The organism is Sporolactobacillus mangiferae (assembly GCF_023336505.1).
Lineage (GTDB): Bacteria > Bacillota > Bacilli > Bacillales > Sporolactobacillaceae > Sporolactobacillus > Sporolactobacillus mangiferae.
This window is the reverse complement of record NZ_JAMAST010000003.1, coordinates 57672-173014: the sequence shown is the minus strand read 5'-3', so window position 1 is coordinate 173014 and position 115343 is coordinate 57672. Positions and strand designations below refer to the sequence as shown.

Here is a 115343-nt window from a genome sequence, read left to right as displayed (position 1 = left end):
CCTTCTTTTATCAGGATTAAATGGTAGATCCTTTGCCAAAGAAAGGGATTGGAAAAAATAGTGCCGTATCCCTTTACTCAGCAGTGAAGGGAGGGTTGATCATTTTCAAAAAGATCAAGATAATAGCGCATGACGGAATCCTCCTTGACTGACTTTTATGACTATTATAAACGAATGAGGTGTAAATCTATAGATGAAATAAGGACAAAAAGCCCTTCGTACCTGAACAAAGATTGTCAAGGGGTTAAATGATATGTTTACTTTCTGTTCCATATACCATAATTATGTTGAAAGCATAAGCGCTTTGCTGCTTATGCTCTCTTATTTGTTATGCCTTTACCTTTATGGTTATCTATATCGTTTCCGATAATTATTTTCCCTTTAAATGAACGATTTCTCATAATCGAGGTTGAACCACATAGCGGCATTCATAAGCTTTGCTGTTATCATATCCTCAATTTCTTTTTTTCGCATATTGGATACACTATTCATTGCTCAGCCTGCACTTCACTATCTCTATTCACATCAATAATTTTTCGGGGAAAATTATTGAAATCGTATTCTATCTCTATTTGTTGGCATACCATTCCTTACTTTTACCCATGTGCCGCTTTTGAATCGTTCATATTCTTCAAAAGCACAAGGCAGCCCTTTTGCCGTTGATATATCACTACTGTCCATAAGCTGAAAATGTAAATGTGGACCAAAAGAATTTCCCGAATTTCCTATTTTACCAATAGCTTCGCCTTTTTTCACGCTCTGACCAACTGAAACTTGAATAGATCCTGTTTGAAGATGACATAAAGCAGCACATACATTGTTGCGATTTTTTATAATAACGTAGTTGCCTGCGACAGATCGTGCGTCATCTTTCTTAGGGTTAAAATAATGAGCATTTTTATAAGCATTAGATATATCTGATAGCAATTTCGTCCGTGTTCGTTCTTTATAACCGTCCTCTGCCTTTACAATGATTCCATCGCAAGGTGCATATATTTCTTTCCCCCAACAATAATATTCGTTTACCGGAATCCCAAAAAGAAGATAGTGCAACAAACTTGCTCGATAAGCAGGTAAGCCAGTTCTTTCCCAATCTACTTGTATAAAATCATAAGCATATCTTGTCCCTAATTTGTTCGTGCCGTGACTCGGAATTTTTGTTCCCGGTGTATTAGGGGAAAGCCATTCCCCCCTCAAAGGAAATGCTACAATTATTGGTTCACGCATTTCACTCATTGCGTTCCTCCTGTCAATCCATTCTTTACCTGCATTAAAAATAATGAGTGCTGCAAGTGCAAATACAAGTATGCGTACATTCCGTTTAGAATGAACATGTTTCATGCGCTTATTCATGGTGTGATGTGTAGAACAATTTTCTAAGTTCATCAAAATACTCATCTATTTTTTTTATAAGAACTTCGCTATTCAAGGTGTTTATATCACTATTACGAATGTCCTCTAATAGTTGATTGGTAAATCCAATATTAGACCAAAATATAATCTGCTTGCACTTTTCAATGGCTAATCCTTTTCTAAATTTAGTTTTATCTACTTTATCAAATAGTTTAGGGTAACAGTTTGAATGTTCATTGTGCGCTCTGTTTTCAAGTTCCTTATTGATTTCGGCGGAATTAGTAACTCGTGTGAGTTTACTAAGCTCTGAAATCCAAGGATATTTTTCAAACAGCTTTATTTGCAAAAGATATGATTGTCGTAATTTGTTAAAAATATCTTTTTCATCATAATTCATCAATTCAAAGTATTCCTTTTTCATAAGGCCTGCGAAGTAATCATACGCAATAAGGAAAAGTTCCTGTTTGCTACTTACATAATGAAACATGAGGGATTTAGAAATTCCGGCTTCTTTTGCGATTACATTGGTTGAAGCATTGTCATACCCTTGTAATGAAAATTCTTTTAATGCGGCATTTAGAACAGCGTCTCTTCTTTGAGGGTCTAAATCGAATAATTTTGCTGGCATGGCAGCTCCTCTATACTAAGTAATGTTTTATCTAATAGGTCAATAATAGTATATATTCATTTACCTGATAGGTCAACAAAAAGCATTATAACCATGCTGTATTTTCAAATTTGAATAGTTACATCCTCGTATTTTGTGCCTTGTCCATTTACTGTTTCCTCTGTTCCTGCTGCGAAATATGATAAACACCTTATCGATTTACTCGGTGCCTTTAACCTTGTCTTTGAGTGCAACATATCTTTGATTCATTTACTTTCACTTATCGGTCAGTTTGCGATATTCCGTTTTCATGCCTTTGTCGGCAGGGTGATCCTGCCATTCGTCACGATTGTTTACAATCGCTAAAAGCCCTCACGCAAAAAATCTGCGCGAGGGCTTTTGTGAAAAAATCATTCAAATAAATGCTGGGCAAAATATTCATTTTTTCTGATTCCGGACGGGACAGCAAAAAGCCCAGTCGCAATGTGATCCGTATATTCATTAAGCGCATCGCTCCGTCCGAGGACGCGCAGCAAAGGGATAAAGCTGTCTTGCGGCTTATTTTGAAACGAAATGAACAGTAGCCCGGCATCCAGATTTCCGGTCGTTGTCTGAATGCCGTTGGTATATGAATACGCGCGCCGATAGATTTGTTTTCCCGTTCCGTGGGCGAGACGAACGTGTGAATTTGCCGGCTGTTTGCTCATGATCACCGGTTCATGTTCATGACTTTGTCCAAATGCCGCGCCGGAATCTTTCTTTCTGCCGAAGACTTGTTCCTGATCGCTGTATGAGTCACGATCCCAGGTTTCGATGTTCATTTTAATCTTGCGATAGCCGAGGTAGGTACCATCGCGCATCCATTTTGGCTCGTCCGCACCTGTCCAGATGATCTTGTCCTGATCTGCTGCACGGGTCACATTGGCTGTGCCATCCTTGAACCCGAACAGATTACGTGCGGTCTTGCCTTTCGGAGCATTCAGAAAGCCGGATTCCATCCAACGGATATTAGCGGTGCCGAGTGCCTCTTTGATCAGGTTCCGAAGGGCATGAAAAGCCACTTGCTGTATATCGGCACATACCTGAACGCAAAGGTCACCATTGGAAATCGCCGGATCAAGTGATTCATGGGCAATTTTCGGCATTGGCGTCAGCTGTCTGGGCATTTTATCCGACAGCCCGAATCGATCTTTGCCGTTCTTTATAAAGAAGGAATGGCCGAGACCAAATGTGATTGTCAGGCTGGCTGCGCCAAGGTCACGCGCTTCATTGGTGTCGTTTGGCGGCAACTGTGTATTGCTGCTGTTGGCTTCGCGTTTTCCCTGAGTCAGGGTCGATGCAAGACGCGTCCAGGAAATAAACAGAGCCATGATTTTCGCGACATCGTGGACTGAGGGATCAATATCGAATGCAGCAAGATAACCGTAGCTTTGATGCGCGGTTGTGACGCCTGCCTGATGTTTTCCAAAGAAAGGTATCGTTGCTGTTGTCTTTGCTGATTGTTCGGAGGTTTTGTGACCGAACAGTTCAAGCGCTGTGCCCAGCCCGCTTGCGCCAAGCGCAATACCTCCCCCGGCAAGCGCGGTCATTTTTAACATTTCCCGCCTGGAGTAACCCTTTTTCTGCTCTGGAGTGTCGAGATCATGATCCAATTGGGCTCCCTCTCTTTCTGCTTAGAAAATTTTTGCCGTCTGTGCCATCAGCTTCGAGAGCTTGCTCAGTTCATTGCTGATTTCACGAATCTGGTCCTTGTTCAGCTTTGTATAATCTTCATATTCCGTATCCGATTTCTTGTACTTCAGCATCAGCTTGTCAAAACTCTGGAATTGTTTATCGATTTGATTGGCCAGATCTTTATGGCCCTGGTTCAGTGCCGGTATGGCCGCCTGGTAAACCGCCTGTGACCCGTCAACGTTCGCCTGAAGATCAACAAGATCCGTATGTGAATAGCGCTCTTCCTCACCGGTAATCTTGCTCGTCGCCGCTTCTTCCAGAAGTTCCATAGATCCGGCAACCATCGCTTTCGGTGTCAGTTCGAACGATTTTGCTTTTTGCTGAAGACTCAATACATCCTCAAGCAGTTTGTCCGCGTATTTCTCCTGGCCTTTCAGGCTGTTCTTTTCCCAAAGTGCGCGCTCAATTTCATGGAATCCGGTCCATTTGGACTCATCGTCAACGTCGTTGATACGCGCGTCGATGGAAGGATCCAGGTCGCCGAAGCTCTCAGCGATCGGTTCGGCACGTTCGTAGTAAATACGCGGTTTCGTATAAAGCTGTTTTGCTTTATCCACATCGCCTGCTTTGACCGCAGCCACAAATGGCTTGGTTGTTTTGACAAGCAGGTCAATCTGCTCGTTGGCGTATTTAAGATAATCGTTGACGGCCTGCTTCATCAGCTTCGAAGGCTTTGCCTTTGTTTCTTTTGCAGCAAGCAAATCATCCAGCTGATCCTCGAGCGCGCTGCTGTTTTCTTTCATTTGAGCGATATCCGGTGCAGACAGATTGGACTGTGCATAAATAGGCTGCTGGTAGCGCTCGATTTTGGCATATTGGAGCGGGAAACGGTCACGCACACCATTTTCATAGGAGAGCCATTGTGTATTGATCTGCTTCCCGTATTTTTTAATTGCCTCAGAATCATTCTTTTTTAACGCTGCCTGAAGCTTATGATTAATCTGCTTCATTTTTTGTGTGCCTTGCTTGACAGGATCACTGGTTGTCTGTGCTTTTTTTTCACTGCCGTTTTTCTGTGCATTGCTGCACGCAGTGATTGCGGGAATAAGCAGTAGAGAAATGAGAAGTAGAAGAATGACCGACTTTCTGTGTTTCATTGGAATTTAGGCCTCCCTGGCATGTTTTTTTAATGATTGCCTGTGTTCTTTAAGAACGACAACGATAAAGATAAGCAGACAAACAGCCTGCGGAATGATACTGTACCATGACGGGAAAATGCTCAGGCTGGTCACTGACGGCAGCAGATCACTGACTGTAGACGGCAGCACGCCGGCCATTTGCAGACTGTGAATGCCGGAACCCATAAACTTGAAACATAGATAAAAGACGACAAAACTTGATATCATAAAAAAAGGACGCAGCGGCAAGAGAACCCCCAGCTTCAGCATCAGAAAGCCGATGACAGTCAGGATGCCAAAACCGATGGCGATGCCGGAGATGAGATGGGCGGCCGGCATTTGCCCGGCCATGCCAATGAGAAAAATAACGGTCTCCATTCCTTCACGCAGCACCGCAATAAAGGCGAGTGCGGCGAAAGAGATCATCCTGCGGCGACTGATTGCCTGACTTGTTTTTTGCTGAATAAACGTGTTCCAGCGTTTGATGTCAGCATGACGGTGAAGCCAGTAGCCGACGTACAGCAGCATCAGACTCGCGATGACACCGGAGCACCCATTAATCAGTGAATTGTTGCTGCCGAAAGCGGCGACGGAAAGCAGAAAAGTAACACATGCGCCAACAGCCAGACAGACAAACAGCGCGAGGCACGTTCCGCTCCAGATCCACAGCTTGGCGGCCCTGGAATTCGCTTTGCGCGCGAAAGTAAGCAAAGCGCCAATAACAAGCAATGCCTCAAGACCTTCGCGGATCGGAATCAGCGCGGCATCCCACATGCCGTAATTGGCGAAGGCAAGCGGCTTCAGACTGGTGATCATTTCTGCCACGAGCGGCTTTGCTTTTGCACGTGTATCTGGATCGGCAAGATAAGCGTCCATCATAACTAAATTTTTTTCTGATTCAGTGTAAATGGTTTGCGACTGGCTGACCACATCCCCTTCGACGGAAAGCCAGTCCTGCTGCAGCTGTCTGACTTGTGATGTGGCAGTTGCCCAGTCTTTCCGGTCCATCGACTGTTTGGCGTTATCGAGCTCGGTAATGTAGGAAGACAAAGAGTGGTTTTTTTGTCTGCCCCCGTATAAACCGCTTTGATAATCCTGCAGCGTCTGTCGCAGCGCGCGCATGTTTTGCAGGGCTTCTTCAGGATCATCGTTCAGCATACTCAGCGATGCACTGCTGATATCCTGACTGAGCTGAATCGACACATCCAGCGAACTGTTTGAGACCGCCTGTTTATTCCGCTGCCACCACACTTTAAAAGACGCAAAGTCCGCATCGGCGGACCGCCCTTTTTCAAGTGCGGCAATTGCATGATCCAAATGTCCGAGCGCCGGTGAGACGTCAACATTTTGCTTGGCATCCGCGGGCAGTGCATGCATCATAAAAAGGAAGAGAAAGGCAATCACCGCTGTTCGGATGAATCGAGCACGTCGCATATGTAAACACCTCCCGCAAATGGAAATGATAATCATTATCATCTAAACAGTTTAATTTTAGTAGGATAGCAGGGCGGTGTCAATATAAATTCCTAAAAAAACAACAGTATTGTGATTTATATCATTGACTTTATGGGCAAACAAAAATGCCCCTGTTGAGGGGCACGTAAAGCAAAACAGTTAAACGTGGGATTGGAATAGGACGGAAAATACCTGGCCCCTGGGCCAGGCGGTACTAAGCGATAAATATTCTGTCATAAGCAGGCACAAACAAACTACTTTCTGATAAAGCCTTCTTCATTCAAGTATTCAACGGCCTCTTTATAGGTACGAAAAGTACCGTCCAGCAGATCGCCGGCATAGACGTTCCACAATTCATTTTCATAGATGACTTCCAGCTGCTGTCTGCCGCTTGGGGTTACCCATAATTCGTGATCGTTTCCGCCTTCAGTTTCTTTTTCGTAAATGCCCTGAGGCGAGAGTGCATGAATGGCTTTTTTCAGTAGTGTGCGCAGATCTTCCTCGGAAAAATCACGAATATTAACCATGCCTTTAGGATCAGCACGGTACCCGTCAATACCTTTCGCATAAACATATCCGTTACCGTTCGGATGGAGATGATATACGATATTCTTTCGTTCCGCGGCACTTCCGGGGTATTGAAAATTGATGCGCCCGAGAGAAACACTTTTTTGTTCGAGTTCAGGGAACGATTGGATAATCGCCAATTTCTGTTTAAAGTCAAGCAGCACGTTAAATTCAACTCCACCATTTATCTTTGATGGCAATCATTATAACATAACGAACATGTGAACGGCTACAGGACCGTCAATTGGCAACGATCATGTCTAATTCAGGTATGAATGCTCTTTCCACATAAAAATTCTGTATGCTGCGCGCTGCAATTCATATATAATAGATGCGAGATGAAAATAAATGAGGCGGATTAATGAGCTATTTTATTTACGCGGTTTTCAGCATGGTTATTCTTTTTCAAATTCTTGGACTGATCGATTTTTATCAAGGGAAATTCACATCGGAAACGGTTAAATTTATCACGGATGCTGCGCTCGGCGAACTGGAGACGAGTGCTATGCCGCCGGAAATTTTAAAGAAACTGAGACTTTATGTCACCGTTCAGTGTGCGGTAACAGTGTTGCTTTCTCTGTGCTTCATCATTGGCAGTACCGATTTCAGGATTGCTCTGGTTGTGCTGTTTATCCTGTCTCGATTCGGGTTTCGGATCGGCATCAACCGTTTTTTGAAAACGGTTGGCGAATGAGAAAACTTGGCTTCCTCAAGCTTCTGGCGAAGACGAAGACTCACTTATATTAACTTCCACTAATCTTTTGAGGTTTATATTTTCTTAATTTAAAACAGACTTTTTTAAAGGGTGTCTCAATTGACTTTTGAGATACTCTCTTAATTTTTAGGAGCGTGTTTTTGCGCGGATATCGAAGTGCGCCTGACGCAGTGGATCGATCATTCCGGCACTGCGGATCATCCTCTGTGCGCTCCTGTCTCATGCTTCTGCAATTGTTCAGGCATGTTGCTCTTTTGCGGCTGTCGATCACCATTTGCCGGATTCAAGGCTGCTAACACTATTCGTTTACATCAATTTAAAACTTTTTATGTTGTAAAAAATACATAACTAGTGTACTATGTAACTAATACATTGATATATATAAAACGGGGGATAAAAAATGGCAGCATGGTTTGCTTTATTTAAAAAAGAACTGCGTCTCGGCTGGATGCCTTTTCTGATTTTTCTCATACTGCAGATTCTGATCATGGGCTTCGGCATCTTTCTGAAGATGCGCTTTGATCAGGAGGCAGAAGCTGCGCCGGTACTGATCGGAGTTGTTCTTACAGTTTGTCTGCTTCTCTATATTCCGGTGTATCTTCTTTTTAATGTCATTCAGGAGCGGAAAACCTTTCATCTGTGGATGCAGAATCCACTGCCGGCATGGGCCATGCTTCTGGCAAAATTATCAGGAGCATTGGCTTATCTGGTGCTTTCGGCGCTCGTGATCGGCAGTTACACATGGATCAGTCTGTCGCAAATTCACCATTTGTCGGAAGAGGTTTCGCTGCTTGGCGTGTCTGTTGTGACTGCAGTTGTCTTGCTTTGGCTGGGCATTGGCGGCGGTGTCGGCTTCCTGTTTCTCTGGACAGTTCATCGGACGATGCGTTCGCGGATCGGCAGATGGTCGTGGCTTGTGCTGATCGTCGGAATTGCCGTTTACGGCTACGTGGACAACAAACTGACGCAATCCGGGATTTTCGATTTTCTGACTCATTGGGGGTGGATTCCGAGCCGCTTTCTGTATGATTTACTTATTCCGTCCGGTTCAACGATTTCGTTCCATTCTTTTGATGAATCATGGTCGTTGTACACCGGAAGCATCGTGCTTGATCTGATCATTACCGCTATTTTCTTCCTGATTACCGCGTGGCTGTCCGATCATGAGCTGGAGGCATCTTAAAGTGAGTGGGATTATGGAGATCGACATCAAGGAGGCTGGCGAGCATGGCACAACCCTTCAATCCGTCCGTACCAATCTATCAGCAGCTATGCGAACGCATTAAAAATAAAATTATTCGAGGCGAACTTAAAATTGGCGAACGTCTGCCTTCTGTCCGCGATCTGGCCATTGAATCAGAGGTGAATCCCAATACCGTGCAGCGTGCTTATCGGGAACTGGAAGAATCGGGGATTGTGGAAAAGAAACGGGGACAGGGAACCTTTGTCACTCAGGAGCCGGATATTCTTCAGCACATGCGTGAGCAGCAGAAAATCAATCATATCCGTTTTTTTGTGACTGAAATGTGCGAAATGGGCTTTTCGGAAGCTGAAATGCTTGACGGCTTGCGTGACTACCTGGAGAAAAAGGAGGACAATGTATGATTCAGCTTGAAGAAGTTACCAAACGCTATCTGACAAAAAAGGCGCTTCAGACGGTCAGTCTGCAGTTTGAACCCGGCCATATCGTTGGCCTGATTGGATCGAACGGAAGCGGGAAGTCAACCACACTGAAACTGATTGCCGGCTTGCTCCGCCCGACCAGCGGGACGGTACTGGTCGACGGTGAGGTGGCCTGTCGCAGAATCTGCCGCAAGGTGGCGTATCTGTCCGAACTGGACGCGTACTACTCATTTTTTACAGTGAAACAGACGGTCGATTTCTATGAACAGACCTTTGCCGATTTTAATCGTGAAAAAGCAGAGGAAATGCTTGATTTTATGAAGCTTGACCGCACCCAGAAGGTGAGGCATCTGTCAAAAGGGAATCGCGGCCGTCTGAAGATTGTCGTAACACTCGCACGTGAAGTGCCCTATATTCTTATGGATGAACCGCTGTCCGGGCTTGATCCGATGGTGCGCAGTTCAATTATTAAAGGACTCATTTCATTTATTGACCTGGAAAAGCAGACGGTACTCATTACGACACACGAACTGCAGGAAATCGAACCGCTGCTGGATACGGTCGTCCTGATCAGAAATGGGGTTATTCTTGATCAGAAAAGTGTCGAAGAAATTCGCGTTAGCGAAAATCTCAGTTTAGTTGATTGGATGGTGGAGAAGTATGAGCAATAATGCCGCGGCAGAGAAACCGGCAGTAAGGTTGGAGCATGTGACCAAGCGGATCGGCCGCAAAACGATTATTGATGATTTAAGCTTCGATATTTACGGCGGTGAGGTGTTCGGTTTTCTCGGGCCGAACGGTGCCGGGAAAACGACAACCATACGTATGATTGTTGGTTTGATGCGCATGTCTAAAGGTAATATCTACATACAGGGACACAGCATCAAAGGTGAATTTAAAAAAGCCATTTCCCAGGTCGGCGCGATCGTCGAAAATCCGGAAATGTATAAATTTCTGACCGGGTATCAGAATCTGGTCCATTATGCGCGGATGATTCCGGGTATCACCAAAGCACGCATCATGGAGGTTGTAGAGCTGGTCGAACTGCAGGATCGGATTCATGAGAAGGTAAAGCGTTACTCGCTCGGCATGCGCCAGCGGCTCGGTGTCGCGCAAGCGCTGCTTCATCACCCGTCGGTACTGATTCTGGATGAACCGACGAACGGCCTTGATCCGCAGGGCATTCATGATCTGCGTAACTATTTGCATGAACTGTCACGAAAAGAAAATGTAGCCATCATTGTCTCCAGCCACCTGCTCTCGGAAATGCAGCTGATGTGTGATCGAATCGGCATCTTGCAGAAAGGCCGGCTGATCGGTGTGGAAGCCGTTGACGCGTTCATCGAAAAAGGCGCAGCGAAAGTGCGCATTCAGGTAGACGACGGGCGGCTCGCCGCACAGGCCGTCGGAGAGAAACTGTCCATTGATTCGAAATTAATTGATGAGACGACAATTGAATTGCCGATTGAGCATGAGAAGATTCCGGTCGTTGTCGATACACTGGTCATGTCAAAAATCAGGATTTATGGCGTGGCCGCGGTTACCAAATCACTGGAAGACAGATTCCTGGAAGTCACAGGGGGGAAGAGCGTTGAGTAATTTTTTCGGCTTGCTTCAGAATGAAAATATGAAAATTTATCGCAGAAGTTCGGCAAAGGTCATGATCATTATTCTATTAGGCTTAATTCTGGCGGCAGGGTTGATTATTAAATATAGCGTTGATCAGCCGAAAAACGATCCGAACTGGAAACAGACGCTGACCCAGGAGAATAAGAACCTGGAAAAACAGATGGCTTCTGTAAAAGGAAATAAGCAGGCGGTAGATTACTATAAGAAAAGTATTGCCATCAATGAGTATCGCATCGATCATAATCTGAAACCGCATCGGGGAGAATCTATATGGGATTTTGTTCAGGATGCGGCAGCGAATATGGTAATGGTCATCAGCATTTTCACGATTATCGTTGTATCCACATCTATTGCCAGCGAGTTTGACACCGGCACCATCAAGCTGCTACTGATTCGGCCGATCTATCGTACGGAAATACTGTTGTCGAAATATATTTCAGCGCTTTTATTTACGGTTGTCTGTCTGATCGCACTGTTTCTGGCTTCGTGGCTGATTGGCGGCATTTTGTTCGGGTTCAGCGGTGCGGGCGACGCTTATCTCGGCTATGCTGATGGTGCGGTTTACCAGTCCAGCTGGATGCTTGAAGTATGGAAGGGCTATCTGCTGAATTGTGTGTCGCTGTTTATGATGGTCACCTTCGCCGGATTAATTGCCGCCGCATTCCGCAACGGAGGGCTTGCGATCGGACTGTCCATCTTTACAATGATGGCTTCATCCATTGTCATTCAATTACTGCAAAAATTTGACTGGGTGAAATATGTCCTGTTTGCCAATACAGATTTGACACAATACACAACCGGAACACCGCTGCGTGAAGAGATGACGCTCGGTTTTTCGCTGACCGTACTTGCCGTTTATTACGCGATCTTTGTTCTTGTCGGCTGGGCATTCTATACGCGGCGTGACATTAAAGCTTAACGGCATGCCTTTTCTGAGTAACGGATCCTGATTTATGGTCCTTTTTCCAAAGTTGATGAAATGCTTTCAATTTCCTCCCGTGCGTTAAGAAAAAGTTCATAATGAACAGGTAAGATGAATGTATTCAATAAAGATGGTGCATTGTTTCAGGAGGAGAATTCACTTATGAAGAACATTTTTTCTTTTAAAGTTTATGCGACGGCGTTCCACGTCAAGGAAATGATCCGCTTCTATAAATACTGCGAGCGATTGGGTCAGAATGTCTATATATACGGAAAGAATCAAGTGAAACATATAAAAAAGCGTTCAGAATGGCTCAATGCACTCATTGAACAGCTGTCGCGTGAGAAAGAATGTCTGGTGGTTGTCGAAGGGAACCATGTCCGACAACTGCGAAAATCTTTTGTACCGGCGTGATGATCAAATGAAACAGAAAGGAAGCATCCATCTTACCTGCACGCAGGATAAGACGGATGCTTCTTTTACTTGTACTATAAGAAAGTATATAAAATTTAAGGAAAATAGTATAAGTGCGACGGCGGTTTCGTCCGTGTCAAAGTCTTGGTGAAGTCAGGTTTTCTAATCTGGCTGGTGCTTGTTTTCAGTAGATTCGCGTACCAAAATGAACCGGGAAATCGACGGTAAAATCACAGCACCATTTGGTCAGCTATGAATCACTACTTTTGTATCATAGGGTATATGCTCGTAAATCCATTTGGCATCAGGTACGGTCAGGTGAATGCAGCCGTGAGAATCCTTCTGTCCAAGTTTTGCCGCATCAGCAGCCAGAATGTGCCTGTTTTCATCCATTGGTACGCTGTGGAAAAGAAACTCGCCGTGATTCTTCCAGGATACCCAGTATTCGGCACCTTCTTTATATTTTGGTGAATAAAACCACTTGCCGCGTTCAGCCTGAACATAATATGTACCTGTCGGCGTCGTGGTATCCGGATTCGTATCCAGCCCGGTGGATGCAATCATTGTATACAGAGTCTCCTGCCCTTTTTTTATATACACTCTCTGATTTTTGACGGAGACATCAATCCAGATCTGCTCGTTTTTTTTCAGTACGGGATAGCTGCCCCCCGAAGGCCTGTCCCAGCTGACCGGAACGGCCTGATGCCCAACTGGTTTCTTCTGAATCGCATGAGCTGTTTTTTGAGTACCAGCCCTGGAGATCCGCACTGAGTGAAAGGATGGCAGGGTTGCGGTCAGTGTGAACGCCAAGAACAGGGCAGCAGCAATGCCGCCTCCTTTAATTAACCATCGCATGATTTCTCGCCTTTCCTTGTTCATTGCTTTATTAAAGTTTTCGTGCATGATTATTTTTTGTGCTATAAGAAAGTATAAAATTCAGCGGATTATAGTTATAAGCGCGGGCGGCGGCTTCGCTCGTGTCAAAGGCTTGGCGAAGCCAAGTTTTCTAATCGGACGTCAAGGCGCGCCTGTTTCGAGTAATTTTTGATTTCGTCGGATCATGCGCTCATAGTATTGCCCGAAGTAGCGTGTTTCCTCAGGAGACAGCGATGATGCCATATGAACCTGCCCGAAAGACTGCAGGGTGGTAAGAACTGCATGCCCCATCTCCGCCATTGTATAGCTCTTTTTTCCGATTTCTTCAAGCGATGCCATGACATTCGGATCGATGTCGGGATAAACAAAAGCTGTGTGCTCGCCTTGCAGCCCGTGTCTGTAGAATTCGCGAATCATGCGTGCGCGGCCTGACCCGCTGCCGGACACGCATAAATAGATCTGTACGGCAACCCCCTGCCGGAGACGGCGTTGAGAAATGCCGGCAAATTTACGGCCGCCGCAGCTGAGATCATAACGCCCCGGGCAATAAGAACGGGTGATTTCCCCATATTCGAACATAATGCCAAGTGGTGTGAGCATCGTCTGAATAAAGTCGACCATTGCCTGAAATCCATCATCTATAGTCAGTAAGTGATCTTTTTCGGAAAAAATCAAAGAGAGATTCAGGACGCCTTCATCGAGGACAACGGCAAGTCCGCCTGAATTGCGCACGATAAAATGGAAATCGTGCTGACGCAGAACATCGAGCCCTTCCCGGAGATGCGGAAGTTTCGTGTCCTGAATACCAAGCATGACGGTTTTGTGGTGTACCCACAGTCTTGCAGTACATGGAGACTCGCCAGCGCCGGCCGATTGGCAGATGGCGTCATCAGTCGCGAATGACTGCCTGCCATCGAATCCGGCACCAAGTGTTGACTGATCGATTACGCGCCAGATCGGCTGTTCAAGCAAAGACACAGACAGGACCTCCGTTATTTGTTTTATCCGCTTTTCATTATAACAGCATCTTTGCGGAGACACGACCAAACCGGTAAACGGACGATCTGAATGAAAAAGCATACTGCGTCAGCAAAGCAGGATTGTATAATAATGAAAAGGCACCGCTTTATGATTGAATTTCTGAACCACTTTTTTGAAGAATCGTATGAAGCACATTCTTGGCACATGCAAACATTGAAAATGCTTTACGAAAATGATGATAGAGAAAACTGACCGGCGAATGAGGCAGCTTTCTCATTCGTCGGTTTGTCCGTATTTCAACGCACGATTAGCCTCCGGCAATGCCTGAGACCATCGGTACTTTGTTCGGCTTACAGATTATGAATCATGCGCGTGACGGCTTCGTTTTTCTGTTGTTCATAAGCGAATGCCCGCGTAAGTTCTTCGGTTGGAAGTTCATTTTTCCGCGCGAATTTTTCGCTGACCACTTCATAGAGGCCATATGGGAAAAGCATGTCGATGAACATCACCTTTTTCTGCTGCGCATTTAAAGGAGCAACTTCCTCATAGGATGCAAGCATATGATCAAAAAGCTCCTGATTCCAGCTCCCCTGGTCATCAATTAAGGGGATGATCGTTTTACGGAGGTCGCGAACAGGCAGGTCATATGTGGTCGTGTCCAAGTCGATTATCCAGATCTGCTCATTTGAAAGCAGCGTATTTCCGGTACCATAATCCTGGTGGCATAAATTTGGTTTCTGTTTGCATGTGGCAACCCATTCCGGGTAGTAGGAATCCTGGAGTTCTTTTAAAACGGACCGGCCGTGTCTGATATACTGATCAATTTCAGATAAATACAGCTGTGAAAACGGATCCTCTGGAGTTTCGGCAGCGATCAGTTTCCACGATTCCATCTGCTGGCAGCGTTTGATATAATGCTTTGGCCACTCGCCAAGCTTAGAAAAAACAGGGATTCCTTCTTCCGGGGCGTAGCCGGCGGAATCCAAATGATACTGCGCCAGTCCTTTCATGATCCATTTTTGATCTTCCGGAACTGTCAGATCAAAAGGTCTGCCCGTGATCCAGTCATAGACGACAAACAGGAATGGCCCCTGTTTTGTATAGAGACCACCTTGTTTGTTGGGCACGATGCCTGGTACACGAGCCCCTTTTTTAGCCAGATAATCCTGAGCGTGAATCGAAAAGAGCGCTTTTTTCTCTGGACGATGAATACGTTTTAAGCATAATGGCCCTTTATCGGTGTCAATTTTCCAGACAAGTGCCATTTGCCCGCCCTGAATTAACTCAATACTTTGAACGTTAATTTCCCAGCAGCCGAGAATGGCGGAAGCAATTTTGACCAGGCTTTCCCTCATTTCAGGTGTCAGATTGGTTTCTTTTTCCTTTTTTTCATTTTCTCGTCTGTTTGCCCTGCTTGATCGCGCGATTTGCATACTTTTTTTATTTGAACGTTCGCTGCGGGGCTCTTCCCCGGTTATTTGCATGCTTTTCAGCTCGGGAAATTTAATTAATAAAGGGGGAGCGGGTGTCCGGTTTTGCATACTCTTACCTCCAATTGAAAAAGTTCAGGGGATGCGGAAATAAAACCCTCTGACGACAAGTGGCATAATCGGCAAGGGAAAACATTTCCCTGCAAATCCTCCTGATGAATGAAACACATAGATACCTTAATAATGTATGGCCGGATACTTCGCATTGCGATTTATTTGTCCGTCTTTTGCAAAATATGGATGAGTGCCCTTTTTTCCCCCAGGCAATGGGAAATGTGCACGCCGGTGTCCGGTGTTCCGTATGATGAAGATTAAGAGACGGTAAACTTCTCGTTAAGGAGGGGCACTTTATGAACATTGCAATGATTGCAACCGAAAAGCTGCCTGTGCCGGCTATACGGGGCGGAGCGATACAAATATACATTCAATCAACTGCTGAACTGATCGCCAGGCAGCATCAGGTGACTGTTTTCTCGATCAGGGATCCTCGTCTTGAGAACGATGAAACGGCTCGCGGTGTTCACTATATCCGATTAAATAAAGAGCATTATCTGGATGATTTAGCCGATACACTCAGGAAAAATCACTATGATTTGATCCATGTCTGCAACAGGCCTGCGTGGATCAGCCGGTTAAAAGAAGCAGCGCAGGACAGTAAATTCATTCTCAGCGTACACAATGAGATGTTCGCTGAAGGGAAGATCAGTGAAGAAGACGGCACGGCATGCGTTCGCAATATCGCCGGTATGGTTACGGTCAGCGATTTTATTGGAAAGACGATTACGCAAAGATTTCCCGAAGCCAAAGATAAAACACGAACGGTCTATTCGGGCGTGGATTTGGCCGCGTATCATCCTGCCTGGACTGATCAGGGCCGCGCGATCAGAAAAGAAATGAGAGCACGTGCCCAGCTCGAGGGGAAAAGGATTGTCCTTTTCGTGGGGCGGTTAAGTAAAGTAAAAGGGCCGCATATTCTTCTTCAGGCGATTCCCGAAATCGCCGACAAACATCCGGATGCGATGCTTGTCTTTGTCGGGTCAAAATGGTTTGACGATGACAAAGTGAATAATTACGTGCGTCATCTCTATACACTTGGCGCCATGCATCCTGAACAGGTAACTTTTATAAAATTTATCAAACCTCGGGATATCCCTAACCTTTACTCGATGGCAGATCTCTTTGTATGCTGCTCCCAATGGCAGGAACCGCTGGCACGTGTTCACTATGAGGCCATGGCCGCCGGACTGCCGATCATCACGACCAATCGGGGCGGCAACGCTGAAGTCATTGAAGAAGGAAGAAACGGGCTCATTATCGACCGATTCGATGATCCGCAGGAGTACGCGCATGCCATCAACGATCTGTTTGACCATGAAGATGTAAGAGCACAGATGGGGCGCAACGGTCGCCGGATTGCTGAGCAGAAATATGGGTGGCAGAGAGTCGCGGATCAGCTGCTGGAAGTATACCAGAAAGCATGAGTAGCTGCCCGAAGGAATGGAGCAGAAAAAATATGACTGCGTCAGTGCCTGAGCCGAGCAGGTGTACGAACAAGATCACGCAGTGAAATGGGGAGTCTGTGTGGAAAATACAAATTACGAGAAAGCGCTGGCAAAAAGCTATGATGACTTAAAAGCTGTTTTTGCCTATTACCCGATCCATCCGAAGTCAGTCAAGCTGCTCGATACGCGCGGCGGGCGATCAAAATGGCTGATTGAATCGCAAGAGGGTCCTATGATTTTAAGACAGGAATATATTAATCCAAAGCGCATGCTTTTTATCGCCGGTGCGCACTGGCATCTGCAAAATAACGGATTGCCGATTGCCAGACTGATTCCGACCGCGCAAGGGAGTCTTTGTCTGTCGGGCGGTGATCATGTCTACCTTCTATATGAAGCGCTGGAAGGTGAGCCGCTGCTCTATTACAATAAACAGCATATGATTAAAGCCATGAAGTTTACGGGGGCTTTCCATCATGCTTCCGAGGGGTACCTCCCCCCGTCCGGAAGCAAGCGCCGGACACGAATCGGCAAATGGAAGAAACTGTATCGCTGGAAGATTCAGGAGCTTGAGGACAATAAAAAAATAGCTCAGAAAGATCCCGAAGATGAATGGTCGCGTCTATTCATTGAACAGGTCGATCGCATGCTGAAGCGCGGCTATGAAGCCCTGGAAGAACTGGATCAATCCGGATTTGCCCATTGGACGGAAGCTTCTATCCGTTCAGGAGTGTTCTGCCAGCAGGACGATACAATGGCGCGTATGATGATAAAAAATGGGCAGGCCGTCATGAAAGATCTGCACTCGATTACCATTGATCTTCCAGCACGCGATCTGAGAATCATCTTGAACAAGCTCATGAAGAAGCTGGATGTCTGGGATACGGACACCGCTGTTGACCTGCTTCGTGCCTACGACAGCATCCACCCGCTCAGCAAAGAGCAATATCGTGTCCTATGGACAGATTTGAAATTCCCGCATCTTTTCTGCGCGATAGCGCATAAATATTATCTCGGCCAAAAGAAATCATGGGGTGATGAAAAATTCCTCATGAATTTCCGGAAGATTGTCTCGGTTGAAAACTCAAAAACAGAGTTTCTGAGCCAACTTGACCCAATTTATCAGAAAATAAAGGAGGGGAGCGCTGATGGCTGACCATGTAGACGATGAAACATTTGAAATTCGCAAAGTGGATCTTGAAGCCTATCGCTTTTCCCCACCAGGGTCAATGGGCTGGAGCGCATCAGAATATGAGCGTATTCTAAGCCATCCCGAAGCAGATATTCAATCCGAAAATTTTGCGCCGCCCGGCGTGCCGTCAAAGACGCTGAGTGAACTTTCTCGATTGCCAGATCGTCAATTGGCTCTTCAAACGCCTGGTACAGAACCGGATCAGAATCATGAAAAGAAGAAAAAACAGACTGTTGAAGCAGAGCAGAGTACCGCACCAAGCAAGAAACAGGAAAGAGAGCCTGAGAACGAAGGCTACATTATGGACACGAATCCACCAGAGAAACCATGGCTTGCACAGCATTTAATCTCATTATATATAAAGTAAAAGCGATCTGACCTGCAGCAAGTGAATACAGAGCAACGATTAAAAACAGCAGCGGATTTTAGCAAAACCAAATGAAAAGAGCGGACAATCGCCATGCCTGCTCTTTTCTATTTCTGGTACTATAAATTTAGGCCTTGTTAAGGTCACGATTGCATCTTCTGTTCATTTTCATAAGTATGAAAACGTGTTTTCGCCTTCACCAGAAGCCGAACGCAGCCATCTCCGCACATCCGATGATTCTTTTGTTACGCTCCGGCACCTGTATTCATGACTGAATCTGGGTCTGTGTCGTTCTGAGCGGAAGCGGCCGATTCCGTATCCGAATGGCTGCTTCTCACCCGGTGGTACACACGGTCCAACCGTTCGGCCACCTGATCGAACCGATGATGCGCCGCGACATACTCTCGACCGCGCCTGGCAAGTGTATCCGCGGTCCGGCGGTCATTGAGCAAAAAATCAATGGACTGGACAAATGCATTGACGTTCTGATAGTCGTCGATCAATAAACCGTTTTCCATATTCTGAATGACCTCGGCATTTCCTCCGCGATTCGTCGTAATGATCGGTACTCCGGCAGCCATGGCTTCATAATGGACGCGTGCCAAAGGTTCCTGCCATTGTGAACTGCATACAAAAACATCGGCAGCTGAGAACAATTCAGGAATCTGTTCTGCAGGCACATACTTGGTGAAAAGCACATGATCGCCCAGTGGCTCTGCGCGTTCATATAAAGCGCGGACATACGGATTTATCCGATCGTCACTGAACCATTTGCCACCGACGATGACGAGCGTGGTATCAGGATGGAGGCGCACGAGCTGTTTCATTGCATCAATCAGTATATGCGGACCTTTGGAGCGGCTGAGTCTGCCGACGAAAAGAATGGCTTTTCCATGCCTGATCCCGTACTTTTGGCGTGTGTACTGCCTGATCTCCGCACCTCGGCGTGTCCACGCAGGCATAAAACGATTGAGAGCGACACCCGAGTAAACCACCTGAATTTTTGATGCTGCTTCCGGGAAGCGATCAAGCACTGTTTTTTTAATATAGCCGCTGATCGTAACAATCTGATCTGCAGCACGTACCGCTTCAAGGCCATGCACGTCGGATATTTTCTTTTTACTGAGCATTTCATTGTGCAGGCCAAGGACAAATCCGCTTTCTGGAGCAGATTTTCTATAATTGGCAATCTGATTCGGACGATTAAAAACATGAATCACATCAAATGTGTGCCGTTTTAACTCGCTGGCAACATCCTCGCCATAATGTTCGCTGGGGAAGCGGATATAGTGAACGGTATTCCTGGTTTCCCGATTCGGAAGCAATGGATCTGTGATTGAGAAAATGGTCAGATCATGCTGTTTTGCCAGAAAAGGTGTCACGCCGTCAATCATTGTCTGAACGGCCCCACCGCGTATTGCAGGTGAAGGAAGCTTTTCCGTGCAGATTAAAGCCAGTTTCATTCTTCTCGCTCCTTATAAACGGTTTTTAGATCATTGATTTCCCGTGCCAGGCCTGAACGCAGATCCGTCAACGGGTGATAGTTCAAGAGTTTCCCTGCCTGGGTGATATCAGCCCATGTCTGTCTGGGTTCGCCTTTGGGATCTCCGACAAAACGAATTTCAACCTCTTTATGGAACAAGTGTCGCAAAAGTTCAATGATGTCCAGGACGGATGCGCGTTCTTTTCCGCCGATATTTATCGTTTCTCCAATCACATCCGTAGCTTCAAGTACGGATGCAGTGCCCGCGACACAGTCATCAATGAACGTGAAGTCGCGGCTTTGCCTGCCATCACCATATACGGGAACAGGCCTTCCTTCCAGAATGCAGCGAATAAAGCGGTGAAAAGCCATGTCAGGACGCTGTCTCGGTCCGTAAACGGTGAAATAACGCAGAATGACAATCGGTATGCCCTCATTTTTTTGATAGACATGACATAAATATTCACATGAGAGCTTGCTGACACCGTATGGAGAAAGCGGGTGGGGCGAAGCATCTTCAGAGACTTTCCCAGACTTTTCTCCATATACGGAAGATGTGGAGACGTAGATGAATTTTTTCAAAGGCTGGTTTTTGCAGGCTTCCAGCAGTCTTTGAGTCGCCAGTATATTGTTGGACACGTATTGCCGAAAGTCTTCCCCCCAGCTGGAGCGTACGCCGGGCATGCCGGCAAGATGATAGATAACGTCCACATGGCGCAGCAGTCGATGAAGATCTGCATCGAGCAGATTAGCACGCAAAAAGCGGAAACGAGGATTTCTCGCATTCAGTAAAGCAGCAAGATTACGCTGTTTGATCGCCTTGTCGTGGATCAATCCATCGATACCAATTACTAAATGTTTTTTATCTCGAAGCAGCCGCTCACATAAATGAGAGCCGATGAATCCGGCAGCCCCGGTGACTAAAATATTCATGATCGCCCAACCCCCACATAGTGAAAGCCGTGTTTCTTTGCACGAGCCGGATCCAGAACGTTCCGGCAGTCAAGCAGAAGATTTCCACGCATATTTTTCTTCACTTTTTCCAAGTCCGCTTCAAGAAACTGATGCCATTCCGTGGCAATAATCAGTACATCGGATTGTCTGACAGACGCATACAGTTCGCGGTGGCCAGTCACTTCCGCACTGTTCAGATCAGCCATCGGATCGTATGTGTGAACGCTGCATCCGATCTGTAACAATTGCCGAATCAGTTTTATGGATTGTGAATCCCGCAAATCATCGGTGTCCGGTTTGAATGTCAGTCCCCACACCGTAATCTGCTTATTCCTCGGTTCGGGAATGTGCTGAATCAGTTTATGAAGATAGATGTCGATCTGAGTCTCATTGACCTGAGTCACTGCTTTAAGAAGTACAGGATCAAGCGATTTGCTTTCTGCCGAATAGATGAGCGCGCTCAGATCTTTCGGAAAGCATGATCCGCCGTACCCAAGCCCGGCATTCAGAAAATAAGGGTTGATGCGCGGATCAGCGGCAAGCCCTTTCTGCACGTCTTTGATATCCGCTCCATACACATCGCAGATTCGGGAAATTTCATTGATGAATGAAATTTTGGCAGCCAGAAAAGCGTTGGATGCATATTTAATCAATTCGGCGCCGGTCAGACTGGTATGGATTACCGGAGCGTCTATGTTTTTAAACAGTGATCTGACTCGATCAGCAGCCTGCTTATTCTCTGCACCGATCACAATGCGGTGCGGATGCAGTGAATCGGCGACGGCCGTTCCTTCTTTCAGAAATTCAGGATTTGAAACGACATCGAACAGTTGCCGGTCAACGCCCTGGTTGATAAGCGTTCGAATGATCCACTCATTGGTACCGGGCGGGACGGTGCTCTTGATGACAATTGTCTTATGCCCGTGCATTGATTTTGCGATCAGTTGCACCACATTTTTAACAAAAGTCAGATTCGTGCTACCGTTCTCATTCGGAGGTGTGCCGACAGCAATCAGGATGATCGGATGGCGTGACAGATGGATCATGACCTGATCGGAAAAAAAGAGCCTCTTTTTTTGTGTGTTTTCTTTGACTAAGCTGCTCAGACCCTCTTCATAGATTGGTATGCCGCCTTGATTAAGCAGATCTGTTTTTTCTTTATTTTGGTCGACGCAGGTGACGCGATGCCCCAATTCAGCGAGAACCGCAGAGGTTGTCAGACCGACATAACCTGCGCCGACAACGCAAATATCCATAAAGTTTTACCTCCATCCTTTAAGCGACTGTTCATGAAAAAGAAGGTGATTTCTCAGGATGAGTACCTGTAACTATGCCATCGAAAGGATCTGCCGCCAATCAGCGGAACGGCTATTGATTGCGGAATATCCAATCGAGCAGAATGCGGGACATGTCGCCTGTACTTCCACCCTGCCTTCTTCTTTTCAGGCAGTTGTCTCTACGCGGCAGTGCCTTTAAAACGATCCCTGCCCCATGGAAGCAGGAGGTGACATATCATGATCAGCAGGAACTGTCCTTTTCATTCTATGTTTAGGCAAAGATCCAGTAACTTGTCTCTTGAAATCGATTTTCGGCGTCGCTTGCCGGGACATTTGTTGCTTGTTCCGATAAGGATTTCCGCCGGCGCTTACTTGTTATTTGCGTGATCAGTCATTATAATCAAGAGGTTACCTGTCTGGCAGAGTTCGAGACCCTCCTCTGCTTTATCAAAAAAACTACGGGAGTGATCTTATTGGATCAGCATCAATGGAATGCGGGCATTCCTTTCAAACTTATTTTTTTATCCATGGTCTTTATGACCTGCCTCATTGCCGCGAATCTAGTGGCATCAAAACTCTTCATTATTGGCGGCTTCGCCATGACTTCGGGCATTGTCATCTATCCTGTTACTTTTCTTGTTTTAGACAGCATTACCGAGTGCTGGGGGAAACCCGTTGCGCAGAAAATTGTCTGGATTGGGCTCTTTGCCAATCTGTTTTTCACGCTGCTTCTTCAGGCAGCCATTCATTTGCCTCCAGCGCCTTTCTGGAAGGGGCAGGCAGCATTTTCAGAGACACTCGGTGCAATGCCACGCATAGTACTTGCATCGCTGTGCGGATATGTCATCGCTCAGACACTTGATATTACGCTGTTTACGCGACTGAAGCGCCGTACGAACGGAAGAAAGCTCTGGCTGCGGAGCCTGGTCAGCACGGCGGTCAGCCAGCTGGCCGATTCTGCCGTATTTATGTTTGTCGGTTTTGCCGGGACGCTGCCGATATCAGCCATTCTGACGACCATACGTACTGAATATGTGCTGAAATTTTCCTATGCCGTTATTGGTGTCCCGTTGATCTATCTGGCGGTACACTGGATTCGCGGGCAAAAGGCTGTCACCTCCAAAAGCATGCTGAATTAAGAATAAGGGGGAATTTGGATGAATGAACGAAAAAGTGAGAAGCTTACCCTTCTGGGGAATAAAAACACGCAGTATGTCTTTGATTATGATCCGAACTTGCTTGAGACTTTCCAGAATCAGCATCCGGAACGCGATTATTTTGTCAAATTTAATTTTCCGGAATTTACAAGCCTTTGTCCGATTACACATCAGCCGGACTTTGCGACACTGCACATCAGCTATGTGCCGTCGGAACGTATGGTTGAAAGCAAGTCGCTTAAGCTCTATTTATTCAGTTATCGCAATCACGGCGATTTTCATGAGGATTGCGTCAATAAAATTGCGGACGACCTGATTCAACTGATGGATCCGAAATACTTGGAGATATGGGGCAAATTTCTGCCCCGCGGCGGGATCAGCATTGATCCCTATGTCAACTACGGGAAAAAGGGAACATCATGGGCGCAGGTTGCGTTTGACCGGCTGACCAGACATGACCTGTATCCTGAACCGATTGATAATCGTTAAAAAGAGCGAGGGGATCAGAATGAAAAAAGCAGTTGTGGTGCTTAGCGGGGGACTGGACAGTACTACATGCATGAGTGTCGCGAAGCATGAAGGATATGCACTTTATCCGATCACCTTTCGTTATGGGCAGCGGCATCAGCGCGAGGTTGAACAGGCGGGGGAAATTGCTGCTTACTATGAATCGGCCGATCACCGTATTGTCGATTTAGCTTTTTTTAAACAGCTCGGGAGCAGTGCGCTGACGGATTCATCTATCGATGTTCCGGACACTGGAGCGGATCAGGGGATTCCGGTTACCTACGTGCCAGGTCGCAACATGATCTTTCTTTCGCTTGCTGCCGCCTACGCGGAAGTCATCGGCGCCGATGCAATTTATACGGGCGTATCTTCGGTAGATTACAGTGGGTACCCGGACTGCCGACCTGAATTTATTCAAAGTATGAACCAGACGATCAACAGGGCAACAAAAGCAGGCGTCCGCGGGCATACGCTGAGCATTAAGACACCGCTCATGCACCTGACAAAAGGTGAAACCATTCGACTGGGCAGCGCGCTCGATGCTCCTTACCAACTGACTACATCGTGCTATAACGGCGGTGAACAGGCCTGCGGTGTCTGTGACAGCTGCCGGCTGCGAATTAAAGGATTTAAAGAAGCGGGGCAGATTGACCCGATCCCCTATCGAATTCCAATTCAATGGAATGATTGATAATGAAAGAGAAAAATGGGCGCAGCCAAAAGCTTCCGCCCATTTTGGATAAAAAAGTATTCTTGGCTATGATTCAGATCAACAAAACAATGGCCTAACCGAGCATTAAAGCGGAAAGCGCGCGTGTGCCTTTGGAACTGGCGCCATTGATGCGTGCCTCTCCTGCGCGTAACGCTAAAGCCATCATATCCTGTGAAAGTAGAATCGGGCAGATGCCCGGTTTTTCCATTTCAGGTAAAGAAAACATAAGCTTTTAGCTAAACATCAGAGTGTAAGCCAGATACAAAGCGCGCCGGCGCCAGCGGAGCGTTCCTGTTGATCAGGGCCAGCGAGCAGATGGAGTGTCTGTCAGGTACAAGATCAACAGCAAAGAACCAGGCTTTGCCTTCTATTGGCACATTTTTGCTTATCTGCTGGATTGAGATGAAGAATTTGCGTGAACGATTTCGATCAGCAGTGGAAAACATCATCATTCTTTAACATGATCTTTACGAAAAAAGAAAACTGTGCCTCTAGTCACTTCAAGAAAATGCCGAATGTTATAAAATATGAAGCAATATTCATTGTAGGTCAGCTTTTTTGCGCAGGCAGTTCCAGATGGCACCGAAACTTATTTTGTGACATAATAACTCGAACGTGGGAAAATAGACAAAGTATAGAGCTAAAAAGAGAGGGGATGGGTGTCATGATTCGACAGTTGACAGAGGCGGATCGAGAGAAGGTGCTGGCTTTTGCCGGCCAGCGTCCCGCGGAAAATCTGTTTATTATCGGAGATATCGATGCATTCGGAATGTCTGGCGATTTCGTTACTTTGTGGGGCGACTTTGATGAAACCGCTGCATTGCGGAGCATTCTGCTTCGTTATCGGGGCAATTTTATTCCCTATGCGCAAAGCCCGGCTGACTTGGATGGCGAGGCATGGGCTGATGTCATTGAGCAAAGCGGCCAGCTGAAGCAGCTTTCCGGCCTGCAGAATCTGGTGTCCGTCATTGCCCCGCATATTCAGACCAAAACAGGCAAGAAGCAGCTCTGTTTCTATGCAAAACGTGATTTGCATCTTCCCGTTGATAAAAAGCACATACATAAAGATGTTAAGATGCTCTTTCCCGAAGAAGCTGAGCAAATTGTCAATCTGCGTTCCTGCTGTTTCCCCGATTATGCCGAGCCGACGGAAGCCTTGCAGAAGAATATGGATAAAGGCATCTCGCGCACCTATTATATAGAACGAAATAATGAGCCGGTGAGCGGGGTATCGACAACAGCGGAGACAGGTGGCGCGGCGATGATCATCGGGGTGTGTACGAAAAAGGAGTATGAGCACCAGGGCTTTGCGACCAGCTGCCTTCTTAAAACAATCAGTGCGCTTCAGGCGGAACGTAAACAGCCATGCCTGTTTTATGATAATCCTGACGCCGGGCGCATATATGAAAAAGCAGGTTTTGTACCGATTGACCGCTGGATGATGATCCATTATGCGTAAAACAGAAAATACATTTAATCGGCTGTCCTGTCAGCAAGTTCTCCGCTGAGGCAGCCGATTTTTGTTTCAGGATAAAAAAGTATACAATTCTGCAAAAAACAATGTCCCGGATGCGTGTCTAGGCAAACGAAACGAGCAGCTAAGTATCGTAAATGTCCAGGATTTTTCAGTAAGTCCCTTTTTAATACGTAGCCAAAGGGCTTGGCTTCTTACCTACATCTTTAACTAAATTCAATGATCGTTTGGGAATGGAGATTTTTTATGCACATAAAACCGCCTCATCAAAGCACGATAATAATCACACTTATATTCATGGTCATTCTCGGTATAGGTTATTACTTTATTGAGCTTGGGAATTCAGAAGACTGGGAAAACAACGTGGTAGATAAAGAGATTAATCAATTACTTACTTCTAAAAATAAAAAAATGATAAGTAAAGTATCCGCAGATAAAAAGACTGAACAGTTTCTTTTGAATTTAAAAAAAGAAGAAAAAGCTGAACACACATCCGGATTTCAAGGATTAACACCAGATCATTTACACTCTTATGGTACAGAAATAAAAAAACGGGATTTTGAGCTAAGTATTCAGCCCGAAAAGAAGAAAAATATAATTGATTATATTTTTCCGAAATATAAGATAAAAAAAGTTATTCTCCGTTAGGCCACTTTCTCAAAAAGGATTTAAAGCATGAATAGCTCTTTCTTCAATAACTCTTGTAATTGATAACGATTATCGTTATCATAAAATGTATAAATCATAATTATCGATACTGTCATTCACTCATGGATCGCGCGCACCAAATGTCACAATAAGAAAAAGGTGACGCGCGATCAATCGAAGCATTTTCAGCAAAGGAGTTTATCCATGTCCGACTTATATGATGTGACCATTATTGGCGGGGGGCCGGCTGGCCTTTATACTGCCTTCTATTGTGGCATGCGTGCCCTGAAGACCAAAATTATTGAAGCAAAAAATGATCTGGGTGGCGTCATCACACATTTTTACCCGGAAAAAACGATTTATGATGTTGGCGGAATCCCCCAGATTACAGGCGAAGAACTGGTTGATCGGCTCACGCGCCAGGCGAAAACCTTCCAGCCTGAATTGATCACCAATCAAGTGATTGCAGGTATGGAAAGGCAGGAGGATGGCAGCTTTAAGCTGATCAGTACGACCGGTGAAGTGCATCGAACGCGCAAGATTATTCTGGCGGTCGGATGCGGAACTTTTGAAGTGAATAAGCTCCAGCTTAAAGAAGCCGCGCGTTTTGAAGGAAAGAGCCTTTTTTATGCGGTGCGCCATATCCAGCAGTTTGCCGGTAAACATGTCGTTATATCCGGAGGCGGTGACGGAGCACTGGACTGGGCGGCAGAGCTCGCTCCTCTCTGTCATAAAGTGACCGTCGTATACAGAGGTACGGAATTTACGCATGCTCTGGAACATCAAATGCAGCGTCTGAAAAGCCATTCAGTCGATATTCGAACAGATTCAGAGATTGTTGCGCTGACAGGAGATGACATACTTCAGTCGGTAACAGTTCGCAATGTCGCATCCGGCCATGAAATCCTTCAGGCCGATGCACTGATTGTCAATCATGGATTTAATTATGGTCTCGGTACGCTTGAAAGCTGGGGTATGTCAATCGATGACGGGGGCATTGTTGTTGATCAGCGAATGGAGTCGTCGGTCAAAGGTATTTTCGCAATCGGCAATGCCGCGAAGTACCCGCAAAAAGTATATCTGATCGCAGCGGGTTTTGTTGAAGGTCCCATTGCAGTGAACAGTATCAAACAGGATCTGGACCCAAAGGCTCCGGCACAGGCCATGGTCAGCACCCATCATGAATTTTTCACCAACAAGAAAGTATAGGATTCTGCCTCGTATCCAATCAACAAAACAATGACTCATCTGACATTAAAGTGGAGGTGGCGCCCGCGCTAAGCGAACAGCCGCAGCAACGATGCAATCTAAAAGGTATGAATCAAAGACTCATGATCGAAAATTAAGAGCCGGGCAATTGCCCGGCTCTCTGACGAAAGCTTTGGTTTACTGGATTCAGAGACATGCTAACGAGTGGTTAACGAGCGGTAAGTACAGAATATGGCTAAACAGAAAACTGTCTGTAAAGTCATGGCTGGCGCTACAGACAGTTTTCTAAAGTGATACATGAAAGCATAATACAGTGTCATGTTATTGAACATGCGAACAAGCGATGCAATTTGGCATGTTCCATGCAACGAACCAGATCAGAACGCATGCCGGATGGAAACTTAGACAACGGTTCTGGCTTCGCCAAGTTTACCTGTGTCTTTCTGTGATTTGCTTGACCAGAATGAAGCAAGCAGTGAACCGGACATGTTATGCCAGATGCTGAACAGTGTTGCCGGAATGGCGGCGGCAGGCGAGAAAAAGGCCATTGCAAGCGCGACACCGAGTGCCGAGTTTTGCATGCCGACTTCGAACGTAATCGCACGGCTTTTCGGATGATCCATGCCGAGCAGACGACTAAACAGGAATCCGAGCGCATAGCCGAGCAGATTGTGAAACATAACTACTGGAACGATAATGAGCGTGCCTGCAGTCAGCAGATCGCCGTTTTTATTGGATGCCGCAACGACTCCGCCGGCAATCAGAATGATGGCAATAGTGGAGACAAGCGGCAGAGCCTCCGTGATCCTGTCTACTTTCCTGCCGAAGAAAGAATTCACGAGTACACCAAGCACGATCGGCACAATGACAATTTCAATGACGCTGACAAAGAGCGAACCGGTCGGAATGTGGACCCAGCGACCGGCAAGAAGCCAGAGAATCAACGGCAGCATCACCGGAGCAATCAGCGTTGAAACGGCACCGATTGAAACGCCAAGTGCGACATCTCCTTTTGCAAGGAAGCACATAACATTGGATGCGGTTCCGCTTGGACAGCAGCCGACAAGAATCACGCCAACGGCAATGGCGGGAGGCAGTCTGAAAGCAAAACAGAGCACGTATGCAATAAGCGGCATGATTAAGTAATGCGCGCATACTCCAATCAAAACGTCTTTTGGTCGCTTGAAGACTTCGGCGAAATCCGATTGCTTTAATGTCATGCCCATACCAAACATGATGATGCCAAGCAGATAGTTGACATAAGGAAGAACCCAGGTGACGACAGCGGGCTGATAATAGGCGGCAACCGCTGCGCCTAAAACGAACAATGAAAAATACTTTCCTAAAAACTGTCCCGTTGCGATGATCGCTTTCATTTATTAAAACATCCTTTCCGTTTTCAATCATTCTGTTTCTTTTTCTCTTTATCTCTCTGATTTTTTCTATTATCTATCTGTCTGTGTATGCCTCTATTTGTGATTAACCCCCGACTTATTGATGGATCGGACTCTTCTCTTTTGTATCATTTTGGTTTTCTGTTTCGGCAGCCATGTCCGGGAGGCGCATGACGCCGCCTGTATGTGCTGAAGTGACGAGTGCGGCATAACGTGCAAGGTAGCCGTTGCGCACTTTGGGAACAAATGGTTTCAATGCTTTTCTGCGCTCGGCCAGTTCTGCATCGCTGACGTTAAGATGGATTGTGCGGTTGAGCAGATCAATGGTTATCGCATCGCCGTCTTTGACAAGCGCAATCGGACCGCCGGCGGCCGCTTCCGGAGAGACATGGCCAACAGAGATACCGCGTGTTGCGCCGGAGAATCGACCGTCGGTAACAAGAGCGACATCCTTACCCAGGCCGCGTCCGACAATGGATGAGGTCGGTGCCAGCATTTCCGGCATACCTGGTCCGCCTTTTGGTCCTTCATAACGGATCACAACAACATGCCCTTTGTGCACGGTATGGTTGTCAATCGCCGCAACAGCTTCATCATGAGAATTAAAGCAGATGGCTTTCCCTGTGAATGTTTTTACGGAAGCGTCCACACCGCCCACCTTGATGACCGCCCCTTTTGGCGCGATGTTGCCAAACAGAACGGACAGGCCACCGGTTTGACTGTAAGCGTGCTTCAGCGGATGGATAACCTTTGGATTCTTAATTGACGCGTGGGCAACGTTTTCTTTAATGGTGCGTCCTGAAACGGTGATCCGTTCCGGATGGATGAGTCCACCCATATCAGCAAGTGACTTGATAATTGCGGAGATGCCGCCCGCTTGATGCACATCCTCCATTGAGAAAGCGGAACTTGGTGCGATTTTGGCCAGATAGGGAACTTTTTTTGCGACTGCGTTGATACGGTTGAGGTCATAGTCGATACCGGCTTCCGATGCAAGAGCCAGCATATGGAGCACAGTGTTAGTCGATCCGCCCATGGCCATATCCAGTGCAAATGCATCATCAATGGCTTCAGGGGTGATGATGTCGCGCGGGCGGATGTTCTGTTGAATAAGATCCATCAGCTTGAAAGCCGACTGACGGACAAGGCTTCGTCTTTCCTCGGAAACAGCAAGCGCGGTTCCGTTGCCGGGGAGTGCGAGCCCAAGCATTTCCATGAGGCAGTTCATCGAGTTTGCCGTAAACATACCGGCGCATGAGCCGCAGGTCGGACAGGCAGAGGCTTCAATGTCAAGAAACTGCTCTTTAGTGATCCTCCCCTCTTTAAAAGCACCGACACTTTCAAATACGGAAGACAGTGTGAGTGCTTTTCCCTGTGCAGACAGCCCGGCTTTCATTGGACCGCCGGAACAGAAGATAGCGGGAACATTGGTACGGACTGCAGCCAACATCATGCCCGGCGTAATTTTATCACAGTTCGGAATATAGAATACACCGTCAAACCAGTGGGCATTGATCATCGTTTCGGCTGCGTCAGCAATCAATTCGCGGCTCGGCAGCGAGTAACGCATGCCGATATGCCCCATGGCTATCCCGTCATCAACACCGATCGTATTGAATTCGAACGGAATGCCGCCAGCTTCACGGATCGCTTTTTTCGCAACATCCGCGAGCTCGCGCAAATGAACATGACCGGGGACAATATCAACGTATGAATTGCATACAGCAATGAAAGGCTTATGCATGTCTTCTTCGCTTTTTACGATACCGGTTGCCCGAAGCAGGCTGCGGGCAGGCGCACGGTCCGTGCCTTTTTTGATTTCATCACTCCTCAATTCTGCTCATCCTTTCTGTTTTTGTTTTTAGTGGCTGGAATTGGCTCGTCTTCCGCCGTATTGATGAAATAAAGAGAGTACGCATTCTCTTTGATTCACCAATACCGCGCACCTTTCAGATGGCTGAAAGGCATGAAAAGTCTGATTTTTCATGCCGGGCTGAATTGCAGGTAGCTACATGCAATCGGAATTAGAAAATGATTGGCAAATCCTTAGCGCGGACGAAGGCGTCATCGCATGTATAAAAAAACTCCCATTCATAAAAGAATGGGAGTTTTTGTCCGGCTCCCACTCACGCTAAGGAGGACCCGGACAATCGTTAAATTTTTCAGCGATTGCCAGGGTCCTAGATAATAATCAAGACTCGTGAGTGGGAGTAAAAAGACATATTGATCAGCCTCGTCACTAAAATAAAGAAATTTGGTAAGTCAAAATATAACACGCGCTGCACGCTTCGTCAACCGCCATTTTGAAATTAATCGTTTATTGCCCAGTGTCCGCTTGCCGTGTGCGTATCTTCAGGCAATCTGAAATCAGCGTGGTTCCGCTGGCCCGCACACTGCCTCAGAAGAGCAATTAAATTTTACTTAGAAACGCGATCTTACTATTCGATCATTGTTTCAATGAGCAATTGATTTTATACTGGAAGCACGGGCATGAAGCTATACGCCGGCATTACCCAATGAATATGCTTAAATAGCATTGCGTGCAGGACGTATGCGTACTTAGCGAAAGTTCTTTGATTAAAAATTCTTTTTCTATCATGATTTATTGATTTATGCCTTTAGGTTGCCTTGGCACTGCGGCTGCTCGCTTGCCGCGTGTGTCTCACACCTTCGCTTCGATGCTTAGACATGATGCTGTTTCTTGGTTTGTTATCGAGGAAAATCATATACTTTCTTATCTTGTAAAAAAGGCCGTTTAGATTGAATGGCTTTTGGGAGGGACGGATCAGCATGGTCTTTGACACACATAATCATACACAATTTTCTTTTGATGCCGATATGAGCTTACAGGATGCTTTGAAGGCAGCTGCCGGCTATTCCATGAATCTCATCATTACGGAACATTGCGACCTTAATGAACGCCAGGAGGATGGATCGCCGGTCACGTTTGATATAGATCACTATTTTGAAACGTACGCCGCATTTAGAAATGATCATCTGCTCCTCGGTATTGAACTTGGTCTGGATGATCGTCCCGAATATGTTGCGCGCAACCGCGCGATTATCGAGAATCATCCCTTTGATATGGTGATCGGCTCCGTACATAATCTGCAGGACTTTGACATGTATACAGATCGGGGCAAGAATTTCCTCAGCAAAAAAGATTTTTTTACACAATATCTGATCTATGCCGAACACACGGTTCACCAGAATCCATATATCGACACATTCGCTCACATCGATTATCCATGCCGCTATCTGACCTATTTGGATAATGTGCTTCGTTACGAAGATTTTCCGTTTCTTATTGACAACTTTCTCTGCACATTAATTGAGAACGACATTTGTCTTGAGATTAATCTCCGCCTGCTTGATCAGCCGCCCTTCCGTGAAGGATTTGAAAGCATTGTCCGCCGATACCACGAACTGGGCGGCCGGTATGTGACGATTGGCGGCGACAACCATGTTCCAGATACAATCGGTGTAAAATATGTACTTGGTGCAGCGATGGCAAGAGAGTACGATCTGGTGCCGGTATATTTTAAAAATCGTAAGCGGATGGCGGATGAAGGTGGACCGATCAGCCGTTGATCCAGCAACAAAATTCATTTTCATTTTTCAGTCAATAAAGTTATAATAAAACGCAGGCCACGAAAAAATACGGAAAAGAAAACGGGCTTTACAGACCGAGGGGATGATGCGTATTGACCCGGTCATTTCAGAAGTTGAATGAGGAGAAAGTCTTTAAGGATCCGGTGCATCGCTATATTCATGTCCGTGATCGCCTGATCTGGGATTTAATCGGCGCACCGGAGTTTCAGCGACTGAGAAGGATCCGCCAGCTGGGTACGACTTATCTGACTTTTCATGGCGCCGAACACAGCCGCTTCGGTCATTCGCTCGGCGTATATGAAATCGCGCGGCGTGTGATCGATATTTTTAAGTACAGAAATCACTGGGATGATTCGGAGACCATGATTACGCTCTGTGCCGCATTGCTGCACGATGTCGGACACGGACCCTTTTCGCATTCATTTGAAAAAGTATTCGGTACGAATCACGAAGAGTATACGCAAAAAATCATTCTCGGTGATACTGAAATTCATCGTATTCTGGAAAAGCAGGGCAGCGGTTTCGCGCAAAGGGTTGCAGATGTGATCGGAAAAACGTATCCGAATCGCCTTGTCGTCAGCCTGATTTCCAGCCAGATTGACGCGGATCGTATGGATTATCTGCTGCGGGATGCTTATTTCACTGGTGTCAGCTACGGTCATTTTGATATGGAACGTATTTGGCGTGTGATGAGGACGCGGGATGATCAGATCGTGTTTAAACTGTCGGGCATGCATGCCGTCGAAGATTATATTATGAGCCGCTATCAGATGTACTGGCAGGTGTATTTTCATCCGGTGACGCGCAGTGCCGAAGTGATCCTTACTCAGATTCTTCACCGAGCGAAGGATCTCTATCAGCAGGGATTCCGTTTCAAATATCTGCCGCATCCGTTGCTTAAAATTTTTAACGGCAAGATTACGCTCCATGATTATCTGAAACTGGATGAGTCTGTCATTCTTTACTTTTTTCAAGTGTGGCAGGAGGAAGCTGATCCGATTCTCAGCGATTTGTGTTACCGGTTCATGAATCGCCGGCTTTTTAAATATGTCGAGTTCACTCCGGCGCTGCTTGATGCAAAGGACCGGCTCTCTGAATCTTTTCAAGCCGCCGGCATTGATCCAAAGTACTATCTGGAGATCGATTCGTCATCGAATTCGCCCTATGACCTGTACCGGCCGGGCGAAGAGGGCGAGCGCCAGCCCATTCAATTGCTGATGCCTGACGGAACGCTTCATGAACTGTCACAGGAATCGGATGTTGTCGGCTCGATTACCGGTATGCGCCGGACGGATTGTAAGCTGTATTATCCGAAGGACCGGATTCTTGACCTGCCGAAACATTCACCGCATCAGAAAGATATTCAAAGACTGCTTGGTATCTGAGCCATGCACAGGAACTTTGTTCAGGCATCCTTCTGTTATCATACGGGTTCATTTGTGAAAAACACGGATTTTTCGCCTGACATTTCAGCCAATCAGGGCAATATAAAACGAGAAAAAAGTCAGTTCATTTTTGGGGGATAGAGATACATGCTGGAAGACCATGCAAAAGTTGCTGCACTTATTCATCAGAATGGTGAAACCATTGGAAGAAAGAAACTCCAGAAAGCCATTTACATCTTTCAGAAGCTTGGGTACCCTTTTCATCAGATTTTTCATTTTCACTTTCGCGGTCCTTATTCGGAAGAACTGTCCGTCCAGCTTGAAGAACTATGTGATTTCGGCTTTTTAATTGAAGACCGTGAAAATGAGGAACAGACAGATGATCCGTGCGTATACCGTATTTCAGAAGCGGGGCGGGACTTCCTGTCTCATTACAAGGACGTGCTTCCGAATGTGAGCAGGCTGATGCAGTGTGTGGTCGGCCAGAGTATCCACTTTCTTGAGTGTGTGACCATACTTTTATACTTTGATCACCTTTCTCACGACGCAGCAATCGAGAAAGTGCTGGTACTGGAGAAAGAAATCACCAGCAGCGAGCTGACGCGAGCGCTTGCTTTTATCGAAGAGATATGCAGGCTTCAATCAATTGAGTCACCGGCCTCCCGCTGATTCATGCTTGTTCTGGCTTGAAAAAACAGGCAGACGGTTGTGGGCCGCCCCGCCTGCCATATCTTTTTCAATTCAGCTCATCAAGCTGATTCAGCAACTGCTTCAGTTTTTTCAGATCGTCTAAACTGAGCGTTACCCCTTTACCCATTTTCTCTCCGCCCGGAGACCAGTCTCTCAGATCGTATTTTGGCGCGCGGCCGCTCCAGCTGATAAGATTTAATTGTTTCGTCCAGCCGGATGATGATTCGCCCAGTGTGCCCAGCTTCTTAACTATTTCATAACTGATACTGCTCATTGGACCGTATCCTCCTTTCCGGGATGCTTGCGCGTATCGTGCTGCGCACTATAAAAGCATAAAATGCTCATGGAACCATGAATCACCTTGAAGAATTTCATTGCTGTCCGCGATAATGTGCGGCTCTCCTTCTTCATCCTGCGTGACTAAATGCCCTTCATTGTCCTGGTCCGCAATGTAAAAATGATTCACCTTAAAAAGCAGATGCACATCCATAAGCTCGGATGGTATGCCGACTGCTTCTCCGTATACGTTCTTAATGCATCTGACCAAGATCATCCGCGCTCAAATCCTCCAAAACCAGACAGGATCATTGTCCATCGTCATGTTCGTATCATATGGCAGAACGGCACATGAAAAAACGGTTCTGCTGTATCCTTCCTATCATAACATAAGAGCCCGGCAATTTTACATGATTGGGAATATGCGGGTCACGCCCCCTTATTTCACTTGTGGATGGGGAGCGGGATGAAGATAAGCATTTTTCATCTGGTTCGCCCATTTGAGCGCGATCAGAGGATCTGCGGCTGTTTGAGCGCTGATTTGCGCTGGATAGCTGAGCCGTACATCGCGCCAGCGTGTCTCCGCCGCATTCAGTGCTTCACCATATGCATCAGGCAATTTATTTTTTTGCAGAAACAGACGCAGCACGTGGAATCGTTCATTCATTTTGTGTGTGAACGAATCGGAAGCGTGAAGAAGGGACGCCTCATCTGCCAGTGCGTCTGCCTGTCTTTGGTCTGCTTCGGTAAATGGACTTGGCTCCTGCCTGGCACACCACAGTAAGTAGAGGTGCATCAGGTAGAGATCCTGTGGATTGATACCAGGCAGAAACAGCGGATTCAGGTCAGGAACACGCAACTCAATACGGCTGGCGTTCGGCGCGCTCGAAAGATCTTCGAATCCCGCACCTTTAATTCGAACAAGCTGATAAAGCTCACGAGGACCTTCGATTTTACCATCACTGACAGCACGCTGAAGAGAATGTATATAGGATTCAGGACTTGAAAAATCCGGATAAACGGGTTCTGTGTTCCTGTAGCCATGTCTGCTTAACCGCGCAGAACGGTAACTGACGGAATCAATTGTTTCGGGGCTTGCGGCAAGCAGATGGACAAGAAAATAGCGGTAACGCATGGCATGCGCAGCAAGATTCAGATAAAATCGGCTGCGTCTCTCTGCGCCGGCAAGCAGATTTTCAGAAAAAGAGAAATTAAAATGCACACCACAGTAAAGCTGCTTCCTGCGCCCGTATTTTTTGGAAAGATAGATTCGATAATCATTTTTATCCTTGCCTTCGGGGCCGAAATCGGCGATCGGGATCTGCTCATCCGGCGGGAGAGGTACGGGGGGCGAACTGAGCGGCCAAAGCAGTTCATCATCACTAATGCCATTAAAGATCACCGTGAGTAAACGATTTGCGTGTGCGCGCATTTCGGATATTGAAGAGGTGACCGGTGTGATCAGTTCCGGCTGGCTTTCGGAAAAGTCAGTCGTGATTTCCGGATTCGCCTGCTTATTCCCCAGTGCGCGCGGATGAGGCGTCAGTGCCAGTCTTCCCTTGTTGTCAACACGTAAATGCTCACATTCAAGGCCGAAATGCCCGTGGTCGATTAAGTGGCTGATGCTGAATGATTCAGTCTTGCGCATGATGCTCCCCCGCATTTCCTTAAGAATCAGAACATTGCTCATGTGATTACTTTTGAGTCTATAGGATCCGCTTGCAGGATTCAATGAAAATGGCAGGGCGGCAGATTATTTTTTATCTGAATGCTATGTTAAAATAACTGCAGTGATTTTGATCACGATCGAAAGGGTGACGGGCTTTGGATATTTTTCATCAGGACGGTAAAAAATCAGGGTTTAATATCATTAAAGGTGACGCAACCAAGGGACATGGCGGATTTGGTGCGGGGCTCATCAATCTGGATAATATGTCTCCGATCATCGTCGATGTGGAGGCAGGTACGGCCGAAGTCGATATGGGCGCGATGCACGCTCGCAGCGATGTGGAACGCAGAATTCGGTTCTCCGCCAATAAAGAAGACCTTCAGGGCGGCGGGAAGCCGTACTGGCTGGTCTGGGTGAACACGGAAATCACCAGAGACGGACCGCGATATGCCGGAGCCGCGGCCGCGCAGATGATTATTAATCGGGCCATCAAACGCGGCTACAAAATCCTTGCCGATCACGTCAATAAAATGGACAAAGCGCTTAAGGGCAAAGTCCTTCTTGATGAGATGGATGCCGGATCGAAAAAAGTGCTGCGTGATTTTTTAATCAGCGTAGCGCCAGATCAATGGGCGCGCGCCAATCCGGAATTAAAGAAGCAGCTTGCCGAAGAGTGACAAGTGACACATCTGTTTTTAGACTATAAGGCGGATAATCATCATAACGAGCCTCTGTCGTTTTTGGCTGAATGATCTTAAAAGGCCGCCGAAATTGAAAGCAAAAAATTCGACAGCAAGTCACGAAGTCCGGTGGTCTCCTGTCCGTGAAGGCGGCATGCGGGATTATTGACAATCTATCGTTTTGATGGTTAAATATGCATAACTTATTTGCAAGGACTTTTCATCATGTGCAGATGGCAAGGGGCACAGGTCTATGTTTGATGCCGGACTGTGTCTCTTCAGATGCACATGTAAAAGCACGTGTGTATTCTAAGGGGCAGATGTCATTGGTCGATCCATTGGACGCAAAACATTGATCTAATGGGTTACCTTGCAATGATGAACGTTTCGTTTTTTGGAAATGATCACTCTAGCCAGTTGGGTCCGACGATCCGGCTGGTTTATTTTACTGTAAGAAAGTTTAAAATTCAGCGGATTATAGTATAAGTGCGGCGGCAGCTTTGCCTTTGGCAGATTCTTGGCAAAGCCAGGTTTTCTAATTTCAAGACAGGGAAATTTTTGAAAATGGTCAATTTTTTGCTGCACAGGCGGATGGCAATCAATCGGCTTCAGTAATGAATCAGACGTCGAATCGGAGCAATAGAAAAGAGAGAGGTTGAAGCAAGATGACACAAAAACAAAAAATCAGACTGAGTCTGGTTCTGTACCTGAATTATTTTGTACATGGAATCGGCCTGATCATTCTGACGCAGAATATGAGCGCGCTGAGTACCGAATGGGGAACACCGGTGGCAACGGTTTCCTACGTCGTCTCAGGCATCGGAATCGGCCGGCTGATTGCCTACTACCTGCTTGGAAGCCTGTCGGATCGATATGGACGCAAGGGTCTGATTATTTCGGGTATGCTCGCTTATGCTGTTTTCTTTTTTGGCATTATCAGCACACACGATTTTCATACAGCCTATTTTCTGACCATCCTGGCCGGAATTGCCAACTCGGCCCTTGATTCAGGCACGTACCCAACCTTTCTGGAGATGAACCAGAGCAATGGAGCCGCCAATATTTTAATCAAAGCAGCTATGTCGGTCGGCGAATTTATTCTGCCCATCTATATCGGGCTGAATGAAAATATAGGCGGCTGGTACGGCACGAGTTTTGTTGTGACTGGTGCGGTTCTGCTCATTAATCTGATTCTGGTCAGCCGCACACCGTTTCCTCGTCAGTCCGCGCCGAAGAATCATCTGGTGCGGTATCCATTGTTCAAGAAAAAGCCGTCTGTACGACAGCTTGGCCTTTTAATTATTCTGTCCATTTACGGCTATACTTCGATGGCAGTCATGCTTTTGTATATTCAGTGGATTACGCGCTATGGTACAGACATTTTGAAAATGAGCAGCCTTGAAGCCCATTTTCTGCTTTCACTGTACAGTGCAGGTTCAATTATTGGCGTGATTATCATTTTCAGTCTGGTCAGACGTGCTCTGGTTCGCGATATACGGCTTATTGTCGGGCTGAATGGTCTTTCCGTTTTAATTCTTTTCATCATCTGTTCTGCGTCCAACCATCTGCTTGTCAGCGTTGCATCCTTTTTGTTCGGTTTCGCAGCTGCCGGTGGCGTGATGCAGGTAGGACTGAATATTTTCAGTGCTCTGTTCCCACAGGCTAAAGGAAGGGTTACAGGTATCTATTTTTCATTCGGCAGCCTGGCTACCTTCACCATTCCAATTATGACCGGATTATTATCAAACATCAGCATAGCGGCTGTACTTCGGGCTGACATCGTTATTGCGCTCATTTCATTTGCAATCTGGCTGATCGGGTACCGCCTGCTGAGTGCTGATCAGGCTTCACCTGCCACAAAAAATGGGACAGGATCAATAGATTAACGATTTATTCAGGTCCGCGGCTGATGCGGGTCCAACCGTTTTCTAAGCCGGCACCATGGGTGTGGTTCGCAAGGTGCAGAGACGGGTGTTCTGCTTCACTTATGCAGGCCAGAAAGACGTGAAAAGATCGAATAAACCAATAAACACTTTGCTTTAAGCAAAAGCGCTTTGCCGGGCTGGAAAAAACGGCGCTTTGATTCTGAGAGGTGAAAAAAGATGACAAGACTGATATTGATCGGATTTATGGGCAGCGGGAAAACAACGATTGGTCGCTTGCTTGCGAATGCACTGCGGCTGCCACATCTGGATCTGGACGATCTAGTTGCGGCCGATGCAAACTGCTCGATTGCTCAGATTTTTACGGATCAGGGCGAAGCGTATTTTCGCGATCTGGAGTCTCAGGCGCTCATATCGGTGATCCGGAAGCCGGGGATCTTGTCGACTGGTGGTGGTACTCCGGTACGGGAAGAAAATCGGCAGCTGCTGATTGATTCCGACACGCCGGTTGTTTTTTTAAAGGCATCGCCGGAAGTGATTGTGAACCGCTTAAAAGGCGATCACAACCGTCCGCTTTTGCGCCAGCTGGATACAAACCAATTTATGGAACTGTACCGGAAAAGAGAGTGGTTCTATAATCAGGCAGCGGATATGACGATTGATACAGATAAGAAAACGCCAGAGAAAATCATGCGGGAAATTCTGGCGCAAATCAGGGAAGTACCCGTATAAGTGGTGAAAACAGGCACGCAAAGCAGTTTGTTTCGATGGGCAGCTGAGCGTTTTAACGCCACCAGTGGAACAGACGGTCAAGCAGGCTTTTCTGCTTCTTTTTGCCAACCGGCTGTTTCTTTTTCGGCTCTCCGCAATAGGCGGATGGTTCCGTCCCTTTAATAAAATAGGTGGGGCGCCCCTCACAGCCCTTGCCGGCGCGCAGTCCGCTTTTCGGATCGATACTGACTTGAACGACCCCTTTCGGCGGCTTAAAATGATTTTTCGGTGTGCCGGAAAGTGCCGACTCCATAACATGGCTCCAGATCGTTTTTGCATAGCCGCTATCTGGCGAGGCATTAATCGTTACGTTACGGTCATAACCGACCCAGACAGCAGTGACAAGATCTGGCGTGAAACCGGCCATCCAGCTGTCGGTTGCTGTGGATCCGGTCTTTGCCGCTATTTTATGAGTCAATACATCCGCGACCGGTCCGCCGGTCACATGTGTGTATCCATTCAGACGCCGATCGAAAATGCCGGTCATCATTTGCGAAAGAACGAATGAGGCCTGACGGTTCAGCACCTGCTTCTTTTCCGGTTTCCATTCATAGAGCAGATGACCCCGGCGATCTGTTACTTTAGTGATCAATGCCGGCTGAATGCGCCCACCCTGGTTGGCAAAGGTTGCGTAGCCACGGGCAAGTTCAAGAACGCTTACCGGCTTTGAACCAAGTGCCAGCGAGGGGATAGGCGCGAGCGGACTGGAAATGCCAGCGCGGCGTGCGGCGCTCACCAATTGATTCATACCGATGGCCAGATGTGTTTTGACCGCAAAAACATTGTCGGAAAGCGCGAGTGCCTGCGCCATGGTAATCGGTTTGTCCGCATAATAACCACCGAAGTTATTTGGGCGGTAGCTGCTGCGCCCATCGTCAAATGCGAAAGCGGTCGGTTCGCTTTTCAGGCGGGTGGATGGAGTAAAACCGTTGCGCAGTGCGGCGTAATAAAGAAAAGGTTTGAATGCGGAACCAGGCGAACGTCTGGCGCTGATCGCGCGATTATACGGGCTCTCCTGATAATCCCGTCCGCCAATCATGGCAACAACGCCGCCATTTTTCGGATCCAGTGCGACAAGTGCTGTCTGAATTTTTGACTGATCGGGAATCGTGTGTTTCAGCCAGTACTCGGCGGATGTCTGTGTGTCCATATCCAGCGTTGTATAGACTTTAAGCCCACCGGAAGCAAGCATTTTTCGGCTGATATGCAGACGTTCAGTGAGTTCGCGCCGCACCGCATCCTGAAAATACGGTGCCTTTTCCGCACTGGATCCCGCGCCCTGTTTTTGGTGCACGAGGTTCAGAGGGGCATGATAAGCGATATCCGCGCGCTTCCTGGTTAAGAAACCACTTTTAACCATCGTATCGAGCACAATTCGCTGCCTTTTTTTCGCCATATCGTAGTGAATAAGCGGTGAATACAGGCTTGGACCATTGGGAATGCCGGCCAGCATGCTTGACTGAGCAAGTGAGAGGTCATTTGCATGCCTGTTGAAATAAATTTGCGCCGCCGCTTCAGCACCGTACGCGCCGTGCCCGTAATAAATGGTGTTCAGGTAGCCTTCCAAAATATCTTTCTTGGATTCATTCATCTCAAGACGCATCGTATAGAAAACCTCTGAAACTTTGCGCATCCAGGTTTTATCGTTCGTTAAAAACAGATTTTTCGCATACTGCATCGTAATGGTGCTCGCACCTTGCGCCTTGCTCAGACTGCGCATATCGACCAGTGCCGATTGCACAACGCGACGGAAATCAAATCCATGATGGCGAAAAAAACGGCGGTCCTCAATGGCCAGAGTCGCCAGTTTAATGGAGGGCGCCATTTTTTCAATATCGATCCAGTGTCTGTTGTCCGTATCCCATTTTCCGATGACCTGGCCGCTGTTGTCATAAAAAATGGCAGGTCTTGTTACCGGAATGTCCATTGGTCCGGCGATCTTCGCACTTACAATTAAGATGGCAAAACCGATAAGCAGAAGCAGCGGGCAGCATGCTGCGATCAAAATCATTTTTCGAATAACCGCTTTTTTTCTTTTTCGGATCTTCATGTCGAAACGCATTGAACATAATCCTCCTCAAATCCGAAGGGCAGCCAGCCACAAAGTACGCCATACTCATTTCGTGTTGCTTTTTATTATGGTGTAAAGCGGTGCAATCTAAACGTCGAAGAAAAGAAAAACACGAATTAAGGTATAGAAGTAAGAAAAAAATAGAATCCTTGGGAAAATAACCGAGTTGTTCTTGCCCACAGGCGACCGATCTTTTATAGTAATATAGTATGGACACATGTGCGATGAAGGAAGACGTTCAATGATCACGCGTAGTGCCGAAATTATCTTTACCAGTAAAATAAATGACGATAACGATTCAACCCTTGTACAGGAAATGACCAGGCACATCAGGGGACGGATGGGGAAAAGCGGGTCCAGTCTTTATCTGATTTTCAGTACGGCGATGGGCGACCTCGGCTGCTGCGATTATATCATCCGCGTCGGCGGCAGCGAAGCGCTGATTCTTCGTAAAGGTCCGGTCCCGATGCGTCAGCCGCTTCTGGTCGGGCATGCGCGGACCGGTACATATGACGCTGGCTACGCAAAGATGGAGACGCGGGCGGTCGCTGAGAAAATTGAGACCCGCTTTTCCGAAGAGCAGGGCGCGGGATCGGTCCTGTTGATTTATCAGCTGACGATGCAGGAACAACGGGTTGGAACGATAACGCATAACTACTGCTACAGAGTCAGCGAATAGCAGCTGATCGAACGATGGTGCAGAACACAGACCAAAGGTAATTTTGGAGGTTGTATTAAGATGACGATTGTGGAACAAGTCAAAAATCAGTTAAAGGAAGAGATCATCGCGGCCGTCGTTAAAGCAGAACTGGCTGAACGGCAGCAGGTGCCGGAGGTTGTACTCGAGACGCCAAAGGACAAGCTGCACGGCGATTTTGCTACCAACATGGCGATGCAGCTCGCACGCATTGCAAAAAAGGCACCGCGCAAAATAGCGGAAGAGCTGACGGAGCATTTTGATAAAAAGAAGGGTCATATCCGAAAAATTGAAATTGCCGGTCCGGGATTTATCAATTTCTTTCTGGATAATCAGTATCTGACCGATTTAATCCCAACCATTATTGACGAAGGGGATAAATACGGTGAATCAAACAGTGGAGCTGGTGAAAAAGTACTGGTTGAATTCGTTTCCGCCAATCCGACCGGCAGTCTTCACCTTGGCCATGGACGCGGTGCGGCGGTCGGCGATGCCTTATGCAAGCTGCTCAATAAAGCTGGCTACCATGCTGTTCCGGAATATTATATTAATGATGGCGGAAATCAGATTACCAATCTGGCGATCTCTCTTGAAGCCCGATACCTTCAGCAGCTCGGCCATGACGCGGAAATTCCCGAGAATGGCTACCATGGCAAAGATATTATTGAACTTGCCAGGCAGCTGGTTGCTGAATACGGTGACTCGCTGTCAGCAAAACCGGAAGAAGAACGGATCCGTTTTTTCCGCAAATTCGGTGTGGAGCATCTGATGAGTGGTATCAAAAGGGATCTAGCGGATTTTCGTGTTCATTTTGACTGCTGGTTCTCCGAGCGCTCACTTTATGAGCAGCATAAAGTGGAAGATGTGCTTGAAGTTCTGAAAAGTAAGGGTGAGACATATGAAAAAGACGGCGCACTGTGGCTGAAGACGACAAAATACGGCGATGACAAAGACCGCGTCCTTGTCAAATCGGATGGAAGCTATACCTATTTCACACCGGATATCGCTTATCATAAAGACAAACTGGATCGAGGCTATACTCGGTTGATTGATGTTCTTGGCGCGGATCATCATGGCTATGTACCGAGACTGAAAGCGGCCATTCAGTCGCTCGGCTATGATCCCGATCAGTTAACAGTGCAGATTATTCAGCTTGTCAATCTGTTCAAAAACGGCGAAAAGGTAAAAATGAGCAAGCGAACCGGAAAAGCAGTGACGATGCGTGAATTGATGGATGATGTCGGTGTTGATGCCGCCCGTTACTTCTTTGCGATGAGAAGCTCAGACACCCATCTCGACTTCGATCTCGATCTGGCAATTTCGCATTCGAATGAAAATCCGGTTTATTACGTTCAATACGCATTTGCGCGTATCACAAGCATGCTGAAACGAGCGGAAGACTTCGAACAGGATCATGTCGCTGATTTGGACCTTACCCTTCTGCAGAGTGAAAAAGAAATCGATCTACTGAAGAAGCTTGGAGATTTCCCGGCGGTTGTTGCTGACAGTGCGAAAAAACTGGCGATCCAGCACATTCCGAATTACCTGTTCGATCTCGCCTCCTGCCTGCACAGCTTCTATAATGCGGAAAAAGTACTTGACGAAGGCAATGTACCGCTCAGCAAGGCACGTGTTGCACTGATGAAGGCAGTCCGCATCACGTTGAAGAATGGAATGGAACTGATCGGCGTCCACGCTCCGGAAAAAATGTAATCGAATAAACAAAACCGCGCCTTTTCAGAGACGCGGTTTTTTGATTTTGCTCTGTAACAACTAGCAAAACAATCACGAAAAATTGTATCAAATTCATCAGAAGCAGTCGCAAAATCGTGGAAAAGTATAACATCTCCGGAATCGCAATAAAGATCCTCAAGTCTGTAACGAATTTCCGAACACGAAACGAAATTGCTTCGCAGTCTGATCCAACTTTTCCGTAGTTCGGTTGAGGTTTCGGCATCGGCTGAACTTTTTTGTCGTTCGGTCGAACATTTGCGACATTCGGTTCAACTTTTTTGAATCGATCCAAGCGGCTTCATATCTGCCTGTTTACAAAAAGTAACTGAGCCAAGTGCTGCATAAAGTTTTGCCCTTTTCATAGAGCGATCGTTTTCTGATCTGCGCGTATGGCACAGCGACTGATTGATTTCTGATTTCTTTGTGAAGCAGCTCAAGCACGCGATGTGCAAGGGCCGTATCATCACAGAATCCGGAAAGCTCATCATTCCAGAAAAGACTGCGCTGATCAAAATTAGCTGTGCCAAGATAGCAGCGGCTGTGATCGATCACGAATAATTTTGCGTGATAGAAGCCTTGATAAAAATGGAAGAGTTTTGCTCCTTTTTTTAGCAGTGGCTCAAGATAGTGATACGAAGCCGGCTTTACGAGCGGGTGATCCTTTTTCATCGGCAGGACGATTGTCAATGTGACACCATGATCAAGGCGGTCAATAAGTGCAGCCATCAGTTTTTTACTTGGTACAAAATAAGGCGAGGCAATGACAATGGATGTCCGGGCGCTGCCCAGATAGTCGGCAAACAGGTCCTCAAGTTGTTTGCCATCTGTTCCGATGAGTGACAGAGCAGCCGTTCCCTTGGCTGTTTTCGGGAAATAAGTGGCATCATGAAGAAGGTCAACAGCTGTAGCCTTCTTCCAGTCTTCAAGAAAAAGGTGCTGGAGCGTATGCGTGCTTTCACCTTCCACACGCAAATGATTGTCGTGCCATGGTCCCATTCCGGGATTGCGTCCGATATAATCAAGACTGACATTGAAACCGCCAAAGTAGCCGACGCTTCCGTCAATGACCATTATCTTACGGTGGTTGCGGCGATTTAACGAATAGAAGATAAAGGGGAAAGTCGGTTTTCCCGAGAAAGCAAGCTGCAGACCGGACTGCGCCAGTTCGGGCCCTTTTTTTCGCAGCGCCCAGCTGCTCAGCGTGTCAACAAGAAGGCGCACTTCAATGCCTTCTTCTGCCTTCTTTTTTAACAGACTCAGCCACTCGTTGCCGACTTCATCAGCGACAAAGATGAAAAAAGAAATGTGGATATGGTGCCGCGCACCTTGAATACTTTCTTTCATCGCTTCAAATAGTTCGTGACCGTTTGTATAGTAGTGCAGATCATTAAATCCGGTTGACAGCGTACGTTCCCGTGCCGACGCTTTTTTAAATCGAATACCGCAATAAATGTCGAGCAGGACAGCTGCGATGAAGAGAATGATGGCTGCTGTGATCACCAGCAGTGTAATCAAAAGGTACATGACGGTTCCTCCGATCCGGTTGGCGGCAGTCCTTTCTTTGTACTATAAGAAAGTTTAAAACTCAGCGGATTATTATAGTATGGCATGGCGTCTTTGCCTTCACCAAAGAACTGGCAAAGCCAGGTTTTCTGAGATGGCAATTGGCACTGTCAAATGTGATGTTGTCTTTTGCTTACTTTTTCACTGGTTTCTGAAATGCCGAATGAAGAGATCGGTAAATTATCTCCGGCATACTGAAAGACATGAAAAGCTCGCGTTCTTCAACAAACGAATCCATTTGTAATGAAAAACAGTATGATTCCTGACAGAGCCTATTCATTAATATATCCCATTTTCAGGTTTGTATCGGACTGATTTTCTTTTTTTGTACTATAAGTAAGAAAGTTTAAAGTTCAGCGGATTATAGTATAAGTGCAACTAGGTCTTTGCCTTCGTCAGAGACTGGGCGAAGCCAAGTTTTCTAATTAAGACACCTCTAAATTTATTTCTGATTTCCCGTTCATTTTCGCCGGTTAAAGGTTATGGACGGATTTTTTACAAATTGATTAATCCGCGGCACAGAGCAATATAAATAAGTCTCTAATGGCGGTTGATTTACGAAACTTTTGTCCAGACTTGATTTTAACAGCATAACGGATTATTGTAATGAGTGTATATCCTTACAATGAGTATTTTGTGTGTATTTTGGTTAAAGTGGCATGTATTCATTTTTGGGATAAAGACGTACGGATGACAAGTTCAGCATTTCAGCCTTCGGTTGCTGAGGTGATGATAAGAAGTATTGACATAGGGAAAGGATGTTTCCAGTGACAGAACACATTGTTGAAAAATCAAAGGTTGATCAATTCTACGATATATTGGCACAAGCGAAAGAACCAAAGACTTTTTATGAACTGACGGATATGGTTTTTAAGGAAGGAGAAATTGAGGCAGACGGCGGCGAATCTTTGGCGCGTCTCTATACAACGCTGTCGCTTGACGGTCGCTTCCTGAGCGTCGGCCACAACCTTTGGGCATTGCGCAACTGGTATCCGTTGGACCAGCGTGAAGATGATATAGCCAAAACGCTTGGTGACAGTGAGCATGAGAAGCGCAAAGTTGCTGAAGATGGTTTTGATGATTATGATGATTCAGATGATGATGAATTAGGCCAGGAAGATGATGATACGAACGACAGCCTGATTGACGATGATGACGATGAACATTATGGTGACGACGATGTCGAGCGGATTAAACGAAACGCAGTCATTGATGATGAGAACGAATGAGGTCCCTGCTTCTTTAATATGGAAAATGATTTTTCCTGCAATGCATCTTGATTCAACTGATTAAGTTTGTTAGAATTGCAAAGGGCGATAAATAGAATCGGATTTTAAAGCAAAAGCGAGCCCTCCGGATGGGGGGCAGTATCGCTTTTGCTTTTTTGCAAAAAAGGCAGGCAGAAAGGGCAGCATCAGAACAAAGTGACGACCCCTTGCCGTTATGATGCATCGATGTACAAGCCAAGAGACTTTGCAAAGTATTTTTTAATGATAGGGGGAAATCATCAAGGATGACCAAGTATATTTTTGTGACCGGAGGGGTGGTTTCATCTCTCGGTAAGGGCATTACTGCAGCATCTCTTGGAAGACTATTGAAAAATCGCGGACTGAAAGTGACGATTCAGAAATTTGATCCATATATCAATGTGGATCCGGGAACGATGAGTCCCTATCAGCACGGTGAAGTGTTTGTTACGGACGACGGAGCTGAGACCGATCTCGATCTCGGGCATTATGAACGGTTTATCGATATTAATCTGAACAAGAACAGCAACGTAACAACCGGAAAAATCTATTCAACTGTTCTGAAAAGAGAGCGCCGCGGTGATTATTTAGGCGGAACCGTTCAGGTCATTCCTCATATTACGAATGAGATTAAGGACCGAGTGTTCCGTGCCGGAAAAACAACGGATGCTGATGTCGTGATTACGGAAATCGGAGGTACGGTCGGGGATATTGAAAGCCTCCCGTTTCTTGAAGCGATTCGTCAGATTAAAAGCAACGTTGGCGTCGGCAATGTACTTTATATCCACTGCACCCTGATTCCTTATCTGAAAGCTGCCGGTGAAATGAAAACGAAACCGACCCAGCACAGCGTGAAGGAACTGCGCAGTCTTGGTATTCAGCCCAATGTCATCGTCGTACGTACAGAACTCCCGATATCCGAGGAAATGAAAGCGAAACTTGCGCTGTTTTGTGATATTGACCAGAATGCAGTGATTGAGGCACGCGATGCCGAGACGTTGTATCAGGTGCCGCTTCAGTTGCAGGCACAGCATCTGGATGATATTGTCTGTGAAAAACTGGATCTGCCAAAAGGCGAAGCAGATATGAGCCAGTGGCATGGCCTGGTGGACAAGGTGCTTCATCCGAAAAAGCATGTAAAAATCGGACTGGTCGGAAAATACGTAGAGCTTCAGGATGCCTATATCTCCGTTGTGGAAGCACTGAAACACGGCGGATACAGCTTTGATGCCGAAGTAAAAGTTAAATACATTCATTCTGAAGAACTGCTTCCTAATAATGTAGAAGAACAATTAAAGGGCTGTCAAGGCATTATTGTACCCGGCGGTTTTGGCGATCGAGGCATTGAAGGAAAAATTCTTGCGATTCAATATGCACGTGAGCACAAAGTGCCGTTTTTCGGTATTTGTCTCGGCATGCAACTGGCATCGATTGAATTTGCCCGTCACGTGCTGAATTTAAATGGCGCGGACTCTGCGGAATTTAATCAGGATGCGGAAGAAGCAATCATCGATCTTTTACCTGAACAGATGGATGTCGAAGATTTGGGCGGAACACTGCGTCTTGGCCTTTATCCATGTAAAATCGTCAAGGATTCAAAAGCGTTTGCTGCTTATAATAAAGAAATTATTTATCAGCGCCACCGTCATCGCTATGAATTTAATAATCAGTACCGTAAACCGATGGCCGAAAAAGGGATGGTGTTCTCTGGAATCAGCCCGGATAACCGGCTTGTGGAAATGATTGAACTTCAGGATCATCCGTGGTTCGTCGCGTGCCAGTTTCACCCGGAATTTAAGTCACGCCCAACGCGACCGGAACCTTTATTTCATGATTTTATCAAGGCTTCTTTAGACAATGAATAATTATAGAGAAGGATGTTCAGCGGCTGCCTGATTGCGGGCAGCCGTTTTTGTTTTCAAAAGAAGAAACGCATGATCTGATCAAGAATGAATGATTAAGCAGGAAGAGTATTTATAAATTTTGCTATTCGCACGGATTGGCTTATTTGTGGAAAGCAAGTACTTTCCACATTTTTTCGCTTACTGAAAGATTTGCCGTTGCTGATTTTGAACACGAAAATGCATTTTCTCTATGCCTTTCAGCAGATTGGCAAAAAATGAACGCTAAAGTCAACGGGTAAAGTTTAAAAAACCATAAATTTTTTGATAAAAATTTGTGAAAGAAGACAATGTAACCATGAATGGCTTCGAAGCAGACACGCGCATCTTATTCAGATTGGCTTTGTAAAGCCTGTTGATACAAACTTCACAATTTCAAATCATGTATTTATAACTCTTTATACGGAGAAACAGCAAGGCAGGGTGCGGACAGACACACAAGATCGGTTATGTTATAATGCTAAAAGAGTTGTGATTATATGCAGAATGGGTCTCCAAAAATGAAATAATCTGCGTTTCGCATGCGCGTGATATGAGCATTTTGCTGATCTTGTACATATAATGATTTTGTCCGTTGTTTTTACGCATGGTTGATGAGCGTTGCTTATTATATGATTGAAAAGGAAGTATTCTGACCATGGATAAACTATTGATTGAAGGCGGCACAATTTTAGAGGGCACTGTTCAAATCAGCGGTGCAAAAAACAGTGCTGTTGCATTGATTCCGGCTGCAATTCTTGCTGATTCACCAATCACCATTGACCAGCTTCCCGATATTTCTGATGTGCATACGCTCTGTGAGCTCTTGCGTGAGATCGGCGGAGACGTTTCTTTTAAAAATCATACATTTTTCGTTGATCCAAGTCACATGGTTGATATGCCATTGCCCAACGGACCGGTGAAACGGCTGCGTGCTTCCTACTATTTAATGGGCGCGATGCTTGGACGTTTTCACAAAGCTGTTATCGGCCTTCCCGGCGGCTGCAATCTTGGACCGCGGCCAATTGATCAGCACATCAAGGGGTTTGAGGCGCTGGGTGCGAAAGTGACTAATGAGCGCGGAGCTATCTACCTGCGCGCAGATTCATTGCATGGCGCACGCATCTATCTTGATGTAGTCAGTGTGGGAGCGACCATTAATATTATGCTTGCTGCGGTGAAAGCCGAAGGGCAGACGGTTATTGAGAATGCGGCGAAGGAACCGGAAATCATTGACGTTGCGACCCTGCTGACCAGCATGGGTGCTAAAATAAAGGGTGCGGGAACCGATGTCATTCGCATTGAAGGCGTCCAAAAACTCCATGGATGCCGGCACATGATTATTCCAGATCGGATTGAGGCAGGCACTTTCATGATTGTCGGGGCGGCGGCCGCGGATCATCTGCTCATTGACAACGTGATTCCTCAGCATGTAGAATCTCTGACAGCAAAACTCAGAGAAATGGGTGTCGAGGTCCAGGTTGGCGAGGATCAGATTTTGGTGGCAGGACGCAGCAATGTTTTGAAAAGTGCCGATGTGAAGACGCTGGTGTATCCCGGATTTCCCACGGATCTTCAGCAGCCGCTGACAAGTTTGCTGACGCAGGCGGAAGGTACCAGCATTATCACCGATACAATCTATGGCGCACGCTTTAAGCACATCGATGAATTGCGGCGTATGGGAGCGAACGTTAAAGTAGAGGGCAGATCGGCCATTTTGAGCGGACCTGCACAGCTTGAAGGCGCAAAGGTAAAGGCGACCGACCTGCGGGCTGGTGCATCGCTTGTGATTGCCGGATTAATGGCCCGGGGCATTACAGAAATTATCGGCGTTGAACATATTGATCGTGGCTACGATCATATCATGGAGAAACTGCGAGGTATCGGTGCCAATATCTGGCGCGAACCCATGCATGAGGATGAAGCCAGAGAAACCCTTAAAGAACAGGAATAAGATGAAGGAGGGACCGCAGAGGAGTTAAACTGCCGGCCCTTTTTCTAATAAGATAAGAAAATCCATGATATTGCCCTGAATCAAATCAACACACAAAGTCTTGGCTGGGCGTCAAATCGGAGGTCGCCCGCGGTAAGCGGGCAGTCACAGCAGCATCGCATTTTTCCCGGCTGTTCCGAGTTTCGTACTGATCAAATGTTAGCCAAAAAAGAAAATCAGATGACTAATGGTTGATAAAAAAGGTATAATATGATAATAATTAAATAGGATCATTTATAATTATTTATAATGATAATAAAAAAATATTGTTTTCAGTAATTTTTGAACTGCGCGTCTGTCTGCTCATTGAAACTGTGCCTTTAACATGTGAAGGATTGAAATCGTTTCTGAAAGCGACTATTCAATCGACTTTCCCCTCCTCGATGCACAGTTCTGTGCAAATTCCGATTCGTCTAATCTTTAAAAAAATCAGGTAATGACTAATAGAAGATTATTCCTGTATTTGACGGTACTGAAGATAATCTGAAAAAGGTGGTGTGAGAATGCCGATTACATTAGCAGAGTTAGAAAATATGAAACTCAAAGAATTGTACGAACATGCAAAAGAGTTTAAGGTGTCGTACTACAGCAAGTTAAATAAGCGCGAATTAATTTTTTCTATTTTAAAAAAGCAGGCGGAAAAAGATGGGCTCTCTCTGATGGAGGGTGTGCTGGAAATTATTCCGAACGAGGGTTTCGGGTTTCTGCGGCCGATCAATTATTCGCCAAGCTCTGAAGATATTTACATTTCAGCATCGCAAATTCGCCGTTTTGATTTGCGCAATGGCGATAAGGTAACCGGCAAAGTACGTCCGCCAAAAGAAAATGAACGTTACTTTGGTCTGCTGCGAGTGGAAGCAGTTAATGGTGAGAATCCGGATGTTGCGAAGGAACGTGTCCATTTTCCGGCACTTACTCCCCTATACCCGAATCGCCATATGGTTCTTGAGACCACGAGGGAGAATTTTTCGGCACGTATTATTGACATGATCTCACCGGTCGGTTTTGGACAAAGAGGGATGATCGTTGCACCGCCAAAGGCCGGGAAGACAACACTGCTTAAACAGATTGCCAACAGCATTACGGTCAACTACCCAGATGTCGAATTGATTGTACTTCTGGTTGACGAACGGCCGGAAGAAGTTACGGATATTGAACGCTCAGTCAAGGGTGATGTCGTCAGCTCGACGTTTGATGAGGTTCCTGAAAATCATGTCAAGGTCTCAGAACTCGTTCTCGAGAGGGCCATGCGTCTGGTTGAACATAAACGCGATGTTGTGATTCTGATGGATAGTCTGACCCGTCTCGCACGGGCTTACAATCTGGTTATTCCTCCAAGTGGACGAACTTTGTCCGGTGGCATTGATCCTGCGGCTTTCCATAAACCGAAGAAATTTTTCGGAGCAGCGCGAAACATTGAGGAGGGCGGCAGCCTGACGATCCTTGCGACGGCATTGGTGGATACCGGTTCACGTATGGATGACGTGATTTATGAAGAGTTCAAAGGCACAGGTAACATGGAACTCCATCTGGACCGAAAACTGGCCGAGCGGCGCATATTCCCTGCAATCGACATTCGTCGGTCGAGTACGCGAAAGGAAGAATTGCTTGTCAATCGAGATCACCTGGAAAAATTGTGGACGATGCGTAAAACAATGGATGAATCCCCCGAATTTGTGGAACATTTTTACAAAAGAATCCGCGAAACGAAATCCAATCAAGAATTTTTCGATCTGTTTGACAAAGAAAAAAACGGAAGTCTTCAGGGGAAGTAACTGAGCATCTTTTCTCTGGAAGCTTTACTCTGAATAATTAGCTTGCAAAAAGCTGACGCCCTTGGTATAATACTCGTTGTGCGCTATGCTTTTGCACGATCTGACTCTGGTTTGAAAGAATAATCAGGGCGCAAAGGAGATGAATGAAATGAAAGCAGGTATCCATCCTGACTATCATAAGGTTGTATTTATGGACGCAAGCACTGGTTTTAAATTTTTGAGCGGTTCAACGAAAAAATCGAATCAAACGATTAAATGGGAAGACGGCAACGAATACCCATTGATTACAGTCGAAATCAGTTCTGATTCGCATCCCTTCTACACCGGCCGCCAGAAATTTGCAGACAAAGGCGGACGTGTCGATCGGTTTAAACAGAAATATAATCTTAAATAAGATTCATTTGAAGTCCAGAAAGAAGCGGCGTGTTCCGGTGCGAGATGCAGTGATACGGAATCAGCCGTTTTTATTTTACTATAAGAAAGTTTAAAATTCAGCGGATTATAGTATAAGTGCGATGGCATCTTTGCCTTTGCCAGAGGCTCGCAGTGCGCCCGCGGCAAGCGGGCAGCTGGAGTGGCCCATTCATGAAAATGAGTCAGAAAGTGTCAGTAAAAAAATTGGGCTTTTATAGAGAATAAGCCTGTCAGGAAATATGCGTATTCCGGGGGCCCGGGACAGACACCATTAATTTTTAAGTACAGAATCAATCACAGGCAGGGTGACTGCCTGTTTTTTTAACAGCCTGAAACGTTCACAGACAGGAAGGGGTAACAGAAAAAATGGCTCAGCTTTTCTTTAAATACGGAGCGATGAACAGTGGAAAATCAATTGAAATCATCAAGGTCGCACACAATTATGAAGAGCAGGGAAAATCAGTCCTGCTGTTTACGTCAGGAGTGGACAATCGGGATGAAGTGGGCTCAATCTCCAGTCGCATCGGTTTTAAGCGTCGAGCCATTCCGATTTTTGCGGGCACTGACATTTTTGCGGCGGTTAAGGACCATCTGCCCGCTCCACATTGTGTACTGATTGATGAGGTACAATTCTTATCCAAAAAACATGTGCTTCAACTGGCGGACATTGTCGATCAGCTTCACATACCGGTAATGGGATTCGGCCTTAAGAATGACTTTCGCAATGAGCTGTTTGAAGGCAGCAAATATATGCTGCTATATGCGGATAAAATTGAGGAAATGAAAACAATCTGCTGGTTCTGTGAACGGAAAGCGACGATGAATCTGCGGATTGATGAGAACGGGAAACCAATTTACACCGGTGATCAGATCCAGATCGGCGGCAACGAAAGTTACTATCCGGTCTGCCGCCACTGTTATCATCATCCGCCGATCCGCTGACTGCCCTGTCCAATTCCGAAAGAAACGAGGCAATCGCAGAACGGATAAATATTATGATAATATAATGGATGGAAATGAATTACGGACGGGTTGACGGATGTATAAATAATGAGGTGGATGAAATGTTTGACAGGCTGCGAACCATAGTCGAACGATATGAAAAATTGAATCAATTGCTGGCTGATCCTCAGGTGATCAGTGATCCGGATAAATTACGTAAATACTCAAAGGAACAATCGGATTTGCAGGAAATCGTATCAGCCTATCATAAATATGAAAAAAACGCTTCGGAGCTGGCCGATGCAAGAACAATGCTTGATGAACAGATGGATACAAGTATGAAAGAGATGGTTCAGGATGAGATCCACCGGCTGGAGAATCAACAGTCCCGCTTTGAGGACGACTTGAAGCAACTGCTCATTCCTAAAGATCCGAATGATGATCGAAATGTCGTACTTGAAATCAGAGGAGCGGCTGGCGGAGATGAAGCAGCGCTTTTTGCGGGCGATCTTTTTCGCATGTATTCGCGATATGCCGAGCAGCAGGGGTGGAGAACAGAAGTTATTGACGTAAGCCCGAATGGAATTGGCGGATACAAGGAAGTGGTCTGCATGATCTCAGGCAAGGGTGCATTTTCTAAATTAAAATATGAAAATGGTGCCCATCGAGTACAGCGCGTGCCGGCAACCGAATCCGGCGGTCGCATTCATACATCGACGGCGACTGTGGCGGTACTTCCGGAGGCTGAGGAAGTCGAAGTTGAGCTGAATGAAAAGGATATTCGTGTGGATCGGTTTGCTTCAAGCGGTCCGGGCGGGCAAAGTGTCAACACGACAATGTCGGCAATCCGTTTAACACATATTCCGACCGGCATTGTGGTTTCCTGTCAGGAAGAACGCTCCCAGATTAAGAACAAGGAAAAGGCGATGAAAGTTCTGCGTGCACGTGTGTACGATAAATATCAGAAAGAAGCTCGGGCGCAATATGATTCAACACGTAAATCCGCAGTCGGGACCGGCGATCGTTCTGAGCGCATCCGCACCTATAATTTTTCACAAAATCGAGTGACAGATCACCGCATTGGCCTGACAGTTCATCAGCTGGATCAAGTTCTAAGCGGTAAGCTTGATGAAATTATTGAAGCGTTGATTGTGAATGATCAGCAGAAGAAACTCGAACAGGCGGATGCGCGGTGACGGAAAAAAGGTATGAATTACTTCATTGGGCTTCTGATTTTCTAAAGGCACACCGACGGGACGAAAATATCGGTGAACTGCTGCTGCAGGCACGCTTAGGCGTTTCACGGACAAAACTGATTGCTGATCTGAGAGAATCAGTAACGAAAGAAGACGCCAGGTGGATCAGGGAAAAGGTAATTGATCATGCACAGAACGGGACGCCTGTTCAGTACATCCTCGGCATGGCCCCATTTTATGGGCGTACATTTAAAGTGACACCGGATGTGCTGATCCCCCGTCCGGAAACAGAAGAACTGGTTTGGCGTGTTGGACGGTGGGTAAAGCAATATTTTCCAGAACGCAGGCAGCTGTCGGTATGCGACATTGGTACCGGAAGCGGAGCGATAGCGGTTACCCTCGCTCTTGAACACCCGGACTGGCATGTGACGGCTGTCGATCTTTCCGAAAAGGCGCTGATGGTAGCACGGAATAATGCAGCCGCGCTGCACGCGCATGTCACGTTCAGGCAAGGAGACCTGCTCCAGCCACTTCAAGGCGAAGCCTTTGATATACTGGTGTCCAATCCGCCTTATATCAGTAAAAAAGAAATGAGCGAACTGGATGACATAGTCGGGAATTATGAACCGCATATGGCTCTGTTCGGTGGTGCCGACGGTCTGGATTTCTATCGGAAAATAATTCAGCATATTCCGGAGATTAGTCGACCCCATGATTTATTTATGATTGCTTTTGAAATCGGTGCACTTCAGGGAGCTGCTGTTTCAGACCTGATCCGGCGTGCATACGCAAATCGTATTGAAGCGTTGGCTGTTGAAAAGGATATTTCCGGTCTCGACCGAAATGTAATCGCTGTGCTTCGGACATCCGGCAAATAGAAAAGTGCCGTTGCGTTGTTACTGCCTGAGGCGGCCGATACACGCAACTGACTACATAACATCTGTATTTTAATGTTTAGATTACCGCTTCCTTGACCACAATGGGGGTAAGGAGGCGGACATTGTGAAAAAACCATTGGCACTTATACTCTTATTGACTATTAATCTAGTTGTTGTCTTTTTCTTCTGGCAATACAATACAACAAAGGCGGAACAGAAGGGACCTATTCCGCAAAATGCGATTCGGCTCCGCATTCTGGCCAACAGTGATTCACCTGCCGATCAGACGATTAAGCGACAGGTGCGCGATGCGGTTAACGCGGATATCACGGAATGGGTCAAGGATCTTAAGACATCAGATCAGGCCAGACAAGTGATCCGTGCACATCTGCCAGAACTGAAGCGGACGGTTGCCGGCAGTTTAAAGCGCGCGCGTGCGAGTGGCACTTATAAAGTTAAATTAGGAAAAGCCAATTTTCCAACTAAAATGTACGGCAATTTTGTTTATCCGGCCGGTCGATATGATGCGCTTGTGATCACACTTGGTGACGGACGCGGGGCTAACTGGTGGTGTGTACTGTTCCCGCCTCTTTGTTTCCTTGATTTTTCCAACAGCGATGCTGTAGCGAATCCAAAAGCTAAGGTGCATACTCAGACACAAACAGGGGCATCTGATTTAAAAAGAACACACACTAAAAAAGAGACTGTTCAGCAGCCGGAAAAAAAGGACTCGCAGACGGATAAACCTGCCGTCAGGCAGAAGGACCGAGTAAAAGTACACTCAATCGTCATTGACTTTTTTGCAAGGATCTGGCACGCAATTGTCGGATAAAAACGTTGCGCATCGTTTTTTCGAATGGTATGGTGTATACGGAATGATGTACGGGCTGGATATAGTTTCCGGCCTTCTTTTAACGGAACAAGGTTGAATAAAAAGGGGAAAAGAAAATGGTAGAAACACAGGTATGGCGAGTGGATCCCGGCGCTCCTGATCTTGAGCATACACCTCAGATTATCGCAGCAGCAGAGAAGCTGATTCAGGGTGAAATTGTCGCTTTTCCTACGGAAACCGTCTATGGGCTTGGAGGCAATGCAAAAGTACGAGAATCTGTGCATAAAATATATGAAGCAAAAGGGCGTCCAAGCGACAATCCGTTGATCGTGCATGTTGCCACCGATGAACAGGTTCGGGCAATCTGCACCGAGATTCATCCCATTGCCCGTAAACTGATGGACACATTCTGGCCAGGTCCGCTGACGCTGGTGCTGCCTTCCCGAAGCGAAGTCTCAGATTCCGTTACGGCTGGTTTGTCGACGGTTGCTGTACGTATGCCAAGTCATCCGGTTGCGCGGGCGTTGATTCTTGCTTCGAACCTGCCGATTGCTGCACCTTCGGCTAATCGTTCCGGGCATCCAAGCCCGACAAAGGCGGAGCACGTCTTTCATGATCTGGACGGTCGCATTGCCGGTATTCTTGATGGTGGAGAGACTGGTGTCGGACTGGAATCCACCGTTGTGGACTGCACAACCACGCCGATTACGATTCTTCGTCCCGGAGGAATCTCAAAGGAGCAGCTTATTGAAGCGGTCGGCGCTGTTTCTGACGATCCCGGTTTAACACGCTCCGACCAGATTCCTAAGGCGCCCGGCATGAAATACAAACATTATGCTCCGGAAGCAGCTATGTATCTCGTTCCTTCCGGCATGGAACGCATAAATGAACTGATTTCCGCGGATAAAAACAATGAGCGTACGATCGGGGTACTGACAACCGAAGAAAATCGGGACAGCTATCCTGGAGCCGATGCAGTGCTTGTGTGCGGTAAACGAAGTGACCCGGAAAGTATCGCCCATCATCTTTTTGATGTGCTGCGCCGTTTTGATCAGAAAAAGGTGGATGTCATCTACAGTGAAACGTTCCCGGAATATGGAATCGGCAAGGCAATTATGAACCGCCTGTCCAAAGCCGCCGGAGGACGCATGATTGACTGACATTCCATTTACATGATGCTGCACGACTCTGCCATCACTTTTTGGTGGAGTTTTTTGCAATGGGCCGGTCCGCGATGGAGTTAACAGGTACCTTTAACAAAGTCATTTTTATAAGAAAGTTTAAAATTCAGCGGATTATAGTACAAGTGCGACGGCGCCTTTCCCTTCACCAGAGGTTCGCGGTGCGCCCGCGGCAAGCGAACCTTTGAAGTGTCCGTCAGGCACAAAATCTACGGCAAAGGACTAGGCTTAACTAAGTTTTCTAATGGAAATATAGAGAAACGGATCAGTTAGATGCGCAAACAGCGCATAGCAGCGGTTTACCTGTCACCCGCCTCCCACCTTCTAAACATTTGAGGACATGCATAGATTGTTCGTATGGACAAGAAGGGGAGGAACAGGCATGACTGTGGAACTGATCAATCAGGGACTGGCGATGTGCGTGATGGCAGTTGCACTTGGTATGGATGCTTTTTCGGTCTGCGTAGGAATGGGTATGACGGTTTTCCGGCTGAAAAAAGCAGCATGGGCCGGTATGTGGATCGGGCTTTTTCATATGCTTATGCCGCTTATCGGTATAACATTGGGTCATTTACTGTCCACGCGTTTCGGAGAAATCACAGAAATGGCAGGCGGATTGCTGCTGCTCCTGATCGGTTTTCAGATGATCTTGTCTCTGGGGAAAGCAAATGCCGCGCACACAGAGTTTGCTTATTCGTCTGATGCAAGTCTGTTGCTTTTTGCGCTTAGCGTCAGCATTGACAGCTTTTCCGTCGGCCTTAGTATGGGTTTATTTGGGGTCAGGGCGCTGGCTGCTGTATTTTTATTCGGCTTTACGAGCATGATCATGGCCTGGACCGGCTTTTATATCGGACGTAAAACAGGAAGATATTTCGGTCGGTATGGGGAAGCGCTTGGCGGCTTCATCTTGTTTGTACTCGGCCTCAGACTGCTCCTGCATTTTCATATTTAAAAAATGTATGATCATCGTCATTCCCTGATGTTTCGCCAAAATATTTCCCGGGCAATGGTTTTTCTGACGAAAAGTGTCGGAAGGTTTGTATGGTTCACCTGTCAGATGCACAGCCTGCTATAATAGCAGGTGTAAGTGAAAAAGTACGGACAGGGAAGGTAATGAAAAATGGACGTATTGAATTCGGAAATTATGGAAGCAATGAGCAGGGCGCTGTATGATCTTGAACAGGCGATGCCGCTAGGTAAGCGGACGCTGCTTGTTATTGGCTGCAGCACGAGTGAAGTGGAAGGAAAACAGATTGGTACTGCGGGCTCTTTAAATGTGGCCGCATCCATCTTTGCCGCAGTAAAAAAATGCCATGAGCGAACCGGAGCGGCCTTTGCCTTTCAATGCTGTGAACATTTGAACCGGGCATTGGTTATCGAACGGACGGTTGCAGAAGGACGAGGTTATGATGAAGTCACGGTTCGGCCGATTCGCCATGCCGGTGGTGCGATGGCCACCTATGCTTATGAACAGATGAAGGACCCGGTCATGGTCGAATTCATTTGTGCAGACGGAGGTCTGGACATTGGTGATACACTGATCGGAATGCATCTCAGGCATGTGGCGGTTCCGGTTCGCAGTCGGATTAAAGCGATTGGCCATGCTCATCTTGTGATGGCGCGTACCCGTCCAAAACTGATTGGTGGCGAACGGGCGATTTATCCGGAAAGAGAAAAGATGGGGCAAAAAACATGCTAATGATAGAAAGGTCGCTTCACTTCAGATCAATCGGTGAGGCGACGATTTTTTGTACTATAAAAGAAAGTATAAGATTTCAGCTAAGCATAAAAATGTAAACTAGACACGAAAGCGCGCTGGCACCTGCGGCGCGTTCCTGTTGATGCATGCCAGCGAGCAGTCATAGTAATGGTGTAATTTTTGCTCGGTTTTTCTAAATATATGATTTTGCACAGTATTCAATCTGATGGAAAAAGGTGGTTCCATTTCAGGAGTTTATGAATGATATGAGTGGACAACTGTTAGAATTCGTTCACTTATATTTGATAAAATGTGATAAACTTTATTTGAATCCGACTTGAGAGGAGTTGCACGTAATTCATGAAGGGCATTAAAGCAAATGATCCTGAACTTTTTCAAGCCATTGAAAAGGAACTTGGAAGACAGAGGAACAAAATTGAGCTCATCGCATCAGAAAATTTTGTCAGCACGACAGTGCTTGAAGCAGCAGGATCGATTCTCACCAATAAATATGCGGAAGGCTATCCGGGCCACCGTTATTATGGCGGCTGTGAATATGTCGATATCGTCGAAGATCTGGCAAGAAATCGGGCACTTAAATTATTTGGCGGTGACCATGTAAACGTTCAGCCCCATTCAGGTGCTCAGGCAAACATGGCTGTATACGAGACGATCTTAAAGCCCGGCGATACAGTGCTTGGCATGAGACTTGCGCATGGAGGACACCTGACGCACGGAAGCCCGGTTAACTTCAGCGGCCAGCTCTACAACTTTGTGGATTACGGAGTGACGAAGGAAGCACAGACGATTGACTATGATGAAGTAGCAGATCAGGCGAAGAAATACAAGCCGAAGCTGATCGTTGCCGGCGCAAGTGCATATCCGCGGGTGATCGATTTCAGGAAGTTCCGGGAAATCGCTGACAGCATTGACGCGTACTTAATGGTGGACATGGCCCACATTGCCGGACTTGTAGCTGCAGGGCTTCATCCGAGTCCGGTGCCTTTTGCTGATTTTGTAACTACGACTACACACAAGACTTTACGTGGTCCGCGCGGTGGCATGATCATCTGCAAAGAGGAATTTGCAAAAAAGCTTGACAAAGCGATCTTTCCGGGTATCCAGGGTGGTCCGCTGATGCATATTATTGCAGCGAAAGCAGTTGCTCTCGGTGAAGCGCTCAAACCTGAATTCAAGTCCTATGCAGCGCAGATCATTGCCAATGCCCGTGCTTTTGCTGAGGCACTCCTTGAAGAAGGAATAAACCTGGTTTCCGGCGGTACGGACAACCATCTTGTGCTCGCTGACGTCCGTAACCTTGGCATTACCGGAAAGAAGGCGGAAGCTGTTCTTGACTCGGTGGGCATCACAACAAATAAAAATGCCATTCCTTTTGACCCGGAAAAACCGTTTATTACAAGCGGCGTACGCATGGGGACTCCAGCCGTGACAACACGAGGATTCAAAGAAGAAGACATGAAGGAAGTTGCATCAATTATTGCACTGGCGCTGAAAGATCCGGATAATACGGAGTCATTAAAGAAGCTGTTGGTCCGTGTTGATGCGCTGACTGAGAAACATCCACTGTACGCACATGGCACGGGGGCATTTGCCTGACACTGAATGAAAATAACGAATGCCGGGAGAACTTGCTTCTCCCTTTTCGTGTGAGAAAGATGAGCTTGCCTGAAGCGGCAAAAGAACGATGGAGGCACAGAATGGGTAAACTGATTGTATTAAATCATCCACTGATTCAGCATAAATTAACGATGATTCGCGATTTCAGAACTGGAACAAAGGCATTTCGTGAATTGGTTGATGAAGTTGCAACGCTGATGGCGTTTGAAATTACACGTGATCTTGCTTTAAAAGAAGTGGAGGTAGAGACACCGGTAGCAAAAGCGAAGGCTTATGAGATAGCGGGTAAGAAATTAGGCATTATCCCAATTCTCAGAGCGGGCCTGGGCATGGTAAATGGCGTTCTGAAGCTGATTCCGGCCGCGAAGGTAGGGCATGTCGGACTTTATCGCGATCCGGAAACACTTAAACCGGTTGAGTATTATGTTAAGCTGCCCGCGGATATTTCGGAGCGCGACCTGATTATTGTGGATCCGATGCTGGCAACCGGGGGATCTGCTTCGGCTGCGATTACGTCTTTAAAACAGCGCGGCGGTGTCAATATCAAACTGATGTGTCTGATTGGCGCTCCGGAAGGAGTTAAAGAAGTGCAGAAGGAACATCCGGATGTAGATATTTATCTGGCAGCACTTGATGAAAAGTTAAACGAGCATGGCTATATAGTGCCTGGACTTGGCGATGCTGGTGACCGCCTGTTCGGAACAAAGTAATAAATCAGGTTGTCTGGTTGTGGTGAAAATCCATTTCTCAACTTTCCTGTTCATGTAAGAAAACTTTTCATTGTTGGCGATTTGTCACAATTATATTGCGTTGTTATGGATAAATATGATTAGAATTCTAATTATAAGCTACGTTAAAGGGTAATGATGCTGAGTTTGATTCATTCGAAAAAAGTAATGAAGGATGTACACTCATTTTCACACTTGAATTCAGTGAACAGGTGAAAATTGAATTAAAAGAATCAGCGCCCTGGTTTTAACGGCAAAAGTTACAGAGAAAGCACGTGATGTTCCGTTTTCTCAATCCATAAGAGACAATTCCTTGCGAAATTTATTTTTCATTTTTTAACGCAAGGATTGCATTAAGATAGCGCTTTCGATAAAATGAAAAAGAAGTGTCTGTTTTGTGAACATGCTCTTGACGCTGAATAGGACCACACTTTTTCTGCAGCGAGAAAATGCGGCTTTATGAACGATTTGTGTCGAAGTCCATTTCTTAATGCAACGTTTCGAATGGTTAAACAGTGGACTCTTCAGTGCACAAATATGCCCAAGTGCAAAAGTTGTGGTATGGCGACTGTCTTTTTCGAGGGGGCTTTCGATGAAACAGAAAAAAACGCCCAGCACAATGCAAATTGCCGCAACAGTCAGTGCGATGGGCTTTGAAATATTTTCTTTCATTATCATTGGCGCACTTGGCGGCAGCTACTTGGATGGTCGATTTCAGACCAAGCATTTGTGGCTGCCGATCTGTGCGGTTGCCGGTTTTTTGTTTGGGATAATTAGCTGTTTCTACACATTGAAGTCCTTGATAAAAGAAGACGATCAATAGTAGGCTTCATGCGCTTGTGCCATGATCGCCTGCATGACGACTCTTGGATTAATCTGATTTTTGAAACCGGTGAGATCGCTGGCCAGCGGCTTTCCTCCTGGTGGATGAATCAGTTTAATATATATTTCATTTGCTTTGCCTGAAGATGGCAGAATGCCGGGTTCAGAAGGGCAACGGTCAGTAATCGAATTTTACATAGAACCGTCTTTGTTCAGAAGGTCCTGTTCGATGCATTGAGTGTATGCAACTTAATGATCCATACTGGTTTTTGTGCTTCTGGTGCCTCGTTGCCCACAGGCGGTAATGATAAGTTTTTTATGTAAAAACGCAGTAATGCGACTTTCTCGGCTAAAGGGGGGAAAATCATGGATCTGACTCCGAAAGTGAAATTTATGGGGCTGACATTTGATCTTACAGTCATTATCGGAAGCCTTGTTACAGCTGTGATTGTGTATATACTTGTGACACTTCTGGCGCGGCGTCTGAGCATCAGGCCTACCGGCAGACAGAATATGCTGGAGTATATTATCGATTTTATCAGCGGCATTACCGGAATTATGATGGAAAAGAAAGAATCATTGAAATACATTAGTTTTGCAATGACTACCTTTCTTTTTATTATGATTGCCAACCTGCTCGGAGTCATTGTCATTGTTACGACAGAAGTGACTGGGCCGATTCCGTCACTGGGGCTGACTGCTTCTGCACTGGAAGCGGCAAACCACTCGGTCAGTTGGTTCAAGTCGCCGACTTCGGATCTTAATGTGACCTTTGCAATGGCCGGCGCTGTCATGCTTTATTCGCATTTTGCCGGCGCAGTGAAACATCCGCTTGCTTATGCAAAAGATTATTTTAAACCATACTGGTGGATGCTTCCATTCAACATCATTGATGAATTGGCCAAGCCGGTCACGCATGCGGCTCGTCTTTGGGCAAATATTTTTGCTGGCGAGGTGCTGATCTTGATTCTGCGTGAAGGTACATTATACCTGACTGCAGCGCCGCTTTTAGTTTGGATGGGTTTCTCAATATTCGTAGGTTGTATTCAGGCCTACATCTTTACCGTGCTGGCTATGGTTTACATCGGACAGAAGGTGTCCGCAGACTGATTTATTGATTCAATCTATGCTTTTCGCATGAAACAAACCATAAACATTCTTAGGAGGAATATTTTTATGACTACTATTCTTGCTGGTGCAATCATGATTGGGCTTGGAGCTCTCGCAGCAGGTATTGGCGACAGTATTTTGTTTGCACGTTATATGGAAGGTATCGCACGTCAACCGGAAGCAAGAGGTACTTTATTTGGCCAGACAATGATTCTTTTCGGTCTGATTGAAGCTTTGCCGATCATCTCTATTGCCTTCGGGATTCTTGTTCTCTTTGGCATTGTCTGATGAGGAAGCAGCTGGGGGATTATTGCCCCCATTTTCTTGTACAAATCGGGAATAATAGAAGGATATACCATACTATCTACGGGTAATGCCAAGAGGCATGGTCTCACCGTGTTTTCTTATACTATGAGTAAGTATATAAATTTTAAGGAAAATAGTATAAGTGCAACTAGGTCTTTGCCTTCGCCAGGGGCTTGGCAAAGTCAAGTTTTCTAATTGCTGCACTTTCGAATGACATGAGCGAATCGTGGCAATAAAAAATGAGCGAAGGGAGTGCAGATGCGATGTCATTTGATCTGGGAACGATCATTGCACAATTAGTGATCTTTCTGATATTGATGGCGCTTGTAGCCTGGAAAGCGGTCGGTCCGGTCGTTGCAATTATGGACAAGCGCAAAAAGTATATTAATAACCAGATATCTGAAGCGGAGAAAAGCCGCGAAGATTCGCAAAAATTTCTTGAAGAGCAGAAAACAGAGCTCGACAAGGTTCGCCGCGAATCGCATGATCTGATTGAGCAGGCGAAGAGCCGCGCAAATGCAGAGGCAAAAGCAATTGTCGAAGCAGCGAAAAATCGGTCGGATCTGATGATTAAAGATGCAAATGAAGAGATTACCCTTGAAAAAGAAAAGGCAATTGCTGCGATCCGCGATGAAGTCGCTGATCTGTCGGTTTTGCTTGCGTCTAAGGTGCTTGAGAAGGAAATCAATCCTAAAGATTACGCTCAGGAAATTAATCAGTTAATAGAGCAAGTGGGGAATCAGCGATGAGCGAAATTGTAGCGAACCGTTATGCTCAGGCACTTTTCGAGGTTGCAGAAGAACGTGATGCGGTTGATGTGATTGAGTCTCAGCTTCGTATCGTAGCTGAAAGCCTTTATGAACACAAGGATCTCCGCCGCGTTCTGATGCATCCTCAAGTGAGCAGTAACAATAAAAAAGAACTTGTGAACAAGCTGTTTGAAAATCAGGCAGGTGTTGAAGTCCTTAATCTGCTGAGATTGCTCATCGACCGCAAACGTGAAGCCATCATTGAAGATGTGCTTGAAGCCTATACACGTATGGCGAACGAAAAACGCGGCATACTCGATGCCACAATAACAACGGCTGTTGCACTGGACGATCAGGAGCAGCAAGAGCTCGCGGATCGTTTGGGCACGGCACTGGGCAAGAAGTTGAGCATCCATGCTTATGTTGACAAAGCAATCATTGGAGGCATTCAGCTTCGTATCGGCGACCGTCTGTATGATGGATCGATTGCCGGGAAGCTGGCAGGCTTCAAACAGGAGATTAAAGTAGGGAGACAGGGGTGAAAAATCGTGAGCATTAAAGCGGAAGAAATCAGCTCATTGATCAAACAGCAGATTGAAAATTATCAATCCACCGTTGAAGTGAGCGAAGTCGGCACTGTCATCACTGTCGGCGATGGAATCGCCCGCGTCCACGGCCTTGATAGTGTTATGTCGGGCGAGCTTGTCGAATTTTCAGGCGGCATCCTCGGTATGGCTCAGAACCTTGAAGAGGACAACGTCGGTATCGTCATTCTCGGCCCTTTCACAGATATTCACGAAGGCGATTCAGTAAAACGAACAGGGCGCATTATGCAAGTGCCAGTCGGAGAAGCATTGCTTGGCCGTGTTGTTAATCCGCTCGGTCAGCCAATTGATGGAAAAGGACCGATCAAAACCGATAAGTCGCGTCCGGTTGAAAAGAAAGCGCCAGGTGTTATGGAGCGTAAATCGGTATTCGAACCGATGCAGACCGGTATTAAAGCGATTGATGCGATGATTCCGATTGGTCGCGGTCAGCGTGAGCTGATCATTGGCGACCGTCAAACCGGTAAAACGGCGATCGCAATCGATACCATTATCAACCAGAAGGATCAGGATGTTATCAGTATCTACGTTGCCATCGGTCAGAAAGAATCTACGGTTGCCGGTGTTGTTAACACGTTGAAAGAATACGGTTGCATGGATAAGACCATTGTTGTTTCAGCCGGGGCCTCAGAGCCGGCACCGTTGCTCTATCTTGCACCGTATGCCGGTGTCGCCATGGGCGAAGAGTTTATGTATAACGGCAAGCATGTGCTGATCATCTATGACGATCTGTCCAAGCAGGCAGCTGCATATCGTGAACTTTCCTTGCTGCTTCGCCGTCCACCGGGCCGTGAAGCATTCCCGGGCGACGTTTTCTACCTGCATTCGAGATTGCTCGAGCGCGCAGCAAAGCTGAGTGACGAATTAGGCGGCGGTTCGATTACCGCACTGCCGATCATTGAAACGCAGGCCGGGGATATTTCAGCCTACATTCCAACAAACGTTATTTCCATTACTGACGGCCAGATTTTCCTTGAATCGAATCTGTTCTACTCAGGTATCCGTCCGGCTGTCGATGCCGGTACATCGGTATCCCGTGTCGGGGGTTCAGCTCAGATTAAGGCAATGAAAAAAGTTGCCGGGACGCTGAAACTTGATTTGGCTTCCTATCGCGAACTTGAAGCCTTTGCACAATTCGGCTCCGATTTGGATAAAGCAACGAAGGCGAAGCTTGATCGCGGTCAGCGTACCGTTGAGATTCTGAAACAGGATCTCCACAAGCCGTATCCGGTTGAGAAGCAGGTCGCCATTTTGTACGCTCTGACGAAGGGCTATGTTGACGATGTAGCTTTGAATGACGTCAAACGTTTTGAAAAAGAATTGCTTGCTTATCTGGAACAGGATGAAAACGGCATTCTGGATAAAATCCGCAAGACGAAGCAGCTTCCGGATGACAAAGAACTTGGCGATGCTATTACTGCATTTAAAAAGACATTTGCTCCTTCTCAGGCAGAGTAAGCCTGAAAAATGAAAAAAGAACATGAAAGACGCATTTGATTCAACTGTTTATCCAAATATAATTTTTAAATTAGAGTATAAGTGCGCTTTCGCTTTTTTCGAAGAGCTTGATGAAGCCAGGTTCAGATAACAAAAACATTAGAGGCGTTTTAGTGTAAGTGCAGTTAAGTCTCTGTCTGCACCAAGTCTTGTCAGTCGGCAAAATTTCTAGTGAAGATTGGCCTGATTCTGACTGGTTGTGCCTGGGCATAATTAAGATTAGACGGGTTTTCAAGGGTGGTGAACGAACATGCCTTCAATGCGTGATATAAAGGAAAAAATCGCCTCAACCAAACAGATGCGTAAAATTACCAAGGCAATGCAGATGGTTGCGGCAGCAAAACTGAATCGTGCTCAGGCGACCGCACATGATTATTCCGCATATGCCGATCAGCTGCGTGAGGTTGTCGCAAGTATTGCAAGTACCATAACTAAGGACGTGAGCAGCAAGCATCCGATGCTTGCCAGCCGGCCGGTTAAGAAAACTGCATATTTGGTGATCACGGAAAACCGCGGTCTTGCAGGTGCTTATGACAGCACGGTACTGAAATACACGCAGAATCTGATCAAGGAAAAACATGCGTCTGAAGACGAATATGTGGTGATCGTGACCGGTAAAGTGGGGCTGAGTTTCTTTGAAAAGCGCGGCTATCCGGTGGAATTGAGCAAAACCGATATTCCGGATGCACTCACTTTTGATGATGTGCTTGATTTTTCTAAAAAGGTGATCAGCTTGTTTGATAATAAGAAGATTGATGAACTGCATCTGATCTATAACCACTTCGTCAATGCAATTTCGCAGACACTGGTGGACAAACAGCTGCTGCCATTGACCGATTTGGAAAACAAGCCTGCGGCGAAAGTCGAATATGTATATGAGCCAGATGAAGATGAGGTGCTTGAAACTCTTCTGCCGCTCTATGCGGAAGGACAGATTTATGGTGCTCTGCTGGATGCGAAGGCAGCGGAACAGGCCGCGCGCATGACAGCGATGAGAAGCGCTTCGGATAATGCGAGCGAAATTATCGATCATTTGTCTCTGTCCTATAACCGTGCGCGTCAGGCCGCAATTACTCAGGAAATTACTGAAATTGTCGGCGGCGCAGCCGCTCTCGAATAATCGATTGTTAGAAACAGCTTAAGAAGGAGGTAGTTCCATGAACAAAGGGTATGTTACTCAGGTCATGGGGGCTGTCGTCGATGTGAAATTTGAACGCGGCCATTTGCCTGAAATATACAACGCTCTGACAATTAACTATAAAGCGCAGTCCTCCAATGAAACGGACATTCATCTGACGCTTGAGGTCGCACTGCACCTCGGCGATGATTCCGTGCGCACGATTGCCATGGACTCAACCGACGGACTTGTCCGTGGCATGGAAGTAGAAGATACCGGGGCACCGATTTCGGTGCCTGTCGGCGATGCAACGCTCGGCCGTGTGTTTAATGTACTCGGTCAGGCCATTGACGGCAAGCCGGTTGCTCCGGATGTTGAAAGAAATGCAATACACAGAGATCCGCCGAAATTTGCGGAACTGTCAACGAAGACGGAAGTTCTGGAAACAGGGATCAAGGTCATTGACCTGCTGACTCCCTACATTAAAGGCGGCAAGATCGGTCTGTTTGGTGGCGCCGGTGTCGGCAAAACCGTTCTGATTCAGGAACTGATTCACAATATTGCTGAAGAACACGGTGGTGTGTCCGTTTTTGCAGGTGTCGGTGAACGTACACGTGAAGGAAACGACTTGTATTTTGAAATGACGGATTCCGGAGTTATAAAAAAGACGGCGATGGTATTCGGCCAGATGAATGAGCCACCGGGTGCGCGTATGCGTGTGGCACTGTCCGGTCTGACCATGGCGGAATATTTCCGTGATGTTGAGGGTCAGGACGTACTGCTCTTCATTGATAACATCTTCCGTTTCACACAGGCCGGTTCCGAAGTATCCGCGCTGCTTGGCCGTTTGCCTTCAGCCGTTGGTTACCAGCCGACACTGGCAACCGAAATGGGTCGCCTGCAGGAGAGAATTACATCGACAAAAAAAGGCTCGGTAACTTCAATCCAGGCTGTTTATGTGCCTGCCGATGACTATACCGATCCAGCGCCGGCAACAACTTTCTCACACTTGGATGCAACGACGAACCTTGAGCGGTCACTCACCCAGATTGGTATTTATCCGGCCGTTGATCCGCTGGCATCCACTTCGCGCGCTTTGTCGCCGGATATTGTCGGTGAAGAACATTATGAAGTAGCTGAACGTGTGCAAATGACGCTTCAGAAATATCGCGAACTGCAGGATATCATTGCGATTCTCGGTATGGATGAACTGTCCGATGAAGATAAACTGACCGTTAGCCGTGCACGTCGTATTCAGTTCTTCCTGGGTCAGAACTTCCACGTTGCAGAACAATTTACAGGTGTTCCCGGCTCTTATGTAACTGTCGAGGAGACGATCAAAGGATTCAAGGGCATTCTTGACGGAAAATATGACGATGTTCCGGAAGAAGCATTCCGCAACACCGGTACTATTGAAGATGTTCTGGAAAGAGCGAAGCAGCTGGTTTAATAAGCGTCGCAAGTGCGACCACCCAGACCTAATGAAGGAGGCTGTCTGATGAGTACGGTGCATACGGATATTGTCACACCTGCCGGCAAAGTGTACGAGGGAGACGTCCATATGGTATGTGTGCGGTCTAAAAACGGTGAATTAGGTATTTTGCCGCACCATCTGCCGATTGTTGCCCCTCTCGAAATCGCGCTGGTCCGGTTGAAGCATGAAGACGAGAAACAGGTCGATTATGTTGCCGTTCATGGCGGTTTTATTCAGGTAAGCCGTGAAAAAATTACAATCCTTTCGGAAGCAGCCGAACGTAAGGCCGATATTGATGTGGAACGCGCAAAAAAAGCAAAAGCCGAAGCCGAGAAACAGCTTGACACGCTGCATGAAACTTCTGAGGGTTATGCAGAAGCATTGAAAAAGCTGAAGCGCTCCGAACTTAGACTGTCCACTGCTGCACTGAATGACACAGTCCCGGAAGCATAAACGACATTTCATAAAGCCTCCCCATGATTTTCAGGGGGGGCTTTAATTTATATTAAGCGTTTTTTTTAGTATACGCACATGTTTCCATTGGCTTTGCTTTTCGTTTCCTGCTGCCACGTTGTGCTTTTTTATTGCGCACACTTGAACCTGCTCAACCGTTTATAAATGGTACAGAATTACCGAGTATACTAAAACCGCGTCCATTGTAAAATAAGTGTGGTTATTTTTGCTCAAACGCGTTAAAATGTTCACAGGCAAAAACATTATCAATTCATTAAAAATACATTACGTTTAAATGACAAATAAGGAGATGAATACATAATTTCTCTTGGTGCCGCGAAATACTTTGTATTGTCTGAATGATAAGGACTAGGCATTACATAATCGGCACAAGTCTGTTTCATTTAATAAATGATACAAATAACGATAAATACAGGCGGTGGCATTCGTTGATGGTTAATTCTGGTATTCAGGCATTGGTCAGCATTTTTGTTCACCTGACTTTTCTGGCTCTAACCTGGTGGGCGATGCAGAGTGTAAATCTTAAAGTCATGTTTCGACACCCGAAAAGCCTGCAGGCAAGAGTTTTCTGTGTTCTGCTGGCCATTGCTGTCAGTTATCCGGTTGCAAAGTTTTTTCTTGATTATGCAATCTGGTCTCTGATGCTGCCGCAAATGTACGAATAAGCCGATAATTGAAGTCTGATTTTGACGAAAAATTCTGCGTATGACCTGCTCATGCTTCAGGCAATACTGATGGCATGAGAGGGGCGGACGCAATGAAACGGAAATTATTGTTTATTTTCCTTATCTTTCTGGGGATGCAAATGTTTCCAGTAACGAATCAGAATTGGGTATCGGCAGAGCGAAATCGCCAAAATGAGACTGGCGATCTTGAACGCGTTGCGCAATTCGCTCATGTGCTGGAAGCAAGTCATGCAAAGGTTACAGAGTGGTCGGTCTACATTCGCGAGACTGGAAGATCAGCAGGCATTACGCATGCTGCGTTTAATCGTGAAGTGAAGAATAAACTGCGGGAGTTGCCTGATTATGCATGGCACAGACTGCAGGCACACGATGGAACGATTGGCTGGGAAGGTACAAGAAAACTGCCCGGAAGCCATGCTGAAATGGTTGTACGCGTAATGGGCTATCCAATCGGAACTCGTTATCGGACCGTCACACTGTACCATGTAAATGGTGAACGATTTAAGCAGGCCGAATGGACGAATAACAAACGGCAGATTCGTGAAGAAATTCCAAAAATTTTTCACGGACAAGAGCATATCTACACTTGTGTAAAAGCGGATCGCAGTGCTAAAATGAATCTTGCCCTGATTGAAGAAGGAAAGCGATATCTTGACCTTTTTTCAGCCGCTCCTGTTGAACGACTGCAAGAAAAAACCTTTGTATCAATTTCCGCATATACTAAGGCATGGAACAACGCTATTTATACAAAAAATAAAAAAATGAACATTCAGGCAGCCTTGAGAAATGATGGAGACCGGACCATTATTGTCCTTGGCTCACCGATCATTACGGTGGAATACTAAGCGGGAGCGAATTCCTGTGACGCCGTTTTGATTTGATCCAGAAAAATACGCGGCACGGAAGAATGTTCCGGATCGAGCGAAGAGATAATTGGACGCGGAGGGGAAAAGTTTGGAAAAAATTATCGTTCATGGAGGGAAACGGCTTTCGGGCTCTGTGAAAATTGAAGGTGCAAAGAACGCTGTTCTTCCTGTTATTGCCGCATCAATGCTTGCTTCTGAGGGCACGAGCAAAATATATAATGTACCGGAACTCGCAGATGTATACACGATAAATGAAGTTTTGCGTTATTTAAATACATCGGTGAATTACAGCAAAAAAACCATCATGGTGAATGCAATGGCGGAACTGTTTACAGAGGCGCCGTTTGAATATGTCCGGAAAATGCGGGCTTCTTTTCTTGTCATGGGTCCGCTTCTCGCAAGAGTTGGTCATGCCAAGATTGCACTGCCCGGCGGATGTGCGATTGGATCCCGGCCTATCGATCAGCATCTGAAGGGTTTTGAAGCGATGGGAGCCAAAGTGACCATTGGCAACGGATCGATCGAAGCAAAAGTTGACGGCAGGTTGAAAGGAACCGTTATTTATCTGGATTTTCCAAGTGTCGGTGCAACGGAAAACATTATAATGGCAGCTTCGCTTGCCGAAGGAGAGACTGTTCTTGAAAATGCGGCACGCGAACCGGAAATTGTGAATCTGGCGCAATACCTCAATGCGATGGGTGCAAAGATCAGCGGCGCCGGTTCGGGAAGAATAATTATCGAAGGTGTAGAAAAAATGCACGGCGCGGAGCACACGATCCTTCCCGATCGGATTGAGGCGGGCACTTACATGATTGCGGCTGCAATTACCGGTGGTAACGTGCTCATTGAAGATGCAGATATTGAAGATCTGCGCCCACTGATCGCCAAGATGCGTGAAATGGGCATCACGGTTGAAGAGGAATCCGTTGGTGTGCGTGTCATCAGCAATGACCATTTTCAGGCGGTTGACGTCAAAACCATGCCGCACCCCGGCTTTCCAACTGATCTTCAGGCGCAAATGATGGCACTTCTGCTGAAGGCGCAAGGCACATCAGTGATTACGGAAACTGTTTTCGAAAATCGATTCATGCATGTTGAAGAATTCAGAAGAATGAATGCAACGATTAAAATTGACGGACGTTCGGCAATTATCGACGGTTCCTGCGATCTTCAGGGGGCGGAAGTGACTGCTACCGATCTCCGTGCAGGAGCAGCGCTTGTGATCGCGGGACTTGTGGCAAAAGGGTATACACGAATCAGCCGCCTGCATCACATTGACCGTGGATATGTTGATCTGGCCGGGAAATTACGTGCACTCGGTGCTGATATCGAGCGTGTGAACATTAGTGAAGCCGAACAGCCGGTTGCTGTATCTGAGGAACTGGGCAGTTCTCTTGGCATTAATCCAAAATTTGCATGATGGAATATCATTAAAATCAGTATATTGATGATCTGCACCCGAATATTTATTATCCAGGGTGCATTTTATTTTTTAATATAATAAGCGGAATTTTCAGTCTATATAAAGAGAGAATATGCCAGCCATCTAAAAAAATACATAGAAGCATGTTCTAATTACTAAGGAGTGCACATAATTTTATATTATCACAATCTCCTGGAGGCAATAACTTTATGAAGAAAGCCGCCATACTCCTGGTCCTCTTCGCACTTGTCATCATTGTTGTTCCTGCAGTTGTTGTGCTGCCCTATACACATCGTGCAGCAGGAGAACTGCAGCAGCAAAACAGCAGAACTCAAAACGCGGCACAGAAAAATCAAATCAGCATTTCAGTATATCGATCCGCACAGAAACAGACCGATCAAGTGAATCTTGATGAGTATTTAATCGGTGTCGTTGGCTCAGAAATGCCGGCAAAATTTCGGATTGAGGCACTTAAAGCACAGGCAATTGCGGCACGTACATATATCATGGCACGAATCATTGACGATTCTAATGTACGTGTGACTGATACGGTACAGAATCAAGTGTACCACAGCCCCGAGGAATTAAAGAAGATCTGGGGGAAAGACTATTCTTGGAAAATGAAAAAGATCAGGCAGGCGATCAGGGAAACCCGTAACCAGGTCGTGACTTACAATGGAAAACTGATTTCACCGGTATTTTTCTCCACCAGCAATGGACAAACTGAAAATGCTGGCGACTATTGGGAGAATGAAGTGCCCTATCTGCGCTCGGTCGATAGTCCTTGGGATAAACTGTCTCCGAAATATAAAAATAAGAAAATCATGGCCCGCAGCAACGTCGAACAGTCACTCGGTGTTACGCTCAGCAGACGAAGCGGCAAGCTGGGAAGCAAGGTACAAAGGACGCCGACCGGACATATCGCTCATATTGAAATTGGCGGCAAGTTATTTACCGGGCGGCAGGTTCGGGAAAAACTGAAGTTGAGTTCAACAGACTTTCAGCTGACACAAAAAGGAGATCTGATTACAGCAGACAGCATTGGCAGCGGACATGATGTCGGCATGAGCCAGTACGGTGCTCAGGGAATGGCGCGGGAAGGAAAAAGCGCCGAACAGATTCTTACCTATTTTTATCAGGGGACCCGGATCAGTAAAATGACGGTCAAACCGCAAAAATCAAATACGGTTGCAAAAAAATAAGCGAAAAACATAAGGTGCCGGAAAAGGCGCCTTTTATGTTTAATTTAGAAGCTTGTGAATGTCCATGCCAGCCAGTAGGCTGAGACAAGCTGTTAGTTCTATTATAAAATATTTAAGAACCAGGCTCCAGGCTGATTCATGATAGGCAATCTGAAGTGAAAGGGAATACAACCCTGTGACAGAGCCAATCTTTTAATCCATTCACTAATTTAATAAATTTTCTAACAAAAAAGACATAATTTCGTATTTTACATGTATAGATCCTGGCGATTCTGATCAGAATGTTGCTGAGGTGATACAAAGTGTCAGAGAACAAAGATCAGAACAAATCGCAGGAAAAAGAACTTTCCGGTCTTCGCAAACTAGCAAAACGGCGCTGGTTCTATCCCGCAGTCTATCTATGTGCCGCATCGCTCGTACTTACCGGCGTGCTGCTCTTTCAGATGAACGGTGCGGATAAAGCCGGTCAGGAGGCACAGGATCGGACAGTTTTTAATCAAAACAAACCGACGCCCCACGCACAGAATGCCGGTGATGAAGTCTTTGAATGGCCAGCTGAGGCAAAGGATACTTCCGTAGTTCAGCCATTCTATGATGTGAAAGGGACTGAAGAAGATCAGCAAGCCGCTCTCGTAAACTACAACAATTCATACGTCCAAAATACAGGTATTAACATTGGCGCGAATGATGAAAAATCGTTTGCAGTTACAGCAGCGATGAGCGGTACAGTAACCGAAGCGTCCAAAGACGATACGCTCGGATACAAAGTTACACTGAAACATAAAGACGGTGTCGAAACAATGTATCAAAGTCTCGGATCCATTGATGTTGCAAAAGGCCAGGAAGTAGCGCAAGGCGAAAAAATTGGAACAGCAGGTACGGAAGCACTGAATAAGGCAATGGGTGTGCACCTGCACTTTGAAATTCGTAAAAACAATCTTCCGGTCAATCCTGAAAACTACATGAATAAAAGCGCTTCAGACGTAAAGGCCGTTACAGTCGGTGCAAAGGCTGCCCCGACCAATGCGTCGGCATCTGAAAAAACCAAAGATCAGAGCAGCACAAAAAGCCCAAGTCAATCGGAAAAAGGATCCAAAAGCGATCCAAATAAAGGTTCCCAGATCGACAGCAGCTCACTAGATTCCGGAAACTAAATCATGGGCACATACCTAATGCGCAAAACGGTTCCTGCACAGGGCCGTTTTTTTTCTATCTGGGAAATTATAAAATCGGGATTTATAGATAAAGGTTCAGAACGGGTCATGATCATGGGTCTCCAATCACGGGGCACAGGAAGCAGCGAAGTCGGTAAAAGATGCATCCCTCCTCATAAAAATAGAGAATTAACATGTGCTTCATATACAGAGGGAACAAAGGTGGGTAAAATGAAAGTATAGACCTTTGATCATGGAGGCGGCAGCGATGCATGCACTATCATTTGGACCAAAGGCAGACTGCACGGACTGAATGCTCCGGCTGCTTGGGCGGAATACAATCGAAAGTTTGGTAACTTGCCGCTGACCGATGTGCTGCAACCGGCGGTTGATTACGCAGAGAAAGGTTTTCCGATCTCGCCAATCGTGGCAAAAAATTGGCGCCGTGCATTCGAAAGCTATAAAAAAGAATGCCACGATCCGATGTTTGTGCCTTGGTTGAGACCCTTGCTCCTCCGGGTGGGAAAGCACCGGAAGCAGGTGAGATCTGGCATTCACCAGCATTTCGTATTAAGGAGCTTAATGGCATGACTCAGCAAGAAAAACAACGTGCACTACAAAGATCATCTTTAGCCATTCATTGGGACTTATTCATCGCCTTTTTCCGGTCGGGCATGGTCAGTTTCGGCGGAGGTCCGTCAGGTATTCCGCTGATTGAAGCGGAGGTCGTCAAAAGGTATCACTGGATGACGATTGAAGAATTCGGCAATCTGGTTGCCTTGGCGAATGCATTGCCTGGTCCGATTAACACAAAGCTTGCAGGCTATGTTGGATGGAAGGTCAAAGGATTTACCGGCATGCTTGCGGCATTGCTTGCGGTTGTTCTCCCAACGGTGATCCTTATGATTGCGCTGCTCGGCGTCCTCGTACGTTTCGGCGATCAGCGCTGGGTACGCGGGATGACGCAGGCGGTTCTGCCTGTCGTTGGCGTTTTAATGGCACAATTGACATGGCAATTTATGAAAAATGCCGGGAAAGGGCTGGGGTGGACAATCAGTTTGATTCTGACTGGCCTGAGTTTTGTGTTGATGGAAGTTCTGCACGTTCATCCGGCCATTCTGATTGCGCTGACCCTGCTGCTTGTGCTGCTCAAGCCATCGAAGAAAAAGGCGAGTGAGCGCGGATGATCTTCTGGCAATTGTTCCTTGCCTTTTTTATCCCGGGTATTCTCGGCTACGGCGGAGGTCCGGCGTCCATTCCATTGATCGAAAACGAAGTGGTCGGTCATTATCACTGGATGACGGTGACCCAATTTAGTAATGTTCTCGCTTTTGGTAATGCGCTGCCGGGACCGATTGCAACCAAGATGGCCGGGTACATTGGTTACGAAGTGGCGGGTGTTGCCGGTTCGTTCATGGCACAGCTCGCGACAGTTGCACCGTCACTCATACTTTTAATCACGCTTTTACGGCTTCTTGAACGTTTTAAGGCTTCGCCTAAGGTGAAATGGCTGACCCTGCTCATTCGTCCGATTATTGTCGTCATGCTCGGGATGATGGCCTGCAATTTTTTCGCGGCTTCCGCTCAATCGTCAGGATGGCTGCCGATGATTCTGATTGCAGCAGCCAGTTTTGTGCTGATGGAGCGTTTCCGTATTCACCCGGCCTTTGTCATTGCTGGCGCACTGGTGTTTGGCGCTTTTTTTATGGGATAAATCAGGCGATACCGGACCTGGCAGACTGATTGTACGAATAGGTAAAAATTGGCGAAAAGATCTGCCAAGATACTGAATCTTTGCAAGCTTTTTCTCTTTAACGAATTTGGCTATTTTTTTTCAATCGTGTCATTTTATCTGAGACACTTCATCGAATGATGTTTTTGTCCTTAAGATACTGAATGACTTGATTTGTACAGGTTTCCAAATCCTGTTGTTCTGTGTCGACGATGAGTTCCGGTGATTCCGGAGGCTCATACGGGGAGTCAATACCGGTGAAAGAGGGTATGATTCCAGAGCGTGCCTTTTTGTACAATCCTTTTGGATCACGGGATTCACAGACGGCTAAGCTGCATTTAACATAAACTTCGATAAATTCATCCGACTCGAACTTTTTTCTGGCTGCGGATCGATCGGCACGGTAAGGAGAAATAAAAGCAGTCAGCACAATCGAATTGCTGTCAGCAAATAATTTTGCAACTTCGCTGATACGCCTGATGTTCTCGCGACGGTCTTCTTCTGAAAAACTGAGATCACGATTCAGTCCGTTGCGGATGTTGTCACCGTCAAGCAAATAAGTCTGGTATCCCGCAGCAAAAAGAGCAGCTTCAACACAGTTGGCCAATGTTGACTTTCCGGAACCGGAAAGTCCGGTGAGCCAAATGACCGCGCCTTTTTGACTGCTTTGTTTTTCCCTGTCTGGCTTAGTAACGGTTGTTTGATGCCAGAAGATATGCGTTTGATTTTTCATATGCAGTGCCCCTTTAATGCCGTATCATTTTGGATTCATTATTCTTTTTGCTCAGTCCCTTAATGAGGGTATCGGCGACTTCAGGTCTGCTGAACGTAGCCGGTGGGCGGATACCGGAACGGAGCATCTCCCGAACTTTTGTGCCTGATAAGGCAACATGGAATGATGCTGGATGCGAACATGTCTTGTTAGATGCCATACCTCCGCATTTTTTACAATAATAGCTGTTTTCGAAAAAAAGTGTCTGAATATCCAGCTCCTCACGTGTGAAATTTGAGAAGATTTTTTGGGCATCATAGGTACCATAATAATCTTTAACCCCGGCATGATCGCGCCCAACGATAAAATGTGTGCAGCCAAAATTCTTTCGGCAGATGGCATGGAAGACAGCCTCTCTTGGCCCGGCGTAGCGCATAGCCACCGGAAAGACAGCAAAAGCTGTCCGTTCCTTTACATAATAGTTATTGATCAGGACATGGTAACTGCGCATACGTATGTCGGCAGGAACGTCATCCTTCTTTGTTTCCCCAACGAGCGGATTGATAAACAGGCCGTCAATTGTTTCAAGGGCTGTTTTCTGAATATACTCATGTGCACGGTGGATAGGATTTCGTGTCTGAAACCCGACGATGGTTCTCCATCCTTTGCGATCAAATAGGTCTCTGGTCACTGCAGGATCGAGAAAATCGCCCGCATACTCGTTCGGGCGTTCTGACCGCCTGATCAGTTCTATCGGACCTGACAGATAGACACTTTCGCGATCAAAAAGGCGTTTGACGCCTGGATGCGCCAGATCTGTGGTCAGATATACATGCTTAGCCTCCCATTTCTTATCGGGACGAAATTTGCCTGTAACATTCAATGTGCCGTAGGTTGTATTATTGTAGGTTAGCCTTACAAGATCGCCTACAGATACGCTGGCAGCGACAGATTCAGATGCGGGAAGTGTGATCGGCAGTGTCCATGCCAGTCCGTTTTTCAAGCGCATGTTCTTAATAATGGAATAATAGTTGTCCTCGTCTATGAACCCGGTCAGAGGACTATAGATTCCATTTGCAATTGATTCTAGGTCACTCAGGGAAATTCGATCAATCGGGACCTCGAGATGAATCGCGTCAACATTTTTTCCAAACGATTGTCGATTAATTAATTTACCGCCATGAGGCAAACCTGACATAATAAAATCATCCTTTGATCATTCTTTGCATATGTCTCGAGCCGTTTTTTCATCGGTCAACCTTAATTCCGAATAGATTGTTTCAATGAGCGTTTACGGGGTATGATCCATTTATCTGTTTAAGATTCATCGAGTCGTTTTTTTAAATGCAAACCGCATTCTGTTTTATCAAACGGACGCCATCTGCCTGCACGCTGATCTTCTCCAGGTTTAATCGGTAAAGTACAGTAAGCACAGCCAATACTTGGATAGTTCTGATCATGAAGCGGGTTGTAAGGCAAGTCATGAATCCTGACGTAATTCCATATCTCTTGCCATGTCCAATGAATTAAAGGACATATTTTGATCGACTTGAATTTCTCATCTCGATTCACGTACTGAACATGACGCCGGGTTAAGGACTGTTCACGACGAAGTCCGGAGATCCAAGCTTTATAGTTTTTCAAAAATGAATTCAGCGGCTCAACCTTTCGAAGCTGGCAGCAAAGGTCTGGTCTGCGTTTCCATAAACGGTCTCCATATTTGGCTGCCTGTTCATTCGGCGTCAAATCGGGTCTTTGACGAATAATCGTCAGCTCTGGATAACGTGCCTGCACGCGATCCACAAGTTCATACGTTTCTTTAAAATGAAAGTCCGTATCCAGGAAAATGATGGTTGCATCGTGCTTAATCTTACTGATCAAATCAATCAGTACAATTCCCTCAACACCGAAGCTACACGAATACGCCACCTGATTTCCATAGGTTTGATACGCCCAGTGCAGAACCTGCGAAGCCCCATGATCAGATGAATCAGCCTCACTTGGAGAAAAATCAGGCAACAACTGATCAGACCAGTGATTGTAGTTTAATTGATAATCGGTCAATGTATATTCACCTCCTCCTGATTGGTAGTTGCAGACATTAGCTGTAAAAAAATGACTAAAAATCCTTTCTCAGAACATTAAAGGCCATCAGCAGCAAATACTTTAATTTGTTTGGGTTCCAGAAATACACGCTGACTCTTGATCAGTGAAAGTTGGCTGAATTCACGTTTTGTCAGTTCAACTTCAATACTCTGCGCATCATCCTGTCGTTCAAGTTCCAAACGGATCACCGAACCGGCAGGGTGAATATGAGTGATGGTGGCCGGCCATGCACGGTTGGCAGCGTGGCCATTTGCTGCTTTAATACTGAATTGATCAGGGCGAATAAATGCGATGCCATCCGTGCTGCCGGTGTTTTCAACAGGAATCTTGAAATTCCCGTTGATGAACTGACCGTCTCTGATCGTTCCGCGTACCCGATTGACATGGCCGATAAAATCGTACACAAACGAATTAACCGGCTTTTCGTAGACCTGGGATGGGGTACCGATCTGCTCGATTTGCCCTTTATTAATAATGACAATCCGGTCAGCCACTTCAAATGCTTCTTCCTGATCATGCGTAACAAGCAGGCTGGTCATCTTTACTTGGCGATGAAGTTGCCGCAGCCACTGCCTGAGTTCCTTTCTGACCTTTGCATCAAGTGCTCCAAAAGGCTCATCCAATAAAAGAATGTGCGGTTCAATGGCAAGCGCCCTGGCTAGAGCAACGCGCTGTCTCTGTCCACCTGAAAGCTGAGAGGGATAGCGTTCTCCGTATGGTTCCAGCCTGACCAAATGCAGAAGCTGATCAACTTTTTCGTGGATGGCACGTTTTGACGGGCGAAACTTTCTCGATTTAACCTTCAGACCGTAAGCGATATTTTCCCGGATGGTCATGGTATTGAACAAAGCATAATGCTGGAAAACAAAGCCTGCTTTGCGCTTTTTAATCGGTGCATCCGTCAAATTTATGCCATGAAATAAAATGCTACCCTCGTCAGCATATTCCAAACCGGCAAGAACTCTCAGCAATGATGTTTTTCCGGAGCCGGAAGGACCCAGCAGGGCGACCAGCTCGCCCGTCTGAATAGTTAGATTAATGTGATTCAGAATCTGGCAGGAACCATATGATTTGGAAATGTTTTTCAATTCAATGCTCATGGCAATCCTCCTCGTTCATTTAATGTCAATGGAACGTGTACGCGAACTTTTCCAGTCAAAGTAGCCTTTCAATGCAAGCGAAGCAAGCGCAACAACGGACATCAGCGAAGAGAGTGCAAAAGCAGCCTCCATTTGGTAACCGTTATAAAATGCTTCTACTTGAAGAGGCATGGTGTTGGTTTGCCCGACTATATGCCCGGATATGACGGAAACAGCACCAAAATCGCCGATTGTACGGGCGCTGCAGAGAATAATGCCGTATAGCAAACCCCATTTGATGTTTGGCACGGTCACTTTAAAAAAGGTACGCAATGTACTGGCACCTAATATCAGTGATGCTTCTTCTTCCTGTGTTCCCCGACTTTCCATGACTGGGATCAGCTCACGAGCAACAAAGGGATAGGTGACAAAAAGTGAAGCAATCACAATGCCGGCTGTATTAAAGACAAGCTGAATATTGTGTGCCATCAGCCATTTTCCCAAAGTTCCATGATCGCCAAAGAGCAAAACAAAGATCAAACCGCCGATCACCGGTGAAATGGAAAATGGAAGATCGGCAAGCGTAATCATCAGACTTTTTCCCTTAAAATGATATTTGGTTACTGTCCAAGCAAGCAGCACCCCAAAAAATGTGTTAAGCGGAACGACAGTGGCAACCACGGTAAGCGTAAGATAAATGGATGACAGCGTTTCTGGACTCGTAATCGAATTCAAATAGATATGGATACCACTGCTTAAAGCCGCTGCAAAGATATATATGAGCGGTAAAATAAGGAAAAGTGATATAAATGCGACAACAATCAATGAAAGCAGAATCTGTACCCATTTCGGTTCGGTCAGAACAAGCTTCATGGGTGTTTTCACTCGTGCAAAATTGTGCGTTTTTTGAGATAAAGAAAGTTCTGTCACCCCGTGCCTCCCCTTTCATTGATCAGCAAATTTTCGTTTTGACAACCACTGTGAAAAATTTATGAGAAACAATATGAGAAAAGAAGCGATCAATAGAACCAGTGCAACAGATGTTGCGCCGTCGTAATCAAACGCTTCGAGCTTCTGCATGATCACGAGTGGTGCACTTTCAGTTTTAAAAGGCATATTGCCAGCAATAAATACAACAGAACCGTATTCACCGAGTGCCCACGAAAAAGCAAGCGCAAAACCTGAGAAAGCCGCTGCTCGAATTTTTGGAAAAACGATGTGAATCAGGGTTTGCCATCGATTCGCTCCAAGAACCGCTGAAGCTTCTTCACCTTCTTTTTCCATATTTTGCAGCACAGGTTCAACAATGCGCACGACAAACGGCATTCCGATAAGAATCAGGGCGATGACAATGCCGGTTTGTGTATAGGACACTTTAAATGGGAGCAGCCTGCCAATCCAGCCGTTTGTTGCGTACAGCGTAGCAAGCGTGATGCCTGCGACAGATGTCGGCAGTGCAAACGGCAGATCAAGCAAACCATCAATCAATTTTCTGCCGGGAAATGAATAGCGAACGAGTACCCAGGCAGTCAGAGTGCCAAATACAAGGTTAATCAGTGACGCAGCCAAGGCCGTTGTAAAACTCAGCCGATAAGCAGCAAGGACAAGCGGCTGGCTGATCTGTTTCAAAAATCCATCCCACCCCAATTGCGATGTATAGATGAAAATCATGGACAAAGGAATGAGTACCAGCAAAGAAAGATAGGACAGGGACAGACCAAACGTGAGTCCGAAACCAGGAATAATCTGTCTCCTTTTCATTTTTGCTCTGCTTTTCAACTGAGACTGAAACATAATCCGCCTCCTTTCAAATTCAATTTAGACCGGCAGATTTATTTTTTCCCACTGTAGATCTGATCGAATACGCCACTGTCGTCAAAGAACTTTTTCTGGGCTTTATTCCATCCACCGAATAATGGATCATCAATCTTTACCAGTGGAATATTTGGATAAATTTTTCGATAGTTGTTCAAGACGTCTTGATTACGAGGGCGATAGTAATTTTGCGCGATGATTTTCTGAGCGGGTTTCGTATACAAATAGTTTAGGTATGCGGTAGCCACTTTAGTTGTCCCATTTTTTTTGGCGTTTTTATCTACGACAGAAACAGTGGGCTCAGTTAATATACTGATCGACGGGTTAACAATCTCATATTTACTTTTACCGCCTGAAGCGTTTAAACTAAGCAGTGCCTCATTTTCCCAGGCGATCAGAACATCTCCGACACCGCGTGTAGTGAACGTGGTGGTTGCGCCGCGGGCACCGGAATCAAGGACTTTAACATTACGGTACAGAGCTTTCAGAAATTGCCTGTCCTTAGTCTGGTCGCCATTATATTTTTTATCTGCGTATGCCCACGCAGCGAGAAAATTCCACCGCGCACCACCGGATGTTTTCGGATTTGGGGTAATCACACCGACGCCTTTTTTCGTCAGATCATCCCAGTCTTTGATATGTTTCGGATTGCCTTTTCTTACTAAAAAGACAATCGTTGACGTATAAGGTGCGGAATGATCCGGAAGTCTGTCCTGCCAGTCGGGCGAAATCTTATGTGTGCCCGCAACGATCGAATTTACATCGCCGGCAAGCGCCAAAGTGACAACATCGGCATTTAAGCCATCGATGACTGCTCTGGCCTGCGCACCGGACCCGCCATGCGATTGTTGGATCGATACATTTTGTCCTGTTTTCTTTTTCCAGTAATCCGCAAAAAGCTGGTTATAACTCCTGTAGAGTTCTCTTGTCGGATCGTAAGAAACATTCAACAGCTTCACGTTCTTTCCTGAAGCAGAACCGGAATTCGAGGCTTTGCCTGATCCGCAGGCGGTTAGGACAAGCGAGAATATAATCAGCAGTGCGACGAGATACCAACCTTGTTTTTTTCGTTTCATTAAATGATAACTCCTCTCCATCAAATAATTTAATTAAACACATATGTTAACTATGAATTATAAACAAAAAAATAACATGAGTCAGCCATTTAATTCATAGGGAATAAAGAACTTATCTGAATGGAGCGTGAACGCACCGATAGTTTCAAAAAATACTGTATGATGCGGATGCGAGAGAAAGATTTGCACTGCCTGCATACCTTCAGTTGTGTTTGTGTGCCTTTTCTGATAGATTGCAATCATTTTAACGCCGCAAATTATATGAGTCAACAAAAAAATTAAATGTTTTTAAAACATTCCAACGTTCAAAAAATATCATCACAAAAAATAGTGAGAAAGGCACAGCGAAATTTGTCATTATTTGTCGCATTGCCGGAATCGGGAAGATTTTCATGAAAAATTCAGGAAATAAGGCGGTGTTCAAGGAACCGCCACATTTTGTATAATACAAGCAATGAAATAAATAACTTCATTTTATCCAATCAGGTACACCTCAGAATGTTCTTCGATTGCCGTTGTCATACATCACTTATCAAACGTTGTTAACCAAGCGGAACACCGTCACTGACGGAGCACATAAATAATGGTCATAGGTACGTGGAATGCCTTTTTGTCATGCGGTATCCCGCAGGGCCATTCGCCATATCCGGTGGCATGTTCAAAACACGTGCATGCGTGTAATAACAAGGAGGTCTTTTTATTATGGCAGGACAAATTCGTTTAACTCCGGAAGAACTGCGCAGCTATGCTGCAAAATACGGTCAGGAATCATCGAATACCGGAGAGCTGATTGGACGATTGGACGGCATGATTAATCAATTGGCACAAGTATGGGAAGGTGCTTCAAGCCGTGCATTCAAAGATCAGTACGAACGGCTGCGTCCCTCTTTTCAGCAGATGCAGCAGCTTTTGGAAGATGTCAATCATCAGCTTGCGAAGACAGCCACCATTCTGGAAGATACCGACCGTCAAATTGCCGGACAGATCAACGCTTAATAAGAGAAATGAAGGCCGGGCTCTTGGGGGAGTCCGGTTTTTTTACTCTTGAAGTATATAAAATTTAAGAAAAATAGTATAAGTGGTCCGAAAAAACGCCGCGTCCTGCGGCTTATCGGACACTAGGCCGTCCATGGCCGTCGCGACGACGGCTTCGCCCGTGTCAAAGGCTTGGCAAAGCCAAGTTTTCTAGTCTTACTGAAAAGGAGCTGGGGTTCTATGAGTGCTTCAGAAACTTTAGATGCCATTTTTCACGCGCTGGCGCATCAATCCGCCTCGATTGATGAAAAGATTGAACGATTAAAATCCGCAAACCGCAGACTGGGACACAAGCAGGCGGCGGCTGTTCATGACCTTCGGCAAATAACGGAACCGAAGCTTGGCGCGCACTGGCAAGGCACAAAAGCACGCAGCTTTCAAAAAAAGCGGGATTCAGCCCATGACAAAATGCATGCGAAACTCACCACGACAATCGATGATTATCAACAGCGTATTGAAGGCAAGATCCGTGAATTGCGCCTGAAAAATGAATTTCTGCAGACAACGCGTGCCATGGCGCACGAGGCAAGCGGCTTGCTTTATAAAGGGGAAAAGGCAGCTGATGCCTTGGAACACAAGTTATCAAAAATCAAAGGGCGGTTGTTCTAATGGTCCAAATTGAACTCAATTCCAGTGTTACGGACAGCCGGATTAATGAAGCAGAACGCGCACTCCGCGCTGTGCCCATGCTAAAATCGATTTCCTGCGGGCATAATCACCTCGCTGCGACATCCGCCTGGCAGGAGGGCGAACAGATGATGCGCCAGCTTCTCTCTGCTTATGTTGCAGGTGTGCAGAAAAATATTGCCGATACCCGGGCGAATGTTGCGCTCCTGAGACGTCAGGACGAGGTGATTCGATGAGAACAATGGCAAGTGGCGGGTCTGGATCAGCGGGTGACACGCAAACGTATGAAGCCGATTCGCTGATCGCGGCTGCCAAAGCGCACGCCGAACACTATCAGGTGCTGCGCGGCCAATTCCACACGCTCCGTGGGGCATTCCGGCAAATCGAGGGGCTTGGTTCCGACTTTCAGGGGAAGGGCGCAGAGGCCATCAAAAAGTTCTATGCCGCGCAAGTGAATGTGGTCGATGCCTGGCTGCGCCTGATTGATAAAAAAATTGCCTACTACCAGGGCGTCGCGGGCACGATTGGGGAGAAAAATCTGGGTGGAAATACGCAGATTCAAGTACCTTTTCTGAATGAAGATCTATCCATCGGTTACGCTCGATCTAAGGAAATGGTACGCGAGCAGCGGGCGGACATCGCAAAAATCCTGAGCAGTATTTCCGATCTTGTGCCGATCAATGTCTTCTCCAACCATGAGGTGGACCAGGCACTGGATGCTGCCGATAAAAAACGGGCGCAAACCGTACTTGATGTTCAGGATCTTGATCAGAATCTGACCAATGAATACCGTCAGGTGAACGAAGACCTGCCCTACATTGCGTCGCTGTATGGCGAGCTGATCAATGCCACGCGGCAAGGCGCGGATGTTCAGCCGTTGAATTTCAACGCGCAAGCCTACCACGACAGCAAAATCTATCATATTCAAGATGAAATGAAAAAGGAGACACAAAATTATCTCCGCTATAAGCAGCAGCAGGAAAATGTTCGTGAGATGGAGAAGCAGACAGAGGCGGAAGTGAACCGTCCATGGTATCAAAAAGCCGGCTCTGCGATTGCTACATTTGCCGGCGAGCTGTCCGGCTATTATGATTATCTTAGAGCAGTCGAAGGCGTCGATCCGGAGACCGGGCGAAAGCTGAGCGCTGGTGAACGCGTCGCCGCCGGGGCCATGGCTGCGTCAACATTTATCCCGATTATCGGCTGGGGCGGACGGATTGTCAAAGGCGGCGCGGCCATCTACAAAACGGCGCGCGGCATGGAAGCGGCCGGCCACGCCCTGAACGCCTATGACCAGACAAGCCGAACGCTCAAGGTGCTCAGCCAAAGTGAAAAAGGAATCAACGCCCTGCTGGCGGCAAACGGCATCACCCAGGCGGCCACCGGCAAAGATCTGTTCGGCAGGCAGCTGACCCGTGACGAACAAAGAAACAGCCTCCTGCAAGGCGTGTTCATGATGAACCTCTTCACCCGCAAGCTCGCCATTTCACCTGAGCAAAAGGCAATTGCGCATGCGCAGGGTCAAACGTTTAAAGACCATGTAGCCAAAGTTGTCCGCGATACAAAAGCATCAGTCAGCTCAAGTCAATGGAAACCGGCAATGGACGGAGTGCCCAATGATTTTGCGAAAGTGAGCGATGATGCAGAGGATATAGCGGAGTCACAGCGTACGGTGAAAAGTGATGGAACAGGGGATATTGGTGAGAAGAGCTGCACTGAGCTTCTAACTAGTAAAATCGGCACGGTTTTTCTTGTCGAATCGTGACGACTGTGCTGGTTTGTGACTTTAGTTCAGGAAGATAGACGGTGTTCCCCTTGAATTTCCTTTTGTATAATAACAGCAAGTACTAATTAAGATTATTTTGTGACAATACCGCGACAATAAACTCCGGATCACGGCTTCAAAAAGAGTCAATCATTCATTTTCCAAAAGCACAGTTGATGATTTTATCAAAACGAACATTTTACACAAACAAATAAGAAAAGAAAAAGATTCAAAGGTATTGAGAGTAAGCATAGCGGCAGTTTCGTCTTCGCTAAAGGCCTGGTAGCGAAAAGGTTTCTCACAAGTAAAGAAGTATACGATTTTAGAGGTATGAAACCAATAATCACGTGTCTTAGCTGAGAATCGAAGCGAAGGTGTGAGACGCCTGCGGGACTTGCGTGCCAGCGAGACCCCGCAGATTACAGCCTGTCTGAGGAGGCTCGCCCGCGGCAAGCGAGCAACCGAAGCGACGATTCAGTGATCGTAAAGACACGGATCCATGAAACATGGTTAGAGATAGAGGACCAGGCAAAGCCAAGTTTTCTAATTAGGTCCTGTAACGAGAGGTGCTGCGTCTGCACCATATCTTATCATGACGCAATGAATGGGCATGATCAGCCTGCTAAGACGGCAGTCATTCTGGCGGATATCGCCAAATGCGGGTTCGATCAATGGATATTTTAATTATGCCGGGACTTTCTCAGGGTTTTGGCTACTTAAACGTGGTGAAGTGATATGTATATCAATATAACTGTAGACCTCTCACGCTATAAGCGGGACAGTCTTGATCTGCGCATCTCCAATCAGCAGCCGGTGAAGCAGCTGATTCACACTGTATGGACGATTGCCGGACTTGAGCAACCGCCAAGAGAAGGCTGTTGGGTGCGGGTCGTCAATAAAGAACTGATCATTCGCGGCTATGACATTCTGGGTGAAAAGAAGATTTCAAACGGCGATAAACTGCTTGTACTTTAGAAGGGGATCATAATGACACTTGCTAACAGCTTTTTTCAATCAAAGTTTGATGCCGCAGCAGAGACAAAGGATGGTCAGTATATCCTTACTTTTCAGCGTGCAAAACTGCCTATGCGTCATGAGGAAGAACTCGGCGTCCTGCAGAGTATTGACGATGAAATGACGCGAACCATTAAAACAACCGAAGATGAAATTGTGATTTGTTCAGAAAGCCGGAGTGCACTGAAGCCCTTTGCCGAACTGCAGTCGGAAGTGCTGACCGAGAAATTGATTTTTGCCAGCAATTTGATTCGGTATTTTGAACGCTATGAACCTTCACGATTGATTCCCGTCTGCTTTCCTGAAAATCTCTTTTTTACTTCGGGATTTCAACCTGTTTTTCTGCACTATGGGGTTAAAGACAGCCTTCCTCCGCTCAGTTTTGAACGTGAAGACGTCCTGCAGCAAGTAAAGGCCGTGCTTGCGGTGCTGCTGGACCCGTCAAACAGCTTCGATACCTATATAAAATTCGATTTTGCGGCAAAAACGAACCGCTTTGTCAAGGATCTGCTGCACTGCTCAAGCTTCGAATCTTTAGCTGCACTTGTGGAAAAAGAACGAAGGAAGGAGATCATCAGCGAAAAGCAGAGTATCCGGGTGCCCAAAACACGTCATCGACTGCGCAGCGGTCTGTTGATCGGCAGCGTCGCTCTTTTGATTCCTTTACTTGTGCTCACCATTTATGCATTTGTCATCCAGCTTCCGCGTGAGGATCTGTTTCAGCAAAGCCATGAATTTTTCCTGGAAAACCAGTACAGCGATGTGGTCAGCAGTCTGAATGCGGTTGATTATGACAAGATGCCTAAAGTCGTCCGCTACGAACTGGCTGTGTCCTATGTGAAAAATGAGCCGCTGACCGATGAACAACAGCAGACAATCTTGAACGATCTCACGCTGCAAAGCAATGCCCACTACTATCAATACTGGATTCAGGTTGGACGTGGCGATGCAACGGGCGCGCTGAATACAGCACGTGCGCTTAATGATCGATCACTGATTGCCTATGCGCTGATTAAAGAAAAATCAGCGATTCAGGATGATCTGTCGATGAACGGAAAACAGAAGCAGGAACGTCTGCAGAGCATTGATGCCGAACTGAAGAAGTACAGCGATGAGCTGCAAAAGGTGCAGAGCAGTTCAGGCGATGACCAGAGCAGTCAGGGTGCAGTTCAATCAACCACCGGCGATCAGCAGACCAAAGAGCAAAACAGCACGCCGGACCAGGGAAAGTCAGCAAAAGACACCAATAAAAAATAACAGATCGGGCAAGGCAATTCGCCGTGCAAGGGGGAAAATATTTTGGAGAAGCTATGGATCATCACAGCGGATCATGAACAGGTCGTTGATTTGCAGCCATTCCATAAGAAAGAACTGATCATCGGCGGCGACTGGTCAGACACGATTACCACACAGGCAATAAAGGAAAAAGTGCGCCTGATTTGGGATCAGGATGCGGGCAGCTGGCAGTTGTCTGATTCGAGCCGCTGTTGCCGGTTATTCACGAACCATCCGCAAGCGCAGCCTGAACCAGGTGCTCTGTTTCTCGTGATTCAGAAAGCGGATCATGAGCCTGAGAAGAACGGCTATTACATAGGCAAAGCAGTGCAGCTGACCATTTCTGCCGCAGAAACAGCTGACTTTTCATTTCCTCAATATAAAGAAGATACCGGATTCCAAATCATCAGAGAAGGTGGCCGTTGGGGCGTAATGGTGTCCGAACAGGGCCTTCCTGTCTATCTCAATGGTGAACGTGTACATACACGTGCCCGTTTAACCGTTGGCGATGTGCTTTTCTGGGGATTGAACGAATGGATGCTGCAATCGGATGATTTGCTTGTTTTGACGGCAGGTGAACCGTTTACTGCACGTTTTGTTCCGACACGGAATCCAAAAACGGTACTCGCTGACCATTATCCGGATTATCAAAGAATCCCAAGACTGATCTACGAACGTCCCAGGGAAAAGGTGAAATTTTCATGGCCTTCGGATCTGGATACGGATAATCGGCGTAACCTTTGGATGATGATTCTTCCGCCGCTCATCATGCTGCTGGTGATGGCGGTTGTTCTGTTTGTCCAGCCAAGCGGTATCTACATGCTGATTTCTATTGTCATGTTTCTCTCAACACTGGTCACCTCCGTTTATCAGTACTTCAGAGAAACGAAGCAGGCGAAATTACGCCGGAAGGAGCGCCAGAAAAATTACACCCATTATCTGAAAGAAAAGCGCGAGGAGCTCAATCGGCTGTACGAACAACAGCGCTTTGTGCTTCATTATCAGTTCCCGGACAGTGAAAAATTGAAGCAGCTCGCCAATCAGCTGAGCCCGCGTATCTGGGAGCGAAGCCGGGAAGATGCCGACTTTCTGGATCTTCGTCTCGGTGTGACGGACTTGCCACCGGATTATGAAGTTCAGGGCAGCGAGCAGGAGCTGTCCAATCGTTCATTTGACGCGCTTTATCGTGAAGCGAGGACCATGCTGGATCATTATCGAACGATTAACGATGTTCCGTTGACGATTCGTCTGCTGGACGGACCGCTTGGGCTGATCGGTAAGCACTCGGTCATTCGTAAGGCCGTTCAGCAGATGATTTTGCAGCTTGCTTTCTTTCACAGTTATCACGATTTACGTCTGGTTGTGTTGTTTGATGAGGCAGAATATGCAGAATGGCGGTGGCTGAAATGGCTGCCGCATCTCAGAAGCCTCAGTACACAGGGGCGAAATCTGATCAATAACGAACAGACACGCGATCAACTGCTTCCCGGTATTTATGAGTTAATGAAGGCACGCATGCATACGGATAAAAAAGAAAAAAGGTTTTCCTGCCACATCTTGTGTTTGTGATTGCCTCGGATCAATTGATTCATGAACATGAGATCACCGAGTTTCTCGGTAAAGATTTTACCGATATCGGCGTCAGTTCCATTTTTCTGGCGAATACCAAGGATAATCTGAATGAACATGTATCGACGATCATCCGTTATGTGAATGAAGAGGAGGGTGATGTTCTGATCCTGAATCAAGTGGCAAATGGGCAGACCTTCCGAATCGATTCATTCAGGCAGGCAGGGAATGAGACCTTTGCAAGAGGACTGGCTGCATTGAATCACCGAAGCGGTTTTACAAATTCCATACCGGACAGTGTCACCTTTCTTGAGATGATGCAGGCAGAGGATGTGCACGACTTGCAGATTCGCCGTCGCTGGAGTGTGCATGATCCTGCTAAATCGCTTGCTGTTCCGGTTGGACTGCGCAGCAGGAATGATGTGCTTGAATTGAATCTGCACGAAAAGGCACACGGACCACATGGCCTTTTGGCGGGAACAACAGGATCAGGCAAAAGTGAATGGCTTCAAACCTACATTCTGTCGCTTGCGGTCAATTTCCATCCGCATGACGTGGCCTTCCTGCTGATCGATTTTAAAGGCGGCGGGATGGCGCAGCTATTTGAAAGGCTGCCTCATCTGCTTGGCACGATGACCAATATCAATGACGAAAAGAATTTCAGCGATCGGGCACTGGCCGCCGTGAAAAGCGAATCGCGCCGACGTCAGCTGCTGTTTGCCGCATGCAATATCAACCATATTGACGATTATCAGCTGCTCTATAAACAAGGTAAAGTCAAACAACCGCTCCCCCATTTATTTATCATTTCCGATGAATTCGCAGAACTCAAGAAAGAGGAACCGGACTTTATCCGTGAACTTGTAACGACCGCACGGATCGGACGGAGTCTTGGTATTCACTTGATTCTGGCGACGCAGAAACCGGCCGGTGTTGTTGACGATCAGATACGAAGCAACTCGCGTTTCAAGATCGCTCTGCGCGTCCAGGATAAATCGGACAGCAACGATATTCTCGGCAATGGTGACGCTGCAGAGCTGAAGCAGGTCGGCCGTGCCTATTTGCAGGTCGGCAACAATGAAATGTATGAACTTTTCCAGTCAGCCTGGAGCGGAGCGGTTTATGAGAAAAATATTTACACATCCGAAGATGATGTGTTCTACGTCCGGGATACCGGGCTTTATCCGATTTCTGAAATCCATGCTAATAGCAAGGTTCAGGAAAAAAAGGAAACCGAACTTGAAGTGATTGTTCAGGCAATCGCAGATCTCTGTCAGGAATTGGGCCTGAAACGGCTGCACAGTCCGTGGCTGGAACCGCTGCAGGCCCGGCTCGTGCGACCATCTGGTGCACGCGATGCCGATCGAATCATGATCGGGCTCGCCGATCATCCGGAAAAGCAGGAGCAGACACCGGTTTATCTGCGCATGCAGCGAGGCCGAAATATGGCCGTATTCGGGGCTTCGGGCTTTGGCAAAACCACATTTATTGCTTCATATCTCCTTGAGATGGTACGCAGCTATAATCCGGATCAGGTGCAGCTTTATCTCTTTGATTTTGGCAGCGGCGGACTGCTTCCTTTTCGCAGGCTGCACCACACCGGCGACTATTTTCGGCTTGATGAGAAAGAAAAAATGGACAAGTTCGCAGGCTGGATGAATTAGGAAATTAAGCGGCGTAAGGATCAGCTTCGGCAGAGTGGCGTGCCGACCATTGATCTGTACAATGAGCAGGAAGCGCAGCCGATGGCTTACCTCAAGGTCGTCGTCGACAATTTCGAAGCACTGCGTGAGGAGGGAGCGGATACGCTGGAAGAATCTTTTATCCGCTGGGCCCGTGAAGCCGGCAGTCTGGGTATCCAATTCATCCTGACTGTTTCCCGTGCAAACGGCATTCGCCCGAATCTTCTGTCCAGCCTGCCTATCCGTTTGTCCTATTACATGACTGATCAGTCGGAGTTTTACACCATTTTCAGCGGCTCCGTGAAGAAAACGGTTGAAGCGGTTCCGGGACGGGCGTTGATCAAAGTGGAAGAACTGGAAATGGTGCAGACTTACCTTCCCTTTGAGGCGAAGGCAGCGGCTGATTATCTAAACCAGCTGCGCGCAGCAATTCGCGACTGCAATGAACGGTATCCGGAAAGTCGGACAATCTATCATGTTCCGATGCTGCCTGAGCGATTGGGCAGCACGGAATTCCTGAAAAACCGGCAGATGAATCAGGACATCCTTTACTTCGGACTTGATGAAGACACGGTGAAGCCGCTTGGTGTCAGTCTTCGGCAAATGAATGCGTTTATCATTGTCGGCGATCCGCAGAAGGGGAAAACGAACACGATCCGGCTTATTCTCGAACAACTGATCCGCCGGGAAGCACACATCGCCTTGAGTGATTCGGAAGAGTTGATCTTTACCCAGGCAGCAGCCAGTAATGAATGGACGTATCTGGACGACAGCGACACCGTGGAATTATATGTCGATCAGCTCGAGTGCGATCTTGCTGAAAGAGAGCAGGAAGTTAAAGAGCAGATGCTTACGACCGGACAGACCCGGGCAGATGTTGCCTCATCCTATCCCGTTTACTATCTGCTGATTGATGGTTTGGACACATTCCTGCACAAACTGGACAATCGGCTGCAGAATCGACTCATCAACCTGATGAAACGCTATGCGCCGATTGGATTCAGCGTCATTGCTGCGGGAAATCAATTGGAGTGGAAAGGCTACGATCTGCTGATCACAGAACTGAAGCATGCAAAAGATGCCCTGCTTCTTGTACGTAAAACCGACCAAACGGTGTTTACCCTGCCTTACGTCAGCAAAGAACCGGCACTGGATAACGGACTTGGCTACCTGATTCATCAGGGACAGGACCGCCGTCTGATGCTGCCGCTTGCTGATGCTTTGAATTTTGATCTCGTTAAACGCAAATAACGAATTGAAAAGGAGCTCATTGATATGAATAAACAATGGATCAGCCATTTGAAAAAATGGGGATCACTGGCGATTGTATTTATCGTGATCGCCAGCATTTCCGGAGCCCTGCCCCGCTATCTGACCCCTCCATCTGAACAGCTGCAGCAAACGGATCATCCCGATCGTTCCAAAACAGTCGCCCCTGCTGCAACAAAAATCGCACACCTGGCACTGGTTAATGAAGATCAAGGTGCTGACGTCAATGGTCAGCGACTGAATCTCGGCAATCAGATTGCGCCGTTATTCTCTGAACAGGATGATTATGAGTGGCAGACCGTCAGCCGCAGCTCAGCCGATGACGGTCTGAAGAACGGCGGCTATCAAGCCGCATTTTATATTCCTTCCGATTTTACACGCAATATTTTTTCGTATGACCGCCAGAAACCCAAATCAGCTGTGATTACCTATCAAGCCGACCCTAAGCTGACGGCAGAAGAATCCGCCAAAGTGCAAACCGAATTTCAAAAGGTAAAAGGAACGCTCAACCAGCAATTTTCACGGATTTACTGGCGGGTTATTTCTGATCAGCTCAGTTACATCAGAGGTAATTTTTCAGATGTGCTGAACAAGGATAAACAGTATCTTCAGGCAATGTCTGATTTCTACAAACCATCATCAAGAAATATGGCACAGGTCTTTGATGCTCAGCTTAGCCAGATCAACGAACTGCTTCATGAAACCAAACAGACCTCAGGAAACGTTAGCGATCAGCAGATTACATTGACCGAGACGAAAAATCAGGTCAGCAAGCAGCTGGACGCCTTGAACAAACTGAGCAAACAGATGAATCAACAGATTCAAGCGCTGGAGAAAACAAGAGATACCAACAAGCAACTCGTGGATGACGCAATCGCTCAAAGCCAAAACAATTTAAAAGATTTAATTAATGCGTTTAATGATGGTATGGAAAATCCGATGAACACCGAGGTGACGATTGATCATCCATTAGATTCAGGTTATGAACTGACAGGACTAAATAATTTGATTGATGGGGCAAATACAAGCCTCACGGCGATCAATACAACAGCAAATGATCAATTTAAGGACATTGCAAGAGACTACCCGGATGAACCAATCACGTCTGTTGAGGATTTGGTTAACAGTTTAAATGCATCGATGAACAGCATTAGTGCAATTACCAATCCAGATAATACGAACCATTCGGAAAATGTATTTGGCCAGGTGACTGCGCTTAGTGAATCAGCCCAAGAGCTTTATGGGACGGGTCAAGATCTTTTGCAACAAGTGAATGATCTTTATGAAGAAGCGTATGGGGACTCGAAGCAAAAAACGAGTTTATTTGATTCGGTTAATAATTACTACACTCAGGCTAGTGATAATTACAATGTAGCCTATGACCTTTACCAGAATGCCTATGTGACTACTGATCAGAAAAAAAGTCTATTCGATATGGTGAACGATTATTACGGTCAGGCAGAATCTCTGTATAAAAAAAGTACTGATTTTTACAACACAGTTAAAAGCAATGCAATGAAACAAGTAATCAGTGATATTGACAGTCTCGAACAGGCGAATAAACCTGTTGAAAATCAGGATACTCAATGGGATGGCGAGCCCGACATTCTGAAGAAGATAGGAGAAATTCAAGAACTAATTGGCGGATCCAACGGGGTAGCAAATAAGAAAGAATTAGCAAACCTCAATGATGAGTTAGATTCCGATCTAAATAAAATTAATAATGATGCTGTTTATGATGGAAAATCTTTGTTCGTGGATCCAAATTCAGCAAAAAATTATGACGAAACCACATTAAAGCTCTATCAGCAATTACTAAACAATACGTATAGCAGTCTAAATGAACTAGACACTATTGTTACTGCACTGTCCGATGAATCAACAGAACCAGTTGATCCAAAATTAATAAAACCTGATTTTGATCTGAAAAAACCGGATGAACCTGATCTTACAAAACCGGAACTGAAGACACCTGAATTAACTCCACCGACAGATGCTACAGAAAAAGTTAAGAGTGCATTAGGTAATGTCACAAACTGGATCGATCTTTCCAACGGGCAGCTCACTTCATCCGTTACATCATTAGGCAGCATACGGACAACAGCGCAACCGATTGATCAGAGTCAGACTTTATCAAGCACCAAGAAAACCATACAGGATAAATATAGTTCAGCGATTAATCAATACAGTGATGCCTTGGACAAGCAAAAGTCTGAGCTTGAAAAAGTGGAAAATACACTGACAGGTAACATGAATAATGCACAACAGCAGGTTGCGTCCATTGCTAAGCCGCTTGTCGTAAAGGATCCAGATCCGACTTTCGAAGATGTGGATAATGGTTTTGCTCTTTCATTTAAGAGCAATACATTTGATCAGCTAAATACAATCGACGAAGCACTCCAATCCATCTCCGCCAGTCAATCAGCCATTCTGAATTCTTCGAAGGATGTCCAATCGATGGTGAACGGTGTGCAGAGCGATGCCAATCAGCTCTCCGGTTCGTGGGGACAGAACATAAATGCGACCGCACAGCTTGGACGCACGATCGCGCAGACCTTAGGCAATACGGGTGAACCTGGCAACCGCAACCCAAATGTTTATCAGCAGCTGACCAGTCCGGTTAATCTTGCCGGACAGAAAATCGGGGCGGCCAATACGCATACACCAAATACTGATCAGAAGGCTGCATCCGATGAAACGGTACCGGTGCAACAGCCGTTCCTGACTTTGCTCGCAGTTCTGATTGCGAGCGTCCTGACCGGATTCTTCAGCTACCACTATCGCAACCTGAGAAGCGCAGTCAATGCACTGATATCGGTATCGCTCGTGCTTGTGTCCTCATCGGCAATCATTTACTACGGAATTGCTCAGTACGGGCTTGAAGGACCTGCGGCCATTATGTGGAGCATTTTTACCCTTGGACTGATCGCCGTAATGTCGGCATGGATCCGCGTGGGCTACCAGCTTTCGGAACTTATTGGCATGCTGATCGTGACGGCAATGATCGTTCTGTTCACCTTGCCTTTGCTCCGAAACAGCATGGATCGTTTCGCGTTCCAAAATCCGGCGACCGATGTTTATATGGCAATTGCCTATGGCCCGGATTATCTGTCTTTTTATAAGGGATTGCTCAGCATTGTCGGGCTCTTCATTCCGCCTTTTGCGGTGATCGGAATTCAGGCCATCATACAGCACGTGAGAGAGGAGAAGGCAGATGAGACGGAAAACATGTAACCGACTGATACTGTCAAGTTTGGTGCTGACTGCTTTTCTCTTTATCTCAGGTTATGGAGAAAGCAGATCCGGAGTGGGCGTCAGGCCCAATCATTTTAAAAAGCAGAACACAACCATTAATACGGATGAAATTAATACGGACGTGAACGGCGCTTACCATAAAATACCCCAAGAAGTTCGCCGCATAACGTTCGTCAGGTCTCATCAGGATGAAAAAGTGATGAAAAGTCTGTTCTTAGCATCTGCGACACCAGATAAAGTGAATGTGAAAAAAGAAACAGAGCGGCTTGGCCTGTTCCGGTAAATCTGAATGTATTCGCCAGGAGGAGCTGGTCTTTGTGTGAATCCTATCTTGATCAGCTTGGCAATTTCCTTGGAATTGGCGTGACAATGAAGGAACGAAAACGTGCTAAATACCTGCATCTGTACCATAAGTTCAGCATGTCTGTTCCACAGGCAGAGCGTGATCTTTCTGAAATCAATCGCATGATCATGTCAGCAGGTACTCCGAGGTGCATGTGACAAAGACCAGGTTCCCGAAGATTGGATTCAGTGCATCCCGCGAACATGCAGATGGAGCGGCTTCATGCAAAACGCACTGTTTGACAAAATCGTGGTTTAAGCTCGTGTTACAATAGAAATAGTTTAACGTCCATACCTGTAGATTTTCTGTAGACCTCATAGAGAACCATGTAAGCCTTGATAGAACAAGTTTTCTCAATCAAACAGGGCTCATTATCAGCCTGGGATTTCTGCAATTTCCAATCGGGCAGTTCTTTTCCTGCAAATATAAAATTGATTGCCTGTTTATCATTCAAGATCAATAAATCATAGGGGGATAAGAAAACATGAAAAGAAGGATGATTCTCGCAGTATTACTCTCTGTTTTTTTAATCATTGCGGGCTGCGGTGCGTCGACCGGCGATAGCGGGAAGAAAAGTCACAAACCTGAACTAACGGCGGCTGAAGCGCTTGCCAATGTTGTTAAGCAAACGAACAAAATAAGCAATATGTAAATGAAGACGAATATGATGATTGTACTGGCAGAAGGTGACCAGAAAAGTACGCAGCAGATGGAGACGGATTCGAAGCTTTATCTGAAGCAGCCGCTCCTCTATCAGACAACCAAGCTTGACAATGAAACCGGGAGCGGCAAAAATGCGACGGAAATGGAGCAATATGCGGATAACGATGCCATGTATCTCAAGAGTGGGGATAACGCGCAATGGATGGCGGTTCCCTTTGACAGCGGTGCGGGGAAAACGCTTAAGGATTCGATCTGGAACCAGACCGATCCGTCAACACAATTGGATCTTCTCAAAAATTCCGAAAAAAATTTGAAAATCAGCAAGAAGGGAAGTAACTACCTGATTCAATTTAATGGAGATAAGAAGGAAATGGAAACGCTCATTCAGAAAGCGATGCTCAGCAGCCTCAGCAATGCAAAGAAACAGGCACTGAAACGTTCGCTGGATCTCTTATCTTTTACGACAATGTCCTACGCCTATGAGATCGATCAGAAGACCTATCAGCCGAAAAAGCTTGATATAGCCTTTAAAGCTAAGCCCAAGAAGGACGCCTCAGGATCAATGAAAATGACAATACATTCTCAGTTCTCAAGAATTAATCAGCTGGAAAAAATGAACATTCCGGCTGAAATTAAAAATAAAGCAATGAAAATTGATGCGGAGCGTCTGCAAGGACAATTCTGACTGGGAGGGACTTTATTATGGGTTTAAGTAGCTCAGACAGCTTTCTACGATCAACGGCTCAATCATGAATCATCTGTTGATGCTGCTCCAGACGCACAGTTGTCATTACAGATGGAAATGAATACGTCCTGAGGCTTAGTACCGCTCTATACTTAAGTCTCTATGCCATTGCCGATTTTTCGAGTATGCTTTTTGGAAAAGGAGGCGGATCGTTATGTCCGTTCTTGTTATCTATGCTCATCCGAATCCGCAAAGCTTTAATCATGCGATTTTTGAGCAGGTTGTTCGTGGACTGAAGGACAAGGGGCAACCCTTTAATGCTATTGATTTGTACAAGGAAGGCTTTGATCCTGTGCTCGTACATAATCGGGAGAAGAAACGATCGGAAATGAAGACTGATCCGGAATTAGCAACATATCGCCGTTTGATCGAAGAAGCTGATCATCTGATCTTTATCTATCCGATTTGGTGGTACGGCATGCCGGCAATTCTAAAGGGCTTTATTGACCGAGTATTTGCGTCAGGCTTTGCTTATCAATATAAAAAGAACATTCCGTTCGGGTTACTCAAAGACAAATCCGCGACCGTCATTTACACTTTGGATTCGCCGGGTTTTTATGAAAGATTGATTCGCCATAATCTGGAGTGGCAATCGGTAAAAGGGCCAATCTTTCATTTTTGCGGCATTCGTCCGGTACGTCGGCTTGTTTTTTCCAGTGTCCGTACGAGCAGCGAGCGGAGAAGGGAAAAATGGCTGGAAAAAATTTATCAATACTGCCTATCCAAAATAAATTGAAAAACAGGCCCCTCATTCGAGGAGCCTGTTTGATCGACATGTAAAATCAGGATAAGACTTTGTTCTTTGTCTCGCGCCCAAGGAAAAGGACGGCCAGAATCGCGACGATAATCGAAATACAGAAAATCGTAAAGATGCTGCCAATGGATACCTTTTGCGCGAGCAGATAACCGACGAGCAGCGGTCCGAAAATACCGCCGATACGGCCAAACGCAGCAGCCATGCCGGTACCGGTGCCGCGGACGACTGCCGGATATTGTTCCGGTGAGTAGGCATACAGTGCGCCCCACGCACCGAGGTTAAAGAATGAGAGCAGGATGCCGGAGGTGAGCAGTACGGCAAGTGAGGTCGCATAGCCAAAAAAGTAGGCGAACACGGCAGTACCGAGCAGATAAACGACCAGCACCCATTTGCGGCCCCATTTTTCAATCAGCCATGCCGCGGTGAAGTAACCGGGAAGCTGCGCAATCGTCATAATCAATACATAACCAAAGCTTTTCACCATGCTGAAGCCTTTCAGAGCAACAACACCTGGCAACCAGAGAAACATGCCATAGTAAGAGAACACAACGCAGAACCAGAGGACCCATAGCATTACGGTCTGCCGGACATATTTTTTTGACCAGATCGTTATGATGTTCTGCAGCACGGATGGCTTTTCTTTCAGAGATTTCGCCACATAATTGGCAGAGTCGTGAATATTCCATCTGAGATAAATCGCATAGAATGCCGGCAGTGCACCGATGAGCAGTGCGACGCGCCAGCCGAACGGCGGAATGATAAAATAAGAAATCAGTGCGGCAATGATCCAGCCGCCGGCCCAAAAGCTTTCCAGCAGGACGACGATGCGGCCACGTCGCTCAGTCGCGACACTCTCTGAAACAAGTGTGGACGCAACCGGGAGTTCACCGCCAAGCCCCATGCCGATGATAAAGCGCAGGATGAGGAAAAGGGTTAAACCGGTTGCCAGTGCGGAAAGTCCGGCGCTGATCGAAAAAATGAGCAATGTCAGAATCAGCACGTTCTTTCGCCCGATTCGGTCGGCCGTCAAACCGAAAATGAAAGCACCGACCGCCATACCAATTGAACTGATACTGCCGATCCAGCCCATTTGGACTTCATTGAGCTTCCAGTCCGCCGCCAATGCAGCAATAATGAATGACAGCATGCCAACGTCCATTGCATCAAACAGCCAGGCAAGTCCGGCGACGCCAAGCAGTTTTCTTTCTGAGGGTTGATGCTGAGTTAATTGTGTCATGATAGCCTCCTGATAAATAAATGAGTGCGTGTGCAGCCTTCAGATTTGCTGCTCAATATTTGCAATGAGTTGTGATGTGAAAAAATGCATTATATGAATACATGAAAGTCTGCTCTTAATTATAGTTATTGAATTTACAGGTGTAAAGACATTTGAAAGTTTTGCTGATTTGTCTTTTTCACGGGTTGTCACTGCAGGGTTGTTTTTCTCATTTCCTTCCATTTAAGTATGCATGATACACTAGAAGAAAATGCATGAACAGGAAATGAGGGAAGTCCGTGAACTTGAATGACGTTCAGGAATGGGAGAAGCAATTTTATGAGGAACGTGGCTGGAAACAGCTGCCTCCGTACATACGAGTCGGATTTCTGGCTGAGGAAGTCGGTGAAGTTTCCCGAGCAGTTCGCGCCTGCGAAATTGGGCGGGATCATCCGGGAGAAGTTGCGGGTACGAGCGATGAAGTCAAGCTGAATCTTTTAGAAGAGGTTGGCGATGTTATTTCGAATCTGGCCATCCTTTCAGATTTGTATGGGTTTCGTCTGGAGGATGCCGTTCTCGCGCATCGGAGCAAGCTTGAAAAACGGTACAGCAGGCAGCGGAAACAACAATAAGAGGCAGACAGAAAAGAAAAAAGTTGCGGGTATGCAAGGAATGCGGCTACCGAATGAAGAAATAGTAGTGAGACAAGAAATCGGTTTGAGGAGTGATTTCAGTGGAAGAAACAGGAACTGTAAACATGGACGGCGGGAATTCGGATGCTGGGATAAATCGTTTATGGAAAAAGTATTCAATCTCTTTTCAACAACCCACCAAGTCGCAGCGGTTTTCGGCGAACCGATCGATCAGGGCGGCAAACAGGTTATCCCCGTAGCAAAAGTACGAATTACTGGTGGAGGCGGCGGAGGACTGCACGGGAAGGATAACGCCGGCCAGGACGGCGGGGGGGCGGGGGATACGCTTCGGTGAAACCGTTAGGTGTTTTTGAGATTGATGATCAGCAAACCTTTTTTAAACCTGCTGTCGATCTGAACTTTCTGACCCTCATGGTCACACTCGTCACCTTCGGATTATTCTTACTGCTGAAAACAAAAAAACGGAAATAAGCAAGAGACCGGATGAACATGTGCTGTTCCTGGTCTTTTTTGCAGGTGATTCAACTGTTGTATAAATGGTTAAACAGAAGAAGCCAGAAACGATCTTATACTTGGGGAAAGTTCAATGAATTTCTAAAACGATGCCCCTTGCCTCAACCACGAGTCAAGGTCAATATCTATCAACTTCGCTCAGAACTTGGCTATATTCTGTGAATCATGAACAAGAAGAGCCGTGTGCGTAAATAGCGCACGCATGGTTCTGTGAGGGGGCAGATGATGTGAATCACTGTCCCACTCGACTGATTTTGACCCATATGAAAACCAATAAACCAGTGTCTTACCGAGAATCAAAGCGGAGGTGCGCCCGCGGCAAGCGAGCAACTGAAGCGCCGATTCAGTACCGAAAAGACACGAACCGATGACCTGCGGCCGGAGATAAAGGGCCTGGTTTTTCTCAATGCTACCGAACAATGTCTGGCAATCAGTAGCCGACTTCGACCGAAGCATTGACAACGTACATTAAATCATTCTTGTCGTTTTTATCTTTGAGCACAATGCCGCTCGGGGCGGCCATACCGCCGTCCATCACTTCGATGTGAACTGTTCCATACGGAATTTCCGCTTTTACCTTGTCATAGTCAATCCGGTCTTTATCTGCAGGTACAGCCAGGCGAATCGTCACGCGCATGTTATTCAGGTCATTGTTCGGCAGGAGCCGTGTTATGCCAGGCATTGAATTCCGATGAATGGCGTCGCGTACCGCGCGGACAGCCGCAGTTGTAACATCTTGTCCGTGGACATCAATGCCATAACCGGTCTCGATAAATAGTAAATGACTCATGAGCGTCCTCCAGTTTATAGTTTTCCTTATTATACTAAATAATATCGGTCAGTGCATTGACAGGCACCGTGGTAAACTGAATTTTGTGTAAGAATATCTGACACAAAGAGCCAATTTTTTCCGTCTGAGATCTAAAATAATTGTGACATCGTGTTGTCAGATGCATGTTCAGTGTCATTGGAATAAATCGATTTGTGTGGAAAGATGAAGATAATTGAGTAATAATCGGTTTATATCGGCAAAAGACGAACGTTTTATTTTATTATCCGCAAAATTTTCGCCTTTTCTGCAATTTACGGTTTCCTTTTTGGCCCGTATAGGCTATAGTAAAGTTTGTGAGTTTTAAACCAAAGATTAAACGGGGGGTTTTTCAGTGTTCAAGAAGAGAATAGCAGTGCTCGTAGCCTTTGTTGTTGTTTTGGCTTCTGTGCTTGCAGGATGCGGAAACGGTAAAACCAGCGGCGGAAGTACGAACCAAAAAAGTACATTTAAGGCCGGTATGGTTACGGACACAGGCGGCGTTGATGACAAATCCTTTAACCAGTCTGCGTGGGAAGGCCTGACGAATTTTGCGAAGGACAACGGATTGAAAAAGGGGACAGGCGTTAAATATCTGCAGTCCACACAGGCTTCTGATTACTCACCGAACTTGAATACAATGGTACATCAGAATTTTAATATTGTTTATGGTATCGGCTTTCTGATGCAGAGCGATATTCAGAAAATTGCACAGCAAAATCCGAAAGCACATCTTGGTCTCATTGATGCGGTGGCCGTTGATAAAAATAATAAACCTCTGAAAAATGTGGCAAGCATTACCTTTAAGGAACAGCAGGGATCATTCCTGGTCGGTGTGGTAGCCGGGCTGACCACAAAGACAAATAAGATTGGCTTTATCGGCGGTGTTAACTCCGCATTGCTTAAGAAGTTCGAAAATGGCTTCAAAGCGGGCGTGAAAACCGTTAACCCGAAAGCGGAGATCTATGCTCAGTATGCCGGTGCTTTTGATGCGCCAGACAAAGGGCGTGCGATTGCACAGACGATGTACACCAAAGGTGCGGACATTATCTATGCATCAGCCGGAAACACAGGCAATGGTGTATTTACCGAAGCGAAGAACCGGACAAAGAACGGCAAAAAAGTGTGGGTGATCGGCGTTGACAAAGATCAGCATGATCAGGGAATGCCGGAAAATGTGACATTGACTTCTATGGTTAAACGTGTTGATAAAGCGATTTATGATGTAACGAAACAGACAAAGGCAGGAAAATTCCCTGGTGGCAAAGTACTTGAATTCGGACTTGAAGAAAACGGCGTAGGCATTGCACCGACAACAGATAATGTTTCGGAAAAAGCGCTCTCATCTGTCAATGATTATAAGAAGAAAATCATTGATGGCTCGATCAAGGTTCCAACGACGGACAAAGAATACACAAAATACTTGACAACCCTGAAATAATGCACTGAATTTTTCTGATGGATGAGGCGCTGTGTGCGTACTCATCCATCAATTGTAATAAAGGCGGGCAGAAGCCGGATACAAATTTAAGTGGTGTACTTTCAGCTCGCAGGTATGGCCGGGAAAACGGGAGCCTTCTGAAAAAATTGGCTTCGTCAGTTTTCCTTTTTACTATTGAGAAAATGAATGATATAGCGGAAAATAATATCAGTACAGTTAAAACGATCCTGCCTGTCATTGTATTGCTGCCTGCTTGTGTCAGGACGAAGATTATTGTGAAAGCTCAGTCAGCGCCTGAAGGCCTGGCTTCACTAAGTTTTCTTTACATACTCAGAGATGGGAGACTGAAGGCATGTCCTATGCAATTGAAATGAGACATATCAGGAAAGAATTTCCGGGTATTGTGGCCAATGATAACATTACCCTTCAGGTCGAGGAGGGGGAAATTCATGCGCTGTTCGGTGAAAATGGAGCCGGAAAGTCAACATTGATGAATGTGCTGTTCGGTTTGTATCAGCCAGATCAGGGAGAAATTTATGTTCACGGAAAAAAGGCAGTTATCAATGATCCCAATGAGGCGACTCGGCTCGGCATAGGCATGGTTCATCAGCATTTTATGCTGATTGACAAGTTTACTGTTGCAGAGAATATCATTCTGGGCAGGGAGCCAAGAAAACACGGGATTCTTGACTTGGCAAAGGCGGTTAAACTCGTCAAAGAACTGTCAGAGAAATATGGACTGGATGTTGATCCTAACAAGAAAGTGGAAGACATCACAGTCGGCATGCAGCAGCGTGTCGAAATTCTAAAAACACTCTATCGCGGCTCGGATATCATTATTTTTGACGAACCGACTGCGGTGCTGACGCCAATTGAAATACAGGAATTGATCGTGATTATGAAACGTCTGGTCAAAGAGGGCAAGTCGATCATCCTGATTACCCACAAGTTAAAGGAAATCTTTGAGGCATGTGATCGTTGTACGGTCATTCGCCGGGGCAGAAACATTGATACCGTTGCAATCTCGGAGACGAATCCGAGTGATCTGGCGAGCATGATGGTCGGACGCAAAGTCAATGTCCAGATAAATGACGCTCCTTATGAGCCGAAAGAAAGGATTCTTGAAATCGATCATCTCAATGTTCTTGATTCACGTAAAGTGAATGTGATCAAAGATCTGAATCTGACTGTTCACGGTGGGGAGATTCTTGGCATCGCGGGTGTGGACGGCAACGGGCAGACCGAACTGATAGAGGCTATTGCCGGATTGAGAAAGGTAAGAGACGGCAGTATCAAAATTGGCGGCCGAGATGTCACCAACCAGAAAACGAGAAAAATTATTGAAGCGGGACTGGGGTATATTCCGGAGGACCGCCAGAAGCACGGGCTTGTTCTTGATTTTTCTGTTGGTGAAAATATGGTGCTGCAGACGTATTACAAAAAACCGTATGCACAGGCCGGTATTTTGAAAAACAAAGTCATCACTAAAAAAGCAAAACAGCTGATCGAAGAATTCGATGTGCGAACACCGAATGAAAAAACGCTGGCCCGCTCGCTCTCCGGAGGCAATCAGCAAAAGGTGATCGTTGCACGCGAAGTAGACCGCAGCCCGCAGCTGCTGATTGCGGCCCAGCCAACCCGGGGACTGGATATTGGTGCGATTGAATTCATTCATGGCAAATTACTTGAGGAGAAGAAAAAGGGGAAAGCGGTATTGCTCGTTTCATTTGAACTGGACGAGATCCTGCATCTCAGCGATCGTATTGCCGTTATTTATGAAGGTCATATTATTGATATTGTCAATCCAAAAGAGACAGATGAAAATGAGCTCGGTTTGCTGATGGCAGGCCGCAGGAAAGGGGGGGCATGAAGGTGAACGCTTTTTTGAAAAAGATTAACTGGATGACACTTCTCATTCCTGTTATTTCGGTTGTACTTGGTCTTGTGTGTGGCGCGGTGATTATGTTCGCTATCGGGTATAATCCATTGCTCGCTTATCAATCGATCATTGAATCTATTTTTCTTCAGCCATATTACGGCGGTGAGACAATCCGAGCCATGATTCCTCTGGTGCTGGCAGGTCTTGCGGTCGCCTTTGCGTTTCGAACCGGACTTTTTAATATCGGCGTGGAAGGACAGCTGATGGTTGGCTGGTTCGCATCCGTTGCCTGCGCCATTATTTTCGGGCATTTGCCGAAATTCATTTTGCTTCCGATGTCCGTTGTGGCCGGTGGGGCGGCAGGAGCCTTATGGGGCTTCATTCCTGGGCTGCTTAAGGCACGGTTTAAGGTTCATGAAGTGATTTCGACAATTATGATGAACTATATCGCACTGTATACGACCGCCTACCTGATTAAGAACTTTCTATATACAGAAGGTGAGCGTACGCCAACAATTCCGCAGGCGGCATCGCTCTCATCTGCTTTTCTTGCCAATCTGACCCAGGGTTCGCGTCTTCACTGGGGATTTGTCGTTGCAATCATAGCGGTGACCGCCATGTGGTTCATGCTTTGGAAGACAACAAAAGGCTATGAATTGCGTGCCGTCGGATTCAGTCCCGATGCATCGGAATATGCAGGGATGAATGTCGGTGGCAATATCATCCTTTCACTGACGATCTCCGGTATTTTCGCCGGCCTTGCCGGTGCGATGGAAGGGCTCGGCACCTATCAGTACATGACGATTAATTCCGCGTTCACTGGTATCGGATTCAACGGAATCGCCGTTGCTCTGCTTGGTTTGAACACGCCGGTAGGTGTTACGCTTGCCGGGGCGCTTTTTGCCGGTTTGCAGACGGGCGGTATGACCATGCAGTCCAATGCCGGTGTGCCGGTGGAATTGATTCAGATCATTATTGCATTGATTATATTCTTTGTCGGCTCCGGTTATGTCATTAAATGGGCGGCAGACCGCCTTAAGAGAAAGGGGCATAAATCATGAGCTTTTTTGAAGTACTTACAATTATCATTCCTTCAACGCTGCTGACGGCTGCTCCCCTGATTTTTACTTCACTTGGCGGTGTATTTTCTGAACGCTCCGGTGTTGTCAACATTGGTCTGGAAGGTCTGATGCAGGTCGGCGCATTTACGGCGGCCATCGCTACACTGGGTCTTGAACATGCGGGGGTCGGCAGTGCATCGCCGTGGATCGCGATTCTGCTGGCGGCGGTTGCCGGCGGCATATTTTCGCTGATCCATGCGGTCGTCTCCATTTCTTTCCGTGCGGATCAGACGGTCAGCGGTGTGGCACTGAACTTTCTCGCTCTCGGACTGACGATCTTTCTTGTGAAAATGATTTATGACGGCAAAGGACAGACCCCATATATCGGCCATAATATTGATAAGATCAATATTCCCGGTTTAAGTCAGATTCCTTTCTTTGGCCCGATCTTTTTCCAGCAAGTCACCTATACGTCCTATCTGGCGATTCTGGTGTCGTTTCTGGTATGGTTTGTCATTTTTAAGACTGCGTTTGGCTTGCGCCTGCGTTCCGTTGGTGAGCACCCTGCCGCAGCAGACACACTTGGCATTAATGTCAGCAAAATGCGTTACATCGGCGTAACACTGAGCGGTGTCTTCGGCGGCATTGGCGGTGCTGTATATCTGGTGACCATTACTTCCAACTACAATGTGTCGACAATCGCCGGACAGGGCTTCCTGGCGCTGGCAGCCCTTGTTTTTGGAAAGTGGCATCCAATCGGTGCCATGGGCGCATCCCTTTTCTTTGGTTTCGCACAGGCACTCAGCATCACAAGTCAGCAGATTCCGTATCTGGATCAGCTGCCATCGGTAATCATGCTGACCGCACCGTACGTATTGACATTGATTGTGCTCACCGGTTTTGTTGGCCGGGCGGAAGCACCAAAGGCAGACGGTGTTCCATATATTAAAGGACAGAGATAAATCGCATAACGAAAACAAACCACCTCATCGCCGAGAACTGGCGGAGGTGGTTTGTTATTTTCAATTGATTTCAGATTTCGTTGCGAGTTCGGACGAACTTTATCTGAATTCGGCAGAACTGATCTGAAATGGAGAAACAAAAACTGGGCATTTCACGAAAAAATTTTTTTCGCTATAATAAACTATAAGAAATTCTGCTGAAATGAACACCATATGTTTGTTCCGGCAGATCTGGAGGATGAAAGATGACGACAATTTGCCTGGTCAGACATGGAGAGACTGACTGGAACGCAATCGGCAAGCTGCAGGGGCGCGAAGACATTCCACTGAATGAACGGGGAAGAAAACAGGCGGAATTAGTGGGCCGATTTCTCGAATCGCAAAAATTCAAGGCTGTTTTTACGAGCCCGCTGCTTCGGGCAAAGCAGACCGCCGAAATTATTAACAGGCATATTGGCAATCTGCCATTGTTTGAGGACAGTGATTTTATCGAAAAGGCATACGGAGAAGCATCCGGAATGACGATACCAGAGCGCGACAGACACTTTCCGGATGGAAAAATACCTGGCATGGAACCGATTGCTCATGTGAGAGAGCGTGTTGCTCGCGGGCTTTCATCGGTAAGCGCGCATTTTCCGGGCCATCGGGTGCTGCTTGTTGCACATGGCGGGCTGATCAATGTGATTTTGGCCATGCTGTCCGGCGGAGCAATCGGTACCGGCAAAACCAAATTATTTAATACATGCATCAGCCATATTGAGACTGAGGGCAACGACTGGAAAATCATCGATTACAACCAGATCGAGCACTTACGTACATTTGGCAAAGTGACCAGCATTTAATCTGCAACCTGCACTGCAAAGCTTTGCTGCCGCGTCAATGAAAAAAAGAGCAGAATTATCTGCTCATGCTGCTGATTTTCTATACTATAAGAAAGTTTAAAATTCAGCGGATTATCGTATCAGTGCGATGGCGTCTTTGCCTTCGCCAGAGGCTTGGCAAAGCCAGATTTTCTTATCGTTTGCTACAAGACGTGAACGGGCATACTTTCCGCAACAAATCTGTACGCCATGCAGGTAACGTAGTCTGAGAACCAAAGCGGGTGATGGGAATCGAACCCACGACGAGAGCTTGGGAAGCTCTAATTTTACCATTAAACTACACCCGCAAAAAAGCCATAATTTATCTTATAGGAATGGTTTCTTTTTGTCAAATAGTTAAGATTGTCTTGCATCAGGCAGAATTGTTGCGATAATGGGGAGTAGGCATGTAAAAAAGCGGCAATGCGGATTTCTAATACAGCACATGACTTGAACAGGAGTGACGAATGTGAAGGCGATTTTAACGGTCATCGGTAAGGACAGAGTCGGCATCATTGCCGGTGTCAGCAGCGAGCTTGCTGAACTCAGTGTGAATATTCTTGATGTATCACAGACGATTATGAACGGCTATTTTACGATGATGATGATTCTTGATCTGGCAGATGCGGAGCAGAGCTTCGGTGAGATCAAGCAGAAGCTTGCGGATAAAGGTGCGGATCTGGGCGTACAGATCAAAATACAGCGTGAAGAAATTTTTACATCCATGCACAGCTTATAAGATGGAGGAACCGTCAAATCATGGAAACCACACAAATACTTGAAACGATTCGAATGATCGAAGAAGAGAAGCTCGACATTCGGACGATTACCATGGGCATTTCCCTTCTGGACTGTATTGACAGCAACGGGGAAAAAGCACGCGGTAAAATTTATGACAAGATTACTCGATGTGCAGAAAATCTGGTCAAGACCGGAGAAGCGATTACTGAAGAATTCGGCATTCCCATTATTCACAAAAGAATTTCTGTAACACCGATTGCGCTGGTTGCCGGGGCTTCGCAGGATGAAAATTATTCAGCTTTTGCGCAGACACTGGATAAGGCGGCAAAGGCAACGGGTGTTAATTTTATTGGCGGTTTCAGCGCGCTGGTTCAGAAAGGATATACGATCGGTGATCGCAAACTGATTCAGTCGATCCCTGAAGCGCTGGCAACGACTGATTTTGTCTGCTCCTCAGTGAACGTCGGATCGACGCGTTCAGGCATCAATATGGATGCCGTCAGGCAGATGGGAAGTGTCGTAAAAGAAACGGCGGCGCGAACCGCTGATCAGCACGGACTGGGCTGCGCCAAGCTGGTTATTTTCGCAAATGCAGTGGAGGACAACCCGTTCATGGCTGGAGCATTCCACGGCATCGGCGAACAGGACTGCGTCCTTAACGTCGGTGTCAGCGGTCCGGGTGTTGTTAAGCGTGCGCTTGAGAAAGTAAAGGGAGCGCCGTTTGATGTTGTAGCAGAAACAATTAAAAAAATCGCGTTTAAGATCACGCGCGTGGGTCAGCTTGTGGCTCGCGAAGCATCTGATCGATTGGGTATTCCGTTCGGTATTGTTGATCTGTCTCTTGCGCCGACACCGGCAGTCGGTGATTCGGTTGCCCATATTCTTGAGGAGATGGGGCTTGAATCTGTCGGTACTCACGGAACGACCGCCGCGCTCGCCTTGTTGAACGATGCGGTCAAAAAAGGCGGTGTCATGGCATGCAGCCATGTCGGCGGCCTGAGCGGTGCGTTTATTCCTGTTTCGGAAGATGCGGGTATGATTCATGCGGTGGAACGCGGTGCACTTAATTTGGAGAAACTGGAAGCCATGACTGCCGTTTGCTCAGTCGGTCTTGACATGATTGCCATTCCGGGAGATACACCGGCAGAAACCATTTCAGCAATGATTGCTGATGAAGCGGCAATCGGGGTGATCAATAATAAAACGACTGCCGTTCGTGTCATTCCGGCACCGGGCAAATCTATTGGCGATAGCGTTGAATTCGGCGGCCTGCTCGGATACGCACCGATTATGGATGTCAATCGTCATTCGCCCGCAGAATTTATTGCGCGCGGAGGGCGAATTCCGGCGCCGATTCACTCCTTTAAAAATTAACTTTTTTTCATTTGTTGCTGCTTTTCTGAACCAGGCCGCATCGGTGTGTTTGTGAAAAACGGGACTTTTTTTGCTCACTGAAATAAAATAAAAAAAACGGAAACCATTATCGGATTCCGTTCTTTTCTGATCGGCAATCAGCAGCACTTATTTGTTCTTGTCGTGATCAGATTCTTGATTTTCGTGGAAATTAGTGGATTCTGAAGCATCACCCGTGCGTTGCGCGCGTTCACGTTCTTCTACAGAATGTTCATCAAGCGGCTGGGCAAATTCTTCATCAAATTTTTTTGATTCTTTCTGGCTGCTTTTTTCATTTTTATAACCCACAATACTCCCGGCTTTCTGTTTGTATATTTGGCGATATCGCCATGAGTTAGTGTGAGCGAATTTTAAATTATTATGCCTTCACGGCAGAATCGTTTTCTGCATGGCTTCGGAATGAACGGGCGGAGCTTGTCGTAACCTAATGAGATTAACAAAGGATGGAAGGAGCGCTTAGAATGAAGAATGGCCGCTTTGATCAGGTGGATTTGAAAAAGGAAATCAGGAATAAGGATGAGTATGAAAAGCTGCTGACAAAATATCAGCTGAAACTGCTGACGATGCAGCATCTTTTAAGAGAACGTCAATTAGGGGTTCTCTTCGTTTTTGAAGGGTGGGACGCAGCAGGCAAGGGCGGTGCCATCAAGCGGGCGGTTGCCAATCTTGATCCGCGTGGCGTTCGGGTCTGGCCGATTGCTGCCCCGGCGCCTCATGAAAAACGTTACCATTATATGCAGCGTTTCTGGCGGAAAATTCCTCAATACGGTGAAATTGCTATTTTCGACCGTTCCTGGTATGGAAGAGTTCTCGTTGAACGCGTCGAAAAATTGGCCGAACCCGAAGAATGGAAGCGTGCGTATAAAGAAATCAATGACTTTGAGAAAATGCTGACAGAAGACCGCTATATGGTTGAGAAGTTCTGGCTGCACATCAGTAAAGAGGAACAGCTCAAGCGATTTAAGAAAAGAGCGGGGGATCCGCTGAAGCAGTGGAAAATAACAGACGAAGACTGGCGGAACCGTGAGAAGTGGGATCAGTACGTGACGGCGGCTGAGGAGATGTTTGAGAAAACAGATACGAAAGCAGCGCCGTGGCATATTATTCCGGCCAACAGCAAAGCGTATGCACGCATTGCGGTCATCCGGCAAATGGCCACATCAATTGAACGCCATCTGGTGCGAAGCGGTATGGATTTGAAGGACATTCCCGATCCGGAACGCAGGCAGAAGTAAGTTTTCCACGTCACACATCTGTGCATACTCGCAAATTTTACGCTATACTTTAGGGAGCATAGACAGATGCGCGTTTCGGCCGGTGCGGAACAGGCGGGGAGGGAATGACCAGTGACGTTTGTTCAGAAACATGCAATGATTGATATTGGCTCCAATTCCATTCGACTCGTGATGATTGGAATTGACCGTGACTATTTTTTTAAAGAACTGCTGAATTTTAAAGCAGTCGCCAGACTGAGCAACTACATAGATCAGAACGAACAACTAAGCCGTGCGGGCGTGAATGTGCTGCTCTCGGTGCTTAAACGATTCAAGTCCATTATTGAGCGGGAAGCCAACGTGTCTGTTGTTGACGCTTTTGCCACTGCGGCCATGCGCAAAGCGAGGAACAGGGATGCGGTACTTCGGCGTGTCAGAAAGGAAACGGGTATCAATGTCCGTCTGCTTTCAGGGCTGAAGGAGGCATACTACGGGTATCTGGCGGTTGTCAATGCGACCTATGTTGAAAATGGAATGACGATCGATATTGGTGGCGGGAGCACTGAGGTCACGATGTTCCGCAATCGCCAGCTGATTCACGCGCACTCTTTCCCGTTCGGGGCAGTAACATTGTATCGCGCCTTTTACGAAGACGGCGATCCTGAGGCTGGAACTAAGCTTGAAAACTATGTGCGGAGTAAATTTTCTTCGCTTGACTGGCTGTCCGGCAATGAGCTTCCAGTGATCGGTATCGGAGGAACGGCACGCAATTTAGCGCGTATTGATCAGATCCAGGAACATTATCCGATGGTTGGGCTGCATCAATACACCATTCCCCGCGCACGGCTGGACATGCTGACGAAAAAGCTGGCAGCAATGACCGTTGATGAACGGGAAAATATGGACGGGCTTTCCAAAGACCGTTCGGACATCATTCTTCCGGCAGCAGCCGTGATCAATTTGCTGGTGAATCTGAACCGTGGCGATCATTTCATGTTAAGCGGTGCGGGACTTCGTGAAGGTGCATTTTATGAATGGGTGCTTGGCCAGCGAAAGGTGGATCAGATTCCTTACGTATTGAATGAAAGCATGCGCCAGCTACGCCGCGATTTTAATCTGGACAGCCGGCATACGAGCTATGTGAAGAAGCTCGCCTTTCAGATACTCGATGGCATTGCCGATCTGATCAAAGAAAAGGCGTCAGACAAGCGGATTGCCTGGCTGCTCTCTCACAGCGCTGATCTTGCCTACATCGGAGAATTTATTAACAATGAATCCAGCAGTGCGCAGACTTTTTATTTACTGACTAATATGAATATAAATGGCATCAGCCATCATGACCGTCTGGCAGTGGCACTCATTGCTTCGTTTAAAAATCGTGCCAAACTCAACGACTTCGTCGAACCTTATCTGCAGATGATAACCAGAGAAGAATTGAAATTATATGAACTGCTCGGTGCCATTCTCCGCCTGGCCCATGATTTCGACCGTACCCGGCTCCATGTCATTGATCATCTGCAGGTCAAGGGAATGAAGAAGAAACAGCTGCAGCTGGTTGCTTACTACCATGACGATGCGTACTTTGAAGAGCAGGCGGCGCAAAGACATAAAAAGCATTTGGAACGGGCACTGAAAATGCCGATTGCTATTCAATTTAAGCGAAACTGATGACGAAAGTGTTTCGCTTATGCAGACAAAGTTTTGACACATTCGTCAATTCGCGGTACAATCAGATCACTAACCAATTGAATACTTCTTATCCAGAGAGGCGGAGGGACTGGCCCGAT

Annotated in this window: 111 protein-coding genes, 1 tRNA gene and 1 riboswitch (1 of these 113 only partly in view); of the genes, 82 read left to right on the top strand and 30 right to left on the bottom strand. The window is 46.5% G+C overall.

Features of this window, described 5'->3' with window-relative positions; translation table 11 throughout:
- Positions 1-546: 546 nt before the first annotated feature.
- The 6 genes from M3N64_RS05120 to M3N64_RS05095 form a co-directional block, all read right to left on the bottom strand.
- A complete protein-coding gene (locus tag M3N64_RS05120) occupies positions 547-1386 on the bottom strand; it encodes a M23 family metallopeptidase (RefSeq protein WP_249099065.1) in 840 nt (279 codons plus the stop codon).
- Entirely contained in the window at positions 1346-1981 is a 636-nt protein-coding gene (locus M3N64_RS05115) for a TetR/AcrR family transcriptional regulator (protein ID WP_249099063.1), read from the bottom strand. The genes M3N64_RS05120 and M3N64_RS05115 overlap by 41 nt, the downstream gene beginning before the upstream one ends.
- Before the next feature lie 389 nt (positions 1982-2370).
- On the bottom strand, positions 2371-3612 hold the full coding sequence (gene efeB, locus M3N64_RS05110) for an iron uptake transporter deferrochelatase/peroxidase subunit (protein ID WP_283163305.1): 1242 nt from the start codon (positions 3610-3612) through the stop codon (positions 2371-2373).
- Positions 3613-3633: 21 nt separating this feature from the next.
- Complete coding sequence (efeO, locus tag M3N64_RS05105; RefSeq protein ID WP_249099061.1) at positions 3634-4791, bottom strand: iron uptake system protein EfeO; 1158 nt, start codon at positions 4789-4791, stop codon at positions 3634-3636.
- 6 nt (positions 4792-4797) lie between these two features.
- Positions 4798-6246, bottom strand: a complete 1449-nt coding sequence (locus M3N64_RS05100) for an FTR1 family iron permease (protein WP_249099058.1) — start codon at positions 6244-6246, stop codon at positions 4798-4800.
- A gap of 275 nt (positions 6247-6521) precedes the next feature.
- On the bottom strand, positions 6522-6995 hold the full coding sequence (locus tag M3N64_RS05095; protein WP_249099435.1) for a hypothetical protein: 474 nt from the start codon (positions 6993-6995) through the stop codon (positions 6522-6524).
- A 200-nt stretch (positions 6996-7195) separates the two neighbouring features.
- On the opposite strand from M3N64_RS05095, the gene M3N64_RS05090 reads away from it, so the two are divergent.
- The 7 genes from M3N64_RS05090 to M3N64_RS05060 all read left to right on the top strand — a co-directional run bounded on the left by M3N64_RS05090 (position 7196) and on the right by M3N64_RS05060 (position 12137).
- A complete protein-coding gene (locus tag M3N64_RS05090) occupies positions 7196-7528 on the top strand; it encodes a hypothetical protein (protein ID WP_249099055.1) in 333 nt (110 codons plus the stop codon).
- A gap of 421 nt (positions 7529-7949) precedes the next feature.
- Positions 7950-8732 carry a hypothetical protein gene (locus M3N64_RS05085; RefSeq protein ID WP_249099053.1) on the top strand — a complete coding sequence of 261 codons (783 nt, stop codon included), beginning with the start codon at positions 7950-7952 and terminating at the stop codon, positions 8730-8732.
- 44 nt (positions 8733-8776) lie between these two features.
- Complete coding sequence (locus tag M3N64_RS05080; RefSeq protein ID WP_249099050.1) at positions 8777-9154, top strand: GntR family transcriptional regulator; 378 nt, start codon at positions 8777-8779, stop codon at positions 9152-9154.
- Positions 9151-9843, top strand: coding sequence for an ABC transporter ATP-binding protein (locus tag M3N64_RS05075; RefSeq protein ID WP_249099046.1), 693 nt, complete (start codon positions 9151-9153; stop codon positions 9841-9843). Before M3N64_RS05080 ends, M3N64_RS05075 begins: the two co-directional genes overlap by 4 nt.
- Positions 9833-10771: an ABC transporter ATP-binding protein gene (locus M3N64_RS05070; RefSeq protein WP_249099044.1), complete on the top strand. Its 939-nt coding sequence runs from the start codon at positions 9833-9835 to the stop codon at positions 10769-10771. Before M3N64_RS05075 ends, M3N64_RS05070 begins: the two co-directional genes overlap by 11 nt.
- Entirely contained in the window at positions 10764-11720 is a 957-nt protein-coding gene (locus tag M3N64_RS05065; RefSeq protein WP_249099042.1) for an ABC transporter permease, read from the top strand. The genes M3N64_RS05070 and M3N64_RS05065 overlap by 8 nt, the downstream gene beginning before the upstream one ends.
- A 165-nt stretch (positions 11721-11885) precedes the next feature.
- Positions 11886-12137 carry a hypothetical protein gene (locus tag M3N64_RS05060; RefSeq protein ID WP_249099039.1) on the top strand — a complete coding sequence of 84 codons (252 nt, stop codon included), beginning with the start codon at positions 11886-11888 and terminating at the stop codon, positions 12135-12137.
- Positions 12138-12383: 246 nt separating this feature from the next.
- Here the strand turns inward: M3N64_RS05060 and M3N64_RS05055 are convergent, their stop codons facing one another.
- From M3N64_RS05055 to cotI, 3 genes are all read right to left on the bottom strand, one after another.
- Positions 12384-12992, bottom strand: a complete 609-nt coding sequence (locus M3N64_RS05055; protein ID WP_249099037.1) for a L,D-transpeptidase — start codon at positions 12990-12992, stop codon at positions 12384-12386.
- Between the two features lie 162 nt (positions 12993-13154).
- Complete coding sequence (locus M3N64_RS05050) at positions 13155-13997, bottom strand: lipoate--protein ligase family protein (protein ID WP_249099432.1); 843 nt, start codon at positions 13995-13997, stop codon at positions 13155-13157.
- A gap of 347 nt (positions 13998-14344) precedes the next feature.
- Positions 14345-15427: a spore coat kinase CotI gene (gene cotI / locus M3N64_RS05045; protein ID WP_438271002.1), complete on the bottom strand. Its 1083-nt coding sequence runs from the start codon at positions 15425-15427 to the stop codon at positions 14345-14347.
- A 407-nt stretch (positions 15428-15834) separates the two neighbouring features.
- Between cotI and M3N64_RS05040 the strand changes: the two genes are divergently transcribed.
- From M3N64_RS05040 to M3N64_RS05030, 3 genes are all read left to right on the top strand, one after another.
- Positions 15835-16965: a glycosyltransferase family 4 protein gene (locus M3N64_RS05040; RefSeq protein ID WP_249099034.1), complete on the top strand. Its 1131-nt coding sequence runs from the start codon at positions 15835-15837 to the stop codon at positions 16963-16965.
- 100 nt (positions 16966-17065) lie between these two features.
- Positions 17066-18139, top strand: a complete 1074-nt coding sequence (locus M3N64_RS05035) for a CotS family spore coat protein (protein WP_438270999.1) — start codon at positions 17066-17068, stop codon at positions 18137-18139.
- Entirely contained in the window at positions 18132-18542 is a 411-nt protein-coding gene (locus tag M3N64_RS05030) for a hypothetical protein (RefSeq protein WP_249099030.1), read from the top strand. The genes M3N64_RS05035 and M3N64_RS05030 overlap by 8 nt, the downstream gene beginning before the upstream one ends.
- A 245-nt stretch (positions 18543-18787) precedes the next feature.
- On the opposite strand, the gene M3N64_RS05025 is transcribed toward M3N64_RS05030, so the two are convergent.
- Genes M3N64_RS05025 through M3N64_RS05015 form a run of 3 tightly spaced genes read right to left on the bottom strand, consistent with a single transcriptional unit; the run spans position 18788 to position 22235 of the window.
- A complete protein-coding gene (locus tag M3N64_RS05025; protein WP_249099027.1) occupies positions 18788-20005 on the bottom strand; it encodes a glycosyltransferase family 4 protein in 1218 nt (405 codons plus the stop codon).
- Positions 20002-20958 (bottom strand): NAD-dependent epimerase/dehydratase family protein, encoded by a 957-nt coding sequence (locus M3N64_RS05020; RefSeq protein WP_249099023.1) that lies wholly within the window; start codon positions 20956-20958, stop codon positions 20002-20004. The genes M3N64_RS05025 and M3N64_RS05020 overlap by 4 nt, the downstream gene beginning before the upstream one ends.
- Complete coding sequence (locus M3N64_RS05015; RefSeq protein ID WP_249099020.1) at positions 20955-22235, bottom strand: UDP-glucose dehydrogenase family protein; 1281 nt, start codon at positions 22233-22235, stop codon at positions 20955-20957. The genes M3N64_RS05020 and M3N64_RS05015 overlap by 4 nt, the downstream gene beginning before the upstream one ends.
- Positions 22236-22729: 494 nt before the next feature.
- Here M3N64_RS05015 and M3N64_RS05010 point away from each other — a divergent pair, with 494 nt between their 5' ends.
- From M3N64_RS05010 to M3N64_RS04985, 6 genes are all read left to right on the top strand, one after another.
- Entirely contained in the window at positions 22730-23395 is a 666-nt protein-coding gene (locus M3N64_RS05010) for a queuosine precursor transporter (RefSeq protein ID WP_249099017.1), read from the top strand.
- An 18-nt stretch (positions 23396-23413) separates the two neighbouring features.
- The gene (gene queF / locus M3N64_RS05005) at positions 23414-23902 is read left to right on the top strand and encodes a preQ(1) synthase (RefSeq protein ID WP_249099014.1); all 489 of its coding nucleotides are present in this window, start codon (positions 23414-23416) and stop codon (positions 23900-23902) included.
- Positions 23903-23921: 19 nt separating this feature from the next.
- The gene (gene queC / locus M3N64_RS05000) at positions 23922-24611 is read left to right on the top strand and encodes a 7-cyano-7-deazaguanine synthase QueC (RefSeq protein WP_249099011.1); all 690 of its coding nucleotides are present in this window, start codon (positions 23922-23924) and stop codon (positions 24609-24611) included.
- A 685-nt stretch (positions 24612-25296) separates the two neighbouring features.
- Positions 25297-26091, top strand: coding sequence for a GNAT family N-acetyltransferase (locus tag M3N64_RS04995; protein ID WP_249099009.1), 795 nt, complete (start codon positions 25297-25299; stop codon positions 26089-26091).
- Between the two features lie 261 nt (positions 26092-26352).
- On the top strand, positions 26353-26754 hold the full coding sequence (locus tag M3N64_RS04990; RefSeq protein WP_249099005.1) for a hypothetical protein: 402 nt from the start codon (positions 26353-26355) through the stop codon (positions 26752-26754).
- Between the two features lie 204 nt (positions 26755-26958).
- Positions 26959-27963 carry an NAD(P)/FAD-dependent oxidoreductase gene (locus M3N64_RS04985; RefSeq protein ID WP_249099002.1) on the top strand — a complete coding sequence of 335 codons (1005 nt, stop codon included), beginning with the start codon at positions 26959-26961 and terminating at the stop codon, positions 27961-27963.
- A 401-nt stretch (positions 27964-28364) separates the two neighbouring features.
- On the opposite strand, the gene M3N64_RS04980 is transcribed toward M3N64_RS04985, so the two are convergent.
- Positions 28365-29339: a bile acid:sodium symporter family protein gene (locus M3N64_RS04980; RefSeq protein ID WP_249099000.1), complete on the bottom strand. Its 975-nt coding sequence runs from the start codon at positions 29337-29339 to the stop codon at positions 28365-28367.
- A gap of 115 nt (positions 29340-29454) precedes the next feature.
- Positions 29455-31191, bottom strand: coding sequence for a dihydroxy-acid dehydratase (gene ilvD, locus M3N64_RS04975; RefSeq protein WP_249098998.1), 1737 nt, complete (start codon positions 31189-31191; stop codon positions 29455-29457).
- Positions 31192-32147: 956 nt separating this feature from the next.
- On the opposite strand from ilvD, the gene M3N64_RS04970 reads away from it, so the two are divergent.
- The 3 genes from M3N64_RS04970 to M3N64_RS04960 all read left to right on the top strand — a co-directional run bounded on the left by M3N64_RS04970 (position 32148) and on the right by M3N64_RS04960 (position 35023).
- The gene (locus tag M3N64_RS04970) at positions 32148-32948 is read left to right on the top strand and encodes a PHP domain-containing protein (protein WP_249098996.1); all 801 of its coding nucleotides are present in this window, start codon (positions 32148-32150) and stop codon (positions 32946-32948) included.
- Between the two features lie 113 nt (positions 32949-33061).
- Positions 33062-34354, top strand: coding sequence for an HD domain-containing protein (locus M3N64_RS04965; RefSeq protein WP_249098994.1), 1293 nt, complete (start codon positions 33062-33064; stop codon positions 34352-34354).
- A gap of 147 nt (positions 34355-34501) precedes the next feature.
- Positions 34502-35023: a YwgA family protein gene (locus M3N64_RS04960; RefSeq protein ID WP_249098991.1), complete on the top strand. Its 522-nt coding sequence runs from the start codon at positions 34502-34504 to the stop codon at positions 35021-35023.
- Positions 35024-35090: 67 nt separating this feature from the next.
- Here the strand turns inward: M3N64_RS04960 and M3N64_RS04955 are convergent, their stop codons facing one another.
- From M3N64_RS04955 to M3N64_RS04945, 3 genes are all read right to left on the bottom strand, one after another.
- Positions 35091-35318 (bottom strand): YdbC family protein, encoded by a 228-nt coding sequence (locus tag M3N64_RS04955; protein WP_249098988.1) that lies wholly within the window; start codon positions 35316-35318, stop codon positions 35091-35093.
- A gap of 48 nt (positions 35319-35366) precedes the next feature.
- Positions 35367-35597: a hypothetical protein gene (locus M3N64_RS04950; RefSeq protein WP_249098986.1), complete on the bottom strand. Its 231-nt coding sequence runs from the start codon at positions 35595-35597 to the stop codon at positions 35367-35369.
- A 162-nt stretch (positions 35598-35759) separates the two neighbouring features.
- Entirely contained in the window at positions 35760-36968 is a 1209-nt protein-coding gene (locus M3N64_RS04945; RefSeq protein ID WP_249098982.1) for a glutathione synthase, read from the bottom strand.
- A 176-nt stretch (positions 36969-37144) separates the two neighbouring features.
- Here M3N64_RS04945 and M3N64_RS04940 point away from each other — a divergent pair, with 176 nt between their 5' ends.
- From M3N64_RS04940 to M3N64_RS04930, 3 genes are all read left to right on the top strand, one after another.
- Positions 37145-37666, top strand: coding sequence for a YwhD family protein (locus M3N64_RS04940; protein WP_249098979.1), 522 nt, complete (start codon positions 37145-37147; stop codon positions 37664-37666).
- Between the two features lie 668 nt (positions 37667-38334).
- The gene (locus tag M3N64_RS04935) at positions 38335-39555 is read left to right on the top strand and encodes an MFS transporter (protein ID WP_249098976.1); all 1221 of its coding nucleotides are present in this window, start codon (positions 38335-38337) and stop codon (positions 39553-39555) included.
- A 216-nt stretch (positions 39556-39771) separates the two neighbouring features.
- Positions 39772-40284: a shikimate kinase gene (locus tag M3N64_RS04930; protein ID WP_249098975.1), complete on the top strand. Its 513-nt coding sequence runs from the start codon at positions 39772-39774 to the stop codon at positions 40282-40284.
- Between the two features lie 52 nt (positions 40285-40336).
- On the opposite strand, the gene M3N64_RS04925 is transcribed toward M3N64_RS04930, so the two are convergent.
- Positions 40337-42385 (bottom strand): transglycosylase domain-containing protein, encoded by a 2049-nt coding sequence (locus tag M3N64_RS04925; protein WP_249098970.1) that lies wholly within the window; start codon positions 42383-42385, stop codon positions 40337-40339.
- Between the two features lie 250 nt (positions 42386-42635).
- Between M3N64_RS04925 and M3N64_RS04920 the strand changes: the two genes are divergently transcribed.
- Both M3N64_RS04920 and argS read left to right on the top strand, forming a co-directional pair.
- A complete protein-coding gene (locus M3N64_RS04920) occupies positions 42636-43073 on the top strand; it encodes a DUF1934 family protein (protein WP_249098968.1) in 438 nt (145 codons plus the stop codon).
- A 60-nt stretch (positions 43074-43133) separates the two neighbouring features.
- Positions 43134-44804: an arginine--tRNA ligase gene (gene argS / locus M3N64_RS04915; RefSeq protein ID WP_249098964.1), complete on the top strand. Its 1671-nt coding sequence runs from the start codon at positions 43134-43136 to the stop codon at positions 44802-44804.
- A gap of 333 nt (positions 44805-45137) precedes the next feature.
- Here argS and M3N64_RS04910 read toward each other — a convergent pair whose 3' ends face one another.
- Positions 45138-46349 (bottom strand): phospholipase D-like domain-containing protein, encoded by a 1212-nt coding sequence (locus tag M3N64_RS04910; RefSeq protein WP_249098962.1) that lies wholly within the window; start codon positions 46347-46349, stop codon positions 45138-45140.
- 806 nt (positions 46350-47155) lie between these two features.
- Between M3N64_RS04910 and rpoE the strand changes: the two genes are divergently transcribed.
- The 31 genes from rpoE (at position 47156) to M3N64_RS04755 (ending at position 77990) form a co-directional block, all read left to right on the top strand.
- On the top strand, positions 47156-47617 hold the full coding sequence (rpoE, locus tag M3N64_RS04905; RefSeq protein WP_249098959.1) for a DNA-directed RNA polymerase subunit delta: 462 nt from the start codon (positions 47156-47158) through the stop codon (positions 47615-47617).
- A 284-nt stretch (positions 47618-47901) separates the two neighbouring features.
- Entirely contained in the window at positions 47902-49500 is a 1599-nt protein-coding gene (pyrG, locus tag M3N64_RS04900; RefSeq protein WP_249098956.1) for a CTP synthase, read from the top strand.
- 673 nt (positions 49501-50173) lie between these two features.
- Positions 50174-51469: a UDP-N-acetylglucosamine 1-carboxyvinyltransferase gene (gene murA / locus M3N64_RS04895; protein WP_249098953.1), complete on the top strand. Its 1296-nt coding sequence runs from the start codon at positions 50174-50176 to the stop codon at positions 51467-51469.
- Between the two features lie 542 nt (positions 51470-52011).
- The gene (gene rho / locus M3N64_RS04890; protein ID WP_249098949.1) at positions 52012-53283 is read left to right on the top strand and encodes a transcription termination factor Rho; all 1272 of its coding nucleotides are present in this window, start codon (positions 52012-52014) and stop codon (positions 53281-53283) included.
- 148 nt (positions 53284-53431) lie between these two features.
- On the top strand, positions 53432-53677 hold the full coding sequence (locus tag M3N64_RS04885; protein ID WP_249098946.1) for a type B 50S ribosomal protein L31: 246 nt from the start codon (positions 53432-53434) through the stop codon (positions 53675-53677).
- Positions 53678-54063: 386 nt separating this feature from the next.
- The gene (locus M3N64_RS04880; protein ID WP_249098943.1) at positions 54064-54639 is read left to right on the top strand and encodes a thymidine kinase; all 576 of its coding nucleotides are present in this window, start codon (positions 54064-54066) and stop codon (positions 54637-54639) included.
- A gap of 122 nt (positions 54640-54761) precedes the next feature.
- Complete coding sequence (prfA, locus tag M3N64_RS04875) at positions 54762-55835, top strand: peptide chain release factor 1 (RefSeq protein WP_249098940.1); 1074 nt, start codon at positions 54762-54764, stop codon at positions 55833-55835.
- On the top strand, positions 55832-56713 hold the full coding sequence (gene prmC / locus M3N64_RS04870) for a peptide chain release factor N(5)-glutamine methyltransferase (protein ID WP_249098937.1): 882 nt from the start codon (positions 55832-55834) through the stop codon (positions 56711-56713). Before prfA ends, prmC begins: the two co-directional genes overlap by 4 nt.
- Positions 56714-56837: 124 nt before the next feature.
- A complete protein-coding gene (spoIIR, locus tag M3N64_RS04865; RefSeq protein WP_249098934.1) occupies positions 56838-57545 on the top strand; it encodes a stage II sporulation protein R in 708 nt (235 codons plus the stop codon).
- Between the two features lie 116 nt (positions 57546-57661).
- The gene (locus M3N64_RS04860) at positions 57662-58705 is read left to right on the top strand and encodes an L-threonylcarbamoyladenylate synthase (RefSeq protein ID WP_249098931.1); all 1044 of its coding nucleotides are present in this window, start codon (positions 57662-57664) and stop codon (positions 58703-58705) included.
- Between the two features lie 403 nt (positions 58706-59108).
- Complete coding sequence (locus M3N64_RS04855; protein ID WP_249098929.1) at positions 59109-59678, top strand: manganese efflux pump MntP; 570 nt, start codon at positions 59109-59111, stop codon at positions 59676-59678.
- A 168-nt stretch (positions 59679-59846) separates the two neighbouring features.
- Positions 59847-60425 carry a TIGR01440 family protein gene (locus M3N64_RS04850; RefSeq protein ID WP_249098926.1) on the top strand — a complete coding sequence of 193 codons (579 nt, stop codon included), beginning with the start codon at positions 59847-59849 and terminating at the stop codon, positions 60423-60425.
- Positions 60426-60785: 360 nt separating this feature from the next.
- The gene (glyA, locus tag M3N64_RS04845) at positions 60786-62042 is read left to right on the top strand and encodes a serine hydroxymethyltransferase (RefSeq protein ID WP_249098922.1); all 1257 of its coding nucleotides are present in this window, start codon (positions 60786-60788) and stop codon (positions 62040-62042) included.
- A gap of 101 nt (positions 62043-62143) precedes the next feature.
- Entirely contained in the window at positions 62144-62773 is a 630-nt protein-coding gene (gene upp, locus M3N64_RS04840) for a uracil phosphoribosyltransferase (RefSeq protein WP_249098920.1), read from the top strand.
- Between the two features lie 610 nt (positions 62774-63383).
- Positions 63384-63614, top strand: coding sequence for an AtpZ/AtpI family protein (locus M3N64_RS04835; RefSeq protein ID WP_249098916.1), 231 nt, complete (start codon positions 63384-63386; stop codon positions 63612-63614).
- Positions 63615-63979: 365 nt separating this feature from the next.
- Positions 63980-64723: a F0F1 ATP synthase subunit A gene (atpB, locus tag M3N64_RS04830; RefSeq protein ID WP_249098914.1), complete on the top strand. Its 744-nt coding sequence runs from the start codon at positions 63980-63982 to the stop codon at positions 64721-64723.
- A gap of 66 nt (positions 64724-64789) precedes the next feature.
- Positions 64790-65011 carry a F0F1 ATP synthase subunit C gene (atpE, locus tag M3N64_RS04825; protein WP_249098910.1) on the top strand — a complete coding sequence of 74 codons (222 nt, stop codon included), beginning with the start codon at positions 64790-64792 and terminating at the stop codon, positions 65009-65011.
- A gap of 281 nt (positions 65012-65292) precedes the next feature.
- A complete protein-coding gene (gene atpF, locus M3N64_RS04820; protein WP_249098907.1) occupies positions 65293-65778 on the top strand; it encodes a F0F1 ATP synthase subunit B in 486 nt (161 codons plus the stop codon).
- Positions 65775-66320 carry a F0F1 ATP synthase subunit delta gene (locus M3N64_RS04815; RefSeq protein ID WP_249098905.1) on the top strand — a complete coding sequence of 182 codons (546 nt, stop codon included), beginning with the start codon at positions 65775-65777 and terminating at the stop codon, positions 66318-66320. Before atpF ends, M3N64_RS04815 begins: the two co-directional genes overlap by 4 nt.
- Positions 66321-66326: 6 nt before the next feature.
- On the top strand, positions 66327-67841 hold the full coding sequence (gene atpA, locus M3N64_RS04810; protein WP_249098902.1) for a F0F1 ATP synthase subunit alpha: 1515 nt from the start codon (positions 66327-66329) through the stop codon (positions 67839-67841).
- 289 nt (positions 67842-68130) lie between these two features.
- Positions 68131-69000 (top strand): ATP synthase F1 subunit gamma, encoded by an 870-nt coding sequence (atpG, locus tag M3N64_RS04805; protein ID WP_249098899.1) that lies wholly within the window; start codon positions 68131-68133, stop codon positions 68998-69000.
- 37 nt (positions 69001-69037) lie between these two features.
- Complete coding sequence (gene atpD, locus M3N64_RS04800) at positions 69038-70447, top strand: F0F1 ATP synthase subunit beta (RefSeq protein ID WP_249098895.1); 1410 nt, start codon at positions 69038-69040, stop codon at positions 70445-70447.
- 48 nt (positions 70448-70495) lie between these two features.
- On the top strand, positions 70496-70924 hold the full coding sequence (locus M3N64_RS04795) for a F0F1 ATP synthase subunit epsilon (RefSeq protein ID WP_249098892.1): 429 nt from the start codon (positions 70496-70498) through the stop codon (positions 70922-70924).
- Between the two features lie 452 nt (positions 70925-71376).
- The gene (locus M3N64_RS04790) at positions 71377-71610 is read left to right on the top strand and encodes a DUF1146 family protein (protein ID WP_249099426.1); all 234 of its coding nucleotides are present in this window, start codon (positions 71377-71379) and stop codon (positions 71608-71610) included.
- 92 nt (positions 71611-71702) lie between these two features.
- Positions 71703-72476 (top strand): YwmB family TATA-box binding protein, encoded by a 774-nt coding sequence (locus tag M3N64_RS04785; RefSeq protein ID WP_249098889.1) that lies wholly within the window; start codon positions 71703-71705, stop codon positions 72474-72476.
- Positions 72477-72585: 109 nt separating this feature from the next.
- Positions 72586-73917, top strand: coding sequence for a UDP-N-acetylglucosamine 1-carboxyvinyltransferase (murA, locus tag M3N64_RS04780; RefSeq protein WP_249098884.1), 1332 nt, complete (start codon positions 72586-72588; stop codon positions 73915-73917).
- Positions 73918-74129: 212 nt separating this feature from the next.
- Positions 74130-75122, top strand: a complete 993-nt coding sequence (gene spoIID / locus M3N64_RS04775; RefSeq protein ID WP_249098880.1) for a stage II sporulation protein D — start codon at positions 74130-74132, stop codon at positions 75120-75122.
- Positions 75123-75424: 302 nt separating this feature from the next.
- Positions 75425-76276, top strand: a complete 852-nt coding sequence (locus M3N64_RS04770) for a peptidoglycan DD-metalloendopeptidase family protein (protein ID WP_249098877.1) — start codon at positions 75425-75427, stop codon at positions 76274-76276.
- Positions 76277-76648: 372 nt separating this feature from the next.
- Positions 76649-76867: a gamma-glutamyltransferase gene (locus M3N64_RS04765; protein WP_249099423.1), complete on the top strand. Its 219-nt coding sequence runs from the start codon at positions 76649-76651 to the stop codon at positions 76865-76867.
- Positions 76864-77463 carry a chromate transporter gene (locus M3N64_RS04760; RefSeq protein WP_249098874.1) on the top strand — a complete coding sequence of 200 codons (600 nt, stop codon included), beginning with the start codon at positions 76864-76866 and terminating at the stop codon, positions 77461-77463. Before M3N64_RS04765 ends, M3N64_RS04760 begins: the two co-directional genes overlap by 4 nt.
- On the top strand, positions 77460-77990 hold the full coding sequence (locus M3N64_RS04755) for a chromate transporter (protein ID WP_249098871.1): 531 nt from the start codon (positions 77460-77462) through the stop codon (positions 77988-77990). Before M3N64_RS04760 ends, M3N64_RS04755 begins: the two co-directional genes overlap by 4 nt.
- A 148-nt stretch (positions 77991-78138) precedes the next feature.
- Here M3N64_RS04755 and cysC read toward each other — a convergent pair whose 3' ends face one another.
- The 7 genes from cysC to M3N64_RS04720 form a co-directional block, all read right to left on the bottom strand.
- A complete protein-coding gene (gene cysC, locus M3N64_RS04750) occupies positions 78139-78741 on the bottom strand; it encodes an adenylyl-sulfate kinase (RefSeq protein WP_249098868.1) in 603 nt (200 codons plus the stop codon).
- Between the two features lie 13 nt (positions 78742-78754).
- A complete protein-coding gene (gene sat / locus M3N64_RS04745; protein ID WP_249098863.1) occupies positions 78755-79918 on the bottom strand; it encodes a sulfate adenylyltransferase in 1164 nt (387 codons plus the stop codon).
- Between the two features lie 119 nt (positions 79919-80037).
- On the bottom strand, positions 80038-80784 hold the full coding sequence (locus tag M3N64_RS04740; RefSeq protein WP_438270998.1) for a phosphoadenylyl-sulfate reductase: 747 nt from the start codon (positions 80782-80784) through the stop codon (positions 80038-80040).
- A gap of 77 nt (positions 80785-80861) precedes the next feature.
- A complete protein-coding gene (locus M3N64_RS04735; RefSeq protein ID WP_249098858.1) occupies positions 80862-81926 on the bottom strand; it encodes a sulfate/molybdate ABC transporter ATP-binding protein in 1065 nt (354 codons plus the stop codon).
- A 15-nt stretch (positions 81927-81941) separates the two neighbouring features.
- Entirely contained in the window at positions 81942-82835 is an 894-nt protein-coding gene (gene cysW, locus M3N64_RS04730) for a sulfate ABC transporter permease subunit CysW (RefSeq protein ID WP_438270997.1), read from the bottom strand.
- Positions 82836-82850: 15 nt separating this feature from the next.
- On the bottom strand, positions 82851-83699 hold the full coding sequence (gene cysT, locus M3N64_RS04725) for a sulfate ABC transporter permease subunit CysT (protein WP_249098854.1): 849 nt from the start codon (positions 83697-83699) through the stop codon (positions 82851-82853).
- Positions 83700-83737: 38 nt separating this feature from the next.
- Complete coding sequence (locus tag M3N64_RS04720; protein ID WP_249098851.1) at positions 83738-84796, bottom strand: sulfate ABC transporter substrate-binding protein; 1059 nt, start codon at positions 84794-84796, stop codon at positions 83738-83740.
- Between the two features lie 702 nt (positions 84797-85498).
- Here M3N64_RS04720 and M3N64_RS04715 point away from each other — a divergent pair.
- The 15 genes from M3N64_RS04715 (at position 85499) to M3N64_RS04645 (ending at position 100774) form a co-directional block, all read left to right on the top strand.
- On the top strand, positions 85499-85792 hold the full coding sequence (locus M3N64_RS04715; protein WP_249098848.1) for a WXG100 family type VII secretion target: 294 nt from the start codon (positions 85499-85501) through the stop codon (positions 85790-85792).
- Positions 85793-86011: 219 nt separating this feature from the next.
- On the top strand, positions 86012-86440 hold the full coding sequence (locus M3N64_RS04710; RefSeq protein WP_249098846.1) for a YwqH-like family protein: 429 nt from the start codon (positions 86012-86014) through the stop codon (positions 86438-86440).
- Positions 86440-86694, top strand: a complete 255-nt coding sequence (locus tag M3N64_RS04705; protein ID WP_249098843.1) for a DUF5344 family protein — start codon at positions 86440-86442, stop codon at positions 86692-86694. Before M3N64_RS04710 ends, M3N64_RS04705 begins: the two co-directional genes overlap by 1 nt.
- Entirely contained in the window at positions 86691-88223 is a 1533-nt protein-coding gene (locus M3N64_RS04700) for a ribonuclease YeeF family protein (RefSeq protein WP_249098840.1), read from the top strand. The genes M3N64_RS04705 and M3N64_RS04700 overlap by 4 nt, the downstream gene beginning before the upstream one ends.
- 735 nt (positions 88224-88958) lie before the next feature.
- On the top strand, positions 88959-89198 hold the full coding sequence (yukD, locus tag M3N64_RS04695; protein WP_249098837.1) for an ESX secretion system protein YukD: 240 nt from the start codon (positions 88959-88961) through the stop codon (positions 89196-89198).
- 12 nt (positions 89199-89210) lie between these two features.
- Positions 89211-90494: a type VII secretion protein EssB gene (gene essB, locus M3N64_RS04690; protein ID WP_249098835.1), complete on the top strand. Its 1284-nt coding sequence runs from the start codon at positions 89211-89213 to the stop codon at positions 90492-90494.
- Between the two features lie 42 nt (positions 90495-90536).
- The gene (locus tag M3N64_RS04685) at positions 90537-92081 is read left to right on the top strand and encodes an FtsK/SpoIIIE N-terminal domain-containing protein (RefSeq protein ID WP_249098832.1); all 1545 of its coding nucleotides are present in this window, start codon (positions 90537-90539) and stop codon (positions 92079-92081) included.
- Positions 92072-93745, top strand: coding sequence for a type VII secretion protein EssC (gene essC / locus M3N64_RS04680; protein ID WP_249098830.1), 1674 nt, complete (start codon positions 92072-92074; stop codon positions 93743-93745). The genes M3N64_RS04685 and essC overlap by 10 nt, the downstream gene beginning before the upstream one ends.
- A gap of 39 nt (positions 93746-93784) precedes the next feature.
- On the top strand, positions 93785-95014 hold the full coding sequence (locus M3N64_RS04675; RefSeq protein WP_249098825.1) for a hypothetical protein: 1230 nt from the start codon (positions 93785-93787) through the stop codon (positions 95012-95014).
- A 24-nt stretch (positions 95015-95038) separates the two neighbouring features.
- Positions 95039-98266 (top strand): type VII secretion protein EsaA, encoded by a 3228-nt coding sequence (esaA, locus tag M3N64_RS04670; RefSeq protein WP_249098823.1) that lies wholly within the window; start codon positions 95039-95041, stop codon positions 98264-98266.
- Positions 98247-98570 (top strand): type VII secretion EssA family protein, encoded by a 324-nt coding sequence (locus M3N64_RS04665; RefSeq protein WP_249098820.1) that lies wholly within the window; start codon positions 98247-98249, stop codon positions 98568-98570. The genes esaA and M3N64_RS04665 overlap by 20 nt, the downstream gene beginning before the upstream one ends.
- Before the next feature lie 32 nt (positions 98571-98602).
- Complete coding sequence (locus tag M3N64_RS04660; protein WP_249098818.1) at positions 98603-98788, top strand: hypothetical protein; 186 nt, start codon at positions 98603-98605, stop codon at positions 98786-98788.
- A 326-nt stretch (positions 98789-99114) separates the two neighbouring features.
- Positions 99115-99282, top strand: coding sequence for a hypothetical protein (locus tag M3N64_RS04655; RefSeq protein ID WP_249098815.1), 168 nt, complete (start codon positions 99115-99117; stop codon positions 99280-99282).
- A complete protein-coding gene (locus tag M3N64_RS04650) occupies positions 99283-99978 on the top strand; it encodes a DUF6612 family protein (RefSeq protein ID WP_249098813.1) in 696 nt (231 codons plus the stop codon).
- Between the two features lie 214 nt (positions 99979-100192).
- Positions 100193-100774 carry an NAD(P)H-dependent oxidoreductase gene (locus tag M3N64_RS04645; protein ID WP_249098808.1) on the top strand — a complete coding sequence of 194 codons (582 nt, stop codon included), beginning with the start codon at positions 100193-100195 and terminating at the stop codon, positions 100772-100774.
- A 46-nt stretch (positions 100775-100820) separates the two neighbouring features.
- Here the strand turns inward: M3N64_RS04645 and M3N64_RS04640 are convergent, their stop codons facing one another.
- A complete protein-coding gene (locus tag M3N64_RS04640) occupies positions 100821-102032 on the bottom strand; it encodes an MFS transporter (protein WP_249098806.1) in 1212 nt (403 codons plus the stop codon).
- A 278-nt stretch (positions 102033-102310) separates the two neighbouring features.
- Between M3N64_RS04640 and M3N64_RS04635 the strand changes: the two genes are divergently transcribed.
- The 3 genes from M3N64_RS04635 to M3N64_RS04625 are packed head-to-tail and all read left to right on the top strand — an operon-like array spanning position 102311 to position 103135.
- Positions 102311-102643, top strand: coding sequence for a MazG nucleotide pyrophosphohydrolase domain-containing protein (locus tag M3N64_RS04635; RefSeq protein WP_249098803.1), 333 nt, complete (start codon positions 102311-102313; stop codon positions 102641-102643).
- Entirely contained in the window at positions 102606-102998 is a 393-nt protein-coding gene (locus M3N64_RS04630; protein WP_249098801.1) for a hypothetical protein, read from the top strand. Before M3N64_RS04635 ends, M3N64_RS04630 begins: the two co-directional genes overlap by 38 nt.
- The gene (locus M3N64_RS04625) at positions 102995-103135 is read left to right on the top strand and encodes a hypothetical protein (RefSeq protein ID WP_249098799.1); all 141 of its coding nucleotides are present in this window, start codon (positions 102995-102997) and stop codon (positions 103133-103135) included. The genes M3N64_RS04630 and M3N64_RS04625 overlap by 4 nt, the downstream gene beginning before the upstream one ends.
- 472 nt (positions 103136-103607) lie before the next feature.
- On the opposite strand, the gene M3N64_RS04620 is transcribed toward M3N64_RS04625, so the two are convergent.
- Entirely contained in the window at positions 103608-103967 is a 360-nt protein-coding gene (locus M3N64_RS04620) for a Lin0512 family protein (RefSeq protein WP_249098796.1), read from the bottom strand.
- A 373-nt stretch (positions 103968-104340) separates the two neighbouring features.
- Between M3N64_RS04620 and M3N64_RS04615 the strand changes: the two genes are divergently transcribed.
- From M3N64_RS04615 to M3N64_RS04595, 5 genes are all read left to right on the top strand, one after another.
- Positions 104341-105426 carry a BMP family lipoprotein gene (locus M3N64_RS04615; RefSeq protein WP_249098793.1) on the top strand — a complete coding sequence of 362 codons (1086 nt, stop codon included), beginning with the start codon at positions 104341-104343 and terminating at the stop codon, positions 105424-105426.
- A gap of 352 nt (positions 105427-105778) precedes the next feature.
- The gene (locus tag M3N64_RS04610; protein ID WP_249098791.1) at positions 105779-107296 is read left to right on the top strand and encodes an ABC transporter ATP-binding protein; all 1518 of its coding nucleotides are present in this window, start codon (positions 105779-105781) and stop codon (positions 107294-107296) included.
- A 2-nt stretch (positions 107297-107298) separates the two neighbouring features.
- A complete protein-coding gene (locus M3N64_RS04605) occupies positions 107299-108366 on the top strand; it encodes an ABC transporter permease (protein ID WP_368389891.1) in 1068 nt (355 codons plus the stop codon).
- Complete coding sequence (locus M3N64_RS04600; protein ID WP_249098788.1) at positions 108363-109328, top strand: ABC transporter permease; 966 nt, start codon at positions 108363-108365, stop codon at positions 109326-109328. Before M3N64_RS04605 ends, M3N64_RS04600 begins: the two co-directional genes overlap by 4 nt.
- Before the next feature lie 245 nt (positions 109329-109573).
- A complete protein-coding gene (locus M3N64_RS04595; RefSeq protein WP_249098784.1) occupies positions 109574-110170 on the top strand; it encodes a histidine phosphatase family protein in 597 nt (198 codons plus the stop codon).
- A gap of 255 nt (positions 110171-110425) precedes the next feature.
- On the opposite strand, the gene M3N64_RS04590 is transcribed toward M3N64_RS04595, so the two are convergent.
- Positions 110426-110496, bottom strand: a tRNA-Gly gene (locus M3N64_RS04590).
- A gap of 161 nt (positions 110497-110657) precedes the next feature.
- On the opposite strand from M3N64_RS04590, the gene M3N64_RS04585 reads away from it, so the two are divergent.
- Together M3N64_RS04585 and M3N64_RS04580 are read left to right on the top strand one after the other, a co-directional pair.
- The gene (locus M3N64_RS04585; protein ID WP_249098781.1) at positions 110658-110927 is read left to right on the top strand and encodes an ACT domain-containing protein; all 270 of its coding nucleotides are present in this window, start codon (positions 110658-110660) and stop codon (positions 110925-110927) included.
- 20 nt (positions 110928-110947) lie between these two features.
- Positions 110948-112303 (top strand): PFL family protein, encoded by a 1356-nt coding sequence (locus tag M3N64_RS04580; RefSeq protein ID WP_249098778.1) that lies wholly within the window; start codon positions 110948-110950, stop codon positions 112301-112303.
- 147 nt (positions 112304-112450) lie between these two features.
- On the opposite strand, the gene M3N64_RS04575 is transcribed toward M3N64_RS04580, so the two are convergent.
- Positions 112451-112630, bottom strand: coding sequence for a hypothetical protein (locus M3N64_RS04575; protein ID WP_249098775.1), 180 nt, complete (start codon positions 112628-112630; stop codon positions 112451-112453).
- Positions 112631-112803: 173 nt separating this feature from the next.
- On the opposite strand from M3N64_RS04575, the gene M3N64_RS04570 reads away from it, so the two are divergent.
- Positions 112804-113577 (top strand): polyphosphate kinase 2 family protein, encoded by a 774-nt coding sequence (locus M3N64_RS04570; RefSeq protein ID WP_249098772.1) that lies wholly within the window; start codon positions 112804-112806, stop codon positions 113575-113577.
- A gap of 111 nt (positions 113578-113688) precedes the next feature.
- Complete coding sequence (locus tag M3N64_RS04565) at positions 113689-115224, top strand: Ppx/GppA phosphatase family protein (RefSeq protein WP_249098769.1); 1536 nt, start codon at positions 113689-113691, stop codon at positions 115222-115224.
- Between the two features lie 85 nt (positions 115225-115309).
- Positions 115310-115343, top strand: a riboswitch (SAM riboswitch) (it continues 77 nt past the right edge of the window).

Coding starts and splice junctions, on each gene's coding strand:
- M3N64_RS05120 (WP_249099065.1), bottom strand. CDS start 1,386: ATGAACTTAGAAAATTGTTCTACACATCACACCATGAATAAGCGCATG.
- M3N64_RS05115 (WP_249099063.1), bottom strand. CDS start 1,981: ATGCCAGCAAAATTATTCGATTTAGACCCTCAAAGAAGAGACGCTGTT.
- efeO (WP_249099061.1), bottom strand. CDS start 4,791: ATGAAACACAGAAAGTCGGTCATTCTTCTACTTCTCATTTCTCTACTG.
- M3N64_RS05100 (WP_249099058.1), bottom strand. CDS start 6,246: ATGCGACGTGCTCGATTCATCCGAACAGCGGTGATTGCCTTTCTCTTC.
- M3N64_RS05090 (WP_249099055.1), top strand. CDS start 7,196: ATGAGCTATTTTATTTACGCGGTTTTCAGCATGGTTATTCTTTTTCAA.
- M3N64_RS05085 (WP_249099053.1), top strand. CDS start 7,950: ATGGCAGCATGGTTTGCTTTATTTAAAAAAGAACTGCGTCTCGGCTGG.
- M3N64_RS05080 (WP_249099050.1), top strand. CDS start 8,777: ATGGCACAACCCTTCAATCCGTCCGTACCAATCTATCAGCAGCTATGC.
- M3N64_RS05075 (WP_249099046.1), top strand. CDS start 9,151: ATGATTCAGCTTGAAGAAGTTACCAAACGCTATCTGACAAAAAAGGCG.
- M3N64_RS05070 (WP_249099044.1), top strand. CDS start 9,833: ATGAGCAATAATGCCGCGGCAGAGAAACCGGCAGTAAGGTTGGAGCAT.
- M3N64_RS05060 (WP_249099039.1), top strand. CDS start 11,886: ATGAAGAACATTTTTTCTTTTAAAGTTTATGCGACGGCGTTCCACGTC.
- M3N64_RS05055 (WP_249099037.1), bottom strand. CDS start 12,992: ATGCGATGGTTAATTAAAGGAGGCGGCATTGCTGCTGCCCTGTTCTTG.
- cotI (WP_438271002.1), bottom strand. CDS start 15,427: ATGCAAATCGCGCGATCAAGCAGGGCAAACAGACGAGAAAATGAAAAA.
- M3N64_RS05040 (WP_249099034.1), top strand. CDS start 15,835: ATGAACATTGCAATGATTGCAACCGAAAAGCTGCCTGTGCCGGCTATA.
- M3N64_RS05030 (WP_249099030.1), top strand. CDS start 18,132: ATGGCTGACCATGTAGACGATGAAACATTTGAAATTCGCAAAGTGGAT.
- M3N64_RS05025 (WP_249099027.1), bottom strand. CDS start 20,005: ATGAAACTGGCTTTAATCTGCACGGAAAAGCTTCCTTCACCTGCAATA.
- M3N64_RS05020 (WP_249099023.1), bottom strand. CDS start 20,958: ATGAATATTTTAGTCACCGGGGCTGCCGGATTCATCGGCTCTCATTTA.
- M3N64_RS05015 (WP_249099020.1), bottom strand. CDS start 22,235: ATGGATATTTGCGTTGTCGGCGCAGGTTATGTCGGTCTGACAACCTCT.
- queF (WP_249099014.1), top strand. CDS start 23,414: ATGAATGAACGAAAAAGTGAGAAGCTTACCCTTCTGGGGAATAAAAAC.
- queC (WP_249099011.1), top strand. CDS start 23,922: ATGAAAAAAGCAGTTGTGGTGCTTAGCGGGGGACTGGACAGTACTACA.
- M3N64_RS04995 (WP_249099009.1), top strand. CDS start 25,297: ATGATTCGACAGTTGACAGAGGCGGATCGAGAGAAGGTGCTGGCTTTT.
- M3N64_RS04990 (WP_249099005.1), top strand. CDS start 26,353: ATGCACATAAAACCGCCTCATCAAAGCACGATAATAATCACACTTATA.
- M3N64_RS04985 (WP_249099002.1), top strand. CDS start 26,959: ATGTCCGACTTATATGATGTGACCATTATTGGCGGGGGGCCGGCTGGC.
- M3N64_RS04980 (WP_249099000.1), bottom strand. CDS start 29,339: ATGAAAGCGATCATCGCAACGGGACAGTTTTTAGGAAAGTATTTTTCA.
- M3N64_RS04970 (WP_249098996.1), top strand. CDS start 32,148: ATGGTCTTTGACACACATAATCATACACAATTTTCTTTTGATGCCGAT.
- M3N64_RS04960 (WP_249098991.1), top strand. CDS start 34,502: ATGCTGGAAGACCATGCAAAAGTTGCTGCACTTATTCATCAGAATGGT.
- M3N64_RS04955 (WP_249098988.1), bottom strand. CDS start 35,318: ATGAGCAGTATCAGTTATGAAATAGTTAAGAAGCTGGGCACACTGGGC.
- M3N64_RS04950 (WP_249098986.1), bottom strand. CDS start 35,597: ATGATCTTGGTCAGATGCATTAAGAACGTATACGGAGAAGCAGTCGGC.
- M3N64_RS04945 (WP_249098982.1), bottom strand. CDS start 36,968: ATGCGCAAGACTGAATCATTCAGCATCAGCCACTTAATCGACCACGGG.
- M3N64_RS04935 (WP_249098976.1), top strand. CDS start 38,335: ATGACACAAAAACAAAAAATCAGACTGAGTCTGGTTCTGTACCTGAAT.
- M3N64_RS04930 (WP_249098975.1), top strand. CDS start 39,772: ATGACAAGACTGATATTGATCGGATTTATGGGCAGCGGGAAAACAACG.
- M3N64_RS04925 (WP_249098970.1), bottom strand. CDS start 42,385: ATGCGTTTCGACATGAAGATCCGAAAAAGAAAAAAAGCGGTTATTCGA.
- M3N64_RS04920 (WP_249098968.1), top strand. CDS start 42,636: ATGATCACGCGTAGTGCCGAAATTATCTTTACCAGTAAAATAAATGAC.
- argS (WP_249098964.1), top strand. CDS start 43,134: ATGACGATTGTGGAACAAGTCAAAAATCAGTTAAAGGAAGAGATCATC.
- M3N64_RS04910 (WP_249098962.1), bottom strand. CDS start 46,349: ATGTACCTTTTGATTACACTGCTGGTGATCACAGCAGCCATCATTCTC.
- pyrG (WP_249098956.1), top strand. CDS start 47,902: ATGACCAAGTATATTTTTGTGACCGGAGGGGTGGTTTCATCTCTCGGT.
- murA (WP_249098953.1), top strand. CDS start 50,174: ATGGATAAACTATTGATTGAAGGCGGCACAATTTTAGAGGGCACTGTT.
- rho (WP_249098949.1), top strand. CDS start 52,012: ATGCCGATTACATTAGCAGAGTTAGAAAATATGAAACTCAAAGAATTG.
- M3N64_RS04885 (WP_249098946.1), top strand. CDS start 53,432: ATGAAAGCAGGTATCCATCCTGACTATCATAAGGTTGTATTTATGGAC.
- M3N64_RS04880 (WP_249098943.1), top strand. CDS start 54,064: ATGGCTCAGCTTTTCTTTAAATACGGAGCGATGAACAGTGGAAAATCA.
- prfA (WP_249098940.1), top strand. CDS start 54,762: ATGTTTGACAGGCTGCGAACCATAGTCGAACGATATGAAAAATTGAAT.
- M3N64_RS04860 (WP_249098931.1), top strand. CDS start 57,662: ATGGTAGAAACACAGGTATGGCGAGTGGATCCCGGCGCTCCTGATCTT.
- M3N64_RS04855 (WP_249098929.1), top strand. CDS start 59,109: ATGACTGTGGAACTGATCAATCAGGGACTGGCGATGTGCGTGATGGCA.
- M3N64_RS04850 (WP_249098926.1), top strand. CDS start 59,847: ATGGACGTATTGAATTCGGAAATTATGGAAGCAATGAGCAGGGCGCTG.
- glyA (WP_249098922.1), top strand. CDS start 60,786: ATGAAGGGCATTAAAGCAAATGATCCTGAACTTTTTCAAGCCATTGAA.
- upp (WP_249098920.1), top strand. CDS start 62,144: ATGGGTAAACTGATTGTATTAAATCATCCACTGATTCAGCATAAATTA.
- M3N64_RS04835 (WP_249098916.1), top strand. CDS start 63,384: ATGAAACAGAAAAAAACGCCCAGCACAATGCAAATTGCCGCAACAGTC.
- atpB (WP_249098914.1), top strand. CDS start 63,980: ATGGATCTGACTCCGAAAGTGAAATTTATGGGGCTGACATTTGATCTT.
- atpE (WP_249098910.1), top strand. CDS start 64,790: ATGACTACTATTCTTGCTGGTGCAATCATGATTGGGCTTGGAGCTCTC.
- atpF (WP_249098907.1), top strand. CDS start 65,293: ATGTCATTTGATCTGGGAACGATCATTGCACAATTAGTGATCTTTCTG.
- M3N64_RS04815 (WP_249098905.1), top strand. CDS start 65,775: ATGAGCGAAATTGTAGCGAACCGTTATGCTCAGGCACTTTTCGAGGTT.
- atpG (WP_249098899.1), top strand. CDS start 68,131: ATGCCTTCAATGCGTGATATAAAGGAAAAAATCGCCTCAACCAAACAG.
- atpD (WP_249098895.1), top strand. CDS start 69,038: ATGAACAAAGGGTATGTTACTCAGGTCATGGGGGCTGTCGTCGATGTG.
- M3N64_RS04795 (WP_249098892.1), top strand. CDS start 70,496: ATGAGTACGGTGCATACGGATATTGTCACACCTGCCGGCAAAGTGTAC.
- M3N64_RS04790 (WP_249099426.1), top strand. CDS start 71,377: ATGGTTAATTCTGGTATTCAGGCATTGGTCAGCATTTTTGTTCACCTG.
- M3N64_RS04785 (WP_249098889.1), top strand. CDS start 71,703: ATGAAACGGAAATTATTGTTTATTTTCCTTATCTTTCTGGGGATGCAA.
- spoIID (WP_249098880.1), top strand. CDS start 74,130: ATGAAGAAAGCCGCCATACTCCTGGTCCTCTTCGCACTTGTCATCATT.
- M3N64_RS04760 (WP_249098874.1), top strand. CDS start 76,864: ATGACTCAGCAAGAAAAACAACGTGCACTACAAAGATCATCTTTAGCC.
- M3N64_RS04755 (WP_249098871.1), top strand. CDS start 77,460: ATGATCTTCTGGCAATTGTTCCTTGCCTTTTTTATCCCGGGTATTCTC.
- cysC (WP_249098868.1), bottom strand. CDS start 78,741: ATGAAAAATCAAACGCATATCTTCTGGCATCAAACAACCGTTACTAAG.
- sat (WP_249098863.1), bottom strand. CDS start 79,918: ATGTCAGGTTTGCCTCATGGCGGTAAATTAATTAATCGACAATCGTTT.
- M3N64_RS04735 (WP_249098858.1), bottom strand. CDS start 81,926: ATGAGCATTGAATTGAAAAACATTTCCAAATCATATGGTTCCTGCCAG.
- cysT (WP_249098854.1), bottom strand. CDS start 83,699: ATGTTTCAGTCTCAGTTGAAAAGCAGAGCAAAAATGAAAAGGAGACAG.
- M3N64_RS04720 (WP_249098851.1), bottom strand. CDS start 84,796: ATGAAACGAAAAAAACAAGGTTGGTATCTCGTCGCACTGCTGATTATA.
- M3N64_RS04715 (WP_249098848.1), top strand. CDS start 85,499: ATGGCAGGACAAATTCGTTTAACTCCGGAAGAACTGCGCAGCTATGCT.
- M3N64_RS04710 (WP_249098846.1), top strand. CDS start 86,012: ATGAGTGCTTCAGAAACTTTAGATGCCATTTTTCACGCGCTGGCGCAT.
- M3N64_RS04705 (WP_249098843.1), top strand. CDS start 86,440: ATGGTCCAAATTGAACTCAATTCCAGTGTTACGGACAGCCGGATTAAT.
- M3N64_RS04700 (WP_249098840.1), top strand. CDS start 86,691: ATGAGAACAATGGCAAGTGGCGGGTCTGGATCAGCGGGTGACACGCAA.
- yukD (WP_249098837.1), top strand. CDS start 88,959: ATGTATATCAATATAACTGTAGACCTCTCACGCTATAAGCGGGACAGT.
- essB (WP_249098835.1), top strand. CDS start 89,211: ATGACACTTGCTAACAGCTTTTTTCAATCAAAGTTTGATGCCGCAGCA.
- esaA (WP_249098823.1), top strand. CDS start 95,039: ATGAATAAACAATGGATCAGCCATTTGAAAAAATGGGGATCACTGGCG.
- M3N64_RS04665 (WP_249098820.1), top strand. CDS start 98,247: ATGAGACGGAAAACATGTAACCGACTGATACTGTCAAGTTTGGTGCTG.
- M3N64_RS04655 (WP_249098815.1), top strand. CDS start 99,115: ATGAAAAGAAGGATGATTCTCGCAGTATTACTCTCTGTTTTTTTAATC.
- M3N64_RS04650 (WP_249098813.1), top strand. CDS start 99,283: ATGAAGACGAATATGATGATTGTACTGGCAGAAGGTGACCAGAAAAGT.
- M3N64_RS04645 (WP_249098808.1), top strand. CDS start 100,193: ATGTCCGTTCTTGTTATCTATGCTCATCCGAATCCGCAAAGCTTTAAT.
- M3N64_RS04640 (WP_249098806.1), bottom strand. CDS start 102,032: ATGACACAATTAACTCAGCATCAACCCTCAGAAAGAAAACTGCTTGGC.
- M3N64_RS04620 (WP_249098796.1), bottom strand. CDS start 103,967: ATGAGTCATTTACTATTTATCGAGACCGGTTATGGCATTGATGTCCAC.
- M3N64_RS04610 (WP_249098791.1), top strand. CDS start 105,779: ATGTCCTATGCAATTGAAATGAGACATATCAGGAAAGAATTTCCGGGT.
- M3N64_RS04600 (WP_249098788.1), top strand. CDS start 108,363: ATGAGCTTTTTTGAAGTACTTACAATTATCATTCCTTCAACGCTGCTG.
- M3N64_RS04595 (WP_249098784.1), top strand. CDS start 109,574: ATGACGACAATTTGCCTGGTCAGACATGGAGAGACTGACTGGAACGCA.
- M3N64_RS04580 (WP_249098778.1), top strand. CDS start 110,948: ATGGAAACCACACAAATACTTGAAACGATTCGAATGATCGAAGAAGAG.
- M3N64_RS04570 (WP_249098772.1), top strand. CDS start 112,804: ATGAAGAATGGCCGCTTTGATCAGGTGGATTTGAAAAAGGAAATCAGG.